Origin of the sequence: Comamonas sp. JNW (genome assembly GCF_003105075.1) — a bacterium.
Taxonomy (GTDB): domain Bacteria; phylum Pseudomonadota; class Gammaproteobacteria; order Burkholderiales; family Burkholderiaceae_C; genus Comamonas; species Comamonas squillarum.
In genome coordinates this window covers 1-115,343 of record NZ_QETI01000015.1, presented here as the reverse complement: position 1 = coordinate 115,343, position 115,343 = coordinate 1, and the positions used below count along the sequence as shown (strand labels likewise).

At 63.7% G+C, this 115,343-nt stretch carries 98 protein-coding genes, 2 tRNA genes and 1 riboswitch (1 of these 101 running past the window's edge); of the genes, 50 read left to right on the top strand and 50 right to left on the bottom strand.

The genetic code is table 11. The annotated features are described in order from the left end of the window. Both cobA and DCO45_RS19100 read left to right on the top strand, forming a co-directional pair. Positions 1-380: the 3' end of a uroporphyrinogen-III C-methyltransferase gene (gene cobA, locus DCO45_RS19105; RefSeq protein ID WP_116927297.1), read on the top strand. Its footprint begins 517 nt before the window's first position; 380 of the gene's 897 nt are visible here — the last part of the coding sequence; the start codon falls outside the window, past its left edge; it ends in the stop codon at positions 378-380. A 71-nt stretch (positions 381-451) separates the two neighbouring features. Beyond that, entirely contained in the window at positions 452-1,636 is a 1,185-nt protein-coding gene (locus DCO45_RS19100; RefSeq protein ID WP_116927296.1) for a glycerophosphodiester phosphodiesterase family protein, read from the top strand. A gap of 194 nt (positions 1,637-1,830) precedes the next feature. Here the strand turns inward: DCO45_RS19100 and DCO45_RS19095 are convergent, their stop codons facing one another. Both DCO45_RS19095 and DCO45_RS19090 read right to left on the bottom strand, forming a co-directional pair. Then, positions 1,831-2,316 (bottom strand): acyl-CoA thioesterase, encoded by a 486-nt coding sequence (locus DCO45_RS19095; RefSeq protein ID WP_116927295.1) that lies wholly within the window; start codon positions 2,314-2,316, stop codon positions 1,831-1,833. Between the two features lie 156 nt (positions 2,317-2,472). Continuing rightward, complete coding sequence (locus tag DCO45_RS19090) at positions 2,473-2,796, bottom strand: FHA domain-containing protein (protein WP_116927294.1); 324 nt, start codon at positions 2,794-2,796, stop codon at positions 2,473-2,475. Between the two features lie 763 nt (positions 2,797-3,559). On the opposite strand from DCO45_RS19090, the gene DCO45_RS19085 reads away from it, so the two are divergent. Further along, positions 3,560-3,994, top strand: a complete 435-nt coding sequence (locus DCO45_RS19085) for a hypothetical protein (protein WP_243419426.1) — start codon at positions 3,560-3,562, stop codon at positions 3,992-3,994. Positions 3,995-4,496: 502 nt separating this feature from the next. On the opposite strand, the gene DCO45_RS19080 is transcribed toward DCO45_RS19085, so the two are convergent. From DCO45_RS19080 to DCO45_RS19050, 7 genes are all read right to left on the bottom strand, one after another. Further along, positions 4,497-4,572 (bottom strand) — tRNA-His (locus DCO45_RS19080). Between the two features lie 60 nt (positions 4,573-4,632). After that, entirely contained in the window at positions 4,633-6,546 is a 1,914-nt protein-coding gene (locus tag DCO45_RS19075; RefSeq protein ID WP_116927292.1) for a SurA N-terminal domain-containing protein, read from the bottom strand. An 816-nt stretch (positions 6,547-7,362) separates the two neighbouring features. After that, positions 7,363-7,438: transfer RNA gene (locus tag DCO45_RS19070), tRNA-Val, on the bottom strand. A gap of 16 nt (positions 7,439-7,454) precedes the next feature. After that, positions 7,455-7,727, bottom strand: a complete 273-nt coding sequence (locus DCO45_RS19065) for an HU family DNA-binding protein (protein ID WP_021026954.1) — start codon at positions 7,725-7,727, stop codon at positions 7,455-7,457. A 306-nt stretch (positions 7,728-8,033) separates the two neighbouring features. Then, entirely contained in the window at positions 8,034-8,600 is a 567-nt protein-coding gene (pgsA, locus tag DCO45_RS19060) for a CDP-diacylglycerol--glycerol-3-phosphate 3-phosphatidyltransferase (protein ID WP_116927291.1), read from the bottom strand. A gap of 86 nt (positions 8,601-8,686) precedes the next feature. Next, positions 8,687-10,711: an excinuclease ABC subunit UvrC gene (uvrC, locus tag DCO45_RS19055; protein ID WP_116927290.1), complete on the bottom strand. Its 2,025-nt coding sequence runs from the start codon at positions 10,709-10,711 to the stop codon at positions 8,687-8,689. Positions 10,712-10,772: 61 nt separating this feature from the next. After that, positions 10,773-11,987, bottom strand: coding sequence for a CaiB/BaiF CoA-transferase family protein (locus DCO45_RS19050; protein ID WP_207788099.1), 1,215 nt, complete (start codon positions 11,985-11,987; stop codon positions 10,773-10,775). 94 nt (positions 11,988-12,081) lie between these two features. On the opposite strand from DCO45_RS19050, the gene earP reads away from it, so the two are divergent. From earP to DCO45_RS19025, 5 genes are all read left to right on the top strand, one after another. Then, positions 12,082-13,221: an elongation factor P maturation arginine rhamnosyltransferase EarP gene (gene earP / locus DCO45_RS19045; protein WP_116927322.1), complete on the top strand. Its 1,140-nt coding sequence runs from the start codon at positions 12,082-12,084 to the stop codon at positions 13,219-13,221. Positions 13,222-13,387: 166 nt separating this feature from the next. After that, positions 13,388-13,942, top strand: coding sequence for an elongation factor P (efp, locus tag DCO45_RS19040; RefSeq protein WP_021026959.1), 555 nt, complete (start codon positions 13,388-13,390; stop codon positions 13,940-13,942). 219 nt (positions 13,943-14,161) lie between these two features. Then, positions 14,162-14,794, top strand: coding sequence for a DUF2239 family protein (locus DCO45_RS19035; RefSeq protein ID WP_116927288.1), 633 nt, complete (start codon positions 14,162-14,164; stop codon positions 14,792-14,794). A gap of 37 nt (positions 14,795-14,831) precedes the next feature. Then, entirely contained in the window at positions 14,832-16,220 is a 1,389-nt protein-coding gene (locus DCO45_RS19030; RefSeq protein WP_116927287.1) for an MATE family efflux transporter, read from the top strand. 98 nt (positions 16,221-16,318) lie between these two features. Continuing rightward, positions 16,319-17,131 carry a PPK2 family polyphosphate kinase gene (locus DCO45_RS19025; RefSeq protein WP_116927286.1) on the top strand — a complete coding sequence of 271 codons (813 nt, stop codon included), beginning with the start codon at positions 16,319-16,321 and terminating at the stop codon, positions 17,129-17,131. Positions 17,132-17,215: 84 nt separating this feature from the next. Here the strand turns inward: DCO45_RS19025 and rimO are convergent, their stop codons facing one another. The 5 genes from rimO to DCO45_RS19000 all read right to left on the bottom strand — a co-directional run bounded on the left by rimO (position 17,216) and on the right by DCO45_RS19000 (position 23,014). Next, a complete protein-coding gene (rimO, locus tag DCO45_RS19020; protein WP_021026963.1) occupies positions 17,216-18,628 on the bottom strand; it encodes a 30S ribosomal protein S12 methylthiotransferase RimO in 1,413 nt (470 codons plus the stop codon). Between the two features lie 234 nt (positions 18,629-18,862). Then, positions 18,863-20,002 carry an AAA family ATPase gene (locus tag DCO45_RS19015; RefSeq protein WP_116927285.1) on the bottom strand — a complete coding sequence of 380 codons (1,140 nt, stop codon included), beginning with the start codon at positions 20,000-20,002 and terminating at the stop codon, positions 18,863-18,865. Then, positions 19,999-20,949 carry an RNA ligase family protein gene (locus DCO45_RS19010; RefSeq protein ID WP_116927321.1) on the bottom strand — a complete coding sequence of 317 codons (951 nt, stop codon included), beginning with the start codon at positions 20,947-20,949 and terminating at the stop codon, positions 19,999-20,001. The genes DCO45_RS19015 and DCO45_RS19010 overlap by 4 nt, the downstream gene beginning before the upstream one ends. A 440-nt stretch (positions 20,950-21,389) precedes the next feature. Continuing rightward, entirely contained in the window at positions 21,390-21,932 is a 543-nt protein-coding gene (gene phaR / locus DCO45_RS19005) for a polyhydroxyalkanoate synthesis repressor PhaR (protein WP_021026964.1), read from the bottom strand. 149 nt (positions 21,933-22,081) lie between these two features. Next, positions 22,082-23,014: a LysR substrate-binding domain-containing protein gene (locus tag DCO45_RS19000; RefSeq protein ID WP_116927284.1), complete on the bottom strand. Its 933-nt coding sequence runs from the start codon at positions 23,012-23,014 to the stop codon at positions 22,082-22,084. 216 nt (positions 23,015-23,230) lie between these two features. On the opposite strand from DCO45_RS19000, the gene DCO45_RS18995 reads away from it, so the two are divergent. Both DCO45_RS18995 and DCO45_RS18990 read left to right on the top strand, forming a co-directional pair. Continuing rightward, complete coding sequence (locus DCO45_RS18995; RefSeq protein WP_021026966.1) at positions 23,231-24,421, top strand: acyl-CoA dehydrogenase; 1,191 nt, start codon at positions 23,231-23,233, stop codon at positions 24,419-24,421. Between the two features lie 232 nt (positions 24,422-24,653). Next, entirely contained in the window at positions 24,654-25,892 is a 1,239-nt protein-coding gene (locus tag DCO45_RS18990; protein WP_116927283.1) for a CaiB/BaiF CoA-transferase family protein, read from the top strand. A 65-nt stretch (positions 25,893-25,957) separates the two neighbouring features. Here the strand turns inward: DCO45_RS18990 and DCO45_RS18985 are convergent, their stop codons facing one another. After that, positions 25,958-26,695, bottom strand: a complete 738-nt coding sequence (locus tag DCO45_RS18985; protein ID WP_116927320.1) for a methylated-DNA--[protein]-cysteine S-methyltransferase — start codon at positions 26,693-26,695, stop codon at positions 25,958-25,960. 139 nt (positions 26,696-26,834) lie between these two features. Between DCO45_RS18985 and DCO45_RS18980 the strand changes: the two genes are divergently transcribed. The 3 genes from DCO45_RS18980 (at position 26,835) to DCO45_RS18970 (ending at position 29,811) form a co-directional block, all read left to right on the top strand. After that, positions 26,835-27,320 carry a nucleoside deaminase gene (locus DCO45_RS18980; protein WP_116927282.1) on the top strand — a complete coding sequence of 162 codons (486 nt, stop codon included), beginning with the start codon at positions 26,835-26,837 and terminating at the stop codon, positions 27,318-27,320. A gap of 101 nt (positions 27,321-27,421) precedes the next feature. Next, a complete protein-coding gene (locus tag DCO45_RS18975; protein WP_116927281.1) occupies positions 27,422-28,954 on the top strand; it encodes a glycosyltransferase family 39 protein in 1,533 nt (510 codons plus the stop codon). Positions 28,955-29,004: 50 nt separating this feature from the next. Continuing rightward, positions 29,005-29,811, top strand: coding sequence for an alpha/beta hydrolase (locus DCO45_RS18970; RefSeq protein ID WP_116927280.1), 807 nt, complete (start codon positions 29,005-29,007; stop codon positions 29,809-29,811). 31 nt (positions 29,812-29,842) lie between these two features. Here the strand turns inward: DCO45_RS18970 and DCO45_RS18965 are convergent, their stop codons facing one another. Next, on the bottom strand, positions 29,843-30,502 hold the full coding sequence (locus DCO45_RS18965) for an NAD(P)H-binding protein (protein ID WP_116927279.1): 660 nt from the start codon (positions 30,500-30,502) through the stop codon (positions 29,843-29,845). 132 nt (positions 30,503-30,634) lie between these two features. Between DCO45_RS18965 and DCO45_RS18960 the strand changes: the two genes are divergently transcribed. The 5 genes from DCO45_RS18960 (at position 30,635) to DCO45_RS18940 (ending at position 36,907) form a co-directional block, all read left to right on the top strand. After that, positions 30,635-31,561, top strand: a complete 927-nt coding sequence (locus tag DCO45_RS18960) for a LysR substrate-binding domain-containing protein (RefSeq protein WP_116927278.1) — start codon at positions 30,635-30,637, stop codon at positions 31,559-31,561. A 576-nt stretch (positions 31,562-32,137) separates the two neighbouring features. Continuing rightward, entirely contained in the window at positions 32,138-33,022 is an 885-nt protein-coding gene (locus DCO45_RS18955) for a putative selenate ABC transporter substrate-binding protein (protein WP_021026973.1), read from the top strand. 70 nt (positions 33,023-33,092) lie between these two features. After that, on the top strand, positions 33,093-33,941 hold the full coding sequence (locus DCO45_RS18950) for an ATP-binding cassette domain-containing protein (protein WP_116927277.1): 849 nt from the start codon (positions 33,093-33,095) through the stop codon (positions 33,939-33,941). Next, positions 33,941-35,506, top strand: coding sequence for a phosphonate ABC transporter, permease protein PhnE (phnE, locus tag DCO45_RS18945; protein ID WP_116927319.1), 1,566 nt, complete (start codon positions 33,941-33,943; stop codon positions 35,504-35,506). The genes DCO45_RS18950 and phnE overlap by 1 nt, the downstream gene beginning before the upstream one ends. Before the next feature lie 12 nt (positions 35,507-35,518). Beyond that, a complete protein-coding gene (locus DCO45_RS18940) occupies positions 35,519-36,907 on the top strand; it encodes a PepSY-associated TM helix domain-containing protein (RefSeq protein ID WP_116927276.1) in 1,389 nt (462 codons plus the stop codon). Positions 36,908-36,981: 74 nt separating this feature from the next. Here the strand turns inward: DCO45_RS18940 and DCO45_RS18935 are convergent, their stop codons facing one another. Both DCO45_RS18935 and DCO45_RS18930 read right to left on the bottom strand, forming a co-directional pair. Continuing rightward, on the bottom strand, positions 36,982-38,178 hold the full coding sequence (locus DCO45_RS18935; protein ID WP_243419425.1) for a sugar transporter: 1,197 nt from the start codon (positions 38,176-38,178) through the stop codon (positions 36,982-36,984). A 133-nt stretch (positions 38,179-38,311) separates the two neighbouring features. Beyond that, entirely contained in the window at positions 38,312-38,833 is a 522-nt protein-coding gene (locus DCO45_RS18930; RefSeq protein ID WP_116927318.1) for a 6,7-dimethyl-8-ribityllumazine synthase, read from the bottom strand. Between the two features lie 90 nt (positions 38,834-38,923). Further along, a riboswitch (FMN riboswitch) is annotated at positions 38,924-39,081 on the bottom strand. A gap of 216 nt (positions 39,082-39,297) precedes the next feature. Here DCO45_RS18930 and DCO45_RS18925 point away from each other — a divergent pair. Further along, positions 39,298-39,831: a methylated-DNA--[protein]-cysteine S-methyltransferase gene (locus DCO45_RS18925; RefSeq protein ID WP_116927274.1), complete on the top strand. Its 534-nt coding sequence runs from the start codon at positions 39,298-39,300 to the stop codon at positions 39,829-39,831. Positions 39,832-39,887: 56 nt separating this feature from the next. Here the strand turns inward: DCO45_RS18925 and DCO45_RS18920 are convergent, their stop codons facing one another. Beyond that, positions 39,888-41,018 (bottom strand): branched-chain amino acid ABC transporter substrate-binding protein, encoded by a 1,131-nt coding sequence (locus tag DCO45_RS18920; RefSeq protein ID WP_116927273.1) that lies wholly within the window; start codon positions 41,016-41,018, stop codon positions 39,888-39,890. 540 nt (positions 41,019-41,558) lie between these two features. Here DCO45_RS18920 and DCO45_RS18915 point away from each other — a divergent pair. Genes DCO45_RS18915 through DCO45_RS18905 form a run of 3 tightly spaced genes read left to right on the top strand, consistent with a single transcriptional unit; the run spans position 41,559 to position 43,377 of the window. Continuing rightward, entirely contained in the window at positions 41,559-42,050 is a 492-nt protein-coding gene (locus tag DCO45_RS18915) for a hypothetical protein (protein ID WP_116927272.1), read from the top strand. Positions 42,051-42,108: 58 nt separating this feature from the next. Then, a complete protein-coding gene (locus DCO45_RS18910) occupies positions 42,109-42,561 on the top strand; it encodes a hypothetical protein (RefSeq protein WP_133248205.1) in 453 nt (150 codons plus the stop codon). Between the two features lie 39 nt (positions 42,562-42,600). Beyond that, on the top strand, positions 42,601-43,377 hold the full coding sequence (locus DCO45_RS18905) for a DUF4124 domain-containing protein (RefSeq protein ID WP_116927270.1): 777 nt from the start codon (positions 42,601-42,603) through the stop codon (positions 43,375-43,377). A gap of 46 nt (positions 43,378-43,423) precedes the next feature. On the opposite strand, the gene DCO45_RS18900 is transcribed toward DCO45_RS18905, so the two are convergent. After that, on the bottom strand, positions 43,424-44,416 hold the full coding sequence (locus DCO45_RS18900; RefSeq protein ID WP_243419424.1) for an NAD-dependent epimerase/dehydratase family protein: 993 nt from the start codon (positions 44,414-44,416) through the stop codon (positions 43,424-43,426). A 213-nt stretch (positions 44,417-44,629) separates the two neighbouring features. Here DCO45_RS18900 and DCO45_RS18895 point away from each other — a divergent pair, with 213 nt between their 5' ends. Both DCO45_RS18895 and DCO45_RS18890 read left to right on the top strand, forming a co-directional pair. Next, the gene (locus DCO45_RS18895) at positions 44,630-45,685 is read left to right on the top strand and encodes a CDP-6-deoxy-delta-3,4-glucoseen reductase (RefSeq protein ID WP_116927269.1); all 1,056 of its coding nucleotides are present in this window, start codon (positions 44,630-44,632) and stop codon (positions 45,683-45,685) included. A gap of 290 nt (positions 45,686-45,975) precedes the next feature. Beyond that, the gene (locus tag DCO45_RS18890; protein ID WP_116927268.1) at positions 45,976-46,947 is read left to right on the top strand and encodes a tripartite tricarboxylate transporter substrate binding protein; all 972 of its coding nucleotides are present in this window, start codon (positions 45,976-45,978) and stop codon (positions 46,945-46,947) included. Between the two features lie 98 nt (positions 46,948-47,045). On the opposite strand, the gene folK is transcribed toward DCO45_RS18890, so the two are convergent. Genes folK through hda form a run of 4 tightly spaced genes read right to left on the bottom strand, consistent with a single transcriptional unit; the run spans position 47,046 to position 50,626 of the window. Next, entirely contained in the window at positions 47,046-47,597 is a 552-nt protein-coding gene (folK, locus tag DCO45_RS18885; RefSeq protein WP_232539563.1) for a 2-amino-4-hydroxy-6-hydroxymethyldihydropteridine diphosphokinase, read from the bottom strand. Beyond that, positions 47,587-49,203, bottom strand: coding sequence for a polynucleotide adenylyltransferase PcnB (gene pcnB / locus DCO45_RS18880; RefSeq protein WP_116927267.1), 1,617 nt, complete (start codon positions 49,201-49,203; stop codon positions 47,587-47,589). The genes folK and pcnB overlap by 11 nt, the downstream gene beginning before the upstream one ends. Beyond that, a complete protein-coding gene (locus DCO45_RS18875; RefSeq protein ID WP_116927266.1) occupies positions 49,200-49,898 on the bottom strand; it encodes an HAD family phosphatase in 699 nt (232 codons plus the stop codon). Before DCO45_RS18875 ends, pcnB begins: the two co-directional genes overlap by 4 nt. Before the next feature lie 32 nt (positions 49,899-49,930). Then, complete coding sequence (gene hda, locus DCO45_RS18870) at positions 49,931-50,626, bottom strand: DnaA regulatory inactivator Hda (RefSeq protein ID WP_021025545.1); 696 nt, start codon at positions 50,624-50,626, stop codon at positions 49,931-49,933. Between the two features lie 410 nt (positions 50,627-51,036). Between hda and purM the strand changes: the two genes are divergently transcribed. Further along, positions 51,037-52,086, top strand: a complete 1,050-nt coding sequence (gene purM, locus DCO45_RS18865; RefSeq protein ID WP_116927265.1) for a phosphoribosylformylglycinamidine cyclo-ligase — start codon at positions 51,037-51,039, stop codon at positions 52,084-52,086. A 95-nt stretch (positions 52,087-52,181) separates the two neighbouring features. Next, entirely contained in the window at positions 52,182-53,300 is a 1,119-nt protein-coding gene (locus tag DCO45_RS18860; RefSeq protein WP_116927264.1) for an AI-2E family transporter, read from the top strand. 493 nt (positions 53,301-53,793) lie between these two features. Here DCO45_RS18860 and ppk2 read toward each other — a convergent pair whose 3' ends face one another. From ppk2 to murJ, 3 genes are all read right to left on the bottom strand, one after another. Continuing rightward, a complete protein-coding gene (gene ppk2, locus DCO45_RS18855) occupies positions 53,794-54,702 on the bottom strand; it encodes a polyphosphate kinase 2 (protein WP_021025542.1) in 909 nt (302 codons plus the stop codon). Between the two features lie 82 nt (positions 54,703-54,784). After that, entirely contained in the window at positions 54,785-55,633 is an 849-nt protein-coding gene (locus DCO45_RS18850; RefSeq protein WP_116927263.1) for a tetratricopeptide repeat protein, read from the bottom strand. Positions 55,634-55,793: 160 nt separating this feature from the next. Beyond that, complete coding sequence (gene murJ, locus DCO45_RS18845) at positions 55,794-57,359, bottom strand: murein biosynthesis integral membrane protein MurJ (protein WP_116927262.1); 1,566 nt, start codon at positions 57,357-57,359, stop codon at positions 55,794-55,796. A gap of 114 nt (positions 57,360-57,473) precedes the next feature. Here murJ and rpsT point away from each other — a divergent pair, with 114 nt between their 5' ends. Then, on the top strand, positions 57,474-57,773 hold the full coding sequence (gene rpsT / locus DCO45_RS18840) for a 30S ribosomal protein S20 (protein WP_027010570.1): 300 nt from the start codon (positions 57,474-57,476) through the stop codon (positions 57,771-57,773). A gap of 254 nt (positions 57,774-58,027) precedes the next feature. Here the strand turns inward: rpsT and DCO45_RS18835 are convergent, their stop codons facing one another. After that, positions 58,028-58,399 (bottom strand): DUF3579 domain-containing protein, encoded by a 372-nt coding sequence (locus tag DCO45_RS18835; protein WP_116927261.1) that lies wholly within the window; start codon positions 58,397-58,399, stop codon positions 58,028-58,030. A 657-nt stretch (positions 58,400-59,056) separates the two neighbouring features. Here DCO45_RS18835 and DCO45_RS18830 point away from each other — a divergent pair. Both DCO45_RS18830 and argF read left to right on the top strand, forming a co-directional pair. After that, positions 59,057-60,259 (top strand): aspartate aminotransferase family protein, encoded by a 1,203-nt coding sequence (locus DCO45_RS18830; protein ID WP_116927260.1) that lies wholly within the window; start codon positions 59,057-59,059, stop codon positions 60,257-60,259. 17 nt (positions 60,260-60,276) lie between these two features. Next, positions 60,277-61,197 (top strand): ornithine carbamoyltransferase, encoded by a 921-nt coding sequence (gene argF / locus DCO45_RS18825; RefSeq protein WP_116927259.1) that lies wholly within the window; start codon positions 60,277-60,279, stop codon positions 61,195-61,197. 120 nt (positions 61,198-61,317) lie between these two features. On the opposite strand, the gene ahpF is transcribed toward argF, so the two are convergent. Next, positions 61,318-62,889 (bottom strand): alkyl hydroperoxide reductase subunit F, encoded by a 1,572-nt coding sequence (gene ahpF, locus DCO45_RS18820; protein ID WP_116927315.1) that lies wholly within the window; start codon positions 62,887-62,889, stop codon positions 61,318-61,320. Positions 62,890-63,011: 122 nt separating this feature from the next. Beyond that, complete coding sequence (gene ahpC / locus DCO45_RS18815; RefSeq protein WP_021025534.1) at positions 63,012-63,575, bottom strand: alkyl hydroperoxide reductase subunit C; 564 nt, start codon at positions 63,573-63,575, stop codon at positions 63,012-63,014. A gap of 409 nt (positions 63,576-63,984) precedes the next feature. On the opposite strand from ahpC, the gene bfr reads away from it, so the two are divergent. Beyond that, on the top strand, positions 63,985-64,461 hold the full coding sequence (bfr, locus tag DCO45_RS18810) for a bacterioferritin (RefSeq protein ID WP_116927314.1): 477 nt from the start codon (positions 63,985-63,987) through the stop codon (positions 64,459-64,461). 372 nt (positions 64,462-64,833) lie between these two features. Beyond that, positions 64,834-67,032: a TonB-dependent siderophore receptor gene (locus tag DCO45_RS18805; RefSeq protein ID WP_182345226.1), complete on the top strand. Its 2,199-nt coding sequence runs from the start codon at positions 64,834-64,836 to the stop codon at positions 67,030-67,032. A 106-nt stretch (positions 67,033-67,138) separates the two neighbouring features. Here the strand turns inward: DCO45_RS18805 and DCO45_RS18800 are convergent, their stop codons facing one another. The 3 genes from DCO45_RS18800 to DCO45_RS18790 are packed head-to-tail and all read right to left on the bottom strand — an operon-like array spanning position 67,139 to position 72,399. After that, complete coding sequence (locus DCO45_RS18800; RefSeq protein WP_021025531.1) at positions 67,139-68,113, bottom strand: alpha-E domain-containing protein; 975 nt, start codon at positions 68,111-68,113, stop codon at positions 67,139-67,141. Positions 68,114-68,167: 54 nt separating this feature from the next. Continuing rightward, entirely contained in the window at positions 68,168-69,655 is a 1,488-nt protein-coding gene (locus DCO45_RS18795; RefSeq protein ID WP_116927257.1) for a circularly permuted type 2 ATP-grasp protein, read from the bottom strand. Positions 69,656-69,714: 59 nt separating this feature from the next. Continuing rightward, entirely contained in the window at positions 69,715-72,399 is a 2,685-nt protein-coding gene (locus DCO45_RS18790; protein ID WP_116927313.1) for a DNA internalization-related competence protein ComEC/Rec2, read from the bottom strand. A gap of 157 nt (positions 72,400-72,556) precedes the next feature. On the opposite strand from DCO45_RS18790, the gene DCO45_RS18785 reads away from it, so the two are divergent. The 3 genes from DCO45_RS18785 to DCO45_RS18775 all read left to right on the top strand — a co-directional run bounded on the left by DCO45_RS18785 (position 72,557) and on the right by DCO45_RS18775 (position 74,877). Continuing rightward, positions 72,557-73,018 carry a RidA family protein gene (locus tag DCO45_RS18785; RefSeq protein ID WP_021027680.1) on the top strand — a complete coding sequence of 154 codons (462 nt, stop codon included), beginning with the start codon at positions 72,557-72,559 and terminating at the stop codon, positions 73,016-73,018. A 124-nt stretch (positions 73,019-73,142) separates the two neighbouring features. Continuing rightward, complete coding sequence (locus DCO45_RS18780; protein WP_116927256.1) at positions 73,143-73,604, top strand: RidA family protein; 462 nt, start codon at positions 73,143-73,145, stop codon at positions 73,602-73,604. Between the two features lie 124 nt (positions 73,605-73,728). Further along, positions 73,729-74,877 carry an MBL fold metallo-hydrolase gene (locus tag DCO45_RS18775; RefSeq protein ID WP_116927255.1) on the top strand — a complete coding sequence of 383 codons (1,149 nt, stop codon included), beginning with the start codon at positions 73,729-73,731 and terminating at the stop codon, positions 74,875-74,877. A gap of 39 nt (positions 74,878-74,916) precedes the next feature. Here the strand turns inward: DCO45_RS18775 and DCO45_RS18770 are convergent, their stop codons facing one another. Next, positions 74,917-75,897, bottom strand: a complete 981-nt coding sequence (locus DCO45_RS18770) for a tripartite tricarboxylate transporter substrate binding protein (protein WP_116927312.1) — start codon at positions 75,895-75,897, stop codon at positions 74,917-74,919. Positions 75,898-76,027: 130 nt separating this feature from the next. Continuing rightward, positions 76,028-77,488 (bottom strand): amidase, encoded by a 1,461-nt coding sequence (locus tag DCO45_RS18765; protein ID WP_116927254.1) that lies wholly within the window; start codon positions 77,486-77,488, stop codon positions 76,028-76,030. 107 nt (positions 77,489-77,595) lie between these two features. Here DCO45_RS18765 and DCO45_RS18760 point away from each other — a divergent pair, with 107 nt between their 5' ends. Beyond that, entirely contained in the window at positions 77,596-78,510 is a 915-nt protein-coding gene (locus tag DCO45_RS18760; protein WP_116927253.1) for a LysR family transcriptional regulator, read from the top strand. A 79-nt stretch (positions 78,511-78,589) separates the two neighbouring features. Here DCO45_RS18760 and parC read toward each other — a convergent pair whose 3' ends face one another. Together parC and DCO45_RS18750 are read right to left on the bottom strand one after the other, a co-directional pair. Next, positions 78,590-80,950 carry a DNA topoisomerase IV subunit A gene (parC, locus tag DCO45_RS18755; protein ID WP_116927252.1) on the bottom strand — a complete coding sequence of 787 codons (2,361 nt, stop codon included), beginning with the start codon at positions 80,948-80,950 and terminating at the stop codon, positions 78,590-78,592. Between the two features lie 87 nt (positions 80,951-81,037). Next, positions 81,038-83,014, bottom strand: a complete 1,977-nt coding sequence (locus tag DCO45_RS18750; protein WP_116927251.1) for a DNA topoisomerase IV subunit B — start codon at positions 83,012-83,014, stop codon at positions 81,038-81,040. 239 nt (positions 83,015-83,253) lie between these two features. Between DCO45_RS18750 and DCO45_RS18745 the strand changes: the two genes are divergently transcribed. The 6 genes from DCO45_RS18745 (at position 83,254) to DCO45_RS18725 (ending at position 88,093) form a co-directional block, all read left to right on the top strand. Then, on the top strand, positions 83,254-84,477 hold the full coding sequence (locus DCO45_RS18745) for an MFS transporter (protein WP_232539561.1): 1,224 nt from the start codon (positions 83,254-83,256) through the stop codon (positions 84,475-84,477). A gap of 13 nt (positions 84,478-84,490) precedes the next feature. Beyond that, positions 84,491-84,664, top strand: a complete 174-nt coding sequence (locus DCO45_RS23045; RefSeq protein ID WP_165841232.1) for a hypothetical protein — start codon at positions 84,491-84,493, stop codon at positions 84,662-84,664. Between the two features lie 3 nt (positions 84,665-84,667). Then, complete coding sequence (locus DCO45_RS18740) at positions 84,668-85,213, top strand: class I SAM-dependent methyltransferase (protein WP_116927249.1); 546 nt, start codon at positions 84,668-84,670, stop codon at positions 85,211-85,213. A gap of 258 nt (positions 85,214-85,471) precedes the next feature. Further along, entirely contained in the window at positions 85,472-85,729 is a 258-nt protein-coding gene (locus DCO45_RS18735) for a hypothetical protein (RefSeq protein ID WP_133248204.1), read from the top strand. Between the two features lie 133 nt (positions 85,730-85,862). Further along, the gene (locus tag DCO45_RS18730) at positions 85,863-87,401 is read left to right on the top strand and encodes an ATP-binding protein (protein ID WP_243419423.1); all 1,539 of its coding nucleotides are present in this window, start codon (positions 85,863-85,865) and stop codon (positions 87,399-87,401) included. Next, a complete protein-coding gene (locus tag DCO45_RS18725) occupies positions 87,398-88,093 on the top strand; it encodes a response regulator (protein ID WP_116927247.1) in 696 nt (231 codons plus the stop codon). The genes DCO45_RS18730 and DCO45_RS18725 overlap by 4 nt, the downstream gene beginning before the upstream one ends. Positions 88,094-88,102: 9 nt before the next feature. Here DCO45_RS18725 and DCO45_RS18720 read toward each other — a convergent pair whose 3' ends face one another. From DCO45_RS18720 to DCO45_RS18700, 5 genes are all read right to left on the bottom strand, one after another. Next, entirely contained in the window at positions 88,103-88,822 is a 720-nt protein-coding gene (locus tag DCO45_RS18720; protein WP_116927246.1) for an MgtC/SapB family protein, read from the bottom strand. A 37-nt stretch (positions 88,823-88,859) separates the two neighbouring features. After that, entirely contained in the window at positions 88,860-91,607 is a 2,748-nt protein-coding gene (gene mgtA / locus DCO45_RS18715; RefSeq protein WP_116927245.1) for a magnesium-translocating P-type ATPase, read from the bottom strand. A gap of 122 nt (positions 91,608-91,729) precedes the next feature. After that, complete coding sequence (locus DCO45_RS18710; RefSeq protein ID WP_133248203.1) at positions 91,730-91,936, bottom strand: hypothetical protein; 207 nt, start codon at positions 91,934-91,936, stop codon at positions 91,730-91,732. Between the two features lie 326 nt (positions 91,937-92,262). Next, complete coding sequence (locus tag DCO45_RS18705) at positions 92,263-93,273, bottom strand: tripartite tricarboxylate transporter substrate binding protein (RefSeq protein WP_116927310.1); 1,011 nt, start codon at positions 93,271-93,273, stop codon at positions 92,263-92,265. Positions 93,274-93,334: 61 nt separating this feature from the next. Next, complete coding sequence (locus DCO45_RS18700) at positions 93,335-93,703, bottom strand: helix-turn-helix domain-containing protein (protein WP_165841233.1); 369 nt, start codon at positions 93,701-93,703, stop codon at positions 93,335-93,337. Between the two features lie 201 nt (positions 93,704-93,904). Here DCO45_RS18700 and DCO45_RS18695 point away from each other — a divergent pair, with 201 nt between their 5' ends. Next, a complete protein-coding gene (locus tag DCO45_RS18695) occupies positions 93,905-94,912 on the top strand; it encodes an NAD(P)-dependent alcohol dehydrogenase (protein ID WP_116927243.1) in 1,008 nt (335 codons plus the stop codon). Positions 94,913-95,035: 123 nt separating this feature from the next. Here the strand turns inward: DCO45_RS18695 and ilvD are convergent, their stop codons facing one another. Both ilvD and DCO45_RS18685 read right to left on the bottom strand, forming a co-directional pair. Then, positions 95,036-96,901, bottom strand: coding sequence for a dihydroxy-acid dehydratase (gene ilvD, locus DCO45_RS18690; protein WP_116927242.1), 1,866 nt, complete (start codon positions 96,899-96,901; stop codon positions 95,036-95,038). Positions 96,902-97,146: 245 nt separating this feature from the next. After that, positions 97,147-97,389, bottom strand: coding sequence for a TIGR04438 family Trp-rich protein (locus DCO45_RS18685; RefSeq protein WP_021027701.1), 243 nt, complete (start codon positions 97,387-97,389; stop codon positions 97,147-97,149). Between the two features lie 146 nt (positions 97,390-97,535). On the opposite strand from DCO45_RS18685, the gene DCO45_RS18680 reads away from it, so the two are divergent. Next, on the top strand, positions 97,536-97,841 hold the full coding sequence (locus tag DCO45_RS18680; RefSeq protein ID WP_021027702.1) for a c-type cytochrome: 306 nt from the start codon (positions 97,536-97,538) through the stop codon (positions 97,839-97,841). 94 nt (positions 97,842-97,935) lie between these two features. On the opposite strand, the gene DCO45_RS18675 is transcribed toward DCO45_RS18680, so the two are convergent. Then, positions 97,936-98,400: a LapA family protein gene (locus DCO45_RS18675; RefSeq protein ID WP_116927241.1), complete on the bottom strand. Its 465-nt coding sequence runs from the start codon at positions 98,398-98,400 to the stop codon at positions 97,936-97,938. A gap of 159 nt (positions 98,401-98,559) precedes the next feature. After that, positions 98,560-100,560, bottom strand: coding sequence for an acetate--CoA ligase (gene acs, locus DCO45_RS18670; protein ID WP_116927240.1), 2,001 nt, complete (start codon positions 100,558-100,560; stop codon positions 98,560-98,562). A 322-nt stretch (positions 100,561-100,882) separates the two neighbouring features. Between acs and DCO45_RS18665 the strand changes: the two genes are divergently transcribed. From DCO45_RS18665 to DCO45_RS18640, 6 genes are all read left to right on the top strand, one after another. Beyond that, entirely contained in the window at positions 100,883-101,485 is a 603-nt protein-coding gene (locus DCO45_RS18665) for a TIGR00645 family protein (protein WP_027011086.1), read from the top strand. Between the two features lie 850 nt (positions 101,486-102,335). Beyond that, a complete protein-coding gene (proV, locus tag DCO45_RS18660; RefSeq protein ID WP_116927239.1) occupies positions 102,336-103,640 on the top strand; it encodes a glycine betaine/L-proline ABC transporter ATP-binding protein ProV in 1,305 nt (434 codons plus the stop codon). Beyond that, positions 103,637-104,926: a glycine betaine/L-proline ABC transporter permease ProW gene (gene proW / locus DCO45_RS18655; RefSeq protein WP_116927238.1), complete on the top strand. Its 1,290-nt coding sequence runs from the start codon at positions 103,637-103,639 to the stop codon at positions 104,924-104,926. Before proV ends, proW begins: the two co-directional genes overlap by 4 nt. 124 nt (positions 104,927-105,050) lie before the next feature. Next, on the top strand, positions 105,051-106,106 hold the full coding sequence (gene proX / locus DCO45_RS18650) for a glycine betaine/L-proline ABC transporter substrate-binding protein ProX (protein ID WP_116927237.1): 1,056 nt from the start codon (positions 105,051-105,053) through the stop codon (positions 106,104-106,106). A 233-nt stretch (positions 106,107-106,339) separates the two neighbouring features. Then, positions 106,340-107,353: a glycine betaine/L-proline ABC transporter substrate-binding protein ProX gene (gene proX / locus DCO45_RS18645; protein WP_116927236.1), complete on the top strand. Its 1,014-nt coding sequence runs from the start codon at positions 106,340-106,342 to the stop codon at positions 107,351-107,353. Between the two features lie 104 nt (positions 107,354-107,457). Next, a complete protein-coding gene (locus DCO45_RS18640) occupies positions 107,458-107,778 on the top strand; it encodes a YkgJ family cysteine cluster protein (RefSeq protein ID WP_116927235.1) in 321 nt (106 codons plus the stop codon). 39 nt (positions 107,779-107,817) lie between these two features. On the opposite strand, the gene rtcA is transcribed toward DCO45_RS18640, so the two are convergent. From rtcA to DCO45_RS18620, 4 genes are all read right to left on the bottom strand, one after another. Further along, positions 107,818-108,888, bottom strand: a complete 1,071-nt coding sequence (gene rtcA / locus DCO45_RS18635; protein ID WP_116927234.1) for an RNA 3'-terminal phosphate cyclase — start codon at positions 108,886-108,888, stop codon at positions 107,818-107,820. A 51-nt stretch (positions 108,889-108,939) separates the two neighbouring features. Then, positions 108,940-109,596, bottom strand: a complete 657-nt coding sequence (locus tag DCO45_RS18630; RefSeq protein ID WP_116927233.1) for a zinc-ribbon domain containing protein — start codon at positions 109,594-109,596, stop codon at positions 108,940-108,942. Positions 109,597-109,638: 42 nt separating this feature from the next. Next, complete coding sequence (locus DCO45_RS18625) at positions 109,639-110,859, bottom strand: RtcB family protein (RefSeq protein WP_116927232.1); 1,221 nt, start codon at positions 110,857-110,859, stop codon at positions 109,639-109,641. A 616-nt stretch (positions 110,860-111,475) separates the two neighbouring features. Further along, complete coding sequence (locus DCO45_RS18620) at positions 111,476-113,053, bottom strand: TROVE domain-containing protein (protein ID WP_116927231.1); 1,578 nt, start codon at positions 113,051-113,053, stop codon at positions 111,476-111,478. 264 nt (positions 113,054-113,317) lie between these two features. Here DCO45_RS18620 and rtcR point away from each other — a divergent pair, with 264 nt between their 5' ends. Then, positions 113,318-114,934 carry an RNA repair transcriptional activator RtcR gene (gene rtcR / locus DCO45_RS18615; protein ID WP_116927230.1) on the top strand — a complete coding sequence of 539 codons (1,617 nt, stop codon included), beginning with the start codon at positions 113,318-113,320 and terminating at the stop codon, positions 114,932-114,934. Positions 114,935-115,343: the final 409 nt, after the last annotated feature.

Genomic DNA, 115,343 nt, shown 5'->3' with positions numbered 1-115,343 from the left:
GCCCCGATTGGGCGCAACTGGCGCGCACGGCGCACGATGCACGCCTGACCCTGGTGATCTACATGGGTGTGGCCAGTGCCGAGGCGATCAGCCAGGGCCTGGGCAGCGGCTTGCCTGCCGATACGCCGGTGGCCATCGTGCAGCATGCCAGCCTGCCCCAGCAGCGCCATGCAATCACCGACCTGGCACATTTGCCCGCCACGATGGCCCGCGACAAGCTGGCCAGTCCCAGCATCATCGTCGTGGGCGATGTGGTGCAGTGCGTGGCACTGGCGGCCCAGGCAAGCCGTACCATCGGTCCAGCAGGCCACCGAGATTTCTCCGAGATTTGCGGATACGATAGCCATTCGAGCGTGGAAGACAGGGCATCCATAGCGTAAAGTAATTGATCTTTACATATGCACAGATTGTTTCTCCACGTCCCAACCATAAGACGAGGAGCACCTAGCATATGCAAAGACAACGTACCTGGCGCCTGTGCGCCGCGGCCCTGGCGATCACCGCACTGACCGCCTGCAAGACCGAATTGGGCCCGGGCGACGGTGGTGGCACCAACCCCAATCCCAAGCCCTATCCCACGCTCGACGGCAATGCACCGCAAAGCTTTTCCCTCAGCAGCATCGACGGCAAGGCCGCCAATACCACCGAGAGCTTTGATGCCGCCGTCGCCCAGGATGCCAACTTCATCGCTGTCGACCTGGTGATGAGCAAGGACGGCGAATTGGTCGCCCTGGCCTCGCCCGACATCACTGATATCACCGACGTCTCCAGCCGCAGCGTCTATGCCAACCGCAAGACCTTGCGCCTGATCGATGGGCAGTCGCGCCAAGGCTGGTTTGCCTCTGACTTCACCCTGGTGGAGCTGCAAAGCCTGCGCGCCAAACTGCCCGCATCCACCACGCCACCGGTCGGCGCCAACAATGGCCGGATCCTGTCTCTCAATGATGTGATCGCCTACGCCAAGCGCCAGCGCAAGACGGTCGGCCTCTATCTGCAGACCTTGAACCCCACCTACCACAGCCAGCTGGGCCTGGCGATGGAAGACAAGCTGCTGGCGGCCTTCACCGCCGCGGGCTACACCCAGGAAACGGCACCGGTGATCGTGCGCTCGTTGGAAGTCGCCCACCTCAAGACCTTGCGCGCCAAAACCCAGGTTCGGCTGGTGCAGATGATCAATGGCAATCCGGAGCTTGCAGCTGACGGCAGCATCCTTCTGTCGGCACCCAATGCACAGCCCTATGACTTCACGATGGCCGGCGTCTCGACCACCTATGCCCAGATGGTGACTGCCGACGGCCTGGCCCAGATCAAGACCTATGCCAACGGCATCTCGCCGTGGAAGCCTTACGTCATCTCCGCCCGCTACCTGGACAAGAATGGTGATGGCCAGCCCGATGACCTGAATAACGACGGAAAGTGGGACTACCGCGACCGCGAAACGATGCCGCCTACCAACCTGGTCACGCTGGCGCACGCGGCCAAGCTCTTTGTCCACCCCTGGGCCTACCGCAACGACGCCACCCTGCTGGCCAGCGACTTCAAGGGCAAGGTGGCGGCCGAGTACAAGCTGTTCTATGAAGTGGGCGTGGATGGCGTGTTCAGCGACAGCCCCAGCGACGCCAACAAGGCACGCTAAGCGGCGTAGCCGGCGCGGATCAAGACCTGACAGGACCTGATCCATCCGATGCAGGCAGTCCCTCAGTGGCGCTGCCCACCAGGAAAGAGAAAAAGGCAAGGTTCAACCCTTGCCTTTTTCCATGGAACCGTTGCGTATCGCCCAGCAAAACCGGGCCCAACGCCTCGCAGCGATACGGGCCGAGGGGCCAGGCGTCAGCCGGTCTGGCGCGTTGTCTGCGCAAAACGGCGTGCCAGCTCCTTGCGCAGTTCCTTGCGCGTCAGCGCTGCGTCCCAGCGGCGCTTCTCATCATCGGTCTCCGGCTGCAACGGCGGCACGGGCACCGGCTTGCGCTGGTCGTCCACCGCCACCATCGTGAAAAAGCAGCTGTTGACATGGCGCACGCTGCGCTCACGGATGTTCTCGGCCACCACCTTGATGCCGATCTCCATCGACGAGGTTCCGGTGTAGTTGACGCTGGCGTAGAACGACACCAGCTCGCCCACATGGATGGGCTCCAAAAACATCACCTGGTCCACGCTCAAGGTCACCACATAGCGCCCCGCATAGCGGCTTGCGCAGGAGTAGGCCACGTTGTCGAGCTCGCGCAAAATGGCGCCGCCGTGCACATTGCCCGAGAAATTTGCCATGTCCGGAGACATCAGCACCGTCATCGTGAGTTGGTGGTGAGGTAAACGCATGGGGATGATTGTAGGCAGCGCAGCAGACAGCGGAATGCAGCGGTTGCAAACCCCTGAGCCCACTCGGAAATGCGGCGCACCCGGTCTGCCATCGCGATGCAAGCTGCATACCGGGCTGGACCTCGCGCATGCCAACGCCAGCCCAGCGCGCCGCACTCATCCGGCATAGGCATTGCGCGGTTGCTCAGAGCCATGCTTTACAAAGACCTTGTAGCAGCCAATGAGGACGTAATCGCCAGAGTAGAGCACCTTGCGGCGCATGCGCATGCCATTGACGAAGATGCCGTTCATGCTGTGGTGGTCCTCTACCGACAGCACGCCCGCGCGGTAGTAGAAGGCGCCGTGGTCGCGGCTGACCGCAGGGTTGTCCAGGCAGATGGCATTGCCAGCGCCTCGGCCAAAGGTCGTGTAACCGCTTTTCAGAATCAGCGAATGAAGCACCACCCTGTGCGTGATGAAAACAAGGACTTCGGGCAACATATTCCACCTCCTCCGTCCGACCGGATCACCGGTCGGCACCGCAATCCCAGCATGCAGCTAGAACAAATTATCAATCGATTTATAAGAATAGATTGATAATAAATTACAACCCGGATGGATAGCACGAAGCGCTAGGGAATATCCCGAGGTATCAATTTTCTCTATCGCCTGGCAAGACGTACTTTTTGCAGCCAAGAAGGCATGGCACGAGCAGCCAGCACGACACACCCGCTGACATAAAACGCGCCTTGATGGCTGGGATGCGGCCGCTGCGACCGGCTAGGTGGCGGCAGCACTCAGGCGTGAGTCGCCAGAACCGGTAGCGACGAAGATGAGGCGATGCTGCGCATGCTTGGCGCCGCCATGTCATTTGTCGATGGCAGCTTTGGCAAGCGCACCGGGCGCTGAACATCGAACACACACAGCAAAATGCGCCAGAGAATAGACATCAGTGCGTCTATCCATTTGGAGAGCGCTGTCCATCCCAGGGAGCTCCGCATGCCCCTAACTCGACCGCTGATGACGCATATGCCTGCTGATCGCCCTTCACCTCCCTCAGGCCGTTTTTCCTTTTTGATATGTCGAACACGCAGTGGAACGTCACCCCGCCACCGTAAAATCTTCAGGTTAAACGCGGCGCATCTCGTGGCGATCACAACCCATTCAGAAAAAGGGGCAGGATGACTTGGCATTGATTAACTGTAACGAATGCGGCAAGCAGATTAGCGACCAGGCGTCTAGCTGTCCTCATTGCGGAGCGCCCGTGGCAGGCAATCCAGCAGCGCCATCAGTAGCAGCACCATCAGTAGCCGCCTCATCCTTGGCTGCAGAGACGGTCAAAAATCCGTCGACGTTCAAGTACATCCTCTACGGAACATTCGTTGTCGTTGTCGCAATCAGTTGCATGAGCGGGGGCAAAACGAGCAATACCCCGCGTGAGTTCAACGCAAACGAAGCCATATTCTTGTGCCAACACGCGATAAAGCAGGTGTCCAGGGATCCAGAGAAAGCCGAGGTTCCATTGGTGTCCAACGTTGGCTCTGGTGATGAATATGTGTTTGTGTGGGGGCCGCAAACAAAGCTCACGCGCTTACGCAATGGACTTGGGCTTGAGGTTGGCGTACCAGCCGTATGCAAGGTCAGCCACACCAAAAAGAATATGACCTCCCTCTCAGTCGATGGCAAAACGATCTTCTGACGTGCAAATCTCCAAGTGAACCGCCTCCGGGCGGTTTTTTGTTGGTCGGGGCATCCCTGTTCATGGCCCGCACAGTTCAGCTGGCGCTCCATGTCTACCGGTTGAAGTGTTTGTGGCTGGTCGAAAACCCCAGCCCGCATCGGTGCTGCGCATGGCGCCTATCCTGCAGGCCTTTTAGCCCGCGCGCCGCCATAGCAGCTTCGCCCAGCCTTGGTCTTCCAGGCCTTCCTGAACGTCGGGGAAGATCCGTTTGTCCTGACCCACCCCGCCAGAGATGCCCTACTGAGCAGCTCACGGCTGGCACCTGGCCGAACGCAGCAGACAGAAGGGGCATTCCGTGGAATGCATTTCTATCGTCCTATTCCAAGTGAGCACGGGAGCCTGGAACAGGCCAAACTCGAACGCTTTATGGCCCAAAACTGCAACTTTCCAGCAGCGGAAGCAAGGCGCGAGCAGAAATTGAAAAACCCTTGCAGGTTATTCACTTGCAAGGGTTTCAATTTGGGGTGGCTGATGGGGCTCGAACCCACGACAACAGGAATCACAATCCTGGACTCTACCAACTGAGCTACAGCCACCGTGTTGGGGAAGACATGATTATAGCCAGAAATTTGGCCCCTCTCATGAAATCTCCGTTTTTATGAAATTTTTGTTTCCGCGGGGCGTGGCACCTTGATCTGTACCTTGAAACGCTCCTTGAGCATTTCGTAGTACGCCAGGGTCTCGGCATTGGCCTGGTAACGCTCAAACTCCTGCTTTTGGCGCAGGCGCAGCTCGGCAGAGTCTTCGCCGCGCGGTACGACCTTGTTCACGCGCACAACGGTGTAGCCATCGTTGCCCAGGTCCACACCGACCCAGGATGCGGCGTCGCCGATCTTGGCATGCATGGCGGCATTGAGGACGGCTGGCACCTGGCCCTTGGCATCCTGGCGCGACACGACGATGGGGGACGCCAGCTTGGCGCCCGCAGCATCGGCCTTCCAGGCTTCGAGCTTGGCTTGTGCATCCTGGCGCGCGAGCTCGGCAGACTTCTGGGCCACAAAGAGGTCATGGGCCTTGGCCTTGACTTCTTCAAACGGAAGGATGCGGGCATCGAAGTGCTCCACCACACGGCCCGAGGCCAGGGTGCTGGGGGCCACTTCAATGGCTTCGGTGTTGCGCTTGTTCTGCAGCGCATCGCTGGAGAACAGCGCTTCCAGGAAGGTCGGGTTGGCCAAGGCGCCGGTCGCGCCTGGCGCAGCCGTGCGGGTAACATGCTCGGCCTTCTGGATCTTCAGGCCCAGCTTTTCAGCCACGGGCTGCAGGCTGTCGGACTGCTCGAACACCATGTTGGAGAAGGTCTCGGCCACTTCGGCGTACTTGCGCTGCACCTGCTGGGCCAGCACTTCGGTCTCGATCTTGGCGCGCAGCTCTTCAAAGCTGGGCGTGCGAGGCGTCTTCACTTCACCCATCTTGATGATGTGGAAGCCGTACTCGGTGCTCACCAGGTCGCTGATATCACCCGACTTCAGCGCAAAGGCGGCGTCTTCAAACGGCTTGACCATATCGCCAGGCTTGACCCAGCCCAGATCGCCGCCGCTGTCACGCGAGCCGGTGTCTTGCGAGTTCTTCTTGGCCAGATCGGCAAACTGCGCAGGATTGGCCTTGGCCTGGGCGAGCAGCTCCTGGGCGCGTTGCTTGGCCTTGTCACGGTCCGCTGCAGACATCGAAGCGGGCGCATCAATCAGGATGTGGCTGATGCGGCGCTGCTCCTTGTCCATGAAGCGGCTCAGATTTTCCTTGTAGTAGGTACGCAGGTCGTCTTCGCTGGGCTTGATCATGCCCTTGACGGCTTCGGCATTCAGCACCACGTACTCGATCGTGGACTGCTCCTTCTGGCGGAACAGCTCCTGGTTGCTCTTGTAGAACGCTTCCACATCGGCATCCGTGGTCTTGACCTGGGACGCATAGTCCTTGGCAGCAAACTGGGCCAGCTGGATCTCACGCTGCTGGTAGAGTGCATCAACCGCCAGCTTGGTTTGCTCGTCGGTCGCAAAGGCCGTGTTGGACACACCGCCCAGCACCTGGCGCGCAGCGATATCGCGGCGCATGCCCGCTTCAAAGCCTTCGGGCGTCATGCCTTGCGCACCCACCAGCGCGCGGTAGGCATCCACGTCGAGCGAGCCATCGGGCTTTTTCAGCGCGGCGATCTGCGGAATCTCCTGCAGCGCGCGCACCAGCGAGGCATTGTCCACCGTCAGGTGCATTTTTTGCACCGCGGCATCGATCACCTGGTCACGCACCATGCGCTCCAAGGTCAGATAGCGGGCCTCGGGGCCTTCCATCCACTTGGCGTCCATGTTGGGGTCTTGCTGGCGCATGCGGTCCGAGGCAACACGGTGTGCATTGTCCCAGTCCATCTGCGTAATGTCTTTGCCATTGACTTTGGCGACCACCGGGCTCTTTTCGGTGAAGTAGTTCTGGTTCACTCCCACCAAAACAAAAGACAGAATGATCAGCAAGAACAGCGGATACATCAGCACCTTGGAGTACTTGCGGATGGTTTCAAACATCGTCTAACTTTCCTGAGGACAAAAAAAAAGGCGAACCCTCATTCGCCTTTATTCGGTTTTCACTAGGTGGCGCGGGCTTGCTGCCTGGTCCGAAGCGCCTACCCATGGCTTGCAATGGATGATTTCTCATTGCAAATCAATCAGATACAGCCTCAACCAACGGAGACAACCCACCCCCTGTCAAATAGGGCGTGCAACATGCGTCTTGGCAACGCACGAACGTCGAAACAGCAAGTGTACAGCGAAAGAGTTTTTGATCCCTATGAGGGCCAGGGGCGCGTTAGGGAATACGGGATTTTTGACGGTTCAGAGGGCCGAAATGGCATCGATGCGGCCGCCCCCTCACTGCCGTGCCATCGTCAGGCGCAGGATGCCGGTTCATCAGCTACACCGCAGCCAGGCCAGCCATCCTAGGCGTTTGAGGGCAACACCAGCAACGCACCAGAACCACATTCCTTGGCTTGCTATCCATCCAAATGAGATGCGAGACCTAGAAACTTCCGCGCGGCTCGGAGAAGCCTGGAGGGACCGCACCAATGCATCCGTTTTGCCCGAATGATGCCAATGGCATTATCGCCAACAAGGCAGCGATTGCCCCATGCATGTGGGCAGGCTTATTCCACCGCCCCTTTAACCCAAGTCGGCCAAGCCTTATCGGTGCCATGCATGCAGACCTGCACCGTTTCAAGGAATCGCACGGGTGGCAAATGGCGTTTTTGGGTCGGCTGAGGCGCCCTTTGCGTCCATTTCAGTTGGCGAATGGACAAAGAAAAAACCCCTTAGATCACTCTAAGGGGTTTATTTTCTTGGTTAATGTGGTGGGTGCTGACGGGGTCGAACCGCCGACCTACGCCTTGTAAGGGCGCCGCTCTACCAACTGAGCTAAGCACCCCACCTGATAACCGAAATTAGTTCAGCGCATCTTTCAATGCCTTGCCTGGACGGAACTTAGGCACCTTGGCTGCCTTGATCTTGATCGCAGCGCCGGTACGTGGGTTACGGCCGGTACGAGCAGCGCGCTTACCAACGGCAAAGGTACCAAAACCTACCAGAGAGACTGTACCACCTTTTTTCAAGGTCTTCTTCACTGCATCAATGGTGGACTCCAGCGCACGAGCGGCAGCAGCCTTGGAGATATCAGCATTGTTAGCAATGTGCTCAATGAGTTCAGTTTTATTCACAAGCAGCCTCTATTAATCAAGAGAGTTAAGGAAGTGTATGTTTCATCCCATTATGAGCAGTTTGTACGCCGTACAACTGTCACAGATTCAAAAACAACACCACTGGCACGAAATTTTCATCTCGACCCCAGCGCCTCTGGAATGAGATGAATTCTAGACGGAATTTCTGGGGGCTCAGGCAAAAAATCACTTTTTTTCGCTGACCAGCACCCGCTTTGCCTTGCAAAAGCCAAGCATCACGGGCCCTGTAGCCTGAATTCCTTGTACAGGCGAGATGCAGTCTACGCCCAAACCTGTGGCGCTCGACTAAGAATCAACCCTAGCCCGGATCTCGGGCAAGGCCTTTTGCAGGTAATAAATCATGGACCAGACCGTGAGCACGGCAGCACCCCAGATCAGCCAGGTTCCCCAGACACCGGTATCGATGCCGGCCACCTTGCCGTCGTAGAGCAAAAAGGGAATGGCCACCATCTGCACGGTGGTCTTGAGCTTGCCCACCATGTGTACGGCCACGCTCTTGCTCGCGCCAATGCGGGCCATCCATTCGCGCAGCGCCGAGATGGCGATCTCGCGGCCAATGATGATCAGCGCGACAAAGACATCGGCGCGCTGCAGGTAGACCAGGATCAGCAGCGAGGCGCAGACCAGGAACTTGTCGGCGACGGGATCGAGGAAGGCGCCAAAGGAAGAGGTCTGGTTGAGCTTGCGCGCCAGAAAGCCATCGAGCCAATCGGTGAAGGCGAACACCACGAACATGACGGTGGCCCACAGGTTTTTGGTGGCCATATCAAGAGGCGAGTAGTACACGCCGATGATGAGCGGGATCGCGACGATGCGCGTCCAGGTCATGATGGTGGGGATCGTAAAGAACATGCGGCTATTGTGGCACGCAACGGTGCAAATTCAGTGAACCGCACTATTGCCTGTGTGACCGTTGCTGCACGGCCCGTGCCACCCCGTCAATGCAAGGCCTTGTAGATGTCCTCTGCCAAGGCAGCCGAGATGCCATCGACCGTCATCAGGTCATCGACCCCCGCCTCCTCGACCCCGCGCACACCACCAAAGCGCTGCAGCAGGCGCGCGCGCTTCTTGGGGCCCACGCCGGGGATGTCTTCGAGCCGGCTGCCGCCCACCCGCACCTTGGCGCGCGCCGCGCGCATGCCAGTGATTGCAAAGCGGTGCGCCTCGTCGCGGATCTGCGCCACCAGCATCAACGCGGCCGAGTCGCGGCCCAGGTAGACCTTGTCGCGCCCATCGCAGAACACCAGCTCTTCCAGCCCGACCTTGCGGCCCTCGCCTTTTTCGACACCGACGATGCGCGAGAGGTCCAGACCCAACTCGGTAAAGACCTCGCGTGCCACACCGACCTGGCCCTTGCCGCCATCAATCAGCACGATGTCTGGCAAGCGGGCCGCGCCCTTGCCCAGCTCGGCGCCACCGGCATCGCGCTGGGCCTCGGCCACCTTGCTGTAGCGGCGCGTGAGCACCTGGCGCATGGCGGCATAGTCGTCGCCGCCGGTGATGCCGTCGATCTTGTAGCGCCGGTACTCGCTGCTTTGCATCTTGTGGTGGTGGAACACCACGCAAGAGGCCTGGGTGTTCTCACCCGAGGTGTGCGAGATGTCAAAGCACTCGATGGTCAGCTGGTCGATATCGTCCTGGGGCAAATCCAGTGCCTCGACCAAAGCGCGCGTGCGCGCCTGCTGCGAGCCCTCTTCGGCCAGCAGGCGGGCCAGTTGCAGCTGGGCATTCTTTTGCGCCATCTCCAGCCAGACGCGGCGCTCCTCACGCGGCTGCGACACCGCCGCAATGCGCGTGCCGGTCTGCTGCGACAAGGCCTCCAGCAGCGCGGGCTCCAGCGCCACGCTGACCACCAGCACCGGGGGCGGCGCCACCTGCAGATAGTGCTGGGCCACAAAGGCCTCCAGCACGCGCTGCTCCACCGTTTTGGCGGGCCGCACCACGCCGGGCTGGGCACCACCGGGCTGGGCCTCATCAGGCTGGGCGCCCGCCTGGTCTGCGGCTACTTCGGCTTCTTCGGCCTCTTCCATGCTGGCAATGGCGGCGCTGTCTTCCACATGCACGGGGAAATACGCGCGGTCACCCAGATGCCGGCCACCGCGCACCATGGCCAGGTTGACGCAGGCCTTGCCGCCCTGCACCTGCACGGCAAGCATGTCCACATCGCGGTCGTCGATGGTCTCGATGCTCTGCTGGTGCAGCATGCTGGCCAGCGCCTTGATCTGGTTGCGGATGTCGGCCGCCTGCTCAAACTCCAGCTTGTCTGAGTGTGCCAACATGCGCGCCTCCAGCGTCTTGAGCAGCGTGTCGGTCTCGCCGCGCAGCATGGCTTCGGCATGGGCCACATCGGCGGCGTAGTCCTCGGGGCTGATGTGGTCCACGCAGGGGGCGCTGCAGCGCTTGATTTGGTAGAGTAGACAAGGCCGGGTGCGGTTGCTGAAAATGCTGTCCTCGCAGGTGCGCAGGCGAAACACCTTTTGCAGCAGCAAGATGGTTTCCTTGACCGCCCAGGCATTGGGGTAAGGGCCGAAATAGCGCTGGCGCTTGTCGGTCGCGCCCCGGTAATAGGCCACGCGCGGGTAGCACTGGCTGGGGGGCGTGCGCATGTCGCCATCGTGGATGGCCATGCCGGTGATCTTCAGGTACGGATAGCTCTTGTCATCCCGAAAAAGAATGTTGTATTTCGGATGCTGGGTCTTGATGAGGTTGTTTTCCAGCAGCAGCGCTTCGGCTTCGGAGCGCACCACCGTGGTCTCCATGCGCACGATCTTGCCCACCATGTGGCCGATGCGGGTGCCGCCATGGTCCTTCTGGAAATAGCTCGAGACCCGGCGCTTGAGGTTGATGGCCTTGCCCACATACAGCAGGGCATCGCTGGCATCGAAATAGCGGTAGACGCCAGGCATGGCTGGCAAACCAGCGACCTGGGCAAGAAGTTCGGGAGAGTGCACGTGGGTGGGCATGGCGCTATTGTCTTATGCGTTCGCCCCGCCCGCAGCGAAGCGGCCCATCACCCGTGCACGCTCACTGCACAATGCCGCGCTCACGCAGCGCCGCAATCTGCGCGCCGCTCAGGCCCAGGCCCTGCAGCACCGCATCGGTGTCATCGCCCAGGTGCGGCGCGCTGCTGCGGATCGTGCCCGGCGTAGCGGACAACTTGGGCACAATGCCCGGCACCTCCAGCGTATGGCCGTCGCGCGTGGTTTGCGGCAGGATCATCTGGCGCGCGCGGTAGTGCGGGTCTTCACTGATGTCCTTGGCGGTATAGACCTTGCCGGCTGGCACCCTGGCAGCAGCCAGCGCATCCATCACCTGCGCGATGGCGCGCGGCTGCGTCCAGGCGCTGATGGCGGCATCGATCTCTTCAATGCGCGCCACACGGCCCGCATTGCTGGCCAGGTCCGGTGCCTGGCCCAGGTCCGGCCGGCCAATGGTGTCCATCAGCCGTTTGAAGATGCTGTCGCCATTGCCGGCCACCAGCACCCAGCCATCCTGGCAGGCATAGGCGTTCGATGGCGCAATGCCGGGCAAGGCGCTGCCCGCCGCCTCGCGCACCGTGCCAAAGGCGCTGTATTCGGGGATCAGGCTTTCCATCACATTGAAGACCGCCTCGTGCAAGGCCACATCGATCACCTGGCCGCTGCCGCCATTCACCTTGCGGTGGTAGAGCGCCATCATCACGCCGATCACGCCATGCAGCGCCGCCAAGGTATCGCCGATCGACACCCCCACGCGCACCGGCACCCGCCCGGGCTCGGCCGTCAGGTGGCGCAAGCCACCCATGGCCTCGCCAATCACGCCAAAGCCGGGCAGATCGCGGTAGGGGCCGGTCTGCCCATAGCCAGAGATGCGTAGCATCACCAGGCCCGGGTTGATCGCATGCAGCTCCTCGGGCGACATGCCCCAGCCCTCCAGGGTGCCGGGGCGAAAGTTCTCCACCAGCACATCGGCCTCGGCAATCAGCTGGCGGGCAATGTCCTGCGCTTCCTTCTGGCGCAAATCCAGCGCCAGCGATTGCTTGTTGCGCGACTGCACCTGCCACCACACCGATGTGCCATCCTGCAGCAGCCGCCAGTTGCGCAGCGGGTCGCCCGCGCCGGTGGCCTCGATCTTCACGACCTCGGCACCAAACTCGCCCAAGGTCTTGCCGCAGAACGGCCCGGCAATCAGCTGGCCCATCTCGACCACCTTGACGCCTTGCAAAGCCATCGGCCCGGGGGTTGCAGTGTGGGGGTTCATGTCTGTCTCCATGCTTGATCAACTGAAGGCTATTGTGGCCCAGGAGGCAGCGCCAGTCAGTGAAGCCCGGGACTGCACTATCATCGCGCGGGTGATGACCCTCTCCCCTGCTTCCACCCCCACCGCCACATCCTCCACCGTATCCCCTGCCTCCACGCAGCGCAGCCCAGCGCCGCTGTGGGATATTTTTTGCCAGGTGATCGACAACTTTGGCGATATCGGCGTGTGCTGGCGCCTGGCCGCCGACCTGGCCCAGCGTGGCTGCCAGGTGCGGCTGTGGGTGGACGATGGCAGCGCCCTGGCCTGGATGGCGCCGCAGGGCGCGCCTGGCGTGACGGTGCAGCCCTGGCCCGATGCAGCGCCGGCCAGTGGCGTCGGTGATGTGGTGGTCGAGGCCTTTGGCTGCGAGATTCCGCCTGCCTTCCAGCAGGCGCTGGCCGCGCGTGCGCAATCCCCAACGCAGAAAGCCAGCGTCTGGATCAACCTGGAATACCTGTCTGCCGAAGACTATGTGGAGCGCTGCCACCGCCTGCCCTCGCGCCTGATGAGCGGCCCCGCGGCAGGCCTTACGCGCTGGTTCTTCTACCCCGGCTTCAGCACCGGCACCGGTGGCCTGCTGCGCGAAGCCGATCTGCCCGGGCGCCTGGCGGACTTTGACCGCAGCGCCTGGCGCGCCCGGCATGGCCTGCAAGATGGCGACCTGGTGTTTTCGCTGTTCTGCTATGAGCCCCCGGCCTTTTTGCCCGCCTTTGCCAGCGCTGGCACGGCCACGCAGTGGCTGGTCACCCCGGGCCGCGCGGCGGCGCTGGTGCAGCAGCGGCTGCCCCAGCCCCTGCCCAGCCAGGTTCAGCTGCTGCCGCCCTGCAGCCAGCCGGAATTCGACGAGATGCTCTGGTCCTGCGACCTCAACTTTGTGCGCGGCGAAGACTCACTGGTACGGGCGCTGTGGGCCGGCCAGCCTTTTGTCTGGCAGATCTACCCGCAGGATGACAACGCCCACCATGCCAAGCTGGAGGCTTTTCTGGACTGGCTGGACGCGCCGGGCAGCCTGCGCCAAGCCCATGCGGCCTGGAATGGCATCCCAGGGGCTGGCGGCAGCGTCCCTGCATGGCCCGCCATCACGCCAGCGCTGCTGGCGCAATGGGCCCATTGCGTGCAGGCAGCGCGCAACACTCTGCACAGGCAGCCCAGCCTTGCCGAGCAGCTGATGGCATTTGCGGGCGAAAAATGTTAGAATTGCAGTCTTTGCGCTTATCCGCGCACCCAGCGCCTGCAGGCAGCCGGGTTTGATGGATGCGCACAACGCCGCGGAACATGCTACGGCGCAGCACAGCCCGTCCAACGACACTTGCGCGCCGCCCGTAGTAGTTTGAGCGGCCCCAACACAGGCACTTACTGCTATGAAAATCGCTCAAGAAATCCGCGCTGGCAACGTGATCATGTTCGGCAAAGACCCGATGATCGTTCTGAAGACCGAATACGCACGTGGCGGCCGTGGCGCTGCAACCGTGCGCATGAAGCTCAAGAGCCTGATCGGCAACTTCGGCACGGAAAACGTGTTCAAGGCCGACGACAAGATCGACAACGTGATCCTGGAAAAGAAGGATTGCACGTACTCCTATTTCGCCGACCCCATGTACGTCTGGATGGACCCTGAGTTCAACCAGTACGAAGTGGAAGCCGAAAACATGGCTGACGCACTGAACTACCTGGAAGACGGCATGACCGCTGAAGTGGTGTTCTATGACGGCAAGGCCATCTCGGTCGAGCTGCCCACCACCATCGTGCGCGAAATCACCTGGACCGAGCCTGCTGTCAAGGGCGATACCTCCGGCAAGGTTCTCAAGCCTGCCAAGATCGCTACCGGTTTTGAAATCGCTGTGCCGCTGTTCGTGAGCCAGGAAGACAAGATCGAAATCGACACCCGCACTGCTGAATACCGCAAGCGCGTGTAATGACTGGGCCACAAGGCTCCAGCCAGAACAACCTCCATGCCCCGCGCTGGAGGTTTTTTTTCGACCTCCGCGCCACCGCCTCACCGCGCTAACAGCAGCTGCCACAGGCCATCTGCCGCTGTGCGCATCCAGATACATATTTTTACCCATTAAAAATAGCCAAATATTTTTGCCCCGGTAAAATGACCTACTCATTAAGAGAACAACGAACAAGTGGCCATGACTACCGAGACATTGACCAGCCGGCTGACCATCTTCCAGGGTCACCAGCGCCTGCTGCAAGCCGACCGCCTGACGGTGCTGCGCTATCTGCAAAACCATGACGAACTCCACCCCGGCGGCAGCCTCACCCCCTTGTGGGTGTTTGATGACCTCTCCGGACTGCGCCTGGATCTGAACTGGCGCTCGGAGCTCGCCCCGGCAGCGCAGCCCGCTGCCCAGCTGGACGACGACGCAGCCCCAGCACCCGCAGCACCTGTTGAAGCAGCAGCCCACAGCCGCTCTGCACGTGCCGTTGGCCGCCCCAAGCTGGGCGTGGTCTCGCGCGAGGTAACCTTGCTGCCCCGCCATTGGGACTGGCTCAACCGCCAGCCCGGCGGCGCCTCAGCGGCCTTGCGCCGCCTGATCGATGACGCCCGCAATGCCCATGCGCAGCAGGATTCGCAGCGCGCAGCGACCGAGGCCACCTACCAGTTCATGCAGGCCATGGCGGGGGATCTGCCCGGCTTTGATGAGGCCTGCCGCGCGCTGTTTGCCCACAAGCAATCGGCGTTCTTGCTGCAGACCCAGGCCTGGCCCGATGATGTACAAGCTTATCTGCACCAGCTCAGCCGCCCCATCTGGCCGGTGTAAGCACCCTACCCGCAGCACCCTGACCCCACACCCTCCCATGTCTTCGTCCATACCCGCACCCCAGGCGGCGCCCTCCGCCCCGCCTGTTCGCCCCCTGTGGCAAGTCTTCATGGTGTTTCTGGGCCCCATGCTGCTGTCCAATATCCTGCAGTCCCTCTCGGGCACGCTCAACAGCATGTTCCTGGGCCAGATGATGGGGGTCAAGGCGCTCGCTGCTGTTGCGGCGTTCTTTCCCGTCATGTTTGTCTTTATCGCCTTTGTCATTGGTCTGGGGGCTGGTGCGTCGGTGCTCATCGGCCAGGCCTGGGGCGCCGGGCAACCTGACAAGGTACGCGCCATTGCCGGCACCACCTTGCTCGCCGGGCTGGCCATGGGCGCGGCCGTGGCGCTGTTTGGCGGCCTGTTTACCCAGCCCATCATGCGCATGCTGGGCACGCCGGCCGATATTCTGGAGCAGGCCACCATTTACTCGCGCATCGTGCTGCTGGGCATGCCAGGGCTGTTCATCTTTTTGCTGTTCACCTCACTGCTGCGCGGCGTGGGCGACACGCTCACGCCGATGTGGTCGCTGATCGTGTCCACCGGCATCGGCCTGGTCAGCACGCCGGCGCTGATTGCCGGCTGGGGTGGCCTGCCGCGCCTGGGCGTGGCCAGCGCCGGGGTATCGATGATTCTGGGCTTTAGCGTGGCCCTGGTCTGGCTGGCCATACAGCTGCGCCGCAAGCGCAGTGTGCTGGCCCCCAACCGCGCACTGCTGCGCGCCATGCGCCTGGACTGGACCTTGTTGCGCGCCGTGCTGCGTGTGGGTATCCCTACTGGCGTGCTGATGATCGCCACCTCGCTGGCCGGCCTCGTCGTGCTATCGCTGATCAATGGCTTTGGCTCGGATGCCACAGCCGCCTACGGCGCCGTCAACCAGATCAATGCCTTTGCCCAGTTCCCGCTGATCTCTGTGGCCATCACTGCGTCCATCCTGGCGGCCCAATCGATTGGCGCAGGCCGCAGCGAGCGCCTGCCCGCCATTGCGCGTACTGCGATGCAGATCAACATGGCCATCGGTGGCGCCACGGCCTTGCTGGGCAGCATTTTTGCCCGGCCCTTGCTGTCCATCTTCATCACCGATCAAGAGGTGCTGCACGTGGCCGTGGAGCTGCTGCGCATTGTGCTGTGGAGTGGCCTGCTGTTTGGCGCCTTTGCCTCGCTGGCAGCACTGATGCGTGCCAGCGGCGATGTCCTGGTGCCCACGTTGATCACCATCGGCGTGATCGCCACCTTGGAGCTGCCACTGGCCTGGCTGTTCAGCCGCCACTTTGGTCTGGTGGGCATCTGGATGGCCTTCCCCGTCTCCTACGGCCTGACGTTGGCGCTGCAGACCTGGTACTACCAGGCGATCTGGAAGAAGCGCCCGATCCGCAAGATGGTGTGAAGCCCCTTGCAGGCGTGGCGCCCCAGGTGACAAGTCTGCCAAAAGCTGAAATCATGGCCCGTTGCATCCCGCCTGCCCGATACACCCTTTAGCCTGATATGCCCAATCCCCAGAACTACCGCGTGCCCGTCAAGGGCGCAGTCCATCTGGCCGACTACGACCCGGCCGCCACACCGTTTGCGCATGGCAGCATCAAGGCCCAGGAAAAAGACCTCAAGATGCTCAACAAGCAGCTGGCCCAGCTGATGCGGCCGCTGCAGGGCGAGAACAAGCGCTCGGTGCTGCTGGTGCTGCAGGGCATGGACACCAGCGGCAAGGATGGCACCGTGCGCGGCGTCTTCAAGACCACCGGCCCGCAGGGCCTGCGCATGGCCACCTTCAAAAGTCCGAGCAAGGAAGAGCTCTCGCACGACTACCTCTGGCGCTGCCATGCCGTGGCGCCGGCCAAAGGCGAGATCGGCATCTGGAACCGCAGCCACTACGAAGATGTGCTGGTGCCCCTGGTCAACGGCTGGATCACGCGCCAGGTCGCCAAGCAGCGCTATGCGCAGATCAACGACTTCGAGCGCCTGCTGGCCGAGAACGGCACCACCGTCCTCAAGTGCATGCTGCACATCAGCAAGGACGAGCAGCGCGTCCGGCTGCAAGAGCGCATCGATGTGCCGGAAAAGCGCTGGAAGTTCAGCCTCGATGACCTGGCCGTGCGCAAGCAGTGGGATGCCTACCAGCAAGCCTATGAGGACCTGCTCGAAGCCACCTCCACCGCCCATGCGCCCTGGTATGTGGTGCCCGCCGACAACAAGCTGCACCGCAACCTGATGGTCAACACCTTGCTCAACCACTGCCTGCTGGATATGCAGCCACAGTACCCGGTGGACTATCCGGAGCTCGTTGGTCTGCAGGTGGAATAAGCACAAGCTCCCAACGCGCAACGACCAAACAAAAGGGGCCTGCTGCAATAGCAAGGCCCCTTTGCTTTGTATGCGACCCAGTGTTTAAACTGGCACACCCACCAGGTCATGGCCCTGGCTGCGCACAATGCGCACCTTGATCAGCTCGCCGACCTTGTAGGTCTTGCTGAGCTTCTCGGGCGGCAGCAGGTGCACAACGCCATCGATCTCGGGCGCATCGGCGTAGGTGCGGGCAATACCGCCCTTCTTGCCCAGGCCGATGGCCTTGTCCACCAGCACCTGCATGGTCTGGCCCACACGGCGCTCCAGGCGCTTGGCGGAGACCTCTTCGGCCACTTCCATAAAGCGGGCGCGGCGCGCCTCGCGCACCTCAGCGGGCAGCATGCCGGGCAGCTCGTTGGCAGTCGCGCCCTCCACCGGGCTATAGGCAAAGCAGCCTGCGCGGTCAATCTCGGCCTCGCGGATAAAGTCCAGCAGGTGCTCAAACTCTTCCTCGGTCTCGCCAGGGAAGCCGGCGATAAAGGTCGAGCGGATCACCAGCTCAGGGCAGATCGCGCGCCATTCGCGGATGCGCTCGAGATTGCGCTCACCGCTGGCCGGGCGCTTCATGCGCTTGAGCACATCGGGGTGGCTGTGCTGCAGCGGCACATCGAGGTACGGCAGCACCAGGCCCTGGGCCATCAGCGGCAAAATCGCATCCACCGTCGGGTAGGGGTACACATAGTGCAGGCGCACCCAGGCGCCATGCGGCTTGGCCAGCTCGCCCAGCGCTTCGACCAGCTCCAGCATGCGGGTCTTGACCGGCTTGCCGTCCCAAAAACCGGTGCGGTACTTCACATCCACGCCATAGGCAGAGGTGTCCTGGCTGATCACCAGCAGCTCCTTGACGCCACCGGCAAACAGCGCCTTGGCTTCCTTGAGCACATCACCAATCGGGCGGCTGACCAAGTCCCCGCGCATCGAGGGGATGATGCAGAAGGTGCAGCGGTGGTTGCAGCCTTCGGAGATCTTCAGGTAGGCATAGTGCTTGGGCGTGAGCTTGATGCCCGCCTCGCCAAAGCTGCCGGGCACCAGGTCAATGAAGGGATCATGCGGCTTGGGCAGGTTGGTGTGGACCGCATCCATCACCTCTTGCGTCGCGTGGGGGCCCGTGACCGCCAGCACGCTGGGGTGCATCTGCTTGACCAGGTTGCCGCCGCCGTCACCCATCTTGGCGCCCAGGCAACCGGTGACGATCACCTTGCCGTTCTCGGCCAGCGCCTCACCAATCGTGTCCAGGCTCTCGCGCACGGCATCGTCAATAAAGCCGCAGGTGTTGACGATCACCAGATCGGCACCTTCAAAGGTCTTGGAGGTCTGGTAGCCCTCGGCGCTCAACTGCGTCAGGATCAGCTCGCTGTCGGTCAGGGCTTTGGGGCAGCCCAAACTGACGAACCCCACCTTGGGGGTTCGGTTGGCGTCGAGCGTCGCAGTGGCAGCGTGGGTATCGGTATTCATTTTTCTTGCAGGGGAACCTGGCAACTAATCTGGGCGTTATTTTAAAGCAGGCGCCCTGACAGGCTCCGTCCCTGGGGTATAGACCCGCAGGCGGGAGCCTGGAGAACGTGCATTCAGGTGGGAGATAGGCGGAAAAGCGTGGGGAAGGCTGCAGCGCCAGCGCCGAAAACAACACAACCTGGCCACACCGGGCCAGCTTGTGTTGCGGAGACTGCCAAGGCCGCCAACGCCGCCTCAGGGCTGCTCAATGCGCAGCGCATGGGCTTCCGTCTCGGTTGGCAGCTCCCAGCGGTTCAGCAGCGACTGCAGCGCCTTGTTGGACAGGGTCGAGTCCCGGCGGCTGTTACGCCGCAGCAGCTCGGCACGTGGCTGCTCCAGGTAGACCAATTCCACTTCGGCACCGTAGGCAAACAGCAGATCAAGCGTGCGCGTTCGCATCTGCAGGCTCAGATGCGTGGCGCTCCAGACAAAAGGCGCCTTCTTGCGCAGCAGTTCCCGGGCCTTGTCATGGGCAAAGTGCGCAGCGGCGCCCTCGTTCTCGCCATGCTTCAGGTCGAGCGCTTCTCTTGCATCATCGAAAGACACCACCGGCAAGCCGCGGCGGTGCTGCGCCAGCCAGCTGTCCTTTCCCGACGCGGGCAGGCCACACATCACGGTCACGCGCGATCCAGGTTCCTGAAAAAGCGCATAGTCCGGGTGGACGTCCGCGCCCCGGAAGTAGCTCAGCCTGGTGTGGGCATCCGCAAAGTGCCGAGGACTCCCGTAGCAGCCCTCTTCCCGCGCCAGTTCCCGAAAGAGTTCGATGTTGTCCAGCACCGCCTGCTGGTCCACACACACACGACCGCGCATATCCGCTTCGGCCAGAGCGGCCAAGTGGACAAGATTCACCTGCCAGGACCCCTCTCGCACAATGCGCTCGGGCGTCTTGCCAGAACGAGACCCAGCCAACGCGAAAAATGGCACTTGGTGGACTGCAATCAGGCGGCAGACCGCTTCCCGCAGGTCCAGTGGCGCACCAAAGTCCCAGAGCAGCACACGGGCCTCCACGGCACCCTTGCGGGAATGGCCAGGCTGGCCGATGGCCCCGGTCTGTGGGTCGATGACCGTGGTCCGGTATTTGGCCACATCATGCAGCAAGGCCGCGAGGAACAAGACCATGCGGTCATGCGGGCTCGCCTGCAGGTAGTCCGGCAGCGCCAGCAGCTCCTGCACCACCATTTGGGTGTGCGTCCAGACATCACCCTCGGCGTGAAATCGGGGGTCCTGCACCGTCGTTTTGGCCCGCTCCAGTACGGGGAAGGCCGCAAGACAGGCCTCATAATCCGGGGCTGCGCCCGGCGCGGGCACCAGGCCCGCAATCGTTGACCAGTTCATACACAGTCCTTTCCGGGAGAGCTTCTTCCCAATACTCGGCGGGCACCATCCGGCCCAGCTGCCCGGTTGCTTCGCGCCAAAGCTTTCAATGCATCCAGCGAGCGAATGGTGTGCAGGGACAAGTCTTCCCAGCTCACCGAAGGCTGCGGCGCATAGAGGTCCACACCTGGCGCCAGGCTATTGGCAATCATTGGCCGCTGGCTGTGGTGTGAGCCACTGTCCAAAATTGTCTGGAGAAAGTCTTGCCGGACCAGCTTGTAGCGCGCCACCACTTGGCCGTCCGCTTCCACCTTCAGATACAGGCCTTCTGCGAGGTCCGAGTTATTCGTCTGTTGCCAGCACAGCTGGGGCGGTAAACCCTCTCGTTGGACTGTGAGGTCAAACGACTGGCGCCAGGCGCGGCTCTTGGCCAGGGACGGCTGCACCAGCGCCCACAGCAAGGCGGGGTCTGTCGGCATCAGCCCCTCATACAGAACCGGCACGGACAGCACCGGTGAGCCCTGCAGCAAGGCATGGCGGCGCGGGGTCGATAGAAACTGACCCGTCTCCCGGTCCAACATGTCGAACTCATGAAAGTGGTGTGGCAACTGGTCGTAGAAAACCGAGTGCTTGGCATAGGTCCACTCGCCATAGACGACAAAGCGGTCCTCCAAGCGTTCGAGCAAGGCCGCTTCGTGGGCAGCGGCCCAGACTTTGAATAGATTGAACTGGCGCTCACTGCCGCCGCCCACCAGGTAGTGGCCTCGGGATTGCAGTAGCTGGTCGCCGGCGCCGCTAAAGGAAATGCCGGCGTTGGCGCCGTCGAGTTTTTCCTCGATGACGACGTGTTGGCCAGCCAGGGCTTTGAGGGGCACCTGGTCACTGGCATCGTCGCCCGCTTGCAAGCGCGATCCTTCCAGGTGAGGCGTGCGCGGGTATTTGAATATCGAAAGCGTGTGGGGATTCATGTTCGTTGCAGCGAGAAGCGTCTCGCTGTCCGGCAGGACAGGGAAAGCCAACGAACGTGAGGCGCAGGTCGACCGCTCTTACCCAAAAAAGGAAAGAGGTCGTCGCGCAGGGGAAGCGGGGGATTCAGCGCTCCCGCCGCCTCATGGCAGGCGTAGGGAGCTCGGAGCCAGTACCGCAGCCAGCTGTGGCGCAGACTTGCGCCGCACGAGGCTGCAAATGCAGTCGTCGGCGATTAGCGGGTGACGAACAGGCGGGACATGAAAGGCTCCGAAAAGGCAAAAATTGAAGGATTGGAAGTTATAGCATATGCAGTCGCTGCGTTCAAGAACGCAGCATCGACATCGCCCGTTTGCTCATGCCGCACGTGGCATGCACGCGTCAGACAGCGGGCGCGCAACATGGCTTGGCCCCTCCAGCTAGCGCCAAGCCATTCCCTGCATCAAGGCCGCTTGATGCCAAAAGCCGTCAGCATCTGCTCGGTCTGCTTTTGCATCTGCTCCTGCATCTGCTGGAAGAACTGCTGCGACTGCGCCTGGTAGTTGCTCGCATCGGGCATACCTGGCACGCCGGGCATCGGCATACCCAGAAAATTGCGCCACATCTCGGGCGTCGCGCCCTTCATCTGGTCGGCAAAGCGGCCTTGCATCTCCGTGAACAGCTGCACATTGCGCTCCAGGTAGGAGCCCATAAAGCCCTGCATCGCATGGCCGTAGAAGCGGATGATGTTGACCAGCATGGCCTCGGTGAACATCGGCGCGCCGCCGGCTTCCTCATCCAGAATGATCTGCAGCAGAATGCTGCGCGTCAGGTCCTCGCCGGTCTTGGCGTCCTTCACAACGATGGGCTCGTTTTGCATGACCAGGGCCTTGACCTCGGCCAGGGTGATGTAGGCAGAGGTCTGGGTGTCGTACAGACGGCGGTTGGGGTATTTCTTGACGACGCGCTCGGACGCGGTGGCTGTTCCTGGGGTGTTTTCCGGCACGCGGATCTCCTGTGTCTCTCGCCAACGGCTGGCGTTATGGGAATACCGTCCATCCTAGTCTCTGGGACGGCGGTTTTTACCTCTAAGGCAATTTTTAGATTGTAGTGATGCCTGGGGCCTGTTGCGCTGCAGCACTTACCCTTAGGCCACTAGGCGGCCCGGCCTTTGAGCCAACTGGCAAAGGCCTGCAGCGCGGGCTGGGCAGGCAGGGGCTCGGTGGCCAGCGGGGTCATCCAGTAATAGGCGCGGCTGCCGGTCAAAGGCTGCTCACAGGCGACCACGAGCTCGCCCCGGGCGAGCTCATCCTCGATCAGCATTGGCGGGATCAGCGCCACGCCCATACCGGCCGCAGCAGCGACGGCCAGCATCGAGAACAGCTCATAGCGCGGGCCATCGAGCGCATGGGGCGCCTGCACGCCAGCGGCATCAAACCATTTGCGCCAGCCGTCCGGCCGGGTGCTTTGCTGCAGCAGCGGCAGCTGGGCCAGCACTTGGGGCGATACCGTCAGGTAGGCACGGCCGCGCCCGCGCTGGGTGGCGCCCTCGAGCAGGCGCGGGCTGCAGACCGGCACGATCAGCTCGTCCATCAGCCAAGCGGCCTGCGTGCCCGGCCACTGGCGCGCCTGCTCGGCCGTGCCGGCATAGATGGCGGCATCGACCTGGCGCTCGGCAAAGGCAAAGGGCCGGGTCTGCACATCGATATGCACCACGACGCCCGGGTGCTGCTGCAAAAACTGCGGCAGGCGCGGCAGCAGCCAGCGGGTGGCAAAGGTGGGCACGGCCGCAATGCTGATCGCGCCGCCCGCGCCCTGGTGGGCCATGATGTCCAGCGTGCCGCGCTCGATGCCCTGCAACCACTGCGCCACCTGCTGGCTGTACTGGTGGCCTGCGGCCGTCAGCACCATGCCGTGGCGCGATCGCTTGAACAGCTGCACGCCCAACTGCTCTTCAAGCGCAATGATCTGGCGCGAGACGGCGCTTTGCGTCAGCGCCAGCTCCTGGGCAGCGCGGGTATAGCTTTCGTGGCGGGCGGCGGCCTCAAAGCAGGCCAGCGCCTGGGTCGATGGAATCATTCGGCGCATATCTTGTCTCCTGTGTGACGCATGCAATCACCCCTTTATTGTCTGCGACTGCACTGCGACGGCATGTGCATAAATGCGTAACGCGCATATCTGGATGATAAACAATCGTTTGCCCCTGCGCTGCGGCAGGCCTACCATGGCGGCTGTTTTGGCAGGCCCGCGCTTCTGCGCCCGGCCTGCCTTCCGATGAGCGAATACAGATCCAAGGAGCAAGACATGGCGCAATTCACCTGGGAAGACCCCTTCCACCTCGACGAGCAACTCACCGAAGACGAGCGCATGATCCGCGACGCAGCCCGCGCCTACTGCCGCGACAAGCTCGCACCGCGTGTGCAGGAGATGTTCCGCAAGGAATCGGTGGACACCAGCATCTTCCGTGAGATGGGCGAGCTGGGCCTGCTGGGCCCCACGATCCCCACCGAATACGGCGGCGCCGGCCTCAACTACGTGAGCTACGGCCTGGTGGCGCGCGAGATCGAGTACATCGACTCGGGCTACCGCTCGATGGCCTCGGTGCAGTCCTCCTTGGTGATGGTGCCGATCAACGAATTCGGCACCGAAGCGCAAAAGCAGAAGTACCTGCCCAAGCTGGCATCGGGCGAGTTCATCGGCTGCTTTGGCCTGACCGAGCCCGACCATGGCTCCGACCCTGGCAGCATGGCCACCCGCGCCTACAAGGTGGATGGCGGCTACAAGCTCAAGGGCAGCAAGATGTGGATCACCAACAGCCCCATCGCCGATGTGTTCGTGGTCTGGGCCAAGGAAGTCTCCGAAGGCGGCGCCGTCGGCCAGATCCGCGGCTTTGTGCTGGAAAAGGGCATGAAGGGCCTGTCGGCGCCTGCGATCCACGGCAAGGTGGGCCTGCGCGCTTCGATCACCGGCGAGATCGTCATGGACGATGTGTTTGTGCCCGAAGAAAACGCCTTCCCCGAAGTGCGCGGCCTGAAGGGCCCCTTCACCTGCCTGAACAGCGCCCGCTTTGGCATTGCCTGGGGTGCGATGGGTGCGGCCGAGTTCTGCTGGCACACCGCCCGCCAGTACACGATGGACCGCAAGCAGTTTGGCCGCCCACTGGCCGCCAACCAGCTGATCCAGAAAAAGCTTGCCGACATGCAGACCGAAATCACGCTGGGCCTGCAAGCGGCGCTGCGCGTGGGTCGCATGAAGGACGAGCACCAGAACGTGATCGAGATCACCTCGCTGATCAAGCGCAACAACTGCGGCAAGTCGCTGGACATTGCCCGCCTGGCCCGCGACATGATGGGCGGCAACGGCATCAGCGACGAGTTCGGTGTGGCGCGCCACCTGGTGAACCTGGAAGTGGTCAACACCTACGAAGGCACGCACGATGTGCACGCGCTGATCCTGGGCCGCGCCCAGACCGGCATCGCTGCGTTCGCCAACTAAGCACCGCCTGAGCCCTATCGCATGCAGCAGCTGCTGCATGCCCACCCACAACCCACTTCACCGCAGGCGCTGCGTGGGTGGGTTGTGGTGTTTTGTGATCGCTTAACCACCCCCTTGCCGGATGCGAATGGCGCCGCCCTGAGGCCGCACGTACCATCGGCGAGTTTTGCAGAAATTTCTTGCTGCAGCGCCTGTTGCACATGCATGGGCAGCTATCAAATTTGGAGACACCATGACCGCAAGCATCGCGCCGCTGGACGGCATCAAAGTTCTGGATCTGTCGCGGGTGCTGGCCGGCCCCTGGTGCGCACAGATGCTGGGTGACCTGGGCGCCGAGGTGATCAAGGTCGAGCGCCCCGAGGCTGGCGACGACACGCGCCACTGGGGCCCTCCCTACCTGCACACCGATGACGGCGCCAAGACCGAGCAGGCCAGCTACTACACCTGCTGCAACCGCAACAAGCGCAGCATCACCATCGACATGGCCTCGCCCCAGGGCCAGGCGCTGATCATCGAGCTGGCCAAGGATGCCGACATCCTCGTCGAGAACTTCAAGGTGGGCGGCCTCAAGGGCTATGGCCTGGACTATGAAAGCCTGCGCAAGATCAACCCGCGCCTCATTTACTGCTCGGTCACCGGCTTTGGCCAGACCGGCCCCTACGCGCCCCGCGCCGGCTACGACCTGATGGTGCAGGCGATGAGCGGCATGATGAGCATCACCGGCCACCCCGATGGCGAGCCCGGTGGCGGCCCGCTCAAGGTGGGCGTTGCGGTCACTGATGTGTTCACCGGCATTTATTCCTGCTGCTCGATCCTGGCCGCGCTGCAGGCCCGCCACCAGACCGGCGAAGGCCAGCACATCGACATGGCGCTGCTGGATGTGGGCATGGCCGTGCTGGCCAACCAGGCGGTGGGCTATTTGAATGCAGACGATATTCCGCAGCGCGCAGGCAATATCCACCCCAGCGTCGGCCCCTACCAGGACTTTCCCAGCAAGGACGGCAATGTGCTGCTGGCCATTGGCAACGACGGCCAGTTCGCCCGCTTTTGCGCCGCGACCGGCAACGAGGCCTGGGCGCAGGACCCGCGCTTTACCCGCAACTCGGGCCGCATCATCCACCGCAAGGATTTGCAGGAGTTGATGTACCCGCTGATGAAGACCCGCACCACCGCCGAATGGATTGCGCTGCTCGAAGACAAGGCCGTCCCCTGCGGCCCCATCAACAACATCGCCCAGGCCTTTGAGGATGAGCAGGTGATTGCACGCGGCCTGCATGTGCAGATCCCGCGCGACGCTGGCGACCAGATCGGCAGCATCAGCACCGTCGCCAGCCCCATGCGGCTGACTGCTACGCCGCCGGTGGTGCGCCGCCCGCCCCCCGCGATGGGCCAGCATACCGACGAGATCCTGGCCGAGCTGGGCCGCTCGCCCGCGCAGATTGCGCAGCTGCACAGCGAAGGCGTGGTCTGAGGCGGGGCGCTATCGCCATGTACCCAGGGCCGCTGTTGCGGCCCTTTTGGTTATTGGCGTAGCGCTCAATCAAACAGCCCCAGGCTGCTGCCATCGCCCAGCGCTGCGCCCTCCCACTCCAGCAGTTGCAGCTTGGTGCGCGTGCCGCCATTGGCCGAGAAGCCGCCGCCCGCGCCTTGCGCCGCCAGGATGCGGTGGCAGGGCACCACCGGCGCAAAAGGGTTGGCGCCCAATGCCTGGCCCACGGCACGCGCCAAGCCCTTGCCACCCAGGTCCTGCGCCAGGTCGCCATAGCTGCGCGTCTGGCCCGGCTCAATGGCCAGTGCCAGCTGGTAGACTGCCCGCGAAAAATCCGGCACGCCATGCCAGTCCAGCACCACATCATCGAGCAGCGGCAGGCCGCTGCGCGCAGACCAGCGGTTCAGGGTCAGCAGGCTGCGCAAATCACCCAGCACCGGGGCGGGTGCATCGGGCCAGGGCGCACTGTCATCCGGGTCGGAGCCACCCTCGCGCCCAGCCAATAGCCACTGCACGCCGGCCACCGCCTGCAAGGCCTGCGCACTCAAATCACCCGGCACCTGGACCTGCGGCCACAGGCCCTCTCGGCGCTGGCGTGCGTGCTCGAGCAGGCGCATCTGGGTGGCTTCTAGGCTGGGCTCGGGCAGCCGCAGCGCCACCACGGCCTGCGCACCCCAGGCAATGCCGCAAACACCCAGCCGGGTGCGGAACAAGGCATGGCCGGTCTGTGCACGGTCCCAGCCTTCGCGGGGCACAGTAGGAGAGGATACGGGGGCGGTATGCATGCCTGCATCTTGCCCCAGTTTGCGCAGCCCCCACCAGGCCCAGTGCCGCAGTGCCACTGTCAGTCTTTGCCGGCCAGGCGGCACCGGCCCACAGGCTGACAGCACAATCGGCCAGGTGTTCCACAATAAGAAGCGCCCCATGACCGACACCCTGCACGCCCAGCACACCGCCATCCTGCGCGAGGTGCTAGCCAGCGCCCACCGCAACCGCCATCTGCAAAAAGGCCGCCCCTTTGCCGCAGCGATTGCCGATGATGCGGGCAGCATCCTGGGCCGGGGCGTGAACACCATCAGCCAGACGCAGGACATGACGGGCCACGCCGAGATGGAAGCCATCCGCGACTGCTGCCACCAGCGCCAGCTGCCGCACCTGCAGGGGCTGACGGTCTATGCCTCCGGCCACCCCTGCCCCATGTGCCTGGCCGCAATCGTGGCGGGCCAGGCCAAGCAGGTGTTTTTTGCGTTTGACAATGCCGATGCGGCGCCTTACGGGCTGTCGAGCGAAGGCGTCTACCAGCGCCTGGGCTTGCAGCTGCAACCGCCGCCGCTGCCCATCCAGCGGCTGGATCTGGGCATCAGCGCAGCGCAGCTCTATGGCGATGCGCCCTGGCCCAGCGCAGACTAAAAATCACAGCAAACCGCCTTCGCGCTTTGCGTTGGCTTTACGTCTGCCCTTTATGATCGGGCAGTTTTTTTGGCGGCCATGCCGCCCTTCTTGCCGCTTGCATGACCCCGCTCCCTACCCAGCCCCCTGCCGTTGACCGCCAAGCCCTGCGCTGGATTGCAGCGCTGTTTGTGCTGGTCATGGCCAGCCGCCTGCTGGCCTCGCACGGGGTGTCCTGGGACCAGAACGAGCAGCTGGTCTGGTCGCAGCAACTGGCACTGGGCTACGGGCCCCAGCCGCCGCTCTACACCTGGCTGCAATGGGCCCTGGTGGGGGTGCTCGGCCCCAGCACCGTCGCCGTGGTGCTGCTCAAAAACAGCCTGATTGCGCTGAGCTTTGTCTTTATGCTGCTGGCCGCGCGCGAGGTGCTGCCTGCCCGCCAGGCCTGGCCGGCCGCTGCCGGCATGGCCTGGCTTCCCGGCATTGCCTGGCAGTTGCTGCGCGACCAGACCCACACGGTGATGCTGACCTGCGCGATCTGCGCGACCTGGTGGTTGCTGCTGCGCCAGCTGCGCCAGCCGCGACCGCTGGGCTTTGTCTACCTGGGCCTGGTCGTGGCCTGGGGCATGCTCTCCAAATACAGCTACCTGCTGGTGGCCGTGACCTTGCTGCTGGCCTGCCTGAGCTTGGGCAGCACGCGCCGTGCGCTGCTCTCGCGCGGCTGGTGGCTCACGCCGCTGATCAGCATCGCGCTGGTGGCCCCGCATGCCTGGTGGGTGCTGGAGCATTGGCAAGCGGCCAGCGGCGCCACGCTGGACAAGCTGCACCCGGCAGAAACCAGCTCCTACCTCAGCGGCCTGGCCCAGGGCCTGCGCGATCTGCTGGCCTTTTTGCTGCTGGCCGTGCTGCCCTGGCTGCTGATGGCACGCTGGACCAGTGGGCGCTTTTGGCAGCAGCCCGCTGCGGCCAACGGCGCCGTCCATACCAGTCCCACGCCTGACTGGCTGGTGCCGCTGCTGGGCCGCTATATGGCGCTGGTGGCGGGGTCGCTCGCGCTGATGGCGCTGGCCGGCGCGGCCAAGTTCGATGGCCGCTGGATCCAGCCGCTGCTGCTGATTTTTCCGCTCTATATGCTGGCCCGCTGCCCGGCGCTTGCCGCATCGGACAAAAGCCGCCAGCGCTACCTGCTGGCCTGCCTGGGCATGCTGGTGCTGGTGTGGTCGCTGGCCTTGCTGGCGCCGCTGCGCGATGCCAAGCGCGGCAAGGGTGACCGCCTCAATTGGCAGCTGGACCTGATCGCCCAGACCTTGCGCCAGGCAGGCTACCAGGGCCAAGGCATGGTGCTCGCCGAGCACCACACCACTGGCGGCGTGATGCGCATTCTGTTTCCGCAGGCCCAGATCGTGGTCTGCGATGCGGACGAGCCGGGCTTTCATAAGGATTGCGCCTGGCAGGCCGCCGAAAGCGCGCGCCGCCAGCAGTTGCCCTGGCTGCAAATCTCCACCGAGGACCCGGCGCCCGATGCCTGGTGGTGGGCGGCCTGGCCGGTCGATACCATGCTGCAGGTGCAGGAGACCGAACTGCCCTACCGCTGGACCGACCCGGCACGTGCGCAGATGCAGATGAACTTTGTGGTGTCTCCAGCGGGCAGATAAACACTGCCCGGCGCCACTAAGATGCGGTCATCTCCCTCGCCGCCGAGACCATGACCGCCATCTCCGACACCGCCGCCAACGCGCAAGAACACTGGATCGGCCTGCCCCAGCAGGGCCGGCTGTATGCCAAAACCTGGACCCCGAGCACCGCACATAAAGCGCCGCTGGTGCTGATGCATGACTCACTGGGGTCGGTCGCGCTATGGCGCGATTTTCCGGCGCAGCTGGCCCAGGCCACGGGCCGGCAGGTGATCGCCTATGACCGCCTGGGCTTTGGCCAGTCCGACGCGCGCGGCGACACGCTGGCACCACAGTTTGTCGGCGAAGAAGCGGAGATTTACTTTCCCATTGTGCGCCAGCATCTGGGGCTCACGCGCTTTGCCTTGTTTGGCCACAGCGTGGGCGGCGGCATGGGCATCGCCATTGCGGCTGGCGCGGGCCAGGACTGCACGGCGCTGGTCACCATCGCCGCCCAGGCCTTTGTCGAAGACCGCACGCGGGCGGGCATTGTCGAGGCCCGTGCGCTGTTCCAGGACGCGGCGCAATTGGAGCGCCTGGCCAGGTACCACGGCAGCAAGGCGCGCTGGGTGGTGGATGCCTGGACGGAAACCTGGCTCAGCCCCGCGTTTAGCGGTTGGAGCGTGGACGCCTGGCTGCCCCGCCTGCAATGCCCCCTGCTCGCCATCCATGGCGAGCTCGATGAATACGGCAGCACCGCGCACCCTGAACGCATTGCCCGCCAGGCGGGGGCTGGCGGCCAGACCGCCATCATCGCCGGCGCCCACCATGTGCCGCATCGCGAAATGGCCGAGCAGGTGCTCGGCCGGGTGCAGACATTTCTGGCGCAGGCGGACTGAGTCCCCGGTCTGCGCCAGCAGGCCTGTTCTTTTAATAGGCGACCGTAAAGCGCGCCTTGCTGTGCAGATGCTGCTCCAGCGCATCGACCAGGGCCACGGCCAAATCCGCTGCCGAGATATCGCCAGGGCTGCCATCGGCCTGCCACAGCGGCTCATCCTTGCCGGTGCGGTATTGGCCGGTGCGGCCCTGGCTTTGTGCAGCCGATCCGCCATGGAAGCCCACGGGCGGGCTCAGCACGGTCCAGTCCAGGGCTGTCTCTTTTTGCAGCGCGGTATACATGTCGCGGGCCGCACTGGCACCAGGCTTGATCGCAGCGGGGAACTCGGGCGAATCCACCAACTGCTGGCCGTTCACATACAGGCTGCCCGCACCGCCCACCACCAGGTAGCGGGCCACGCCAGCTGCGCGGGTGCCGGCCTCGATGGCGCGCGAGCCCTGGAGGAAATCCTCGTAGATATTCGGGTTGGTCCAGCCTGCGTTGTAGGCCGACAGTACCGCGTCGCTGCCCGTAGCGGCCTTTTGCACCACGGCCGCATCCATCACATCGCCCTGCAGCACCTGCAGGTGCGGGCGGGGCGCCAGCTTGGCGGGGTCGCGCACCAGGGCCACCACGTCGTGGCCGCGTTGCAGCAATTCATCGAGCAATGCGGCGCCTACAAAACCGGTCGATCCAATCAGGGTGACTTTCATCGTATTTCCTTTGCATGAACATCGGCGGGCAGCCTTTGCGCCACGCCATGACCACACTGTAGGGCTGGGGAGCTGATTTGATAATCCCTCTATTTGAAGCAATTCTTTGAAGCTGTGCTTCATAATCAGCCGATGGAAGACCTCAAGCGCATGGCTATTTTTGCCACCGTGGTCGAGCAAGGCTCGATGACGGCTGCTGCACGCATTTTGGGCATGAGTGCTTCGGCCGTCAGCCAGCAGGTGCGGCAGCTGGAAGCCCAGGCAGGCCTGCCGCTGATGCACCGCACGACGCGCAGGCTCAGCCTGACCGACGCCGGGCAGCGCTTTTATGCGCAGTGCGCAGTGATGCTGCAGGCCGCACGCCAGGCCCGCGCCGAGCTCGATGCCGAGCGCGACGAACCCGTGGGCGAGCTGCGCATTGCCGCCGTGCTGGGCCTGGCCGCACCGCTGGGCCGGGCGCTGGCTCCGTTGCTGCATGCCCATCCGCAGCTGCGCCTGCAACTGCTGCTCGATGATTCGCACAGCGATTTGGTCGCAGAGCGGGTGGACATCGCCATTCGCCTGGGCGAGCTGCCCGACTCCCACTGGGTCGCGCGCACGCTGGGCACCCTGCCCTGGTGGATATGCGCCGCCCCGGCGCTGGCGCAAGGCAGGCCTTGGCCGAGCAACCCGCAGGCCCTGCAAGCCTGGCCCTGGATGGCGCGCAATATCGGCACAACCAACAACAACAACAACAACAACAACAACAACACCAGCATGCAGCTGCAGCACCGCCACAGTGGCGAGCTGGTGGTGCTGCACACCACGCCACGCATCATCAGCAACCAGCAGTACGCGCTGCAGCAGCTGTGCAGCGAGGGGCTGGGTCTCGCCCGCCTGTTCTCGCTCGAGGTGGCCGACCAGGTGCACAGCGGTCAGCTGCTGCGCCTGCTGCCCGACTGGGATTGCGGCAGCCTGCGCATCTCTGCGCTGACCCCCGAGCGCCAGGCGCTGCCTGCGCGGGTGCGGCTAGCGCTGGCCGCGCTGCAAGCCCACTTTGCGCCGCTGGCACTGTCCTGACCCCAAGCGCTGCACCAGCCCAGCGCTGGACTGGGCTGGACTGGCACAAGTGAGGGCTTGCACGCCGCTGTGGCCAAAAAAGAACGTGAGGAGCAGCGGTGGTTTTGCCAAATAAGCAAGAATCCGCTTTGGTGGTCGGTGTACTGCCTTGGTCCTGTGAAGGTATTGATGGTCTCTTCGCAACGAAACCATGAATACCTTCCTATCGCCGCGTTATCCGCGTGGCCTATTAAACCGCCGTGTTATCCGGACGGCGGTGGCTTTGAGAACGTGTTTATGATCTCTACGCAGCCGCGTTGGAGTGCAATCGGGATGAGTTCGAAGGGGTGGAACGCAGCTTGCACCGGGGTGCAAGCAAGAGCCAGCGCGCAGAAATCGCCCGATTTCACTCCAACCCGTAGGGACAGTGGCTTTGCGGGCGCCCGGCTAGGGCCGCCCGGGCAGGGGCGGTCTGTGTCGTTGCAAATCCTCGCAATAGCATGGCTATTGCTGCGGTGTTGCGCCTCGCATCCCATCCCGCAAAACCACAGTCGCGGCGCGAGGAGATCCTAAACACGTTCTTAAAACGGAAGCTCTATGACCCACTCTACCGCACGCCGCTCGGCGCTGCGTGGCCTGTCGCTGGCCGCGCTGACCCTCTCCAGCCTGGCAACTTTCAGCGCCCATGCAGACACCCCTGCGGTGCTGCGCGTATCGGCCATCCCAGACGAAGCGCCGACGGAGCTGCAGCGCAAGTTCAAGCCGCTGGGCGAGTACCTGTCGCAGGCCACGGGCATGCAGGTGGTGTTCACGCCGGTGTCCGACTATGCGGCCGTGGTCGAATCCCTGGCCACCAAGAAGCTGGACCTGGCCTGGCTGGGCGGCTTTACCTATGTGCAGGCCAAGATCCGCACCAACGGCACGGCGATCCCGATCGTGCAGCGCGCCGAAGACGCAGTCTTCACCAGCAAGTTCATCACCGCCGACCCCAGCATCCAGACGCTGGCTGACTTGAAGGGAAAGACCTTTGCGTTTGGCGCGCCCTCGTCCACCTCGGGCAGCCTGATGCCACGCTACTTTCTGCTGCAAGACGGCCTGAACCCGGAAAAGGATTTCAAGACCGTGGCTTACTCGGGCGCGCATGATGCGACCGTGGCCTTTGTGGCGGCCGGCAAGGCAGAGGCCGGTGTGCTCAACACATCGGTCTGGGACAAGCTGGTCGAGACCAAGAAGGTCGACACCAGCAAGGTGCGCGTGTTTGCCACCACCCCCACCTACTTTGACTACAACTGGACCGTGCGCGGCGACCTGGACCCAGCCATCACCAAGAAGCTGACCGATGCCTTCCTGGCGCTGGACCCAGCCAAGCCCGAGCACAAGGCCATCATGGATTTGCAGCGCGCCTCCAAGTTCATCCCGACCAAGCCCGAGAACTATGCCGGCACCGAAGCGGCCGCCAAGTCCGCCGGCCTGCTCAAGTAAGTGGCCGCCTGGCATGGGCGCTGGTGCAGTGCCCATGCCGCCTCTGCGGCGTTTTTCCAGCATTTGATCCATGAGCTTTGTGCTTGACGATGTGGGCCTGACCCACACCAATGGTTTTGTCGCGCTCTCGGGCATCGGCCTGTCTGCGGCCCAGGGCGAGAGCATTGCGCTGATCGGCCCGTCCGGCGCGGGCAAGACCTCGCTCTTGACGGTGATCGGCACGGCCCACCTGCCCAGCAGCGGCAGCATGCAGGTGCTGGGCCAGGCCTTGCCCAGCGCGCCTGCCAGCCCCAGGGCGCGCCAGCTCAAGGCGCTGCGCAGCCTCATCGGCACCGTGCACCAGAGCGCCCCGATTGCGCTGCGCCAGCGCGTGGTCACCGCCGTGCTCGCCGGCCGCCTGGGCCAGTGGCCGCTGTGGAAGGCGCTGGCGTCGCTCGCTTACCCGCAAGACATGGCCGGTGCCCGCGAGGCGCTGGCCCGCGTGCAGCTGGAGGACAAGCTCTTTGCGCGCTGCGACCAGCTCTCGGGCGGCCAGCTCCAGCGCGTGGGCATTGCCCGCGTGCTCTACCAGCAGGCCCGGTTGATCCTGGCCGATGAGCCGGTCTCGGCGCTCGACCCCGCGCTGTCGCTCGCCACCGTGCAGCTGCTGGTGCAAGAGGCCGCCGCGCGCCAAGCCACCTTGGTGGCCAGCCTGCATGCGGTGGACCTGGCGCTCAGCTGCTTTGCACGCATTGTCGGTATCCGCGATGGCCGGATTGCCTTTGACCTGCCCGCCGCGCAGGTGAGCCAGGCACAACTCCAGGCCTTGTACGCCCATGCCGATGGCAGTGCGGCTGCGCTACCCACCTTGGGCAGCATGGCCACTGCCGCGCCGCAGGTGGCAGCCAGCCCGGCGGCTGACGTGATCACATGCCGCTGATGCCAGCTGCTGCCACCCACACGCACCGCCGCGACCCGGCAGCGCGTGGGCGCCTTATCGCGCTGCTGCTGGCGCTGCTGGTGCTGTGGCCCATGCTGCAGACCTCGGGCTTTTCACTGGCGCCGTTTTTTGACAGCAACAACCTCAAAGTGGTCGGCGGCTTTCTGGCCCAGTTTCTGCCGCCCGAAACCCGCCCGGAGTTTCTAGGCTACCTGGGCCAGGCCAGCTTGGAGACGCTGGCCATTGCCACCGCCGGCATGGCGCTGGCGCTGGTTTTGGCGCTGCCGCTGTCCTATCTGGCGAGCGGCGCTGCGCGCGAAAAGGTCAGCCTCAACCCGATCACCCGCAGCGTACTGACCATTTTGCGCGGTGTGCCCGAGCTGGTCTGGGCGCTGGTGTTTGTGCGGGTGTTTGGCCTGGGCCCCGCCGCTGGCGTGCTGGCCCTGGGCCTGACCTATGGCGGCATGCTGGCCAAGGTCTATGCCGAGATTCTCGAATCGGCCGACCCGGCGCCAGCCCGCGCACTGCGCGCGAGCGGCGCAGGCCGCTTGCAGGCCTTGCTCTACGGCGCGCTGCCGCAAGCGGCGCGCGAGCTGACCTCGTACACCGTCTACCGCTGGGAATGCGCAATCCGCGCCTCGGTCGTCATGGGCTTTGTGGGTGCCGGTGGCCTGGGCCAGCTGATGGACCAGGCGATGAAGATGCTCAATGGCGGCGAGGTCGCCAGCATCTTGCTGGCCTTTATGGTGCTGGTGGCGCTGGCCGATTTGCTGTCCTGGTGGCTGCGCCGCGCACTCGATACGCCACCAGCAGCCCGCGCCCTTCCCTTTGGCTGGCGCAGTGCGGCGCTGCTGCTGCTCGGCGCTGCTGGTCTGTGGGCTAGCTTCTGGCTGCTCAACATCGATTGGTCTGCGCTCTTCAGCCGGGATGCTGTGCAGTCGATGGGCAGCTTTGTGGCCGGCTTTTTCTCGCCCGACCTGAGCGCCGCCTGGCTGCGCAAGGTGGCCCAGGGCGTGTGGGAGACCTTGGCCATCTCCGTCATCGGCAGCCTGCTGGCGGCAATGGCCGGGCTGCTGCTGGCCTTGCCGCGCTGGCGCACGCCCTGGAACGCGCTGCTCAACCTGCTGCGCTCGGTGCCCGAGCTGGTCTGGGCGACGATCACCGTGCTGGCCGTGGGCCTGGGCCCGTTTGCGGGCGCCTTGGCGCTGGCCTTGCACACGGCTGGGGTGCTGGGCCGGCTCTATGCCGAGGCCTTGCAGAACACGCCCGCAGCCCCTGCCCGGGCGCTGCGCCTGGCCGGCAGCAGCCGCCTGCTGGCCTTTTGCTATGGCACGCTGCCAGCGGCCGCGCCGCAGCTGCTGGCCTACACCCTGTACCGCTGGGAGATGAACATCCGCATGGCGGCCATCCTTGGCTTTGTCGGCGCTGGCGGCCTGGGCCAGCTGCTGTATTTCGAACTCTCGCTGTTCCATTACGCGCAGGCCAGCACCGTCATCATCGCCATGCTGCTTTTGAGCATGGCGGTGGACTGGAGCAGTGCTGCACTGCGCCGCGCAATGCGCTAACCACGATCTTGGATGTCTCCCTCCACCCGCAAAACCTGGCAGCTGCTGATCCGCAGACTGCATCTGTATATCGGCCTGCTGGTCGCACCGTTCATCGTCGTGGCCGCCGCGACCGGCCTGCTATATGCACTGACGCCCCAACTGGAAAACCAGCTCTACCGCAGCGCGCTGCAGGCCGAATCGGTACCTGGCGCCCAGGCGCAGCTGCTATCCGCTCAGGTGCAAGCCGCCTTACAGTCCTTGCCCACTCCGGCAGCCGTGGTCGCTGTGCGCCCGGCGCCCGATGCGCGTAGCAGCACCCGCGTGATGGTGGCCGATGCGGCGCTGGGCCCCTCCGAGTACCGCAGCCTCTTTGTCAATCCCTATACACTGGCGCTGCAAGGCGACCTGACGGTCTATGGCACCAGCGGCGTGCTGCCGCTGCGCAAGCAGCTCGATCTGCTGCACCGCCAGTTGCTGATGGGCGAATGGGGCCGCACCTACAGTGAGCTGGCAGCATCCTGGCTGTGGGTGGCTGCGCTGGGCGGTGTGGCACTGTGGTGGCTGTCGCGCCCGCAGCGGGCCGGCGCCCAGGTGACTCATCCTCCGCTGCGCCGCTGGCACCATGGGCTGGGCCTGTGGCTGCTGGTGGGCCTGCTGTTCCTGTCGGCCACGGGACTGACCTGGTCGCGCTGGGCCGGCGGCCATTTTGGCCAGGCGCTGCAGCAGATGGGCTGGCAAACGCCACGCCTGAACACCAGCTTGGACACAGCAAACCATGGCACGCATGCGCACCAGCACGCGGCCGACCCGCATGCGGACCATGCCGAGCACCAGACCGCCCCGATGGCGCCAGCCGATAGGCTGCCTATGCCCGAAGACTTTGGTACCGCCTTGGCGCTCGCCCGCCAGCACGGCCTGGCATCGGCGAAGCTGGAGATCCGGCCCCCGGCCGCCGCCAACAAGGCCTGGACGGTGACCGAAATCAACCGCTCCTGGCCCACCGAAGTGGATGCGCTGGCGATCGACCTGGCGAACGGCCAGGTGCTGGACCACAAGCGCTTTAGCGACTACCCACTCGCCTCCAAGCTGACACGCTGGGGCATTGACCTGCACATGGGCAGCTGGGGTGTTTTGAACCAGGCGGTGCTGGTGCTGCTGGGCGCCGGCATTGTCGCAATGGCAGTGACTGGCTGGCTGCAATGGCGCAAGCGCCCGGGCCGCAGCCGCGAGTGGCTGCATGGCCAGCTGACCTTGGTCCACCAATGGCGCCAGTTGCCGCGTGTTTCAGCGTTGGCTCTGTTGCTGGTGGCAGTCGCCTTGGGCTGGCTGCTGCCGGTGCTGGGCTGCAGCCTGTTGGCACTGCTGGCGCTGGATGCCTGGATCTACCTGCGCCGATCGCCCCAAGCCACAAAACGGTAAGCCCAAAAAAATGCCCGGCACACAGGTGGTGCCGGGCAGGTGGATGGTGCTAGGGACGCTCCTTCGCTGGCCAGTTAGTGCGGCACAATGCGCGCCTCCGCCCCTGCGGGGGCAAAGCTGCTGCGCCACTTCCAGCCGGCAAAGGCACACCACAGCACCCCCAGCACGGCAATGCTGCCGCCCACGGGGCCCAGGTAGTGCAGTCCGGCATGCATGCCCACCTGGCTGCCCAGCAAGGCGCCCGCGCCAATGCCGATATTGAAAATGCCCGAGAACAGCGACATGCCCACATCGGTGGCGTCCGAGGCCAGGCGCAGCACCTTGGCCTGCAGCGGCAGCACCATGCACAGCATGACGACACCCCACACGGCGCAGACCAGGTAGAGCGCAGGCGGCCAGCGCGTGCTGGGCAGCAAAAGCCACAGGCAGGCTGTCAGCACCGCCATCGCACCGAGCAAAAAGCCGCGCGGCCAGCGCATGCCAAAGCTGCTGAACAGGATGCTGCCCACGATGCCCATGCCGCCGTACAGCAGCAGCACCCAGGTGGTGACCTGGTTATTGAGCCCCGCCTCACGCTGGATCAGTGGCTCGATATAGCTGTAGACGGTGAACTGGGCCGTCACCATCAGGATCAGCAAGGCATAGGTGGCAGACAGCGCCGGGCGCTTGAACAGCACCGGAATGCTGCGCAGCGAGCCGGCATTCTCGCTGGGCAGCAGCGGCAGCATGCGCCACAGCACCAGCATGACGGCCAGCGCCAGCACGCCGATGATGCCAAAGGTCGTGCGCCAGCCCAGCGCCTCACCCACCATGCGGCCCAAAGGCACGCCCAGCACCATGGCCAAGGTAGTGCCGGTGGCCAGCAGGCCCAGTGCCTGCGGGCGCTTGTCCTGCGGCGCAATGCGCACGGCCAGCGATGCGGTGATCGACCAGAACACGGCATGCGCCAGCGCAATGCCCATGCGGCTGATCAGCAAGGTGGCATAGTTCCAGGCCACGGCCGACAGGCCATGGCTCAGGATGAAGAGCGCAAACACGCCCATCAGCAGCTTGCGGCGCTCGACATTCTTGGTCATCAGCATGCAGGGCAGCGACGTCAATGCCACGATCCAGGCATAGATGGTCAGCATCAGGCCCACCTGCTCGGTGCCCATGCCAAAGCTGCCACCAATGTCGCTGAGCAGGCCCACCGGCACAAACTCGGTGGTGTTGAAAACAAAGGCGCCCATGGCCAGGGCGATCACGCCGAGCCAGGCCTGGCGGCGGGTCAAAGATGCGGAATCGGTCATTGCAATAAAAAAAGCCGCAACTCCAAAGCGGAGAGCGGCTCGCCAGTGTGCCAAAAAATATTTAGCTGCCCAAGAAACTCAGGGAAAACCCTTTAGTGCAGGTTGTGGGCGCCTGTCAGGCTGCCAGCGTTTGGGGTTGCAGCTGTTGCAATTGCTGCGCTTCCAGCTTGCGGTGCAGTTGCACGGTGGCCGCGCAGGCGCGGGCCAGCTCGGCGCCCTTTTTCACAAAATGCTGGTGGAAGAAGTCATGGTGCTCCTGCGAGTCATGGAAGTCGCGCGGCGTCAGCACGGCCGAGAACACCGGCACGCAGGTGTCCAGCTGCACGCGCATCAGGCCATCGATCACGGCCGTGGTCACAAACTCATGGCGGTAGATGCCGCCGTTGACCACCAGGCCGCAGGCCATCAGACCGGCGTACTGGCCGCTTTGGGCCAGTCGCTTGAGCAGCAGCGGGATCTCGAAGGCACCGGGCACATCGTAGAGGTCGATCTGGTCAGCGGGCCAGCCTTGCTGGGCCAACTCGGCGAGGGCGGCATCGCGCGCCTGGTGCACGATGTCCGAATGCCATTGCGCGCTGACAATCGCCAGACGTGCGGCCTTGGTGATGGAGTGGGAAATGCTGGAATGCTGATTCATGGTTTTGCTGTCCTTCAATGACCTGAATCAGGGCGCGCGCAAGCCCATGGCAGCACTGCGCGCACCGGCGCAGGGCAGCTATCAGCTTTGCGCGATTCTCTTTCATCCGGACTGTGACCGTCGGCTCTGGCATCGCACCAGATCTGCTGACCTTGCCCGGCCGTAGGCCTTGCAAGCGCTCGCGGGCTCCTGGCTCCTCAAAGCCAGATACCGCCGGTGGGGAATTGCACCCCGCCCTGAGAATAACGCTGAGCCGCTGCCGGCAAGGCCCGGAATGGACCCAGCCTGCTGCAGCTCGCCGGCCGATTGTAGAGGGGCTGCGATACAAACACCGTCACCCAGGTTTTTGATGCGCAGGTAACTTGTTATGCGTCTAGTATTACCGCTTTAGCCTGCCCGCCTCCACTAAGGCGCCAGCGCTCTACACTGCGGTACCTACGCGCCCCTCATCCCCCATCCCCACCATGGCCCCGCTGAACTTCGTGCTCTCTCACATCCCCAGCCCACAAGGCCCCATCTTGCTGCTCTGCGACGAGCAGCAGCGCCTGCGGGCGCTGGACTGGCAGGGCTATGAAGCGCGCATGGCGCTGCTGATGCGCCGCCAGTACCCGCGCGATGCCGTGCAGATGCACAGCAGCGCGGCAGCGCCAGCGCCGGTGGCAGATGCCCTGGCCGCGTATTTTGATGGCGAGCTGCGGGCGCTCGATCGCCTGGCGTTGGCACTGGGCGGCACCGATTTCCAACGCCAGGTCTGGACGGCATTGCGCGCCATCCCGGCGGGCAGCACACGCAGCTATGCCAGCCTGGCCACGCAGATCGGGCGGCCGGCCGCAGTGCGTGCGCTGGGCATGGCCAATGGCGCCAATCCCATCAGCATCGTGCTGCCCTGCCACCGGGTCATCGGCAGCGATGCCTCGCTCACCGGCTACGCAGGCGGCCTGGCGCGCAAGCAGTGGCTGCTGGCGCATGAAGCGAGGCACAGCAAAAAGCCCGCCTAGGCGGGCTCGGGGGCTTGGGATCGGCACCCTTGCAGGTCCCCAGAGCCAGCGGCAGCTTACTCGCCGATAGGCGTCTTCTTGCCATCGATGTAGTGGCTCAGCGTGTACAGAGGCACCTTCAGCTCGCCGTTTTCCTGGAAGGCAATCTTCGCGGTCACGCCGTTGTACTCGGACTTGCGCAGCTCGGGCAGGTACTTCTTGGGATCGGTGGAATCGGCACGCTTCATCGCGTCAACGATCAGCATGGTCGCGTCGTAGAAGTAAGGGCTGTAGACCTGGAACACGCCAGGGTTCTTGGCGTCGTAGCGCTTCTTCCATTCGGTGCCGCCAGGCATCTTGGCCAGCGATGCACCGCCGTCGGCGCAGACCACATTGCCCAAGGTCTTGGTGCCCGTAGCCAGCTTGGCCAGCTCGGCCGTGCAGATGCCGTCGCCGCCGAAGAACTTCACATTGGTCATGCCCAGCTGCACCATCTGGCGCAGCATGGGGCCCGCTTGCGCATCCATGCCGCCGTAGAAGATCGCATCGGGCTTCTTGGCCTTGATGGAGGTCAGGATGGCCATGAAGTCGGTGGCCTTGTCGTTGGTGAACTCCGACGCCACGATGTTCACACCCTTGGCGCCCGCATCCTTCTTGAACACATTGGCCAGGCCTTGGCCGTAGGCGGTGCGGTCATCGATCACGGCCACGTTCTTGAGCTTCAAGGTATCGGCCGCATAGCCAGCCAGTGCAGCGCCCAGCGCGTTGTCGTTGGCAATGATGCGGAAGACGCCGGGGTAGCCGGGGCGGGTCAGCTCAGGGTTGGTGGCCGCGCCGGTGATGAAAGGCACACCGCAGTCATTGAAGATCTTGGACGAGGGAATCGCCACACCCGAGTTCAGAATACCGGCGACCGCAGCGACCTTGTCATCGCAAAGCTTTTGCGCAGCGGCGGTGCCTTGCTTGGGGTCCGCCGCATCGTCTTCGGCCACCACTTCGAACTTGATCTTCTTGCCCCCGATGGTCACACCCTGGGTGTTGAGGTCTTCCACGGCAAAGCGCACGCCCGTGACGTTGTCCTTGCCATAGTGCGCCTGAGGTCCGGACAGCGGACTCATCGTACCGATCTTCACCACCTCCTGTGCGTTGGCAGCTACCGCCACACCTGCCACCAGCATGGCCACTGCGGCCTTGATACTTTTATCCATTGCGTCGTACTCCATCAAAAGCGTCTGTTAAGCGCCACCGGTACCGGCGTGTGCCGCCTCGCCCACTTGTAATGGGGGCAGCACACCTAGTACATCATCGAACTCGATAGCGTGAGTGAGATTTTTTATCTACCTGGGCCTACGACGGTATTAGGACAAGTCCTGTAAAAATAGCGACACAGTGGGTTTGAAATCGCATATAAGCGCCAGCGTGCAACACATTCCAGCGATTGCTGCATTGCATCAATCGACAGGCTGTGGCCGGTAATGAACCAAATTTCTCGATACTGACTCTTAAGAAGATAGCCCTGGTGTTCAGGGATGTCTCCTCCATGCGACGCCAGCGTGTCTGTAAAGATTGGAAAAACAACGCAGGACTGTGATGCAGCCGTCAACCCCCGAGGCCGGAAAAACGTCTTTACCTACATGGGCCCAAGTCTCCGGTATTGAGGGTGTAACGGTTAGCATTGGGAATCGCGATTGCTGGCCTTATGGCATCAACGCTAGTCCATGCCACCACACAACCAGAAAGGCTCAGATATGAACCATCGTCACTTGCTCAGCATTGCCACCATCGCGCTAGGCGCGCTGGTTACCACCGGCTGCGTTGCCACCGGCAGCGACGGCTACTACAGCGATGCAGGCTATGGCAGCTATGGCGGCGGTTACGGCTATGGTTACCAGCAGCCCTCGCAAACCATCTATGTGCAGGATCGCTACAACGACGACCGCTACTACCGCGAGCGTGACCGTGATCGCGACCGTGCGGCCCGCGAGCGTGAAGCGCGTGAACGCGAGCGTGATCGGGACCGTGACCGCCAGGCGCGTGAACGCGACCGCGACCAGCGCGCCCGTGACGAAGACCGCCGCCGCGCGCTGGAGCGCCAGGCACAAGACCGTGAACGCCAAAACCGTGAGCGTGACCGCAACCGCTTTGGCGAGAGCCGCCACCAGCAGGAATGCGCCGCGGCTGCACGCCAGAATGCAGCGGGCAGCGACAATGTGCTGACCCCCAGCCGCCCCTGCCGCTGATACCGCTGACCGGCCCACGTGCTGAGCGCGCGGGCCCATCCAACAAGGAGTTTCCACCATGCGTACCATTCGTCTCGGCACGATGGCCATCGCCGCGGCCAGCGCCCTGCTCTTGGGCGGCTGCGTGGTCGCACCCGCAGACGGCGTGTACTACGGCGATGCCTACTCGACCTATTCCACCCCGACCTATGGCTACGGCTATGGGGGTTACGGTTACGGCTACAGCAGCTACCCCTACTACGGCAGCAGCTCTTTGGTGATCCAAAGCTCGCCAACCTATGTGTATGGTGGTGGCCGGCCTTACTACCGGCCCGGCGGCGGCTACTACCGCCCCGGCAGTGGCTATGACCGCCCAGGGCATGGCGGCAGCAGCCGCCCACCCTCACGCCCGCAGCAGCTCGCGCCCGGCACCGGCTCCAACTTTGGCCGGCCCTACGGCTCTGGCCCCCGCCCTGCAGCGCCCGCCTCGCGCCCCAACGGCGGCCGGTTTGGCGGGCAGTTTCAGCGCTAACCGCGGCGCCTAGACCCTGTGCAACGACGGGCCCTTCCGATGCGCCATACGCCACAACCCCGGCAGCCCCGCTTCCGCCTCGGCGCATGGCTGGGCCTGTGGTGCGCCTGCGCACTGGCCGCGCCGATCGCCCAGGCGCAGGTTACCCGCTGCGTGGACCCGGGCACGGGCAAGGTGACCTATACCGATGGCGCCTGCGCCAGCGGCGCGCGTGCGACCGAGATCGAGCGGCGCAAAACCGACGAGGAGCTTGCCCAGGACCGTGCCCGCGAGCAGGAAGCGCTGCAGGCCAAGGCCGAGCGGCGCGAGCAGGAGCTGGCCCAGCGCAGGCTGCAGGCCGATGAACGCGCTGACGATTTGGCGCAACCGGCTGCCAACCGCCCCTCGCGCAGCAACCCCGCACAGTCCGCCGCCTGCCAGCAATCGCGGGAGCGCTACAGCGCTGCCTCCGACGCCGCGGCTGACAAGGCCATGGGCAGCAGTGCGCAGCTCGAAGCGGCCAAGCGCCAGATGGAACTCGACTGCCTGGGCCCCGAGGCCTACAGCCGGCTCGAAGCGAGCCGTCCCGCTCCCAGCGCCGTGCTGCCCGCCGATCCCTACTGGGACCGCTACCCCTATGGCCGCCCGCCGCCCCGCCCTCCGGTGGTAACCCCTCCAGCCCCGGCACCCAGCATCACCCGCTGCGATGTGTTCAAGTGCGTGGATGCCCAGGGCTACTCACACCCCCGGGGCCAGATTGGCGAGACCGTGCGGCCCCCCAGCCCCAGCGCCAACCCGCGCAGCTGCCGCAGCCAGGGCGGCACCGCGCCCTGCTAGCTGCCCTCTGGTAGCGGCTGCAAAAGCGGCTGCATTCTGCCTGTGTTCAGGCGTCTGGGCCTTGAGCTGCGCCAGGCCCCACCAGATACACCGCCGCCTGCAAGCCGTGGTGCACCGTCTGGTAGCGCAACACCACACCCAACTCATGCCGCATGCGGCTATTGCTCAGGCGACGCGACTCGCGCATAAAGCTCAGCAAGGTGGGGCTCAGTTGCTGCTCGGCCTCGGCCAGGCTGATGCGCGCGGGGTGCGGCAGGCGCCACAGATCAGCAGCCAGGTCAAAATAATCGCCCATCGGCATCGCAGAGTCATCGGCCACATTGGTGATGCGCTGGGGCCGGCCTCGCCACAGCGCCCGCTCGACGGCACGCGCCAGATCATCGGCGTGGATATGGCTGGTGTAGACATCGTCCTCGCGCCGCAGCAGCGGCGTGCCGCGCTGCAGCCGCCCCAGCGGGGTTCCGCCCTCGCGGTCGCCGGCATAGATACCGGGGATGCGCAGCACATGCACCGCCGCGCCACTGGCCCCAAAGCGCAGCGCCCATGCACGCAGCTGGCGCTCGGCATCGACCCGGCGCAGCGCCCGGGCGGTGCTGGCACGCAGCGGATGGGTCTCGGTGACCCAGGCCCCGTCCCAGTTGCCATAGACACCGCTGGTGGAGCCATAGACCAGCTGCGGCGCCTGGCCCGCACGGCCCACCAGCGCGCGCAGCAGGTGGCAGGTGCGCAGATCACGCGAAGCCGCCGCTGGCGCAGCTCCAGCAGCGGGCTGCGCAGGGGGGGCCAGGTGCACCACGCGCTGGGCCAGGCCCGCCAGCCGGCGCAGGCTGCGAAGGTCATCGAGGTTGCCCAGCAAAGGGGTAGCGCCCAGGGCGCGCAGACTCTCAAAGCGCTGCGGCGATGAGCTGAGCGCCCGCACCAGCGGGCCGCGCGCCGCCCGTGCATCCTGGCCCGGGCGCTGCCACAGCCGCAGCAGCCGCTGGCCGACATCGCCACAACCCACGATCAACACCCGCTGGCGCCGAAAACGCGCCGGCAAGGCCTGGCCTGCTGCGATGGCGCAGCGCTGTCGGGGCCCGCTTCGCGGGCTTTGGTTTAAAGGCACAATAAGCTTTCGTGGTTCAAATGGGCGGGGGCGCACACTGCAGTCTAGCGTCTCAAGCTGCTTGCAAACGGCTGCCCACCCCCCACTTATGCAAGCCCAGGCGCCGATGAGCGCCATTGTTTTGTGTCGATAAGGAATTTTGGTGCAATGAGTTCTTCGTCCAGCGCGTTTCACATCTCGGTCCTGCCCAGCGGACGCGCCTTTGCCATCCAGGCCTCGGAGGCCATCCTCACCGCTGCAATCCGCAGCGGCGTGGGCCTGCCCTATGGCTGCAAGGATGGCGCCTGCAGCTCCTGCAAATGCAAGAAGCTCAGTGGCACGGTCGTGCATGGTCCGCACAGCGAACGCGCGCTGAGCCCCCAGGAAGAGGCCGACGGCATGATCCTGCCGTGCTGCGCCGTGCCCACCAGTGATGTGGTGATCGAGTCGCGCCATGTCACCGATGAAAGCGCCTTTCCTATCAAGAAAATGCCGGTGCGCGTACAGACCATCGAGCGCCTCTCGCCCGATGTGGTCAAGCTGCGCCTGCAGCTGCCAGCCGCCGACAGCTTTCGCTACCACGCGGGCCAGTACATCGAGTTTTTGCTCGCCGGCGGTGTGCGCCGGGCATATTCGATGGCCGTCGCGCCACACCACCAGGAGACCGCGCCCGGCTTGGAGTTGCATATCCGCCACACGCCAGGCGGTCTTTTTACCGACCATGTGTTTGGCGCGATGAAGGAGCGCGAGATCCTGCGCATTGAAGGCCCGTTTGGCAGCTTCTATCTGCACGAGGGCGACAAGCCCATGGTCTTTCTGGCCTCGGGCACCGGCTTTGCGCCGATCAAGGCCCTCATCGAACATCTGCAGCACCACGACATCCAGCGCCCGGTGGTGGTGTACTGGGGCGGCCGGCGCCCGCAAGACCTGTACATGCACGACTGGATGCTGGAGCGCAGCGCTGAGATGCCCCAGCTGCGCTATGTGCCGGTGGTCTCCAACGCCCTGGCCGAAGACGGCTGGCAAGGCCGCAGCGGCTTTGTGCACCAGGCGGTGCTCGATGATTTTGCCGATCTGTCGGGCCACGAGGTCTATGCCTGCGGCGCGCCGATCGTGGTGGATTCGGCCCGTGCCAGCTTTACCAGCCAGCGCGGCCTGCCCGAAGACGCTTTCTTTGCCGATGCCTTTGTGACCGAAGCGGACAAGCAAAACCAGATCGTCTGAACAGCTGCGCCGCACAATGCCTGACATGGCGCAATCGCGCCCCTGTCCGACTGCCGCGTCACAGCAGCTACACGGCACAGCCGCTACACTAGAAAGTTTGGAGCCGCGAACACATCCCTTGGTGGGTGGTTGCCCCGTCTTGGCCTACCTTTGTACGGCCCAGGGCTGGGTGCCCAGCCTCCAACGCAAACCTTTGGTTGACTGGGCTGTGCTGGCGGCACTCAGGGGGTAGTACCTGCACACCGCAGGCGCTGCGTCGTTATTCACTCTCCTCAAGAAGACACACAAGCATGCAACGCAGAAATATCCTGTTATCCACCGTTTTGGCTGCCACCGCCTTTGCAGCACCGGCCGCATTTGCGGCCGATCCGGTGATCCGCCTGGTCGTGCCCTACGCGCCCGGTGGCCCACTGGATGTCACCTCGCGCATTCTGGCCGAACGTGTCCGCGACCAGCTGGGCACCGTGGTGATCGACAACAAGGCAGGCGCTGGCGGCAACATCGGTGCCGACATCGTCGCCAAGGCCGCGCCAGACGGCCTGACCATCGGCCTGTCGGCCACCGCCACGCACGCGGTCAATCCCTGGCTCTACACCAAGATGCCTTTCAACGCCGCCACGGACTTCAGCGCCATCACCCAGATGGTGCGTGTGCCCAATGTGCTGGTGATGAACACCGAGCGCGCCAAGTCGCTGCACATCAGCAATGTGCAGGACCTGATCGCCTACGCCAAGAAAAACCCGGGCAAGCTCAATTTCGGCAGCGGCGGCAACGGCAGCTCCGGCCACCTGGCCGGCGAGATGATGAAGCGCCAGGCCGGCATTTTTGCCGTGCACGTGCCCTACCGTGGTGCCAATCCGGCCCAGCTCGCGCTGCTGTCGGGCGAGGTGGATTTCAACATCGACAACCTGGCGGCCGCCTCGGCCAACATCCACAGCGGCAAGCTCACGGCTCTGGCTGTCACCAGCCTGCATGCCAGCCCCATGCTGCCAGGCGTGCCACCGCTGGCCGACACGCTCAAGGGTTTCGAGATCGACACCTGGTGGGGCCTGGTGGCACCGGCCAACACCCCGCCTGATGTGATCAACCGCCTCAACAAGGCCTTCACCGATGCGCTGAAGGACCCGAGCACCAAGACCCGCTTTGCCAGCCTGATGGCCGAGCCCGTGCCCACCACGCCGGCCGAGTTTGACAAGTTCATGGCCTCCGAGCGCAACAAGTACGAATCGGTGGTCAAACTCTCTGGCGCCAAGGTCGACTAAGCGCCGCGCTGCGCATCCCTAGCGCCCAGCAAAAAGCCCCGCCAGCGAAGCTGCTGCGGGGCTTTGTTCTTGTGGGGTGGAGTCTCTTTCTCGCTCGCTCAGCGCCACCAGTCCGGCCCCTGGCTGCGCTGCACGCCCTGCGCCAAAAGCGGCTGCAACTGCGCATCGCTGACCCAGGCCGGCTGCAGCTCTTGCAGCGGCGCCAGCACAAAGGCCCGTTGCCACATGCGCGGATGGGGCAGCTCCAGATCGGGCATCGCGATCGAGGTGTCGATGTCCGCATACAGCAGCACATCCAGGTCCAGGGTACGCGGGGCATTGCGGTAGGGGCGCTCGCGGCCGGCGGCCAGCTCCAGCTGCTGGAGCAGCAGCAAAAGCTGGTGCGCTGACAGCGCTGTGCGCAGCTCTGCGACCGCGTTCAGGTAATCGGGCCCTGAGGAATCCACTGGCCGGCTGGCATAGAGCGACGAGACCGCCTGCACCGCCACGCCCGTGCTGCGGGCCAACTGCTGCAAGGCCTGCGCCATCGCAGCACCCCGGTCGCCCAAATTGGCACCCAGGCCTATCCAGGCGCGCAAGGTCTGCCCGGCGGGCGGTGCGGCATCACCATTGGCCAGGCGCTCGGCCTGGCCCGGCACGTCAGTCACCATGGCCGGCGGCATCGGCGCCGTTGCCGCCAGCTGCAGCAGCGCCGGCGTCCGCGCCACCGGGTTTGCGGCGGCGGCGGCGGCGCTTTTTGGCTGGCGCATCGGCGCTGCCTGCGCTGTCGCTGTCCATGGCCTGCTGGGCCACCTGGTCCAGGCTGGAATCCTCTTGCGCCTCAGAGGCCGCAGTCGGCTTTCTCGGTGCACGCTTGGGTTTGGCCGCGCCCGTCTTGGGCTTGGCGCGCTGCTCTTCGCGCACCTGGGCGATCAGGTCTTCGCGGCGGGCCTCATCGGCCTGCTGGAACTCCTGCCACCAGTTGGCCAGCGCTTCGTCGACCTCGCTGACATCGGCGCGCAAACGCAGAAAATCGAAGCCGGCACGGAAACGCGCCTGCGCAATCATGCCAAACGGCGTGCTGCCGGTGCGCTTTTCAAAGCGCGGCTGCATCACCCAGATCTCACGCATGTCGGCGGCGAGCTTGCCCCGGCCGGAGACATCGCCAATGCGGTGGTGGAAGACATCGTCGATCGCATCCTGCAGCGCAGGGTGCGGGTGCTCGCCCTTGAGCATGCGCTTGTCCCAGCCGGCCTTGACGTCCTGCCACAGCACGCAGGCGAGCAGGAAGCTCGGCGCCACGCTCTTGCCTTCGGCCACGCGGCGGTCGGTGTCCATCAGCGCGGCCTGCACGAAAGGCAGGTCGGCGCGGTCCACCACGACATCCAAGAGCGGGTAGATGCCCTTGGCCAGGCCCAGCAGGCGCAGCTGCTCGATCGAGGCCAGCGAATGGCCCGTCTGCAACAGCTTGAGCATCTCGTCAAACATGCGGCTTTGCGGCACTTCCTGCAGCAGCTGCGCGCATTCGACCAGCGGCTTGGCGGTCTTGGGGTCGAGCGTGAAGCCCTTCTTGCTGAGCTTGGCGGCAAAGCGCACGGCGCGGATGATGCGCACCGGGTCTTCGCGGTAGCGGGTGGCCGGGTCGCCAATCATGCGCAGCACATGCTTTTGCGAGTCGCGGATGCCCTTGTGGTAGTCCACCACGATCTGGGTCTGCGGGTCGTAGTACATGGCGTTGACGGTGAAGTCGCGCCGCGCCGCATCCTCGTTCTGGGGGCCCCAGACGTTATCGCGCAGCACGCGGCCGCTTTCGTCGACCGCCAGCTTCATGCCGGCCAGCGCCGCCTTGCTGGTTTTCTCATTGCCCTGCACCTGCTCGGCCTTGGAGCTGTCCAGAAAGGCGCGGAAGGTGGTCACTTCGATGACCTCGTTCTCGCGGCCACGGCCATAGACCACGTGCACGATGCGAAAACGCCGGCCGATGATGAAGGCGCGGCGAAACAGGCTCTTGACCTGCTCGGGCGTGGCATTGGTCGCCACGTCAAAATCCTTGGGGCGCAGGCCCAGCACCAGATCGCGCACCGCGCCGCCGACGATATAGGCCTCAAAGCCCGCTTCCTTCAAGGTGCTGCACACGTCCAGCGCCCGGCGGTCCACCAGCTTGGGATCGATGTTGTGCACATCAACGCCCACTTCCTCGCGCTTGCCAAAGGGGTTCTTGGTCTTGCTGGCGGCCGTTGCCTTGCCCAGCAATTTATCGATGATGGTCTTGATCATGCGTGAGGCTCCAGCAGGTCCAGGATGCGCCAGCCGCGTTCGGCGGCGAGTTGGCGCAGGCGCGCGTCGGGGTTGGTCGCCACGGCAGTATCCACCTTTTCCAACAGCGGCACGTCGTTCATCGAGTCGCTGTAGAAGATGCTGTCTACGCTGTCCCAGCTGAGGCCGCGCTCGGCCATCCAGGCTTCCATGCGGGTGACCTTGCCGGCGCGCATCGTCGGCACACCGTCGATCTCGCCGGTGATCCAGCCAGAAGCGTCGCGCGCCAGGTTGACGGCCAGCAGGTGGTCGACGCCCAAGGCCTTGGCAATCGGGCGGGTCACGAATTCATTGGTGGCGGTGACGATCACGAGGGTGTCGCCCGCATCGCGGTGCTGCTGCAGCAGCGCCAGCGCTGCCGGCTGGATATGCGGCGTGATCACTTCCTGCATGAAGGCGCGGTGCGCTTCATCGGCGGCCTCAGGGCCGAGCTTGCGAATGGCCTCGGTGGCAAAACGCACATAGGCATGGATATCGAGCGTGCCTTTTTGGTAATCGGCAAAAAAGGCCGCATTGCGGCTGCCAAACTCCTGCTTGTCGCACCAGCCCTTGCGCAAGGTGAACTCCCCCCATTCGTAATCCGAATCGAGCGGCAGCAAAGTGTGGTCCAGGTCAAAAAGCGCAAGCCTTGTGCTTGTGCCAGCAGAGTTATTCATTCAAAAAATCTCGGTTGTAGCTGCAAGACCATTTACTCCGTCTCCAGCATGTCCTTGAGCAAGGGGATCGTCAGGCCCCGTTTGTTGCGCAAGGCAAAATTGTCCAGGTGGTCCAACAGTTGCATCAGGCTGCCCAAATCGCGTGAGAAGCGTTTGAGCATGTAATCCATCACATCGTCGGTCAATACCAGGCCACGTCGTTTGGCTTCATCCTTGAGCACATCCCTGCGCTGCGCTTCGCTCAGCAGGTGCAGCTGGTAGATCTCGCCCCAGCCCAGCCGGGTGCGCAAGTCGTCACGCAGTTTCAGGTCGGACGGCGGGACATCGCCAGCGGCCAGCACCCAACGCCGCGCACCGGTGGCCGGGCTGGTAGCGTTGACGAACCAGTTGAAGGCCGCCGCCTGCTGCACCGGGTTGTAGAACTGCACCTCGTCGAGGATCACGGCCGACCAGCGCTCGTTGAAGGCGCTGGGAAAGCGGGTGCTCGCATCGAGCCAGCCCACCGGCGCGCCCTGCTCACGCAAGGCTTCGGCCACCGCGCGCAACACATAGGTCTTGCCGCAGCCCATCTCGCCCCACAGGTAAGTGGGCACCGTTGAGCGCGGCGCGTCCCAGGCTTCATTGACCTGGGCATGCAAATGCGCAAGCGCTGCCTGGTTGGAGCCCGCAAAAAACCGGTTCAGGCTTGGCGCTGGCGCCAAACCCAGATCCAATGCCATTTGCTTCATGCGCCAACTCCTATCCGCGCCCAAGCCCGCCGTGCAAGATGCACTGCGTTGTGGGTCATCAGATAAAAGGAAATCTCACGCATGGCTGCGTTCAATGAAAGAAAGCGTTCAGTGTGGTTGGCGCGATGCGCGCCAACTTGGGGCGCCCCTGCTCGGTTATGCAGTGGCCAGGGCCCTACATGCAAACCCGTTGATTTTAGTCGGTAGTCACGGCTGTGTGACACAAAAGGCCCCTCTGCCCCATTTATGCATGAAATCGGCCACAAAGCAGGCCGCCCCTGCGCGCTTTGGCGGTAACAGTGCACACCGGACGGGCATTCTGCCCCCTCGGGTATGGCTTGCGACATAAAATCGGCGTTTCTGGCCCCCGTTGGGTCAGCTTGTCAGCTTTATTGCCTTTGTAGTCCCTCATGAGCTCTTCCAATTCCTCCACCCCCCTTTCGTACAAAGACGCTGGCGTTGATATTGACGCTGGCGACGCGCTGGTCGAGCGCATCAAGCCCCTGGCCAAGAAAACCATGCGCGAAGGCGTGATGGCGGGTATCGGTGGTTTTGGCGCGCTGTTTGAAGTGCCCAAGCGCTACAAGGAGCCGGTGCTGGTGTCCGGCACCGACGGCGTGGGCACCAAGCTGCGCCTGGCCTTTGAATGGAATATGCATGACACCGTGGGCATCGACCTGGTGGCCATGAGCGTCAACGACGTGCTGGTGCAAGGCGCCGAGCCCCTGTTCTTCCTCGACTACTTTGCCTGCGGCAAGCTCGATGTGGACACGGCAGCGGCCGTGGTGGGCGGTATCGCCAAGGGCTGCGAGCTGTCGGGCTGCGCGCTGATCGGTGGTGAAACCGCCGAGATGCCCGGCATGTACCCGGACGGCGAATACGACCTGGCCGGTTTTGCCGTCGGCGCGGTCGAGAAAAGCAAGATCCTGACCGGCCAGAATGTGCAAGCCGGCGACGTGGTGCTGGGCCTGGCCTCGCATGGCGTGCATTCGAACGGCTTCTCGCTGGTGCGCAAGTGCATCGAGCGCGCACAAAGCCAAGGCGGCCTGCCCGAGACGCTCGACGGCAAGCCCTTCAAGAACGCCATCATGGAGCCCACGCGCCTCTACGTGCTCAATGTGCTCAAGGTGCTGGCCGCGCAGCCCATCAAGGCGCTGGCGCACATCACCGGCGGCGGCCTGCTGGAGAACATTCCCCGCGTGCTGCCCGAAGGCCTGGGCGCGCAGCTGGTCAAGGGCAGCTGGCCCCAGACCGAGCTGTTTGCCTGGCTGCAAAAGACCGCCGGCATCGATGACATCGAGATGAACCGTACCTTCAACAACGGCATCGGCATGGTGGTGGTCGTTCCCGCAGAAAGCGAGCAGGCCGTCAAGGACGCCTTCTCCGCCCTTGGTGAACAAGTGTGGACGATTGGCAGCATCGGCCCCCGTGGCGCTGAGGCTGCGGTCACGGTGCGCTAAGCTTCCCCGGCAGGGCAGGCGCACCAAGCCGTCTGCCCTGCGCGCAGCAAGGGCCATATTCTGGCCTTCCGACTCGCTCAGATGGATGGCCTACCATGCAACCGGATTCCGCAAAGTCCCCGTCCAACAGCCCCGCACCCGGCCAGCCGGCCAGCGGCGCTGGGGACCAGCCGCATGTTTGGCGGCCGCCTCCTGCGCATTGGGGCGTCAGGGTGGCCTCCTATGTGCTGATGGCTGCGGCCTTGCTGCTGATCATGCTCAATGGCCTGCTCGTGGGCCTCTTGGCCGCCTGCGCCGGCTACACCTTCACCTTGTTTCTGGTGCACAAGATCCGAGAGTTGAGCCGCCTGCCCACCTCGCTGAACACGCCCCCTCCCCTGTGGATGGAATACCTGGCCGTCACCATCGTGCTGGTGGTGCCGGTGGTGCTGGTCACGCTGGGCCTGATCCACTCCCAAGGCTATCTGCTCAACGCACCGCAGCAGTACCGCGAGATGCTGGTCTCGATGGCCAAGACCTTGCTGGACCTGCGCAGCAAGCTGCCGCCCGAGCTGGCCAATGTGCTGCCCGATGGGGTACAGGACCTGCAGCAGCGCGCTGCCGAATACCTGGGCACCAAGGCAGGTGCCATTGCCAATATGGGCCGGCTCTGGCTCACCGGCCTGCTCTATGTGTTTGTGGGCCTGTTGATTGGCGCGCTGGCCGCCGTGCGCCACAGCCGCCATTCCCACGCGCCACTGGCCTACCAGCTGCAGCTGCGCGTGCAGCGCTTTGGCGATGCATTCCGCCAGATTGTCGCAGCCCAGTTCTGGATCGCCCTCTTCAACACGGTGCTGACCGCCATCTTCCTGCTGGGCATTCTGCCGCTGATCAATATGCGCCTGCCCTATAGCGGCGCGCTCATCATGCTGACCTTTTTTGGTGGTCTGATCCCCATCGTCGGCAACTTGGTCTGCAATGCCGTCATCACCACCGTGGGCCTGTCAGTCTCGCCGCTGACCGCCGTCGCCTGCCTGGCTTTCCTGGTGCTGATCCACAAGGCCGAGTACCTGATCAATGCCAAGGTCGTCGGCGCCAAGACGCATATGGGCGTCTGGGAGTTGCTGTCGGTGATGTTTGTTGCCGAGGCCATTTTTGGCCCTGCCGGGCTCGTGGCGGCGCCACTCTTTTACGCCTATCTGAAAAAAGAGCTGTTTGCGGCGCGGCTGATCTAACACCCGCCTCTGTGGCGTTGCACCTTTGAACGGGGTGCGGATGCCTACCCACGCTCTCTTCGCCACAAGCACCGCGCCGGGCACCTTCAAGCCCCCCATGCGCAAGAGATGCTGCTGGACGACGGTATCTCCTCAACACGGCTTCGCCGCCTGCAGGCGCCCCCCATGTGACCAGCACCTGGATCGGCCAACTTTCCCTACGGCCATGCCGTCGATAACCGATGGGCGCTCTGCCAGTATCGGCACAACACAGGCGTAAAAAAACCTCGGTGATAAAACCGAGGCTCTTTGTGTTGAATGATCCGAAATCTTAATTAGAGCCGTAACACAACCCTTGATACGTCGTTGCCTCGCCGGCCGCGCCCTGCCTTGTCGTACTACTGTACTGCCTGCGGCAGGACGCCTAGTCGGGGACGCCTAGTCGGGGACGCCTAGTCGGGGACGCCTAGTCTCAACCGCAAACCTTCGGTTTGCTGGGTCGTGTTGCCGGCTCTTAATAGACTTCCGGAACATACATGGAAGCGGGCACGGGCAGGCGGCTGTAGTCCGGATGGCGGATCCGGTCGGGTAGCACGACATTCTCATGGTCCACATCGGTGTAGGGCACCTGGGCCAGGAAGTGCGCGATGCAGTTGAGGCGCGCTTTTTTCTTGTCATCGGCATGCACCAGCCACCAGGGTGCCTCAGGAATGTGGGTGCGCTCCAGCATCACTTCCTTGGCCTTGGTGTATTCCTCCCAGCGGACGCGGCTTTGCAGGTCCATCGGCGAGAGCTTCCACTGCTTGAGCGGGTCATGGATACGCCCCAGGAAGCGCAGGTGCTGCTCTTCGTCACTGATCGAGAACCAGTATTTGACCAGCAAGATCCCCGAGCGCACGAGCATCTTCTCAAACTCAGGCACGGTGCGGAAGAACTCTTCGTACTGGTCGTTGGTGCAAAAGCCCATGACCTTTTCGACACCAGCGCGGTTGTACCAGCTGCGGTCAAACAGCACGATCTCGCCAGCGGCGGGCAGGTGTGCCACATAGCGCTGGAAGTACCACTGCGTGCGCTCGCGGTCGTTGGGGGCCGGCAAGGCTGCCACGCGCACCACGCGGGGGTTGAGGCGCTGGGTGATGCGCTTGATCACACCGCCCTTGCCTGCGGCATCGCGCCCCTCGAACAGCACCACCACCTTCTGGCCGGTGTGCTGCACCCAATCCTGCAGCTTGACCAGCTCGCCCTGCAGCCTCAAGAGCTCGCGGAAGTACTGGTAGTCATGCTCCGTCATCCCTGCGGCGAACGGCGCGCCCAGCATTCCGTCTTCCATCTCGAGCTCCAGAGACTCGTCGTAATCATCCATCACATCACGCGCAATCTTGTGCATGACGTCTTCTGGTGAAATTCCCAATCGATCTTTCATAGTGGCGCATCCCTAGTGCCGCTATCTTGCCGAAATTGTGTGACGACAGAATGACAAGGAAATGTCAAAACTACGCCATACGTTACATTCGTTGCAAATCTAACAAAGCCGCACGTATATAGGCCGCATCTTCTGGATTGCCGGTCTGGTTCAGGTAGGTTTGCAGATCTTCCCGGGCCCGGTCATGCACGCCCAGCTCTGCATAAGCCAGGCCCCGGTCGCGCAACTCCGTCCATTCGCTGGGCAGCAGCACCAGCAACCGGTTTTGTACCTCAATGAGCTTGGCCCAGTTCTTGTCGCTGCGGTAGACCTCCTTGAGGTTGGAGAGCATGCGCGCAATGATGTCGCGCGGGGTGGCGGCCTGCAAATACAGGCCCAGTGGCACATCGTCTTCATCGACGCGGTGAAACGCCTTTTGCATGGGCTCGAGCATCTCGGCGAGCATATTGCTGGAAAACGACTGGCCCGACAGCGGGTCCAGGACGATCTGCCCTTCTGCCACGCTCACCTTGAGCAGAAAATGGCCGGGAAAGCAGATGCCATGCGCGGGCAGCTGCAAAGCGGTGGCCAGCTCCAGCCAGATGACCGCCAGCGACACCGGAATGCCGCGCCGGCGGTGCAGCACGGCATTGAGGCAGCTGTTGTCGAGCGCATAGAAGTCATTGGGATTGCCTTGAAAACCCCAATCGGCATAAAAGCGGTGGTTGAGCGCCTTGAGCCGCGTCAGCGCACTGCGGCTGCTGGCATCGCGGCTCTCCATCAGCTGGCCCAGCAGCTTGTCGACCTCGTGCAGCACCTGCTGGGTGTCCAACTGCGGGTATTCGATGCAGGCCACGGCAGCGGCCGCTTCGAGCAGCGGAAAACCATCGTCACTGCTGACCAGCGATTCGAAATGCTCCAACGGTGTGGGGATAGAAAAGCGGAAGTCCATACACATCCCAACTACAGCGCCTTCGCATACATCGCTGGCACTCTCGGGCGCTGCCAGTGCCATGGTTTCCATGTATACCACCAGATGGGCTGGCCAGCAGGGTCTGCGTGATGGAAATCACGCAAAAGCCGCATATTCCCTAATAGAGGGAACTATTCTGTCAGCGGCGCAACATAGCGCGCAGCTTCAGGCCGGACAAGGCCAGCACGCCAAAGTACAGCAGCACGGCCCCCAGCATCCACAGCGCCAGCAGGCCCACGCGCTCCAGGCGTTGCGCGCCCAGCGCGACCCAATCGGTCATCTGCGCGCCCCAGGCTAGAAAGATGGCCAGCAGCGCGACGGCCAGCGACACCCGGGCCAGAAAGATCCACCAGCCCGGCCGGGGTTGGAAGCTGCCACGCCGGATCAAGCCCACCAGCAGCCACAGCGCATTGACCACCGCACCCAGGCCGATCGACAAGGCCAGCCCGGTATGGGCCATCGTAGGCACCAGCACCAGATTCAACAGTTGCGTCAGCACCAGCACACAGATGGCAATCTTCACCGGCGTGCGGATGTCCTGGCTGGCATAGAAGCCAGGCGCCAGCACCTTGATGGCCACCATGGCCAATAGGCCCACGCCATAGCCTTGCAGCGCCAGCGCAATCTGGCTCACGTCCGAGCCCTTGAGCGCGCCGTAGTGGAACAGCACAGCCACCAGGGGCTTGGCAAAGACCAGCAGGCCGGCGGCACAAGGGGCGGCCAGCAGCACCACAATGCGCAGGCCCCAGTCGAGCATGGCGCCGTAGCGCTCATCATCACCGGCCGCCTTGGCCGATGACAGCTGCGGCGTCAGCACCACCCCCAGCGCCACGCCCAGCAACGCGGTGGGGAACTCCATCAGGCGGTCAGCGTAGAACAGCCAGGTGACGCTGCCCGGCGCCAGGTAGGAGGCAATCTGGGTGTTGATCATCAAAGAGATCTGGGCCACGCCCACGCCCAGCAGGGCGGGTGCCATCAGCGACAGGATGCGGCGCACGCCGGCATCGGACCAGGCCTGCCTGATGACCGAGGGCCGGCACGAAATACGCGGCAGCATGCCGATGCGGCGCAGCGCAGGAAACTGCACGACCAGCTGCAGCACGCCGCCGGCCATCACGCCAACGGCCATGCCATAGATGGGCTCCAGACCATGGCTGCGCATCCAGGGCGTCAGCGCCAACGCCGCCACAATCATGCTGACATTGAGCAGCACCGGCGTGAAGGCCGGCACGATAAAGCGCTTCCAGGTATTGAGCACGCCCGCGGCCAGCGCCACCAGGGACATGAAGCCGATATACGGAAACATCCAGCGCGTCATCAGCACGGCAGCGTCATAGCTGTGCGGGTTCTGGCGCAGGCCACTGGCCAGCAGCCAGACCAACGCGGGCGCGGCCACCACCCCGATGACGCAGGTCAGCGCCAAGATCCAGAACAGCACCGTGGCCACGCTGTGCACCAAGTCACGTGTGCGCTCCTCGCCTTCCTTGGTCAGGGTGGTGGCCAACACCGGCACAAAGGCCTGGCTGAAGGCCCCTTCTGCAAACAGGCGCCTGAACAGGTTGGGAATGCGAAAGGCAACGTTGAACGCGTCGGTCAGTGCACTGGCACCAAACATGGTGGCCATCAGCAGATCGCGGGCAAGCCCTGTGATACGCGAGAGCAGCGTAAACAGGGAGACGGTGGAGGCGGCTTTGAACAGTGACACCCGGGCAGTGTAGCCGCGCCGCTGGCGGGAAATTGGCGGCAATCTGGATTTCTGAGTAAACAGCGGCTATAATGCCCGATTCACTGAAAACATCCGCAGACTCAAAGGACACTCATCATGGCATCTAAGCCAGTCAAAAAGAACCCCCGTTTGGCATCCGGCCGCAAGCGCGCCCGCCAAACCATCAAGCTGAACGCCGCCAACACCTCGCTGCGTTCCAAGTACCGTACCGCTATCAAGAACGTGGAAAAGGCTGTTGCCGCTGGCGACAAGACCAAGGCCACCGAACTGTTTGCCAAGGCGCAATCCGTGCTGGACACGATCGCCGACAAGGGCATCTTCCACAAGAACAAGGCTGCTCGCGATAAGAGCCGCATTGCTGCCAAGGTCAAGGCCCTGGCACTGGCCGCCTAAGCCCATTAGGCAATCGCACGGGCAGGATCCCTTGCCCGCCGTTTGTAACGGGTGCGCTCTCAGTGAACTAAAAAGCCGTCGCAAGACGGCTTTTTTCGTTGTACCTGCCGTTTCTTTGCAGCGCCGGGTGAGAAGGGCCACCCTGCGCCCAGCCCAGCAGACTAGGCGCCCATGCATAGCGCCCATGGGGCAGCCGATGCACCGCTGGCACGCGCACCAAGCCAAATACCGGCCCGCAAAAAAGGCCTGAAAACTCAGGCCTTGGTGGTGGTGTTGCCGGTGCTGCCGGCCGGACTGGCGGGGCCGCCAGTGTGGCCTGGCGCCTCCGGAATCAGGCAGGCATCGGTGGTCTGCAGGCCATTGTCGCGCGCAAAGTTCATCACAAAGTCCCAGGCCATCGGCTCGTGCACCTGCAACTCCCGCTTGACAATCACGCATTTGGCGCCATTCATCGTCGTGGGAACACACCAGGGCGAATAGCCCAGATGACCACCACGGCGCATGCCGCCGGGACGAAACTGGCTCATCACCCCCGCCAGACGCTCCGCCCAGTCACTGGGGCGAAAGGTCTTGCCATTCTGGGTCAGGCCCAGAATGAAAACTTCTTGAGATGTGGGAGAAACCATGGGATGGAAGCCTCTGATAGACGCCTGAGCACAGGATCACTGCCTCAGGCCAAACCCGTATTTTAACTCTTATATAAGAGATACGCACGCGCAAGGCATAAGTTCAAAACATCATCAAATGCAAGAAGTGCATAACTTTGCGCAGCATGCCAGGGCCGCCGCAGCGGATATGCCCAAGCCATAGAAACTGTTCAAAGTCTCCTCGCGCCGCGACAGTGTCTTTGCGGGATGGGATGCTAGGCGCAACACCGCAGCAATAGCTCAGCTATTGCGAGGATTTGCAACAACGCAGACCGCCCCTGCCCGGGCGGCCGCAAAGCCACTGTCCCTACGGGTTGGAGTGAAATCGGGCGATTTCTGCGCGCTGGCCCTTGCTTGCACCCCGGTGCAAGCTGCGGACCAGCCCTTCGAACTCATCCCGGTTGCACTCCAACGCGGCTGCGTAGAGACTTTGACCAGGTTCTTAGCGCTGCGTAGTCTAGCTTGCCGAGATTGGGCCTCGCCCGCGCTCTGGCTCCACTGCGATTCTGTGATGCGCATTCTTCACTAGTCTGTCGCTACGCAGCCCCTAGAATGGGACTTCCGCTGGTGCCATGCCATAGGGGCGTGGGGCCATGGCGGATTTTTTGATTCTGTTTCTTTTTTCCGGAGATTTCCATGCAAGACACCGTCAAGCCTTCTGAGCCCCATGTGATGACTACCTATGGCCGCGTGCCGGTCGCACTGGAGCGAGGCCAGGGCGTGCGTGTGTGGGATGTCAACGGCAAGGAATACCTCGATGCGCTGGGCGGCATCGCCGTCAACACGCTGGGCCACAACCACGGCAAGCTGGTCGCCGCGCTGCACGACCAGATGACCAAGCTGATCCACACCAGCAACTACTACTATGTGCCCGGCCAGGAAAAGCTCGCAGCCCTGCTGGTCGAACGCTCGAAGATGACCAATGTCTTTTTCTGCTCCACCGGTCTGGAAGCGAACGAGGCATCGATCAAGATCGCGCGCAAGTACGGCGTGGACAAGGGCATCGAAAAGCCGGTGATCGTCGTGTTCGACCATGCCTTCCATGGCCGCTCGATTGCCACGATGAGCGCTACTGCCAACCCCAAGGTTCGCAACGGCTTTGGCCCGCTGCTCGACGGTTTTCTGCGCGTGCCGGCCAATGACTTCGTCGCGCTGCAGGAAGCGACCGAAGGCAACTCCAATATTGTCGGCGTGATGATGGAGCCCATCCAGGGCGAAGGCGGCCTGCACCCAATGCGCGCCGACTTCATGAAGCAGGTGCGTGCGCTGTGCGACGCCAAGGACTGGCTGTTCATCGTCGATGAAATCCAGGCCGGCATGGGCCGCAGCGGCAAGTGGTTTGCCCACCAGTGGGCCGGCATCGTGCCCGATGTGATGTCGCTGGCCAAGGGCCTGGGCTCGGGCGTGCCAGTCGGCGCGGTCGTCGCCGGCCCCAAGGCGGCCAAGGTGCTGCAGCCAGGCAACCACGGCACCACCTTTGGCGGCAACCCGCTGGCCATGCGCGCCGGTGTGGAAACCATTGCCATCATGGAAGAAGAAGGCCTGCTGGCCAATGCCACCAAGGTGGGCGACTACCTCCAGGCCGCGCTGAACGAGGCGCTGGCGGGCACGCCCGGCTTTGTCGAAGTGCGCGGCCAGGGCCTGATGATCGGCGTGGAGCTGAACAAGCCTTGCGGCGAGCTGATCACGCGCGGCGTGCAAGAAGCCGGCCTGCTGTTCAGCGTGACCGCCGACACCGTGATCCGCATCGTGCCACCGCTGATCCTGACCGAAGCCGAGGCCGATGAGATCGTCGCCAAGCTCGTACCGCTGGTCAAATCCTTCCTGGCAGGCCAATAAGGCCAGAAGAGAACGCAATGAAACACTATCTGCAATTCCAGGATTTCACGGCTGACGAATACGAATACCTGCTCAAGCGCGCGGCGCTGATCAAGCAGAAGTTCAAGGGCTATGTGACCCACCACACCCTGGCCGACCGCACCTTGGCGATGATCTTCGAGAAGGCCAGCACGCGCACGCGCGTGAGCTTTGAGGCCGGCATGTACCAGCTGGGCGGCTCGGTGGTGCACCTGACCACCGGCGACAGCCAGCTGGGCCGCGCCGAGCCCATCGAGGACAGCGCGCGCGTGATCAGCCGCATGACCGATCTGGTGATGATCCGCACCTTCGGCCAGGACAAGATCGAGCGCTTTGCAGCGCACTCGCGCGTGCCGGTCATCAATGGCCTGACCAACGAGTTCCATCCCTGCCAGATCCTCGCTGACATCTTCACCTTTATCGAGCACCGCGGCTCGATCCAGGGCAAGACGGTCGCCTGGGTGGGTGATGGCAACAACATGGCCAACACCTGGCTGCAGGCAGCCAACCTGCTGGGCTTCAAGGTCCATGTCAGCACGCCCAGCGGCTACGGCATCGACGAGCAACTGGCCTTCAGCGGCCGCGCCTACGACAAGGGCTGCTACCAGCTGTTCAGCGACCCGCAAGAGGCCTGCAAGGGCGCGGACCTGGTCACCACCGATGTGTGGACCAGCATGGGCTATGAAGAGGAAAACGAAAAGCGCAAGAAGGCCTTTGCCGACTGGTGCGTGGACCTCGACATGATGGCCGTGGCCAAGAAGGACGCCCTCTTCATGCACTGCCTGCCCGCCCACCGGGGCGAAGAGGTGCAGGCCGAGGTCATCGACGGCCCGCAGTCGGTCGTCTGGGACGAGGCCGAAAACCGCATGCATGTGCAAAAGGCGTTGATGGAGTACCTCCTCATCGGCAAGCAGGGTTAAACCGCCACGCCACCGCTAGCCCTGCTTGGACTGGCTGAGCCACCTCGGCCCCTCTAGATGTAGCAATGCCCCGAACCTTGTGGTTTCGGGGCATTGTTATTTCAGCGCTGATCCGGCAGATCAGGCAGCCGGAGCCGTGGTGCGGATCAGGTGGTCAAACGCGCTCAGTGCGGCAGTCGCACCGGCACCTGCGGCGATGACGATCTGCTTGTACGGCACATTGGTGCAGTCACCAGCGGCAAACACGCCGGGCAGGTTGGTGTGGCCCTTGGCGTCGATCTCGATCTCGCCAAACGGGGTCAGCTGCACGGTATCCTTGAGCCAGCCGGTGTTGGGCAGCAGGCCGATCTGCACAAAGATGCCTTCGAGCGCGACGGTCTTGATCTCGTCGTTCGTGCGGTCCTTGTAGGTCAGGCCCGTCACCTTCTTGCCGTCACCGTTCACTTCGGTGGTCTGCGCATTCAGGATGACCGTCACATTGGGCAGGCTGCGCAGCTTGCGCTGCAGCACGGCATCGGCCTTCAGCTCGGCGGCAAACTCCAGCAAGGTCACGTGCTGGACCACACCGGCCAGGTCAATGGCCGCCTCGACACCGGAGTTGCCGCCACCGATCACCGCCACGGGCTTGCCCTTGAAAAGCGGGCCATCGCAGTGCGGGCAGTAGGTCACGCCCTTGGTGCGGTAGGTATCCTCACCGGGCACATTCATGTTGCGCCAGCGCGCGCCGGTCGACAGGATCACCGTGCGGGCCTTGAGCTTGGCACCCGACTCGGTCTCGATCTCGATCATGCCGCCCCCCTGCGCTGCGGGCGTCAGGGACTTGGCAGTCTGCAGATTCATGATGTCGACTTCGTAGTCGCGGATATGGCTCTCCATCGCGGCCGCAAACTTGGGGCCATCGGTCTTGCTCACGGAGATGAAGTTCTCGATATCCACGGTGTCGAGCACCTGGCCGCCCAGACGCTCGGCGGCAATGCCGGTACGGATGCCCTTGCGTGCCGCATAGATCGCAGCGGCTGCGCCTGCGGGGCCACCGCCGACAATCAGCACATCAAAGGCGTCCTTGGCCGAAATCTTCTGCGCCTCGCGGGCTGCCGCGCCGGTATCGACCTTGGCAACGATCTCGGCGAGCTCCATGCGGCCCTGGCCAAAACGCTGGCCGTTGACGAACACGGTGGGCACGCCCATGATTTCGCGCTCTTGCACTTCCTTTTGGAACAGGCCGCCATCGATCGCGGTGTGCGTGATCTTGGGGTTGAGCACGGACATCAGGTTCAGCGCCTGCACGACGTCCGGGCAGTTGTGGCAGGACAGCGAGTAGAAGGTCTCGAAGTGCAGCGGTGTGTCGATGTTCTTGACCTGCTCGAGCAGCTCAGCGGACTCCTTCGAGGGGTGGCCGCCCACTTGCAGCAGCGCCAGCACCAGCGAGGTGAATTCATGGCCCAGCGGCACACCGGCGAAACGCACGCCGACATCGGTGCCCGGGTTGGTGATCAGGAAAGACGGCTTGCGCACATCGGCCGCATTGTCTTCGACCACCGTGATCTTGTCGTTCAGTTCTTTGATATCGGCCAGCAGCTGGCGCACTTCTTTCGACTTGTCACCGTCATCCAGGGTCGCCACCAGCTCGACGGGCTTGGTCAAGCGCTCCAGGTAGGCTTTCAGTTGGGCTTTCATGGTGTTGTCGAGCATGGGACTTCCTTCAAACTTCTCGTGGCCCGCCTTGGGGCGTTGCAGCACTTTTCAAAAAACAAAGCCCGGGCGCCAGGCACCCGGGCGTCTACTACGTTGGAATTGCAGCAGTGATTAACAGCTTAGATCTTGCCAACCAGGTCCAGCGATGGAGCCAGGGTCTTTTCGCCTTCTTGCCACTTGGCAGGGCAGACTTCACCGGGGTGCGATGCCACGTACTGGGCAGCCTTGATCTTGCGCAGCAGGTCTTCTGCATTGCGGCCGATGCCTTCAGCGGTGATTTCCATCGCCTGGATCACGCCTTCTGGATCAACGATGAAGGTGGCACGGTCTGCCAGGCCTTGGCCTTCGCGCAGGCAGTCGAAGTTCTGGCTGATTTGCCAGGTTGGGTCACCCAGCATGGTGTACTTGATCTTGGCGATGGTGTCCGAGGTGTCGTGCCAGGCCTTGTGCACGAAATGGGTGTCGGTCGAGACGGAATAGACTTCCACGCCCAGCTTTTGCAGCTCAGCGTAGTGGTCGGCCACATCGCCCAGTTCGGTGGGGCAGACAAAGGTGAAGTCAGCAGGGTAGAAGAAGAACACAGCCCACTTGCCCAGGACGTCTTTTTCGGTCACTTCGATGAACTTGCCATCCTTGAATGCTTGCGTCGCGAAAGGCTTGATCTTGCTGTTGAGTACGGACATGGTGGTTTCCTTCTGTTGAGTAAAAAACGATTGACAGGAGTCAGTGTAGAAAGATCTTCATAATTGAGCAATTCAATTAATACAATCATTTAGATTTAAACAAGCTATTATTCAAGCACTGACCCAAGGCAGATAGCTATATGCGGGCTGGTGCCTATTTTGCAAGCCTGCGCAGTGCAGCACGCCTTGTTCGCTGCAACTTAGCACAGCGCCATGACAGCGCAGTTGCGCTGCAGCAAGCCGCATCATGCAAGCAAGGGACGGGCTGCGTCAAATGAGAACACGACTCAGCCTTACACGCAGCCAGAGCAAAAGCACGGGGGATAAGCACCGCTGGGTTTGGTTGCTTGACCTTTCGCAAGGACAATAGCCCCAACACCCGTTAATGACACAAGAGAAGGAGCCCACCATGAAAGGCGATCCCAAAGCCATCGGTTTTCTGCAAGCGCAGCTGAAAAACGAACTCACCGCGATCAACCAGTATTTTCTGCATTACCGCATGTACAAGCACTGGGGTCTGGACAAGCTGGCCAAGAAGGAATACGAGGAATCCATTGGCGAGATGAAGCATGCCGACTGGCTGATGGACCGCATCTTCATGCTCGACGGCCTGCCCAACCTGCAGGACCTGGGCAAGCTGCAGATCGGTGAAGACGTGCCGGAGGCACTGGCCTGTGACCTGCGCCTGGAGCAAGCCGCCCAAGCCACCATCAAGGATGGCATCGCCCACTGCGAAAGCGTGCGTGACTATGTCTCGCGCGACCTGCTGCAAAAGATCCTGGACGACACCGAAGAGCACATCGATTTTCTCGAAACCCAACTGGACCTGATCGACAAGGTCGGCATCCAGAACTACCTGCAGTCCATCATGGGCGAGGTCGAATAAGCCCCGCCTCCAGCAACGCCACGCAAAAAGGACCTTCGGGTCCTTTTTGTTGTATCTGCCGCACAAACCTGCTTGCATTGATGGTTAAACAATAATCATTCACAACTTCTATTACACTGCGCGTTCATCTTTCTTCGCACGCCAGCATCGTTTGTTTACCGATGCCAGCCAGCGCACCGGGTCACCCCACACTGCCATGCTGCGTGCACGACTATCCCTTCGCCTCGCGGTCTACAGGCCGCAGTTGGACGCCTTGGATGCCAGCACCTGCATCCACAGCGCAGCCTCCCTGCATGGCAGCGGTCAGGCCCGGTAAAGCTCAAGTGCTGACCCTTTCAGCGCGCCGTTTTCCGCGTTCAACACCCGATTACCATGTCTGACACCGCTATCCCATCAGCCGCGCCGCGTGCGCTGCACACCGCTTTACACACGGCCATGTGGGCTGCCCTGGCCTGCTGGGGCGGCAACGCATTGGCACAAAGCACGCAACCGGTAACTGCTACGCCGGCAGAAACCACGCTCGCCCCCATCACCGTGCAGGGTGAGACCGAGGCCGAGACAGCCACCGGCCCGGTCAAAGGCTTTGTCGCCAAACGCGCCATCTCGGCCACCAAGACCGACACCCCGCTGATCGAGACCCCGCAAGCGATCAGCGTGGTGACGCGCGACCAGTTTGAAGCCCAGGGCGTGACGACCCTGCGCGAGACCACACGCTATGCAGCGGGCATCAACTCCAGCTATTTCGACAACCGCGTCGACAGCTTCAAGGCGCGCGGCGGCGATGTCAGCCAGTACCAGGATGGCCTGCTGCGCACCTATGGCACCTACAACAACATCAAGGTCGAACCCTATACCTTGGAGCGGGTCGAGTTTCTGCGCGGCCCCTCTTCGGTGCTGTATGGCCAGGGCAGCGTGGGCGGCGTGCTCAACCTGACCAGCAAACGCCCGCTGGACCAGCCCCAGCGCGAGCTGCAGGTTCAGCTGGGCAGCCACAGCCGCAAGCAGATTGCCAGCGATATCACCGGCCCCATCGACGACGACGGGCGCTGGCTCTACCGCCTGGTGGCGGTGGGCCGTGACAGCAACACCCAGGTCGACCATGTCAAGGACGACCGCCTGGTCATTGCGCCGTCGCTCACTTTCAAGCCCTTTGCCGGCACCTCGCTGACCTTGCAGGCCATGTACCACAAGGACAAGAGTGGCTCGATCACCCAGTTCTTCCCCTGGCAAGGCACGCGCCTGTCCAGCCCCTACGGCCAGATTCCGACCAACACCTTCATCAGCGAGCCCAACTTTGACAAGTACGATTCCGAGAACAAGTCCTTTGGCTACCTGTTCAGCCACCAGCTGAACGACAGCTGGACCCTGCGCCAGAACCTGCGCCGCACCACCAGCGAGGTGGACTACCGCACGCTCTACACCAGCTTTGCCGCCAACGCCGCAGCGGGCCGCCCTGCCCGGCCGGTGTTCGATCCCGATGGCCGCACCGTGCAGCGCGATGCCGTCTGGCAGGTCAATGGCGGCCGCATGCTGCTGGTCGATACCCAGCTCGAAGGCAAGCTGCAGACCGGTGATGTGCAGCACACGCTGCTGGCCGGTATGGACTGGCAGCGCAATACCACCAGCCAGGCGAGCTGGCGCGCGCTGGGCACACCGCTCGATGTCTACAACCCGGTCTACGGCTCGTTCACGCCGCCCACGGCATCGCAATTGGTGCAGGCGCCCAATGTGTCGCAGCGCCAGCTGGGCTTCTACCTGCAGGACCAGCTGCGCTGGGGCGACTGGAGCGCCACGGCGGGCCTGCGCCGCGACCATGCCAAGACCGAGACCGAAGGCCGGCCCGCAGCCGCTGCCGACGATTCGGCCTGGACCAAGCGCGTAGGCTTGACCTACCAGGCCGGCGGCGGCTGGGCGCCTTATGTCAGCTATACCGAGTCCTTCCAGCCACTGGGCGGCGTGGACTTTTACGGCACGCCCTACAAACCGCAGCGCGGCAAGCAGGTCGAAGCCGGTGTGAAGTGGATTCCCGAAGGCCGGGGCATCTCGGGCTATGCGGCCGTCTACAGCCTGCGCGAGCAAAACCGCAAGACCAATGACCCGGCCAACCCGCTCAACAGCCTGCAGCTGGGTGAAGTCAAGACCCAGGGCTTTGAAGCCGAGATGACCGCCAGCCTGGCCAAAAGCTGGGACTGGACCGTCGCCTATGCCTATACCGACGCCAAGATCAGCCGCAGCAATGCGGGCGACCAGGGCCAGCGCGTGGCTGCCGTCTCGCGCCACATGGCATCGAGCTGGCTGATGCACCGCTTTGCCAGCCAGGGGCGCGGCGGCTGGAGTGTGGGCGCGGGCATGCGCTACACCGGCTCGCAGTGGTCGGGCACCAGCGCCATCGACACGCCCTCCTCGCTGCTGACCGATGCCATGGTGGCTTATGACAGCGGTGACTGGCGCCTGGCCTTCCATGCCAACAACCTGACTGACAAGGTCGTGATCACACAGTGCCTCTCACGCGGCGACTGCTTCTACGGCGAGCGCCGCAACTTCCTGCTGACTGCGACCTACCGCTACTGATCGCCACCGATCACCTGGATCGCGGGCAGCAAAATGCCCGCTCGGTGGATGCAAAAAAGGCTGCGATGACAACCGCAGCCTTTTGCCTTTCTGGCCAGCCGGACCATCAGGCAGCCACCGGCTCCGTGGTCGCCAGAAAATCCTGGCCAATGCGGCCGCCCAGCGCATGCACGCGCTCCAGAAAGCGCACCAGGAAGGCATGCAGGCCGGTGGCCAGCAGCTCATCGATGCGGCCATACTGCAGCTCGGCCAGGAGCAGGCCGGCCTGGCGCTGGGTTTCGGCCGAGTGGTCGTTGGCAACGGCCTGCAGAATCTGCACCACCTCGTACATGCTGGCATGCAAGGAGCGCGGCATGTCGCGCCGCAGGATCAGCATCTCGGCCACACGCTCGGGCGTGATCACATTGCGGTAGACCTTGCGGTAGACCTCGAAGGCCGAGACGCTGCGCAAGATCGCGCTCCAGTGGTAGAAGTCCGAGGGCTGGCTGCCCTTGCCCGGCTGGTAGGAGCCGTGGTAGTCGTTCTTGACGGCATGGAAACGCACATCCAGGAGGCGGGCCGTGTTGTCGGCCCGCTCGATGAAGGTGCCCAGGCGCAAGAACAAAAAGGCATCGTCTTGCAGCATCGTGCCCGAGACCACACCGCGCGAGAGGTGCGAGCGGTGCTTGACCCACTCGAAGAACTTGGCCGGATCGGTCTCGAACTTCTTGGCCTTGAACAGCCGGTTCATATCGAGCCAGGTCAGGTTCTGCGTCTCCCAGGCCTCGGTGGTCAAGGCGCCACGCACGGCACGCGCGTTCTCGCGCGCGGCCAGCAGGCAGCTGTAGATCGATGAGGTATTGGTCTCGTCGCGCACCATGAAGTGCAGCACCCCATCGAGGGTGATCTCGTCATGGCGCTCATAGTAGGCAGGCAGCAGCTCGCTGATGGACAGCACGCTTTGCCAGGCCTTGGTCGCTGCGGTCGCGGACTGCGGCAGCATGGAGGTCTCGTAGCTCACATTGAGCATGCGGGCTGTGTTCTCTGCCCGCTCGGTGTAGCGGGACATCCAGTAGAGGTGATCGGCGGTTCGGCTCAACATAGTGACATTCTTTCGCTAGGCAGATGGATGGCTTTCAAACAGGAACCTCCGGGTTCACTGCTGCATGCCATCCCATTCGCTGTAATCGTCCTCCGGGCCGCGCAGCACCCAGGTGTCCTTGGTGCCCCCGCCTTGCGAGGAGTTGACCACCAGCGATCCATCCTTGAGCGCCACGCGCGTGAGGCCCCCGGGCACCATCTGCACCTCCTTGCCGCTCAGCACAAAGGGGCGCAGATCGATGTGGCGCGGCGCAATGCCGCTTTCCACATAGGTGGGGCTGCTCGAGAGGCTCAAAGTGGGCTGGGCGATATAGCCATTGGGCTTGGCCTTGAGCACCGCGCGGAAGGCCTCGATCTCGGCGCGCGTGGAGGCCGGGCCGATCAGCATGCCGTAGCCGCCAGCGCCATGCACCTCCTTGACCACCAGCTCATCGAGGTGGTCCAGCACATAGGCCAGGTCATCGGGCTTGCGGCACATCCAGGTCGGCACGTTCTTCAGGATGGCCTCTTCGCCCAGGTAGAAGCGGATCATCGCCGGCACATAGGGGTAGACCGATTTGTCATCGGCCACGCCCGTGCCCACTGCATTGCAGATGGCCACATTGCCCTTGCGGTAGGCGCGCATCAAGCCGGCGCAACCCAGGGTGGAGCTGGAGCGGAAAACGGTGGGGTCGAGAAAGTCGTCATCGACACGGCGGTAGATCACATCCACCCGCTGCAGACCCTGCGTGGTGCGCATGTAGACCACATCATCGCGCACCAGCAGGTCCTGGCCTTCGACCAGCTCCACGCCCATCTGCTGGGCGAGGAAGGCATGCTCAAAGTAGGCGCTGTTGTACATGCCCGGCGTCAGCACCACCACCGTGGGGTTGTTGGCCGCCTGGTTGGGCGCGCTGGCACGCAAGGTGTCGAGCAGCATATCCGGGTAATGCGCCACCGGCGCCACCGCATGGCTGCTGAACAGGCTGGGAAAGAGGCGCATCATCATGCGGCGGTTTTCCAGCATGTACGACACGCCCGAAGGCACCCGCAGGTTGTCTTCGAGCACATAGTAGGTGCCGCTGCCGTCCACCTCGGCTGCGCGCACGATATCGATGCCGGCGATATGCGCATAGGTGTCCAGCGGCACATGCACGCCCCGCATCTCGGGCCGGTACTGGCTGTTGTCCAGCACCAGGTCGCGCGGAATGATGCCGGCCTTCAGAATTTCCTGGTCGTGGTAGACATCGTGGATGAAGCGGTTGAGGGCGGCCACGCGCTGCACCAGGCCCTTTTGCATCTGGGCCCACTCCTGCGAGGGGATGATGCGCGGGATCAGATCAAAGGGAATCAGGCGCTCGGTGCCCGAGCCGTCTTCGTCCTTTTCGCCATAAACCGCAAAGGTGATCCCTACGCGGCGGAATATCAGCTCGGCCTCCTCGCGCAGGGCCTGCATCTTCTCGAAGGGCTGCAGCTGCAGCCATTTGGCATAGCTTTGGTAGTGCGCTCTTTCGGCACCTGCTGCATAAGGCAGGCCCTGGTACATCTCATCGAACTTTTGCATCGCAAAATCCTTTCTGGCACCAGCAGCTTAGCAAGTTTCGCGCCACCCAAAACTAAGTACTAACCTTCATCAAGAATTAGTGCTTGATTTGTTTTGTTAATATCCAATATGCCGCTTGTCTGGCCCTGCTGGGCAGCCTGGTGGCGCCAATAGCGCGGCCGCTTTTGCCGCTCGCACAGCAGCGTCTGGGGCTGGTCGGAGCGCCAGTGCGCCGCACCGCAATGGACCGTGTTGCGCAGCACAATCTGCATCTCTTGGTAACGCTGCTGCACCCGCGCAGCCGGGTGCCTGAAGCGGTTGCGGTAGCCCGTTTGTGCCACCACCCAGCGCGGGAGCACCGCCTCCAGCAGCGGTCGCGTGGACGAGGTGTTGCTGCCGTGGTGCGGGGCCAGCATCAGATCGGCGCGCAACACCGACGGCTCGCCCGCATAGCGCTGCACCAGCGCCCCCTCCTGGGCCCGCTCAATATCGCCGGGCAACAAGGCGCTGGCCGCATGGCCGCCACGCGCGGCCGCCTCGATGCGCAGCACGCAGCTGTGGGCATTGCCCGAGCTATCCCTTGGAATGGAACTGTCTGTGGCACCCAGCTCCTGCGCCCCCGGAAACAGAACGCTGAAATGCACTCCATCCCAGGTCCACGTCTGGCTCGCAGCACAGTCTTGCCAGGGCGCTTCGGCAATGCCCAGGCGCTGCCGCTCATAGGGCAGCAGCGAGCCCAGCACGCCCACCGGCTGGAGCTGCTCCACCACCGCCTGGGCACCGCCCGTATGATCCACATGGGCGTGGCTGAGCACCAGCAGATCGAGCCGGCCGCTGTCCAGCCCGCGCACGCCCATCGCCCGCATTACCGGCACCACCACCCGGTCGCCTGCATTGCTGCCAGACCCGTACAACGGGCCCGCGTCATACAGCAGGCTGTGCCTGGCCGTCTGCACCACCACCGCCTGGCCCTGGCCCACATCCAGCGCCCAGAGCGCAAACTGGCCATGGGGCGGCCGCAGCGGCTGCCAGAACAACGCGGGCAGCAGGCAAGGCAGGCCCAGCAGCCGCAGGCGCCAAGGCCAGGGCAGCACCAGCCAGATGCCCCCCAGCACGGCAACGAACGCTGCCCAGCCCGGCGCTGCGGCCAGCCACAACGCGGCATGGGGCCAACTGGCCAGCCACTGCAGCGCCACCATCAAGGGCTGCAGCGCCCAGGCTGCGGCCGTCCACAACGGCGGCAGCACGGCGCCCAGCAAGGCCAGCGGCGTGACCACCCAGGTCACCCAGGGGATGGCCAGCAGATTGGCCACAAAGCCGACCAGCGACACCTGGCCAAACAGCAGCAGGGACAAGGGCGTGATCGCCAGGGTCACCACCCACTGCTCGCGCAGCAGCTTGGCGGCGGCAGCGCAGGCGCCGCGCAGGCCGCGCTGCGCCCTGCCCTGCTCGGGCAGCGCAGCGCTGCGGCTGCTGCCCCCTCGGTCGGATGCAAACAAGATACCGACTGCCAGAAAACTCAGCCAGAACCCCGCCTGCAGCAAGGCCATGGGCTGGGCCAGCACCACGCAGACACAGGTCAGCAGCCAGCGCATATGCCAGGGCCATTGCCGGCCAGTCGATGCCAGCGCGGCCACCACCACCAGCATCAGCACCGTGCGCTGCGCGGGAATGCCCCAGCCGCTGAACAGCGCATAGAGCCCCGCACACAGCACCCCGCCCCACAAGGCCACATGGGGTGCCGGCAGCCACAGACACAGCGCCGGGCTGCGCCGCCAGGCCATGCGGATCAGCGCCGCCGCCACCCAGGCAAACAAGGTGATATGCAGGCCCGATATCGCCATCAGATGGGCCACGCCGGTGGTGCGGAACACGCGCCAGTCCTCGCGGTCAATCGCACGCTGCTCCCCGGTCACCAGCGCCACCAGCACGCCGGCGATGCGCGCCTGCTCTGCCGCCTGCGCCTGGCCCGGCGGGGCAAGGCGCTGCACCATCGCATCACGCACCGCCTGCCGCCAGCGCTCTACCACATGGCCTTGGCCGGAGGCCAGCAGCTGCGGCCCCTGGGCCTGGCCGTGGCGCACATAGCCGCTGGCCTGCACGCCCTGCTCCCACATCCACATCTCGTAGTCAAAACCATGCGGATTGAGGCTGCCATGGGGGGCACGCAAACGCAGCGGCAGCCGCCAGCGCTGCCCCGCCTGCAGCAGCGGAAGATCAGCCTCTGCCGACGCAGGCGGCTCGGGCGCCACACCCGAAAAAGCCCGGTGGTCGGCGCGGTACCAGGACAGGTCGATCAGCGGCGGCACTGCCACCGGCGCACCCTTCTGCCCGCCTTGCCCAACCTGCCAGGCCTGCCCGGTCTTGAGCCGAAAGCGCTGGCCGCCGGTGATCGGCAAAGGCATGGCGACGATGACGCCCTCGACCTGCAGGTCTAGCCCTTCCAACGCTGGCAGCAGCTGCTTTTGCGCCTGATGGGCGGCACGCATGCCCGCCAGGCCCAAGGCCAGCGCAGCGGCAGCCAGACAGCACAGCGCGCGATCCAGCCACGGCAGCGGCCCGCGCCAGCGGCTCAGCAGCAAGCTGGCCACGGCCCCCAAGAGCGCCAATGCCGCGTACTGCCAGACAGGCGCCAAGCTGGCCTGCTGCAGTTGCAGGGCCGTACCCGCCAGGATGCCCCAGAGCCAGGCCGCCGGTCGCCAGTAGCCCGCCCAGCCCGGCCCCACACTGCGCTGGACTGCCCGCTTGCAGGAAGAGGTCTCCATCATCTCCACATGCTAGGCAGCGCTGCCTGCAGGTCCGATCAGGGCTTGCCCTAGAGTTCGCCGGCGCCCCTCTCAGGCGACATGGGAAACGGCGCCCTGGCAGGGCATTTGTGCCACACTGGGCGCTTTGCCCCGCCTCCACTTTTGAAAGGACTCCATGAGCGTTTACGACAAACTCCAGGCCCTCGGCATCAGCCTGCCGCCACTGGCGGTGCCCGCTGCCGCCTATCTGCCCTATGTACAGACCGGCAACATGGTGTTTTTGAGCGGCCATATCGCCCGCAAGGATGGCAAGCCCTGGGTGGCGCAGTTTGGCCGCAACATCAACACCGAAGAAGGCAAGCTCGCAGCCCGCGCGGTGGCCATCGACCTGCTGGGCACCTTGCAGCATGCCGCCGGTGGTGATCTGAACCGTGTCAAGCGCGTGGTCAAGCTGATGAGCCTGGTCAACAGCACCGGTGACTTCACCGAGCAGCACCTGGTGACCAATGGCGCCAGTGAGTTGTTCGCCGAAGTGTTTGGCCCTGAAAAGGGTGCCCATGCCCGCAGCGCCTTTGGCGTCGCCCAGATTCCGATGGGCGCCTGCGTCGAGATCGAGCTGATCGCCGAACTCGCTTGACACCTGCACCACGCGATGCGGCGCCCATGCCCTGCGGGTATGGCGCCGCATTGTTTTTGCATGCCACCGCAGTCGGCCATGCCTCTAAGATGCCTGTCTTCTACCCAGCAAGGACAACACCGGCATGAGCATCTACGACCAACTCAAAGCACTGAACATTGAACTGCCGCCCGTGCGCACACCGGCTGCGGCTTACGCACCGTTTGCACAAACCGGCCAACTGGTCTTTATCAGCGGCCACACGGCCAGCAAGAACGGCCAGCCCTGGACCGGCAAGCTAGGCAAGACCATGGACACCGCCGAAGGCCAGCAGGCAGCGCGCGCGGTCGCCATCGACCTGATGGGCACCTTACAAGCAGCAGTCGGTGGCGATCTGAACCGGGTCAAGCGCATTGTCAAGCTGATGAGCCTGGTCAACAGCACGGAAGACTTCACCGAGCAACATCTGGTCACCAACGGCGCCAGCGAATTGCTGGCCCAGGTGTTTGGTCCCGACAAGGGGGCGCATGCCCGCAGCGCCTTTGGCGTCGCCCAGGTCCCCCGGGGCGCCTGTGTCGAGATCGAACTCATCGCCGAAGTGGAATAAATCTGTTGATTAATCAATAGATTTTTCGCTAAATCCCTACAAAAGCCGCAGCCATGCGGCTTTCTTATGGGCGCCGTATCATGGCAATCGCTTACCGCATTCCCCTGCCTGATTGACACACCCCATGCAAGAGCCCCACCCCGCGTCCTCCTCCAGCAACACCACCCGCGGCAACGGCGGCTTTCAGCGCCTGCGCAGCGGCTGGCTGGTGGCCACTGCCTGCTCATTGGTAGCCTGCGCCTCCACCCCCGACGAGGACAGCCAGCGCCGCTACCAGGCATCGCCCCAGTATTCCTCGGCCGACAAGCGCTTTCAGAACCCGCCCAACCCGGCGGCCAAGCCCCATGCCGGCGGCTTTCAGATCTGGTCGCGCTTTTTGTTTGGCGACAAGAGCGGCACCACTCCGCAGGACAGTATTCCGGTCCACACCGTCACCCCGGCGCAGCTGCAAGCGCTGCCCACCGATGCCAACCATGTGATTCGGCTCGGCCACTCGTCGCACCTGCTCAAGCTCCAGGGCCAGTATTGGCTGATCGACCCGGTGTTTGGTGAGCGCGTATCGCCGTTCAGCTTTATCGGCCCCAAGCGCTTCCACCCCACGCCGCTGCCCTTGCAGGACCTGCCGCCGATTGCCGGTCTCATCCTGTCGCACGACCATTACGACCACCTGGACGAGCCGACGATCAAGTTCCTGCTGGGCAAGGTCGAGCGCTACTTTGTGCCGCTGGCCGTGGGCGCGCGCCTGCGCGACATGGGTGTGGCGTCCGAGCGCATTGTCGAGCTCGACTGGTGGCAGCAGGAGCAACACGCCGGTGTCGAGGTCACCGCCACGCCCAGCCAGCATTTCTCGGGCCGCACGCTCAATGACCGCAACAGCACGCTCTGGGCATCCTGGGTGCTGCAAACCGGCGGCCAGCGCATCTACTACAGCGGCGATACCGGCTACTTTCCCGGCTTCAAGGCGATTGGCGACAAGTTTGGCGCGATGGACCTCGCGCTGATGGAAAACGGCGCCTACGACGCCTACTGGCCCTCCGTGCACATGACACCGGAAGAAACCATCCAGGCCTTTACCGATGTGCGCGGCCAGGTGCTCTACAGCGTGCACAACAGCACCTTTGCGCTGGCCATGCACGGCTGGCGTGAGCCGCTGGACCGGCTCGCGGCGCTGGCGCAGCAGCAGGGCATCCAACTGGCCACGCCAGAAATCGGCGAGGTGCTGACCGTGGGCCAGCCGCGCAGCAACAAGCAGTGGTGGGAAGCGCTGCGTTAAGCGCTTTTTTTCCCTACGTCAGCACCGCTCGCCCAAGACTTACTCCACCTCGATCTGCGCGCGCTGCGCCACATCGCGCATCAGCGGCAGCTCGCGTTCCACCCGGGCCTGCAGCGCACGGCCATTGCCCCAGGCGGGCGTCAGGCCAATGCTTTCGAGCTTTTGCTGGGTAGCGGGCTGGGCCATCACATCGGCCAAGGCAGCTTCGAGCTTGGCGCGCACCGGCTCGGGCAGGCCAGCAGGCGCCAGGAACGCAAACCAGGTGCTCATGTCAAAACCAGGGTAGCCGCTTTCGGCCACGGTCGGCACCTCGGGCAGCAAGGCCAGGCGCTGGGCGCCCAGCGCGGCAATCGGCTTGATCTTGCCGGCCTTGATGAGCGGCGTGGTCGCCACCACGGTGTCCACCGCCAACTGCACCTGGCCCCCCATCAACGCGGTCAGGCTCGGTGTGCTGCCGTTGAAGGGCACATGCAGCATGCGCATGCCGGTTGCCGTCTTGAGCATCTCGCCGGCAAAGTGCACCGACGAGGCCGGGCCGAAGGAGCCGTAGGAAAAGCGGTCCGGCGCCGCCTTCGATTGCGCCACCAGGTCCTGCAGCGATGTGGCCTTGACGGCATTGTTCGCCACCAGCACCAGACCCATGTCAGCCACCAGGCCCAGCATGCTGAAGCTGCGCATCGGGTCATAGGGCAGCGCCTTGCGCACCACCGGGTTCATCGCCAAGGTGGAGCTGGCACCCAGAAACAAGGTATAGCCATCGGCAGCCGACTTGGCCACCTGGCCGCCCGCCACGGCCGTGCCTGCCCCCGGCCGGTTCTCCACAAACACCGACTGGCCCAGTTTGTCACTGAGCTGCGAGGCCAGCAGCCGTCCCAATATATCCGTGGCCCCGCCGGGTGCAAAAGGCACCACCAGCTTGATCGCACGGTCAGGGTAGCCCTGCGCCAGCACTGGGCGCCATGCCAGGCCGGCAGCGCCTGCGGCCAGGTAGGTCAAAAAGCGGTGACGGGATATCGGCATGGACATGGGATCTACCTTTTTTGCGGAAAACGAGGGCAAGGGAGGGATCAGACAGGCGTTGCAGCAACGCCTTCCTGGGTGGGAGCGCAGCCTTAGAAGACGCGCCGGGTCAACGATCTACAGCGTGCTGTCAGCCCAGCAAAGGGCTGCGCACCCGGGCATGGCCGCTGGCCTGGTCATAGGCATGGCCGATTTGCAGCAGCGCCTTGTCCGACTGCGTGGGCCCGATGATCTGCAGGCCGGCAGGCAGCCCGTTGGGGCCAAACCCGGCCGGTACCGACAAGGCCGGCAAGCCCGCCATCGTGGCGCCCACCACCGTCTGCATCCAGCGGTGGTAGGTGTCCATGCTGCGGCCGCCCACGGCATTGGGCCAGTCCAGCTCGGCGTCGAACGGAAACACCTGCGCAGCGGGCAGCACGACAAAGTCATAGCGCTCGTACAGGCGGCGCAGCACCTCGTACCAGCTGCTGCGCACCTTGGCGGCGGCATAGATATCCATGCCCGACAGCGCGCGGCCGCGCTCCATCTCCCACAGCGCCTCGGGCTTGAGCAGCGCACGCTTTTGCGGGTCGTCATACAGCGCCGCATTGGCGCCTGCCACGCTGAAGCTGCGCAGATCAATCCAGGCGCGCCACAGCTGCTCCAGGTCAAAGTCGGGCAGCACCTCATCGACCGTGCAGCCGATGTCGGCAAAGGCGCCCAGCGCCGCGCGGCAGGTCTCGAGCAGGCCCGGCTCGGTGGGCAGGTGCCCGCCCAGGTCACCCAGCCAGGCGATCTTGCGGCCCCGGAAATCGCGCTCCAGGCCCTGGCCCCAGTCCTGCGCGCCTTCGCTGCGGCGCGTGAGCGGCAAGCGCGCATCAAAGCCCGCCTGCACCGACAGCAGCAAGGCCAGATCGGGAATATCGCGTGCCATGGGCCCGGCCACGCTGAACTGCTGGAAGAACACCTCATCGCCCGGGCCATGCGGCACGCAGCCCACGGAGGTGCGCAGGCCGTAGACATTGTTGAAGGCCGCCGGCGTGCGCAGCGAGCCCATCATGTCCGAGCCATCTGCCACGGGCAGCATGCGCAAGGCCACCGCAACGGCTGCACCGCCGCTGCTGCCACCGGCCGAGCGGCTCTGGTCAAAGGCATTGCGGGTGGTGCCGTAGACCGGGTTGTAGGTGTGGCCGCCCAGGCCAAATTCCGGTGAATTGCTGCGCGCCACAAAGAGCGCTCCGCCCGCGCGCATGCGCTCAAAAATCACCGCATCGCTGCTGCTGACCTGGCCCTGGAAGATCGGCGAGCCCTTGGTGGTGACCATGCCGGCGGCCGGCGAAATGTCTTTGGGCGCCTGCGGAAAACCGTGCAGCGGCCCGCGGCTCTTGCCCTGGGCCAGTTCGGCATCGAGCTGTGCGGCTTGGGCCAGCAGCGGCTCGCACGGCATGGGCGCGACCAGCGCATTCACCTGGGGGTTCAACCGGTCAATCTGGCCCCAGAAGGCCTGCAGCACCTCGGTGCAGGACAACTCGCGCCGCTGGATGGCTGCCGACAGCGCCACGGCGCTCAACTCGACGATGCTGTGGTCGGCAGGAACAGGCTGGGATGGCATGGAATGTATGTCTCTTGGATGTCAGAAAAATCCAGCATAGGCAATGCGGCCTATTTCGACAATCACAATTTTTTGCGGTTATCGTTGCGTTTTTTGCAAAGCAGACCATGACTCCCTCGCAGCACCTCCAGGACACCGCCATCCGCTACTTTCTGGAAGTCGTGCGCAGCGGCTCGGTGAGCGAGGCCGCACTGCGCCTCAATGTCTCTGCCTCGGCCGTCAGCCGCCAGATCGCATCGCTGGAGGAAGTGCTGCAGGTGCCGCTGTTTGAGCGCCGCCCGCGCGGCATGGTGGCCAGTGCGGCCGGTGAGCTCTTGGCCACCCATGCCAAGCGCCATGCCTTGGATGCCGAGCGCGTGGTCGCCGATATCGAGGCACTGCAAGGCCTGCGCCGGGGCCAGGTGCGGGTCTGCGCATCGGCCGGCTTTGCGTTTGAGTTTTTGCCTCTCGCGATGGCCACGTTTCGCGAGCAGCACCCGGGCATGCAGTTCCAGCTGGTCTCGGCCTCGCCCGCCCAGGTGACCCAGGCGGTGCGCAATGGCGAGGCCGATGTGGGCCTGACCTACAGCCGCGCCGCCGTGCGCGATATCGATGTGCAGCACCGCCAGAATTCGCCGGTCATCCTGATCATGCCACCCGGCCACCCACTGGCCCGTTTTGCCACCGTCAGCCTGGCGCAGATGCAGCCCTACCCGCTCGCGCTGCTGGACGACGGCAATACCGCGCGCCAGCTGTTTGACATTGCCAGCGGCCAGCGCGGCCTGGTGTTTGACCCGGTGCTCGAGAGCGGGCAGTTCGATGCGCTGGTGCGCTTTGTGCTGCACGGCGGCGGGCTCACCCTGGGCGGCGAGGTCACCGTGCGCGAGTATGTGCGCCGGGGCCTGCTGCACACCGTGCCCATCCGCGAGCGCGGCATGCATGCGCGCTCCATCGAGCTGCAAACGCTGACGGGCCGCAACCTGCCCCGGGGCGTGCGCGCTTTTGTCGACCATCTGCGGGCGCTGTTGCCCGCGCCGCGCTGATCGGCGCTGCAACGGCGGGCCATGAAAAAGCCCTGCCGGGCAATGCCGGGCAGGGCTTGGTCGTGCATGACCGCGCGCTTTATTCGACGCGGAACACGGCGCTGGGCTTGAAGCCCAGGTCTGCGAGCTTGCCCTTTTTGGCGCGTCCGGCCTTGGCGTTGTTGAGGCTGCGGATCTCAAGGGTTTCCTCACGGGCCTTGCCGCCGCGCCCCAAGCCTTCGATGCGGATGCTGCGCGTGTAGACGGCCACACCGGCCAAGCGGTCCTTGTCTTCCAGGTCAATGAGCTTGAGCCCCTTGCCGCCCTTGGCCATGTGGTTGAGCTCGCCGATCTCGAAGGTGAGGATGCGGCCACCCACCGAGGCGCAGGCCACGTGGCTGGCATCGGCCAGCGGCTGGCTACCGCTGCTGCCCGAGATATGCGAGGGGGCGCAGAGCGTGTCGCCCTCGTCCAGGCTGACAAAGGCCTTGCCGCCCTTTTGGCGTGAGACCATGTTTTCCACCAAGGCCGTGAAGCCATACCCCGCGCTGCTGGCCAGCAACAAATGGGCCGACAGCGGACCGGCAAAGTAGTACTGGATCTGGGTGCCCGCTTCCAGCTCCATCAAGGTGGTCACCGGCTGGCCATCACCGCGGCCGCCGGGCAGGTTGGCCACGGCGACCGAGTAGACCCGGCCGTTGCTGCCAAAGACCAGCAGCTGGTCGACCGTGCGGCATTCAAAGGTGCCATAGAGGCTGTCACCCGATTTGAAGCTGAAGCTGTCGGCCGCATGGCCGTGGCCGGTACGCGCGCGCACCCAGCCTTTTTCCGACACGACGACGGTGACCGGCTCATCGACCACCTTGACTTCGGCAACCGCCTTTTTCTCTTCCTGGATCAAGGTGCGGCGCGCATCGGCGAACTGCTTGGCGTCCGCTTCGATCTCCTTGACCATCAGGCGCTTGAGCGAGGCGGGGTTGGCCAGAATGTCTTCGAGCTTGCCCTGCTCTGCGCGCAGCTCGCTCAGCTCCTGCTCGATCTTGATCGCTTCCAAGCGGGCGAGCTGGCGCAGGCGGATTTCCAGGATGTCGTCGGCCTGGCGCTCGCTCAGGTCAAAGCGCGCCATCAGCGCGGCCTTGGGCTCGTCGCTGGCGCGGATGATGGCGATCACCTCGTCGATATTGAGCAGAATGGTCTGCCGGCCTTCCAGGATATGGATGCGGTCGAGCACCTTGGCGAGCCGGTGCTCGGAGCGGCGCGTGATCGTCGTCTGGCGGAACTCGATCCACTCTTCCAGCATCAGGCGCAGCGACTTTTGCGTGGGCTTGCCGTCGATGCCGATCATCGTCAGGTTGACCGACGAGGAGCTCTCCAGGCTGGTGTGCGCCAGCAGGCAGGTGATCAGCTCGGACTGCGGCGTCTTGCCGGTCTTGGGCTCGAACACCAGGCGCACGGCCGCATCCTTGCTCGACTCGTCGCGCACCACATCGAGCAATGACAGCACCGTGGCCTTGAGCTGGCTTTGCTCCTGGGTCAAGGTCTTCTTGCCGGTCTTGATCTTGGGGTTGGTCAGGTCCTCGATCTCTTCGAGTACCTTTTGCGAGGAAACGCCCGGCGGCAGCTCGTTGACGACCAGCTGCCACTGGCCACGCGCCAGCTCTTCGATGGTCCAGCGCGCACGCACCTTGATCGAGCCGCGCCCCGTACGGTAGGCGTCGGCAATGTCCTTGTCGCTGCTGATGATCTGGCCGCCACCGGGGAAGTCCGGGCCGGGGATGATCTGCTGCAGGTCGAAGTCGGTCATCGCCGGCTTCTTGATCAGCGCCACGCAGGCATCGGCCACCTCGCGCAGGTTGTGGCTGGGGATTTCGGTGGCCAGGCCCACCGCAATGCCGCTGGCGCCGTTGAGCAGCGAGAACGGCAGGCGCGCCGGCAGCTGGCTGGGCTCCTGGGTGGAGCCGTCGTAGTTGGGCACAAAGTCCACCGTGTCCATGTCGATCTCGTCGAGCAGCAGGCTGGTGATCTTGGACAGGCGCGCCTCGGTATAACGCATGGCCGCTGCGCCATCGCCATCGCGGCTGCCAAAGTTGCCCTGGCCGTCGATCAGCGGGTAGCGCTGGGCAAAGTCCTGGGCCATGCGCACCAGCGCGTCATAGGCCGATTGGTCGCCATGCGGGTGAAAGCGGCCCAGCACATCACCAACGACACGGGCGCTTTTGACCGGCTTGGCCGCCGTCGCGCGGTTGGGGCCGCTGTAGCCCAGGCCCATGCGCTCCATCGCAAACAGGATGCGTCGCTGCACGGGCTTCAAGCCATCGCAGACGTCTGGCAGTGCGCGGCCCTTGACCACCGACAGCGCATATTCCAGATAGGCGCGCTGCGCGTAATTGCCCAGGTCCAGGCTGTCGCCGTCCTCGGGCACCGGGTTGGACAGCAGGTCCTGACCGTTCTCTTCACTCATAGGGGTTCAGCTTTCTTTGCTTGTGGCACGGCTGCGCGCGGCTGGCTTGGGTTCGATTGTTTATTCAGCGGCGTGGGCAGCAGGACATCAGATATCAATTTCGACCTCGTGGCCGTGCAGCTCCATCAGGTCGCGGCGGGCCGCAGCCTCGCCCTTGCCCATCAGCTGGGTCATGACCTCACGGGTTTGCAGCACATCGGTCTGGCTCAGACGCACCGGCAGCAGGCGGCGGGTGTCCGGGTTCAGCGTGGTTTCCCACAGCTGCTCGGCATTCATCTCGCCCAGGCCCTTGAAGCGGCTGACCTGGCATTTCTCGCGCGGCACACCATCCTTGGCGGCCTTGTCGAAGATGGCATGCATCTCGGCCTCGTCGAGCGCATAGACCTTGGCCGCAGGCTTTTTGCCCCGGGCAGGAATATCGACGCGAAACAGCGGCGGCCGCGCCACACAGACATGGCCCTTGTCGATGAGCTGCGGGAAATGCTTGAAGAACAGGGTCAGCAGCAGCACCTGGATGTGCGAGCCGTCCACGTCGGCATCGCTCAGGATGCAGATCTTGCCGTAGCGCAGACCGCTCAGGTCCACCTCGTCATCGGGGCCATGCGGGTCCACGCCAATGGCTACCGAGATATCGTGGATTTCGGTATTGGCAAACAGGCGGTCGCGGTCCACTTCCCAGGTGTTGAGTACCTTGCCGCGCAGCGGCAGGATGGCCTGGGTTTCCTTGTCGCGGCCCATCTTGGCGCTGCCTCCGGCCGAATCACCCTCGACCAGAAACACCTCGTTATAGGCCAGGTCGCGGCTTTCACAATCGGTCAGCTTGCCGGGCAACACGGCAACGCCGCTGCCCTTGCGCTTTTCCACCTTCTGGCCGGCGCGCTGGCGCGTCTGCGCCGCCTTGATCGCGATCTCGGCGAGCTTCTTGCCGTATTCGACGTTCTGGTTGAGCCACAGCTCCAGCGCTGGCCGCACCATGCCCGAGACCAGGCGTACGGCATCGCGCGAGTTCAGGCGCTCCTTGATCTGGCCCTGGAACTGGGGATCGAGCACCTTGGCCGAGAGCACATAGCTGGCACGGGCAAACACATCCTCGGGCATCAGCTTGACGCCCTTGGGCAGCAACGAGTGCAGCTCGATAAAGCTCTTCACGGCCTGGAACAGGCCATCACGCAGCCCGCTTTCATGCGTGCCGCCCGCCGTGGTCGGGATCAGGTTGACATAGCTCTCGCGCACCGGCTGGCCTTCGTCGGTGAAGGCCACACACCAGGAGGCCCCTTCGCCCTCGGCAAAATGGTCATCGCTGCGGCCGGCAAAGCCCTCGCCCTCGAACACGGGGATGATCGGGTCGACCGGCAGGGTCTGCAGCAGGTAGTCCTTGAGGCCACCCTTGTACTGCCAGGTCTGGGTCTCGCGGCTCTTGTCCTGCGTCAGCTGCACGCTCACGCCGGGCATCAGCACGGCCTTGCTGCGCAGCAGGTGTACCAGCTCGCCCATCGGCAGGTGGCTGGATTCGAAATACTTGCCATCGGGCCAGACGCGCACCGTCGTGCCCTGCTTGCGGTCCCCGCTGACCATCGCGCGCACCTGCAGCGGCTCGACCACATCGCCACCGGCAAAGGCCATCGTGGCGACCGAGCCATCGCGGTGCACCGTCACCTCCATGCGGGTAGCCAAGGCATTGGTCACCGAGACACCCACGCCATGCAGACCGCCCGAGAAGCTGTAGGCGCCGCCCTGGCCCTTGTCGAACTTGCCGCCCGCGTGCAGGCGGGTGAACACCAGCTCCACCACCGGCGCATGCTCTTCGGGGTGCATGCCAAACGGAATGCCCCGGCCATCGTCCTCGACACTGATGGAGCCATCGGTGTGCAGATAGACGCGGATCTTCTTGCCAAAGCCGGCGAGGGCCTCGTCGGCCGCGTTGTCGATCACCTCCTGGATGATGTGCAGCGGATTGTCGGTACGGGTATACATGCCCGGGCGCTGCTTGACCGGCTCAAGCCCCTTGAGAACCCGTATCGAGCCCTCTGCGTATTCACTGGTAGACGTGTTTTTGCTTGCCATAACTTTCCATTCTAGCGGCTGCCATTGTAAATAGCTGTATAGATAAACAGGTGGAACTTGTTGACGATTCACGACGCTTGGCCGCAAAAGCCTGCAATGGGCTTGGACAGCCACCGGGCAATATGCGGGCGACAGCCGGTTTTTGGCGTTGGAGTAACAATTTCTAGAACGTGCTTACGATCTCCCCGCGCGTAGAGACCGCAATCACGTTCTTAAATAACGAGACACATCCCCTGACTATGCAAAACAACGCACAACGATTGTCCATGGCCCGCGTGCTGCTGTGTGGCGGCGCCGTAGTGACCCTGTCCATGGGCATCCGCCACGGTTTTGGCCTCTGGCTGCAGCCGATCACCCAGGAGATGGGCTGGACGCGTGAGTCCTTCGCCTTGGCGCTGGCGGTGCAAAACCTCAGCTGGGGCCTGATCGGCATCTTTACCGGCATGCTGGCCGACCGCTTTGGCGCCAGCAAGGTGCTGGTCTGCGGCGCGCTGCTGTACGCGCTGGGCCTGGCCGGCATGGCCTGGGCGCCCAATACGCTGATGTTTGCGCTCACCGCCGGCCTTTTGATCGGCATGGCGCAAACGGGCACCACCTATGCGGTGATCTATGGCGTCATCGGGCGCCAGTTGCCAGCCGAGAAACGCTCCTGGGCCATGGGGGTGGCCGCGGCCGCGGGCTCCTTTGGCCAGTTCTTCATGGTGCCGGTCGAGGGCCAGCTGATCGCCAGCCTGGGCTGGCAGAACGCGCTGCTGGTCTGCGCAATCCTGGTGCTCACCATCGTGCCGCTGGCCATTGCGCTGCGCGAGCCCAATTTCCACGCGCTCAAGCACAGTGCTGCCGGTGGCGCGCAGCAAACCATTGCCCAGGCTGTGGCAGAGGCCTTTCGCAACCCCAGCTTTTTGCTGCTGACCGCAGGCTACTTTGTCTGCGGCTTCCAGGTGATGTTCATCGGCGTGCACATGCCCAGCTACCTGAAGGACTTCGGCCTGCCGCCGCATGTGGCCAGCTATTCGCTGGCGCTGATCGGCCTCTTTAACATCTTTGGCACCTACCTGGCCGGGTCGCTCGGCCAGCGCATGGCCAAGCGCTACCTGCTCTCGGGCATTTATTTCATCCGCGCCATCGCCATCGTGGTTTTCCTGCTGGTGCCCTTGTCGCCCTGGTCGGTCTATGTCTTTGCCGCAGTGATGGGCTTTTTGTGGCTGTCCACCGTGCCGCTCACCAACGGCGCCATCGCGCAGATCTTTGGCGTGCAGCACCTGTCCATGCTCAGCGGATTTGTGTTCTTCAGCCACCAGATCGGCAGCTTCCTGGGCATCTGGTTGGGCGGCTACCTCTATGACCGCACCGGCAGCTATGATGTGGTTTGGTATGTGGCCATTGGCCTGGGCGTATTCGCCGGCCTGGTCAATCTGCCGGTCAAGGAAGAGCCCGTGCAGCGGCTGCCGCTGGCGGCCTGATAACCGAACTTTCATGCAACAGCCTGCACCACCCACCGCCCCCACTGCTGGCGCCGCGCCGCTGCGCGGCTGGCAGCGCGCCGCCATCTGGCTACTGGTGGCGGTGCTGCTGGCGCTGGTGTTCATGCTCTACGCGCAATCGGAATTCATGGTGCAGATGGCTGACCATGTCTGGGCCTGTTTCTAGCGCATGCCCCATAGCCACGCCCCCTCGCCCTGGATCACCCGCTTTGCGCCACTGATACCTGCAGGCGCCCAGGTGCTGGACCTGGCCTGCGGCCAGGGCCGCCATGCCCGCTACCTGCAGGCCCAGGGCTTGCGGGTAACCGGCGTTGACCGCGATGGCGCGGCGCTGCAGTCGCTGCAGGCGGACACGGCGGGAGAATGGCTGCTGGCCGATGTCGAAAACGGGGCCTGGCCGCTGGAAGGCCGGGCGTTCGACGCGGTGGTCGTCACCCACTATCTGTGGCGCCCGCTATGGCCGCACATTCTGGCCAGTGTGGCGCCCGGCGGGCTGCTGCTGTACGAGACCTTTGCCCAAGGCAATGCCGCCTATGGCAAGCCTTCCCGGCCCGACTTCCTGCTGCAGCCCGGCGAGCTGCTGCAAGTCTGTGCCAGCTGGTCTGTCATCGCCTATGAGGCAGGGCTGCTGCGCAACCCGGACCGGGTGGTGCAGCGGATTGCGGCACGCCGCCCGCTGGACGGGGCGCCCATCCCGGCTGCGCTGCTGGCCTGAGCCCCGGCCCGCTTTGCATAACTTTGCGGCGCACGCAATGGCGCCCGCTCCTGCGCCAAGCCAATAGGCATGCGGTTTTCGCTTTGTCACACCTGCCACAAAGCTGGCCCAACTTCCTCCACATTTGGCTCCTATAGTTCAGTCATGGGCTCTGCGGAGAGGCGTAAACACACTCCAGTTTCTCTGTTTCACCCGCTTCTTTCTGTCCCACACCAGATCGCGGCCTGGCCGCAGAGCCTCTTTTTACAAAGGAATGCCATGAGTTCTCAACCACTTCGCCACCGTCTGCTGTGCAGCACCGCCGTGACTGCAGCCCTCTGGATCGCCACCGCCCAGGCTTACGCGGCCAGCCCCGCCAAGCCCGCGCCGTCCAAGCAAGCCATTGAGGCCTGCCAGGGCAAGAAGGCCGGCGAAGCCGTGCAACTGACACTGGACAACGGAAAAACAGCCAAAGCCACCTGCCGCATGGTCGGCAAGCAGCTGGTGGCGCAGCGCGGCGCCTCCATCGGGCCCTAAGGGCCGGTGATGACGTCCTGATCAAGCAACCCTTTTACACACCCACGCACTGTGTAAGAGAATAGCCGGGCAGGCATTGCGTCTGCCCGTTTTGCCGTTTGTGCCCACACCGCCATTGCCCCACCCGCCCTCTGTGACCACACCCCGACTTCAGCTGTTTCGCTTTACCCGTCTGCAAACGCGGGTGCTGCTGGCCATGGTGCTGCTGCTGCTGGGCCTGCTGCTGGGGTTTTTCGGCTTTTCGTACTGGAGCCTGCAGCGCGGTCTGGGCGGCTATGTGGCGCAGATCGAGCTGGGCCGGCTGGAGTACCTGGAGAGCCAGCTGCGGCGCGAGTATGCCAAGGATCCGCACTGGGTCTCGCTGACGTCGGAGCGCTGGAATGCGCTGACCCGCTTTGGCAGCCAGGCGGCCGTGCCCGTTTCGCCCCCGGCGGAGAGCGAGGCGCCGCGCCGCGCCACGATTGGCCCCATGCTGACCCAGCAATTGCGCCCCATTGAACGCCACCCCCTCTCCCAGCGTTTGGGCCTGCTCGACAACCAGGGCAAGCTGCTGGCCGGTGTGCCGCCCACACCAGGCAGCGCCAAAAACCCGCTGTTCGACAGCCAGCATATGCTGATCGGCACCTTGACGCTGAACCAGCCCGAAGACCTGAAAAACCAGATCGACAGTGCCTTTTTGAAGGAGCACCTGGTGTTCCTGGCCATCACCGGTCTGCTGGGCCTGCTGCTGGCCGGGGCCCTGTCCTGGTGGCTGAGCCGGCGCTGGATTCGCCCCATCGAGGCATTGAGCGAAGGCGCCAAGGCCTTTGCCAGCGGCCAGCTCGACTACCGCATTGCAGTCGCAGGCCACGACGAGCTGGTGGAGCTGGCCGACCGCTACAACCACATGGCCGAGCAGCTATCCCAGGCCCAGGCCCAGCAGCATGAATGGCTGACCCAGGTGGCCCATGAGCTGCGCACGCCGCTGGCCGCAGTGCGGGCCGAGATCGAGGCAGTGCAAGACGGCATCCGCAGCTTTGATTCGCAAACCGCTGCGCGCCTGCACCGCCAGATTCTGCGCTTGACCCAGCTGGTCAGCGACATGCGCGCCACCATTCCCACGGCCCTGGTCGTGCACGCGCCCGAGGCCGCCCCCGCGCTGCAGCTGACCGCCCACCTGCCCGCCACGGCCCGCCCGCTCGATATGCGGGCGCTGACCATCGAGGCCGTGGAAGCCGTGCAGATCCGCTTTGGCCAGGCCGGCATCGCACTGCCCACGGCGCAAGAGCTGCTGCATGCGCTGCCGCCCGCCTGGGTGCAGGGCAATGCCCAGCAGCTGCATCAGGTGCTGAGCAATATTCTGGAAAACAGCCTGCGCTACACCGATGCCCCCGGGCGGCTGAGCATCAGCGCCAGCTTGCACGGGCCCGCGCCCGAGTCGGGCCAGCGCTGGCTGGAGCTGCACCTCGATGACAGCAGCCCCTCCGTGCCGCCTGCAGAGCTGCCCCGCATTTTTGAACGCTTTTACCGCGTAGAGACTTCGCGCAGCCGCGCCAGCGGCGGCTCGGGCCTGGGGCTAGCGATTTGCAAAAGCATTGTGCAAGCCCATGGAGGACAATTGCAGGCCTCCATCTCGTCCTTGGGCGGGCTGCGCCTTACCTTGATCCTGCCCTTGATACACCCTGTTGCATGAACACTGCCAAACCCCGCATTTTGTACGCCGAAGACGAGGCCGATATTGCCTCGGTGGTCATCGACTACCTGCACCATGCCGGCTTCGAGGTCGAGCATTTTGCCGATGGCAGCCAGGCCATGGCGGCGCTGCGCGCACGCCCGCCGCAGCTGGCCATTCTTGACCTGATGCTGCCCGGCACCGATGGCCTGAGCATTCTGCGCGAATGCCGCGCCCGCCAGATCTGCCCCGTCATCTGCCTGACTGCCAAGGTCGAAGAAGTGGACCGCCTGGTGGGCCTGGAGATGGGCGCCGACGACTACATCTGCAAGCCATTTTCACCGCGCGAGCTGATTGCCCGCGTCAAGGTGATCTTGCGCCGCCATGCGCCGCCCGCCCCTGGTGCGGCAGCCAGCCTGGCCGCCAGCGACTGGCAGCTGGACGAGACCACCAGCCAGGCCAGCTGGCGCGGCCAGGACCTGGGCCTGACGCGGCGCGAGTTTGCATTGCTGCACATCCTGCAGCGCCACCCCGGCAAGATCTACCCGCGCAGCCAACTGCTGGACCTGGCCTATGCCGATGCGCTGGAGGTGAGCGACCGCGCGATCGACAGCCATATCAAGAACCTGCGCAAGAAGCTGCGCACCGTCATGGGCGATGACGCGGACTGCATCCGCTCGATCTATGGCGTCGGCTTTGCCTTTGAAGGCTAAAGCCACGATTCAATCCCGCGTGCTGGGGCTCCAGAACGCCTGGCGCACGCCCGGCTTGGCCGCCAGCTGCTGCACCATCGCATCGAGCTCGTCACCCTCCACCGATTGCGCGGCCAAGGTCGCTTCGATGACGACCTCGGCCTCGCCAAAGGGCTGGATGTCGATGTCGCCAGGCGGGTAGCCGCCGCGCTCGAGCACATCCTGCAGCATGGCCAGCGCCAGCCGCTGGTGCAGGCGCTCGGCCACGACAAACACGGCATTGGTCATTTCGGCGGAGGCCACATCCAGCGGCTTGCGGTTGATGGCGTTGACCAGCGGCCGCAGCAAGGTATTGGCCGCCAGCACCAGCACGGTGCCCAAGGCCGCCTGCACGATCAGATCGGCGCCTGCCGCAGCGCCCACTGCGGCTGATCCCCACAGTGTCGCAGCCGTGTTCAGACCGCGCACATTTCCCTCTTCGCGCATGATGACACCGGCGCCCAGAAAGCCGATGCCCGAGACCACATAGGCCATCACACGCACCGCGCCATCCGGCCCGGCAATGGTGTTGGCGCTGTCGACAAAGATGGCCGCCCCAACGGCGACCAGCACATTGGTGCGCAGCCCGGCCGTGCGTTGGCGGTACTGGCGCTCCAGGCCAATGACGGTGCCCAGCACAAAGGCCGTGACCAGGCTGATGGCCGTGTTGATCAGCGAATTGAGTTGTGTGTAGTTCAGCGCTTCGAGCATGGCGCCCTCCTCTGTAAATGATTATTTTTAACGCTGTTTATTGCCAGCCGTAGCGACGGATGTACCACTTTTTCATGACTTGCGTAAGACCCATATAGGCCAGCAACACGGCAACGAGGAACACAAAGTACAGGCCAGGCAGGGGCTCGAGCTTGAAATAAGGGGCCAGCGCACCCATGGGCAGGTAGATGCCGATGGCGACCACCACCAGGGTCATCAGGCCCACCGGCCAGGCAGCGCGGCTTTGGATAAACGGAATGCGCATGGTGCGGATCATGTGCACGATCAGCGACTGCGTGAGCAGTCCCACGACAAACCAGCCCGACTGGAACAGCGCCTGGCGCTCGGGCGTGTTGGCGCCAAACACCTTCCACATCACGACAAAGGTGGTGATATCGAAGATGGAGCTGATGGGGCCGAAGAACAGCATGAAGCGGCCCACATCGGCGGGGTTCCAGCGCTGGGGCTGGGTCAGCAGCTCGGGATCGACATGGTCAAACGGAATCGCCGATTGCGAGAAGTCATACACCAGGTTCTGCACCAGCAGCTGCATCGGCAGCATGGGCAGGAAGGGAATGAAGGCACTGGCAATCAACACCGAGAACACATTGCCAAAGTTCGAGCTCGCCGTCATCTTGATGTACTTGAGCATGTTGGCAAAGGTGCGCCGGCCTTCCTGCACGCCCTGGTCGAGCACCATCAGGCTCTTGTCCAGCAAGATGATGTCGGCCGCTTCCTTGGCCACATCGACGGCCGTGTCCACCGAGATGCCGATATCGGCGGTGCGCAGCGCAGCTGCATCGTTGATGCCATCGCCCATGAAGCCCACCACATGGCCATTGGCCTTGAGCATGCGCACAATGCGCTCCTTGTGCGCAGGGCTCAGCTTGGCAAAGATATGGGCTTCTTCGACCACCTGGGCCAGGCGCTGGTCGTCCATCTGCTCGATATCGCCGCCCAGCACGATGTGCTGCGCGTTGATGCCCACCTGCTCGCAGACCTTGGCGGTGACGGCGGCATTGTCGCCCGTCAGCACCTTGGTCTGCACACCATGCCGGGCCAGCGCCTGCAGCGCGGGCGCAGCGCTTTCCTTGGGTGGATCGATAAAGGCCAGAAAGCCGCACAACACCATGCCGGCCTCATCGGCCACGCCAAAGTTGCTCTGGCCCGCTTGCGTCTCGCGCGTGGCCACCGCCACCACGCGCAGCCCCTGGGCATTGAGCGCCTCGGCTGTTGCCACAATGCGCTTGCGCAGGCCCGCATCAAGGTCCAGCACGCCGCCTGCGGCCTGCACCATGCTGCTGACCTGCAGGATTTCCTCGACCGCACCCTTGGTGATGATCTTGCCGATGCCGGCACTGTCGCTCACCACCACCGACATGCGCCGGCGCACAAAGTCAAACGGCACTTCATCGACCTTGGCATAGGCATCTACCAGCGGGGCACGCTCGGCATGGGCGAGCACGGCCACATCGAGCAGGCTCTTGAGGCCCGTCTGGTAGTAGCTGTTCAAGTAGGCCATGTCCAGCACATAGTGCGAGACATCACCCCAGGCATCTAGGTGGCGCTCGACCGAGATGCGGTCCTCGGTCAGGGTGCCCGTCTTGTCGGTGCACAGCACATCCATCGCACCAAAGTTCTGGATGGCGTCCAGGTGCTTGACGATCACTTTCTTGCGCGACAGAAACACCGCGCCCTTGGCCAGGGTGGCGGTCACGATCATCGGCAGCATCTCGGGCGTCAGGCCGACGGCCACCGACAGCGCAAACAGCAACGCCTCGGTCCAGTCGCCCTTGGTCCAGCCATTGATCAGCAAGACCAGCGGCACCATCACCAGCATGAAACGGATCAGCACCCAGCTGACCTTGTTGACGCCCATCTGGAACGCGGTGGGGCTGCGGTCCATCGCCGAGACCTTGCCGGCCAGCGCGCCCAGGTAGCTGTGGTTGCCGGTGGTCAGCACCACGGCCAGGCCGGCGCCCGAGACCACGTTCGTGCCCATGAACACCAGGTTGCACAGCTCCACCGGGTTGTGCTGTGCCCCATCGGGCAGCTGGGCAAATTTCTCCACCGGCATGGATTCACCGGTCATCGCCGATTGCGCCAGAAACAGATCCTTGGCGCTCAGCAGGCGGCAGTCAGCGGGCACCATATCGCCGGCAGCCAGCTGGATGATGTCGCCGGGCACCAGCTCGCGCACGGGCAGCTCGCGTACGGCCTGCAGTGCCGACAGGCGCGAGGGCGGCGCATCCAGCTCCCGCCCCTCTTGATCCTGCGCCGTGCGGCGCAGCACGGCGGCGGTGTTGGAGACCATGGCCTGCAGGCCGGCAGCGGCCTTGTTGGCGCGGCCCTCCTGCCAAAAGCGCAGGCCGGTGGCCAGCGCCACCATGCTGCCGATCACCACCGTGGCCTTGGTATCGCCGGTCAGCCACGAGACAGCAGCCAGCACCGTCAAGAGCAGGTTGAAAGGCGTGCGAAAGCACAGCCACAGGTGCTCTGTGCGGGTCATCGCCTGGTCCTGCGCAATGGTGTTCCAGCCCGCTTGCGCACGGGCTTGCTGCACCTGTGCATCGTCCAGGCCCTGGCGGCTGGTGTTCAGGCTGTGCAGCAATGCCTGTTCAGGGGCATGGGCGGCGTCGCGCAGCCGCTCGCCCATGGCCTTGGAAATGCCGGTATCCACCGGCGTGTGGGCCAGTTGCTCCAACATGGGCAAGCGGCGGAAATGCACGCCCCAGTGGCGCGAGCGCAAAAAGTTGACGAATCCATTCTTCAGCAGGTTCAACATGACCCATCTCCCAGCCAGGGGCGCGGCTGATCCGCGCCGCATGGCGTCTGCAAGCAATACAGGCGTGCAACTGCGCGCCGCTGCGGTGCGGCGGCACATATGCACATCAGACAGAAGAAAGGTCAGCGACTGAAGGGGTCCAGCGCAGCCGATGCCGAGCAGGACTGCGCTGCGCCCTTGCCCACCGGAGCGCGGCGGCGCAGCATGGTCGCGAGCTGGCGCTGCATGCGGCAGGGCAGGCCCAGGCCGCAGCAAGGCGTAATGGCCCATGGCGCAGCCTTGCGCTGCAGTGCGCGCAAGGGGGCCAGCGAAGACATACGCAGTGGCATGAAAAGCTCCCACACCCGGCGTGGCAGCGCGCAACAAAGGCGCTCGCCACGGGGCAAGACTGGAAGATCGAATGGGATGCCGTTGGCGCGTAGGTCTAAGAAACTACGGCGCCTGACAGCTGCCCGCCTGGTTGGGCAAGGCAGCGCGCAAAGCTGGGGCGTTTGCGATTACCTTGCCTGTGGTCGGTTGGCCGCTGGCCAACAACTCGGTAAGTCCACAGGGTTACTCCTAGTAAAAAATCTGGGCGGATTGTAGACCAACGCCCCCAAAACCGCCAGTGGTTTGGAAAGCACAACGCAGTCTTTACCTGCGCTTTTCAGAACCCTCAGTCCAGCACCAGCTTGCGCTGCTGCACCAGTTGCTGGATCTGGGCGCGCGTATCGCTGATCAGCAGCGCAAACGCTTGCGGGCTGCCGCCCATGGGCACAACACCCAGCTGCGCCAGGCGCGCCTGCACGGCCGGTTGGCGCATCGCTTCTTGCGCTGCGCGGTTGAGGGTGTCGATCACGGCCGGCGGCGTGCCAGCGGGCGCTACCAGGCCAAACCAGGTAATGGCCAGGCGGTTGAGCGCCGGGTAGCCGGCCTCCGCCAGGGTGGGAACGCCCGGAAGCGCCGGCAACCGCTGCGGCGCGGCCACCGCAAAAGGCACCAGCCGCCCCGATTGCACCAGGCTGCTTGACGAGGGGTACTGGTCGCTCAGCACCTGGGTCTCGCCGGCCAGCGCACTGTTGATCACCGGGCCCTGGCCTTTGTAGGGGATGTGGCGCAGGCGTACGCCCAGCGCTTCATTCATCGCCTCAGCAATCAGGTGGCCGATGGAGCCCACACCCGCCGATCCGATCGTGTAGTGGTCGGGCTTGGCGCGCAACGTCGCCACCAGGCCCTGCAGATCGTGTACCCTCAGGCTGGGATGGGTGGAGAACACCGACGGAATCTGCGCCAGTGCCATGACCGGTGCCAGCTCTTGCAGCGGATCGCGGCGCACCGATTTGAGCATCACCGTATTGACGGCCAGGGTGCTGATGGTCCCCACGCCAAGGGTGTAGCCATCCGGCTGGGCACGGGCCACCGCCTCGGCGCCGATGAGGCCTGCGGCACCGGCCTTGTTCTCCACCACCACCGGCTGGCCCAGCGGCTCGCGAATCGCATCGGCCAGCAGGCGCGCCACGATATCGGTCGAGCCGCCCGGCGCAAAAGGCACCACCAGCTTGACCGGCTGGCTCGGGTAGGCGCGCCGCTCCTGCGCTTGCGCCGTCACAGCGCCGGCCAACGCCAGGCCCAGACAAAACAGCGCGGACAGCAGCGCAAACGCGCGCAGGAATGGAAAGCGGGACATCATGGCAGGTGGGCACGCAACATCAGAGAGGAGAATTATCCTCCCGAGCAGGAAACTGGGACTAGGCCGCGCAGCTGGCCTGCACGCCTGGCGCCTCGTCCTGCAGCCCTTGGGATTGTGCATAGTCCATGCCCCAGTCGCGCATCGCAATCAGCACCGGTTTGAGGCTGCGCCCCATGTCGGTCAGCGCATAGTCCACGCGCGGCGGCACTTCCGCATAGACGGTGCGCGCAACAATGCCGGCCTCTTCAAGCTCGCGCAGCTGCAGGGTCAGCATGCGCTGGGTGACATTGGGAATGGCCCGGGACAGTTCGCTAAAGCGCTTGGTGCCATGGAGCAGATGGAAAAGCACAATCGGCTTCCAGGTACCGCCCATGACAGACAAGGTCACCTCCACCGCGCAACCACTTTTGCTGTTCAAACGCTTCATATTCTCTCCAACGAGCCAGTCGGCCAGGGCGCCATCCTAGCGCCAAGCCAAAGCCCATGCATTGCTTACATTTTTAATACTAGACCACAAATATGTTGGTTCTGGCTTTCTGAGCCCGGCGCTTGCATGATGGCCGGGTGGCTGCGCCGTGCAGCCTAAACCGCTCTTCAAAGTGATAGCAACCCAGGAAAGAGAAACGCCATGAAAGCCATACAAGTTGCCGCCCCCGGTGGCCTGGACCACCTGCAGCTGGTCGACCTGCCAGCGCCTGCTGCGCCCCGCGCCGGCGAAATCCAGGTGCGCCTGCATGCCAGCTCGCTCAACTACCACGACCTGGCCATTGCCGCTGGGCGCTCGCCCACCGCCGATGGCCGCATCCCGATGGCCGATGGCGCCGGTGTGGTGACGGCCGTGGGTGAAGGCGTTTCCGAGTTTGCCGTCGGCGACGCCGTGGTGTCCTGCTTTTTCCCGCTGTGGCAATCGGGCAAGCAGGTGCCCTCCACCTTTGCCACCGTGCCCGGCGATGGCGTGGATGGCTTTGCGCGTGAGCACGTCACGATGGCCGCCACGGCCTTTACCCATGCACCCAAGGGCTATACGCATGAAGAAGCCGCAACCCTGACCACCGCCGGCCTCACGGCCTGGCGCGCGCTGGTGGTTGACGGCCGCATCGAAGCGGGGCAAACCGTGCTGGTGCTGGGCACGGGCGGCGTCTCCATCTTTGCGTTGCAGCTGGCCCATGCGATGGGCGCCAAGGTGATTGCGACCACCTCCAGCGCCGCCAAGGCAGAGCGTCTGCGTGCCTTGGGCGCCGACACCGTCATCAACTACCGCGACCAGCCCGAATGGGGCGATGCGGTGCTGCAGGCTACCGGCGGTCGCGGCGCCGATATCGTTGTGGAGGTGGGCGGCCCTGCGACCCTACCCCAGTCCATCCGCGCCTGCGCGCCTGGCGGCCATATTGCGCTGATTGGTGTGCTGACCGGCTTTGCCGGCGCTGTACCCACCGTGGAGCTGATGCGCAAGCAGCAAACCTTGAAAGGCCTGATCGTCGGCAGCCGCGAGCAGCAGCAAGACCTGGTGCGCGCGCTCGAGCAGCTGGCGCTGCGCCCCATCATCGACAGCAGCTACCCGCTGGAGAAAATCGCCGATGCCTTTGCGCACCAGATCAGCGCCCAGCACTTTGGCAAGATCTGCCTGCACTGGTAAGTGGTGGCGGCGGGGCAAGCGCGCTGGCGCCTGCCCCTATGCCCCCTATGCCCCCAATGGCCTCATGAAAAAACCGCCCCGGGCTTGCGCCTGGGGCGGTTCTTCATGGAAGGCGAAGCACGCTCAGTCCAGCAGCGAGATATCGCGCACTGCGCCCTTGTCGGCCGAGGTCACCAGCTTGGCATAGGCCTTCAAAGCGGTGGACACCTTGCGCGGACGGGGCTTGGCAGGCTTCCAGCCCAGCGCATCTTGCGCTTCGCGGCGCTTGGCAAATTCCTCGTCGCTCACCAGCGCATTGATCGTGCGGTTGGGGATGTCGATGAGGATACGGTCGCCGTTTTGCACCAGGCCAATCGCGCCGCCAGCCGCTGCCTCTGGCGAGCAGTGGCCAATCGACAGGCCCGAGGTACCGCCCGAGAAGCGGCCATCGGTCAGCAGTGCGCAGGACTTGCCCAGGCCCTTGGACTTGATATAGCTGGTCGGGTAGAGCATTTCCTGCATGCCGGGGCCGCCCTTGGGGCCTTCGTAGCGCACGATCACGACATCACCGGCCTTGACCTTGTCGCTCAGGATGTTTTCCACCGCCTCGTCCTGCGACTCGACCACATGGGCCGAGCCTTCGAACACCAGGATCGAGTCATCGACACCGGCGGTCTTGACCACGCAGCCATCCAGCGCGATATTGCCGCGCAGCACGGCCAGGCCGCCTTCTTTGGAGAAGGCATGGTCGTAGGAGCGGATGCAGCCTTCGGCGCGGTCCAGATCCAGGCTGGGCCAGCGCGTGCTTTGGCTGAAAGCCACCTGGGTGGGGATGCCGGCAGGACCCGCCATGTAGAAGGTGCGCACGGCCTCGTCTTCGGTACGCACGATGTCCCACTGGTCCAGCGCGTCCTTCATGGTCTTGGCATGCACGGTGGGCACATCGGTGTGCAGCTTGCCGGCGCGGTCGAGCTCACCCAGGATGGCCATGATGCCACCGGCACGGTGCACGTCTTCGATGTGGTACTTGTTGGTATTGGGCGCCACCTTGCACAGCTGCGGCACGGTGCGTGACATGCGGTCGATGTCGGTCATCGTGAAATCGATGTCCGCCTCTTGCGCAATCGCCAGCAGGTGCAGGATGGTGTTGGTCGAGCCACCCATAGCGATGTCCAAGGTCATCGCGTTCTCGAAGGCCTTGATGCCGACAGCGCGTGGCAGCAGGGTCGCTTCGTCTTGCTCGTAGTAGCGCTTGGCCAGCTCCACGATCAGGCGGCCTGCGCGCTTGAACAGTTGCTCGCGGTCCGAGTGGGTGGCCACCACAGTGCCATTGCCTGGCAGGGCCAGGCCCAGCGCTTCGGCCAGGCAGTTCATCGAGTTGGCGGTGAACATGCCCGAGCAGGAGCCGCAGGTCGGGCAGGCCGAGCGCTCGACTTCGGCCACATCGGCATCGCTCACATTGCTGTCAGCGGCCATCACCATCGCGTCGACCAGGTCGAGCTTCTTGATCTGGATGGTCTTGCTGCCGTCAGCCGCCGGCACGGCCAGGCGCACCTTGCCCGCTTCCATCGGGCCGCCCGAGACAAACACCACGGGGATATTGAGGCGCATCGCAGCCATCAGCATGCCGGGGGTGATCTTGTCGCAATTGGAGATGCAGACCATGGCATCGGCGCAGTGTGCGTTGACCATGTATTCGACCGAATCGGCAATCACTTCGCGGCTGGGCAGCGAGTACAGCATGCCGTCATGGCCCATCGCAATGCCGTCATCGACGGCAATGGTGTTGAACTCCTTGGCCACGCCGCCTGCCGCTTCGATCTCGCGGGCGACGAGCTGGCCCAGGTCCTTGAGGTGCACATGGCCTGGAACGAACTGGGTAAAGGAGTTCACCACCGCAATGATGGGCTTGGAGAAATCGTCGTCTTTCATGCCGGTGGCACGCCACAAGGAGCGGGCACCAGCCATGTTGCGACCGGCGGTAGAGGTTTTGGAACGGTATGCGGGCATCGTGGTGTACGAATCAGTAAACAATAAGAATGCGGCCTGTCTTGCATAGTGCGGGCCTGGATATACGCCAGGGCCAGCGGGCAAGTTGGCGAGAACCTCTTGAGTGCACGCCGATGTGAGCGATGATTATCGCGCAGCTGGGCAAATGACGGAGACACTCGGGTTCCAGCCAGTAACGGTCGTAGGGGCAGCGCGCGGGCAGAAAAAAACCGCCTGCTCGGCGGTTGGTGCCCCAGCAGCCGCTGTCAGCGGCGCCGGCGGGCCGATTGGCCCAGTGCTTCTTTGGATTTTTGCAGGCGGCGCTCTTTTTTCAGCACCTCCTGCTCCATCGCCTTGCGCTTGGTGTAACCCGACCAGTCGGCCCAGGCCCACCACAGCGCCGCCAGCCCAAAGGGCGCCAGCACAGCAGTCCAGGACCAGGCCGCAACCGGGCCTATCTCCAGGTACTTCAATAACAACAGAATGATCCCCAGGATCAGAAAATACATGGTCTCTCCATCCGCTTTGGCCCCTTGTATGTCGGTGGCGTAAAGCCCGTAAAGAATGCAAACTTGTGGAACATCCTGGCGCCCCCGCAGTCTTACGCAGCGAGCCATTAGAATTAATGTACCTCATGCGCTAAGGAGATAACACGATGAACCGTATTCTGATTGCCACGGCACTGGCCTTGTCGGCCAGCGCACCTGCGTGGGCTGATCAGGCATTGGCCCAATCCAAGAACTGCATGGCTTGCCATTCGGTCGACAAGAAAGTGGTGGGCCCCGCATTCAAAGATATTGGCGCCAAGTTTGCAGGCCAGCCCGGCGCATCCAACATGCTGGCCCAGAAGATCATCAAGGGCAGCGCCGGCGTCTGGGGCCCCGTGCCCATGCCCGCCAACACCCAGGTCAGCGAAGCCGATGCCAAGAAGCTGGCCGACTGGGTACTGACCCTCAAGTAAAGAGCGCCTCGCATGCAGGTCGGGCCTGCTGGCCCACTCCGATAAAAAAACCACCTCGCGAGGTGGTTTTTTGCTGGCTGCGCAAGTGCGTCCTTTAGAACGTATTGCGCGGCGGCTCGACATGGCGCATGCGGTCTTCAATCTGGCCCAGGTAAGCGGCATTGCTGTTGTCCGACTCCTGGGCACGGGCCACCAGGTGGGCTTCCAGCTCTGCCAGGCGGGCCAGCAGTGCCGACTGGCCGGCAGCATGCTGGCTCTCCAGCACCTGGCGCAGCTCGGTAAAGCGTGATGCCTCGGCCTTGTCTGCCAGCTCGCGTTGGGCCGTCATCTCCTTGTTGTGGCGGCGCGCCTCCAGCATGACCGATCCCTGCAAGGACAGCACATAGGCAACGAAGATCACGCACAGCAGCACCGTCAGCGCCAGCATCAGCACTCCCAGCGGGGCGTGGATGGTCGTGAGGCCCAGGTTGACTTCCGATGGGGTGGACAGCACCTGCCAGTTGAGGGCCGCCAGGCCGCCGATGAGCACGGCGATGATGAGAAGAAGAATGCTGCGCATAGTGGATTTTGATGGCAAGAGTGGAATGCATAGACCATAGCACGGTCTATGCACCAGCGCTTGTCAGCCAATGCTGGCAATTTCTTACCAGTTCTTCAGCTTTAACAACAGCTTGGCGCACTGGAAGGATCCAGCGCGCCATTTGTTGACATTTACCGATCAGTGGGTATCGGACAACTGGTCGAGGATCGCCGGGTTCTCCAAGGTGGAGGTGTCCTGCGTGATCGCCTCGCCTTTGGCGATCGAGCGCAACAGGCGGCGCATGATCTTGCCCGAGCGGGTCTTGGGCAGGTTGTCGCCAAAGCGGATGTCCTTGGGCTTGGCAATCGGGCCGATCTCCTTGGCCACCCAGTCGCGCAGCTCCTTGGCAATCTGCTTGGCTTCGTCGCCGGTGGGGCGCGAGCGCTTGAGCACCACAAAGGCGCAGATCGCCTCGCCCGTCATGTCATCGGGCCGGCCCACCACGGCCGCCTCGGCCACCAGGTCGGTCTTGGACACCAGGGCCGACTCGATCTCCATCGTGCCCATGCGGTGGCCCGAGACGTTGAGCACATCGTCAATACGGCCGGTGATGCGGAAGTACCCGGTCTTGGCATCGCGCACCGCGCCGTCGCCGGCCAGGTAGATGCTGCCGCCCATCTCTTCGGGGAAATAGGCTTTCTTGAAGCGCTCGGGGTCGTTCCAGATCGTGCGGATCATCGACGGCCAGGGCTTGCTGATCACGAGGATACCGCCGGTGCCGTTGGGCAGCTCCTTGCCGGTCTCGTCGACGATCTGGGCCATGATGCCCGGCAGCGGCAAGGTGCAGGAGCCCGGCACCAGCGGCGTCGCGCCCGGCAGCGGCGTGATCACATGGCCGCCGTTTTCCGTCTGCCAGAAGGTATCGACAATCGGGCAGCGCTCGCCACCGATATTGCGGTAGTACCACATCCAGGCTTCGGGGTTGATGGGCTCGCCCACCGATCCCAGAATGCGCAGGCTGCTGAGGTTCCAGTTGCGCGGGTGCACCTTGTCGTCCGAGTCAGCAGCCTTGATCAGCGAGCGGATCGCCGTGGGCGCGGTGTAGAAGATGGAGACGCCATGGCGCTCGATCATCTGCCAGAAGCGCCCGGCATCGGGGAAGGTCGGCACGCCCTCGAACACCACCTGGGTCGCGCCAGCGGCCAGCGGGCCGTAGGCAATATAGGTGTGACCGGTGATCCAGCCGATATCGGCCGTGCACCAGAACACATCGCTGGGCTTTAGATCAAAGGTCCACTCCATCGTCATCTTGGCCCAAAGGATGTAGCCGCCGCTGGCGTGCTGTACGCCCTTCGGCTTGCCGGTGGAGCCGCTGGTGTACAGAATGAAGAGCGGATGCTCGGCATGGACGGCCACTGGTGCACATTCCTTGCTTTGGCCGGCCAGCGCCTCACCAAAGCTCACATCCCGGCCGTCCACCTTGTTCCAGGCTGTCTGGGTGCGTTCAAACACCAGCACTTTCTTGACGGTGTCGCAGCCCCCCATGGCCAGTGCGTCGTCGACAATCGCCTTGAGCGGCAGCTCCTTGCCGCCGCGCATCTGGTAGTTGGCGGTGATGATCAGCACCGCGCCGGCGTCGATGACGCGCTCATTGACCGCCTTGGCCGAGAAGCCGCCAAACACCACCGAGTGGGTCGCACCAATGCGCGCGCAGGCCTGCATCGCCACAATGCCCTCGACGGTCATCGGCATATAGATGAGGACCCGGTCGCCCTTTTGCACGCCCTGGGCCTTGAGCGCATTGGCAAAGGCACTGACCTTGTCCAGCAGCTCGCCGTAAGTGATCTTGGTCACCTGGCCATCATCAGCTTCAAAGATGATCGCTGTCTTGCTCTCCACCGGCGTGCCGATGTGCTTGTCCAGGCAGTTGGCGCTGACATTGAGCTCGCCATCCTGGAACCATTTGAAGAATGGCGGCGTGCTCTGGTCCAGCACTTCGGTGAAGGGCTTGGTCCACTGCACATGCTCGCGGGCACGTTGGGCCCAAAAGCCTTCAAAGTCGGACTCGGCCTCGGCGCACAGCGCCTCATAGGCCTCCATGCTGCCGACGCGGGCCGTGGCAGACAGGCTGGCGGGTGGGGGAAATACGCGGTTTTCGACCAGAACGGATTCAATGGTTCCTTGGGTTGGGGCTGTCATGGGTGGGTCTCCTTTGCAAACATTGTAGGTATGAAAATCGCTGCTACTGTGGACCGGCGCACTTACAGGCATCTGACAAGGCTCCACTGCCTGCCACCGCTTGCGATAGACAAAACCAACCACCCGATCCAGGCGAGGAATTTTCCCAATCGCCACACTGCAGACGCAGGGCGCTGGCTACAATGCGCGACGCTCTTTTTAGCGGCATTTCCGCACGCGCTGAGCCAGCATCCGGACAGGCTGGCACGGACCTCAGCGATGGACGGCCGAACCACAGATTCCAAACCTGCTGCAGAGCGCTCTCTCCACTACCCCCTCCACCATGTCTCTCCCTCAAAACGCTCCTTTGCGCCCCTTGCCGGCGCTGATTTTTGCCAGCCGCTGGCTGCAACTGCCGCTCTACCTGGGCCTGATCGTTGCCCAGCTGGTGTATGTCTGGCATTTCCTGGTCGAGCTGCTGCACCTGGTTGAAGCGGCCTTTGGCAGCGATACTGCGCTGCGCATCCTCGTCACCTCGGTGGGCTATTCGCCCGATGTCCAGATCACCGCGCTCAACGAGACCATCATCATGCTGGTGGTGCTCGGCCTCATCGATGTGGTGATGATCTCCAACCTGCTGATCATGGTGATCGTCGGCGGCTACGAGACCTTTGTCAGCCGCATGCACCTCAACCGCCACCCGGACCAGCCCGAATGGCTGGGCCATGTGAACGCCTCGGTGCTCAAGGTCAAGCTGGGCCTGTCGATCATCGGCATCAGCTCCATTCACCTGCTCAAGACCTTTATCAATGCACCCAATTACAGCGAGAAGGTGCTGATGTGGCAGACCATCATCCATGTGGTGTTCCTGCTGTCTGCGCTGGCCATCGCCTGGACCGACCGCATCCTGCACCCAGCAGGCCCTGCACACAAGGACAGTCACTGATCCATCAGCCGCTTCGCGCCCCCTCCAGCCCCGCCCCCGTGCGGGGCTTTTTCATGGGCGCTTTGGCGATCCGTATTGGCGAGAAATTCCTACAAGGCAACCTTTGGTTTTCAGATATCAGCAGTCATTTACCCTTAAAAGACAGCATCCATAGCACAAGCAACGCGATCGGTGCGCAATTGCTAAAATTGGGGTCTTTTCGGCAATGGCTCCGCATAAAATTGAAACTATATGTTTCATGTTCATGCAAAGTCCTGACCGCTTGATCCGACCATATTTGGTTTTTTATTGCTATTAAAAAAGTAGCAATCCAGAAATCAGATGCTGCAAATGGCCGTGTAGAACGCCAAATTCGCCCGGATGAAACCCGCTTTTTTTGACTTCTATATTTCCAATACGTATACTTAAAGGATGTTTTACAACCTGCAACGCAGGTAATCCGTGCCTTTCTGACAGGTGCGGATCGTCTCCGTCGGGTCTTTGGCGTCGCGCCAAAGTCCGTCAACAGGCCGGAATATTCCCGGCCCTGATGCCCCGGCGTGGTGGCCTTTTTACAGTGTCCGCCGCGCTCGCGTGATTGAAACCATCGGGTTTCAATGCGCACGAGAGACCCTGTACCCGGCTCGACCCTGGAGCCCATCGCTGCTGGCATGCACGCCCGGTACAGGCAGAAATTGTTGGTCACATTGCGTGGCCTGCCCACCCCACGAGGGCTTGCCATGGTTGTCGCTTCGACAGCCAGGCGCAGCTATCGGCATCAGGGTTGAGAGATTGACGGTCCCGTGCTGGACGACGCCCTTCATGGGCGTCTTCAGCGTTGTAGCCACTACAACTTAGGGAGGAGCCACACATGGCCAAACAAATCCGTATCGAGCACGTCTTCAAGGTGTTCGGAGATTCCCCAAAAGCCGCGCTCGAGCTGGTGCGCAAAGGCGCCACCAAACAAGAAGTCATGGAGAAGACCGGCAACTCCATCGGCGTGTTTGACGCCAACTTCACGATCGAAGCCGGTGAAATCTTTGTCGTGATGGGCCTGTCGGGCTCGGGCAAGTCCACGCTGGTGCGCATGCTCAACCGCCTGATCGAGCCCACCAGCGGCGCCATCGTCGTCGATGGCCAAGACATCAACCAACTGTCCGACAGCAAGCTGCGCGCACTGCGCCGCAAGGACATCTCGATGGTGTTCCAGTCCTTTGCACTGATGCCCCACCTCACCGTGGTGGAGAACACGGCGTTCGGCCTGGAGTTGGCCGGCGTGGCCCGCGAAGAGCGCCTCACCGCTGCCGAGCAAGCGCTCGAGCAGGTGGGCCTGGCCGGCTGGGGCGCGAGCTACCCCGATGAGCTCTCGGGCGGCATGCAGCAGCGCGTGGGCCTGGCCCGGGCGCTGGCATCGGACCCCTCGATCCTGCTGATGGACGAGGCCTTCTCGGCGCTCGACCCCATTATCCGCACGGAGATGCAGTCCGAGCTGATGCGCCTGCAGGAGATCAAGCGCCGCACCATCGTCTTCATCTCGCATGATCTGGACGAAGCGATGCGCATCGGCGACCGCATTGCCATCATGAAGGACGGCATGGTCCAGCAGGTCGGCACGCCCGACGATATTTTGCGCAACCCTGCCAACGACTACGTGCGCGCCTTTATCCAGGGCGTGGATGCCGCAGCCGTGTTCAAGGCCGCCGATATCGCGCGCCGCGCCATCACCGTCGTCAAGGAAAGCGACCAGCGCGGCGCCCGCGCCGCCATGCAGCTGCTGCAGGACGAAGACCGGGATTTCGCCTATGTCGTCTCGCCCCGCAAGCAGTACCTGGGCACTGTCTCGACCGAATCCCTGCGCAATGCCTTGAAAGGCCATGTCGGCCCGCTGGGTCTGCAGCATGCCTACCTGGACAAGGTCGAGCCCATTGCCGAAGACGCGCTGGTGGCCGATCTGTTTGGCCAGGTCGCGCAGGCACCCTGCCCGCTGCCGGTGCTGCGTGCCGATGGCCGCTTTGTCGGCGCCATCAGCAAGAACACCTTGCTGCGCTTCCTGGACCGCGACACGCCGCCCGTGCCGCCCACCGACCCTGCGGTGATCGCCATGCAAGCGGCCACCGAGGCCGCTGCCGCTGACGCCGCCAATACCGACAACAACGACAACAGGAGTGCCGCATGAGTACCGACAACACGCTGACCATCGCCCAGAACACTGCCGCTGCCGACCCTTGGGCCGATACCGCATCGACCAGCTCGAGCGCGGCCACCGCATGGACCTCCACCGACGCTACGGACGCGGCAGCAGCACCCGCCCAGGCCGCACCGGTGGACGACCCCTGGGTTGCCGTGGGCAATGTCTCGGGCAACACCGACTGGCTGGGCGGACCCGACGCCGTGGGCCAGACCGCGGATGCCGCCCAGGCCGCAGCGCAGCATGCGCAGGCCGCCCATGACAGCGGTTTCCACCTGAGCCAGCTCTGGGACGGCAGCCTGCCGGTGCAGGACTGGATCAACAGTGGCCTGACCTGGGTGGTGGCCAATTTCCGCCCCTTCTTCCAGACCGTGCGCGCGCCGATTGACGCCACGCTCACCGGTGTGGAGCATTTTCTGACCGCCATCCCGATGCTCGCGATGGTGGCGATCCTGGCGCTGATCGCCTGGCAATTTGCCGGCGGCGCCCTGGCCATTGGGGCCGTGGTGTCGCTGCTGATCATCGGCATGCTGGGCATCTGGCACGAAGCCATGGTCACCCTGTCGCTGGTGCTGACCTCGCTGGCCTTCTGCATCATCATCGGTCTGCCGCTGGGCATCTTGCTGGCCAGCAGCGACCGGGCGCAGAAGTTCTTCCGCCCGGTGCTGGACGCCATGCAGACCACCCCGGCCTTCGTCTACCTGGTGCCGGTGGTGATGCTGTTTGGCATTGGCAATGTGCCAGGCGTTGTGGTGACCATCGTGTTTGCACTGCCACCGCTGGTGCGCCTGACCAACCTGGGTATCCGCCAGGTCCGGCCTGACCTGATCGAAGCGAGCCGTGCCTATGGCGCCTCGCCACTGCAATTGCTGTGGAAGGTGCAGTTGCCGCTGTCCATGCCCTCGATCATGGCCGGTATCAACCAGTCGCTGATGCTGTCGCTGTCGATGGTGGTGATTGCCTCGATGATCGCCGTGGGCGGCCTGGGCCAGATGGTGCTGCGCGGTATCGGCCGCCTGGACATGGGCCTGGCCACTGTTGGCGGCCTGGGCATTGTGCTGCTGGCCATTTTGCTCGACCGCATCACCCAGGCCATGGGCCAGCCACGCCGCGGCGTGCGCCACTGGTGGCAGACCGGCCCGGCCGGCCTCATCGCCCGCGCCCTGCACAAGCCAGAAGCCAGCCCTGCGCCCAAGCCCCTGCCTCAGGCAGCGGCCCAAAAGCAGGCACAGGCAGCCACGCAGCCCGGCCAGGACGCCGTGCCTGCCGCCTAAGCCCAGGCGGGGCAGCCCACACCCGTTGGCCAAGGCTGCCCTGCTCCTCCCTCTTGGCCCCCCATTTGTGCATCGATCGGCGGCACGCAGCGCGTGCCCGCCGAACCCCAAACAAGGAGCATCCATGACATCCACCTCCCATTCCTGGCAGGCCTTCGCCGCCCCCACCCGCCTGGTCAAAAGCCTGCTGACCACCAGCTTGCTGGCCGCTGGCCTCGCCGCCGCCGGCCATGCGATGGCCCAGGACCTGCCCGGCAAGGGCATCAAGGTCCAGCCGCTGCAAAGCTCGATCGCCGAAGAAACCTTCCAGACCCTGTTGGTCAACAAGGCCATGCAAAAGCTCGGCTATGACGTGCAGCCCATCCGCGAAGTGGAGTACGCCACCGCCCACGTGGCGATCGGCAACGGCGACGCCACCTACATGGCCGACCACTGGGATCCGCTGCAGGCCGACTTCTACAAGAATGCCGGCGGCGCCGACAAGCTCTACCGCGAAGGCGAGTACTCGACCAGCGCCGTGCAAGGCTATCTGATCGACAAGAAGACCGCCGATGAGCACAAGATCACCAATATCGAGCAGCTCAAGGACCCCAAGCTTGCCAAGCTGTTTGACACCGATGGGGACGGCAAGGCCGACCTGACCGGCTGCACCCCCGGCTGGGGCTGCGAAGGCGCAATCGAGCATCAGCTGACTGCCTACAAGCTGCGCGATACCGTCACCCATGTGCAAGGCACCTATGCCGCGCTGATGGCCGACACCATCGCCCGCTACAAGTCCGGCAAGCCCATCCTCTACTACACCTGGACGCCATACTGGGTCAGCGCCGAGCTGCGCCCTGGCCGTGATGTTGTCTGGCTGCAAGTGCCGTTCACCGCACTGCCCGGCAACCAGGCCGATCTGAAGACCGCGCTGCCCAACGGCAAGAACTACGGCTTCCCGCTCAACACCCAGAAGATCGTCGCCAACAAGAAGTTCGCCGAAGCCAACCCAGCGGCCGCCAAGCTGTTTGCAATCATGAAGCTGCCGGTCGCGGACATCAACGCGCAGAACCTGGCGATGAAGGACGGCCAGAACAAGCCTGCCGATATCGAGCGCCATGCTGACGGCTGGATCAAGGCCCACCAGGCCGAGTTTGACGGCTGGATCAAGACGGCGCTGGACGCCGCCAAGGCGCAATAAGCCAGCTGGCAACACCAGCCCGGCAGGATCTTGCCGGGCCGGTGCCTTCCCTCAGGGCATGCCGCCATGCCCACCGCTGCAGCGCCAGCGCTGCCCCGCCCCAAGCCCCCCGCAAGCTGCACACAGACCACCCGGCACCACCGGCCGGCCCGGGCGCCGTCTTGCCCCAGGGCTGCCCATGTTCCCTCTCGGTGCACCTCTGGTGCATCGCGTATCCATCCAAGGAGAAGACCATGACTGATAAAAACCGCCTCAATCGCCCCATCCACCTGGCCTGCGCCGCCGCCATCTCCTTGATGGCCTGGGGGCCCTTCGCCCAGGCGCAAGACCTGCCCGGCAAGGGCAAGGATGTGCTGCCGCTGCTGGGCACCGTGGATGAAGAGATGTTCCAGACCCTGATCGTCTCGCGCGCGCTGGAAAAGCTGGGCTACACCGTCAAGGACCCCAAGGGGCTGGAGAACGGCACCGAGCACGTGGTGGTCGGCCAGGGCGATGCCACCTTTATGGCCAACCACTGGATTCCGCTGCACCAGGAGTTTTATGAGCGCAATGGCGGCGCCAAGGTCTTCTACCGTGAGGGCATGTTCTCGACCAATGCAGCCCAGGGCTACCTGATCGATAAGGCCACGGCCGAGAAGTACAAGATCACCGACATCATGCAGCTCAAGGACCCCAAGATCGCCAAGCTGTTTGACACCGATGGCGATGGCAAGGCCGATCTGACCGGCTGCAACCCCGGCTGGGGCTGCGAGCTGGCGATCAACAAGCACCTCAAGGGCCTGGGCCTGGAAGGCAGCGTGACCCACCGCCAGGGCAACTATGCGGCGCTGATTGCCGACACCATCGCCCGCTACCAATCGGGCAAGCCGGTGCTCTACTATGTCTGGACCCCCTACTGGGTCAACGGCGTGCTCAAGCCCGGCCAGGATGTCGTCTGGCTGCAGGTGCCCAATATCCCCAATGCCAAGGGCGATGACGACACCCGCCTGCCCAACGGCAAGAACTATGGCTTCAAAGTGAACAACCAGTACATCCTCGCGAACAAAAAATGGACCGACGCCAACCCGGCCGCCGCCAAGCTGTTTGCCACCATGCAGGTGCCCATTGAAGACATCACCGCCCAGAACCTGCTGATGCGCAACGGCGAAAACAAGACTGCCGATATCCAGCGCCATGTGGACAGCTGGATCAAGAACAACCAGGCCAAGTTTGATGGCTGGATCAAGCAAGCGCTGGCCGCCAAATAAGTTTGGCACTCGCCGTGCCCACCCGAGCCCGCTCACCCAGCGGGCTTTTTTGTGGCGTTCAGCGGCGCAAAACTACAATAGCCGCCAAACAACGCCCATGCCCCATGTCCCATCCCTGCCTCAGTTGCGGCGCCTGCTGCGCCAGCTTTCGCGTTGATTTTTCGGTCCATGAATGCGACAGCAACGGGGGGCGTGTGCCCTCGGGCCTGGCCGAAGAGATCAACGACACCACCAGCCGCATGCGCGGCACCGACTATGCCCGCCCGCGCTGCGCGGCCTTGACCGGCACCATCGGCCAGCAAGCCGCCTGCGGCATTTATGAATGGCGCCCCTCGCCCTGCCGGGAGTTTGCCGCCGGCAGCGAGGCCTGCAACAAGGCACGCCTGCGCCATGGCATGCCGGCGCTGGAAGGCGGGCTGTACTAGCCAGCCCCCCACCGCCCGATGCGTTGCGCTACAGCGGCGCTAGAGCGGAGCGATCCGCACCACGGGCGCACTGGCTGTTTCAATCGACATGCGCAGCGGCAGAAACTGCGCAATCACCGCCATATTGCTGTACAGGTGCGCGCTGGCCTCGCTGCAGCTAAAGGCAGCGGGCTGGCCGCTTTGCCACACGGCCAGCGCCTGCAGCAGCAAGAGCTGGTCGGCCAGGTAGGCACAAACGGCAGCATCGGGCTTTTTCTGGTAATCGCGCAGGTCCTGGCAGAGCTTGCGCGCCACCGCTTCGGACGAGACGCCATGCGCGCCCAGGCACCAGAACAGCTCGGTGACATGGTCATAGCGCAAGGTGGCCTGCAGCAGATTGCCCGGGCCTTCCTCCTGGTCCACCGGCAGCAGCTCCATCGCGCGCCGGTCCCAACCGGTCAGCCGCGCCAGCTCATCAAACTCGCGCATCGCAACGCCGCGCGGCACGGCCGCGCAGACCGCCTCCACCGACACATGCTGCAGCATGCCGCGCGCCAGCAGGTCAAAAGGCTGCAAACCCTGCGCTGCCGGGCTGATGCAGGCCAGCGCCTCGCCACCACCCGCCGGGTAAAAACCAAAGCGGCGCAGCCGCATATCCAGGCCTGCCCCAATGCGCGCCACCAAGGGCGCATAGGCGCGTTCAATGAAGTGGAAATTGGGCGCCAGCGGGTTGTGCGTGCCGCCCGCCAGCTGCACCGTGCTCGCGCCATCGGCCATCAGCAGCGCCGGCAGCACCGTCTGCAGCACCAGCATGGCGCTGCCCGCGCCCGAGATCGGGAAGCGGTAGTCCCCGGCCTTGAGCGTCACCGGCGCAAACTGCAGCTCCGTCACGCCCGCAGCGATGGGCGACAGCTGCGCATCGCTGATGGTCTGCGCGGCCTGCACACAGGCCAGGTGCTGGCGCATCAGCCCCGGCTTGGAGCGCCTGGCCCGGATGCTGTGCATCGCCAGCGGCCTTTGCGTGATGACCGACAGCGCCAGCGCCGTGCGCAGCATCTGGCCACCGCCCTCGCCTTGCGAGCCGTCGATCTCGACCAGGCCCTTTTCTATGGATTGGCTTGCGATTTGCATTGGAATCGTTTCCCTCTCTCTGTTTTCTTCTTCTGATTTACCTGCGCTGGCTCAGTGACCGGACAGCGCAGCGCCCATGGTCACGCGGGGATAGGCCACTACTCGGCAGACGCGATGCAAACCGGGACGCAGCTCTACCTGGCGCCGCAAGATGCGGTCGATACGCGGCGCCCAGCTGCGCTCCAGGCTCAGCGCCTCCAGCTGCGCATGCGCGGGCTTGTCACCAAACTGCACCCACCACCAGGCGAGGGCCTGCGCTGCCAGGCTGCGCAGATCCGGCGCCTTGGACTGCAAGGCGGCATACACACGGGCACGGGCAGACGCATCGGGGCGGGCACGCCATAGCGCACGCAAGGCTGCCATCTCGGCCGCATCGCAATGGCTTTGGCGCCAGGCGCGGTGCCGCGCACGGCAGTCCTTGCAGCGGCTGGCACTGGCATACAGGCTGCCTTGCACTTGCTCGTACCACCATTTCTGGTCCTGCGCGGTCCAGACACAGGCGGCGCCGCAATCACAGCAGCGGTAGCTGATATCGACGTAGTAACCGGGGAGCCAAAAAGGCGCGCCGTGGATCAGTTCAAGGCGCTGCACATCAGCAGCCAAGGCGCCATGCGGCATGGCTGGGCGTAACGCTGCTTCACGCTGCGCCTCCATGCGCGCCCAACGGCGCTGCTTGATCTCGTGTCGACGTTGCTTATTGCTCTTCATCACCCTTCTCCTCAGGGTTGCGGCCCCATGGCCGCCCCCTTTTTACCCCTTCACACACACCACCTGCTTGAGCGTGTACACCACCTCCACCAGGTCGCTTTGCGCCGCCATCACCGCGTCGATATCCTTGTAGGCCATGGGGATCTCGTCGATCACCTCGGCGTCCTTGCGGCATTCCACGCCTTCGGTGGCGCGCATCTGGTCCTCGACGGTGAACAGCTTCTTGGCCTTGGTCCGGCTCATCGTGCGACCGGCACCGTGGCTGCAGCTGTTGAAGCTCTCGGGGTTGCCTTTACCGCGCACGATAAAGCTCTTGGCCCCCATGCTTCCCGGGATGATGCCCAGCTCACCCTGGCGTGCGCTCACCGCGCCCTTGCGGGTCACAAACACCTCCTGGCCAAAGTGCGTCTCGCGTTGCACATAGTTGTGGTGGCAGTTCACCGCTTCCAGGTGCGTCTCGAACGGTTTGGTGATCACCTTCTTCAAGGCATGGATCACGCGAACCATCATCACCTCGCGGTTGGCACGCGCAAACTTCTGCGCCCAACCCACCGCTTTGACATAGTCGCCAAAGTAGGCGGCGCCTTCTTCAAAGTAGGCCAGGTCCTTATCGGGCAGGTTGCGCTGGTGCAGCTCGGCATCCTTCTTGGCCAGCTCGATGAAGTGGGTGCCAATGGCGTTCCCCACCCCGCGCGAGCCCGAATGCAGCATGATCCACACGGCTTGGTTCTCGTCCAGGCAGACTTCGATGAAGTGGTTACCGGACCCCAGGGTTCCCAGGTGCTTGTAGTTGTTGGTGTTCTTCATGCGCGGGTGCGCTTCGCAGATCTCGTCGAACTCCTTGACCAGGCCCGTCCAGGCGGCATCGGTTTCCTCAGGCGGCGTCTCCCAGCTTCCCTTGTCGCGGCCATAGCGCTTGGGCGTCATCCCCACCGGCACTGCCCGCTCGATCGCAGCGCGAATCGGCGCCAGGTTGTCGGGCAGATCGCTGGCCGTCAACGTGGTCTTGCAGGCCATCATTCCGCAACCCAGGTCCACCCCCACCGCCGCCGGGATGATGGCCTTGAGCGTAGGCACCACCGAGCCGATGGTGGCACCAATCCCCAAGTGGACATCAGGCATCACCGCCACGTGCTTGAACACCACCGGCAGGCGCGAGATATTGGCCAGCTGGTTCTGCGCTTCGGCCTCGACCGGCACGCCATTGGTCCACATCTTCACGGGCACGCCATTAGGCACTTGCATTTCGTTGTATTGCGACATCTCTTAGCTCTCTTCTTTATCTTCACACCGCTGTATGACAGCGATAACTTGGTAGGGGTGACACGGTGAGCACCTCTGGGCTGCGACCAGGGTTTGGTGAAACACTTCCGGAGCTCAGGCACTGAGCTACAGGTTCAAAGAACCTGGCGGGATTCCAACCCGCATCGCCGGATTCCAATGTAGTTCCACCGGCATTCGCAGCCAGCGATGCAAACCTTCCCAAAAACACTATCCCAACAAAAGCGCGACCAGGGTCGGCAAGACAACTGCCACACCGGTTTCCCGGCTGAGGATTCGAACCCCCGGCGTTCCGGATGTAGTCTTGCCAGCATTCGCGCAAACCAAAAATCTTGTACAGATGGGCCACCTGCAGCGACTAAAAAGGTGAAATATTTTTCGTGCTCTACCCATGAGCTACAACTTGCGTTGGCAGGACTCGAACCTGCTCCCTCGAGCGTTAAAGGCTGTAATTTCACCGGCATTCGCCGCAAGCCACCCAAACCTTTTAAACCTTATTCATTGTCGGTATCCACCGTTGGCGACCAGAAGGTGGTGTGACGCAACAGTTTTGGAATGTAGTCACACCGGCATTCGCCAACAGCAGATAAAACACAGCTTACTGGGCGGGCAGCACGATCTGCTCGATCTCGCCCACCCAATGTGCGGCACCCAGCTTGCCTTCGGCAAAACGGGCCACCACATCAAATACCGCATCGCTGAAACCACCGATATTCAAGATATCGGCACGCTCCTGCGCCTGCGTCGTCGCATACGGCTGGATGTCAATACACACCAGCTTGGCAGCGGGGTTGCGTTGCTTGATGCGCGCCCATTGCTGCATCGTCTCCGTCGCACCCGAGCGCTTGCCATCCACCCAGGACTCGTTGTCCGAGACCAGGATCACCAGGTCCACGGCCGCCTTTTCATCGGCCAGCAGCTTGAGCGGCGCACTGCAATTCGTACCGCCTCCGCCCACAGCCGCCAGGCGGCTGGCATTGGTCATCACCGAATCACGGCCGTTGAGCGACAGCGGCACCACCTTGCATTCAAAGGGAAGCACGCGCGCCTCGCGGTTCTTGCGCAGCACGGCAGCCGCCATCAGGCCAGCCACATCGATGCAGCGCACCGCGCTGGTGGCACCGGCCCGGTAACCCGTCACCGACGAGTGCATGGAACCAGAGACATCAGGGCAGACGGCGACCCGGCCCGCAAATTGCGGCACGTTGGCCGTTGCCAGCTCCATCGCATCCTGCAGCGCCTCTGCCACGGCAGCCGGCACCTGCTGGCCCGCAGCCTGGTAGGCCGCCAGCAGCTGGTAAGGCATGGCACGGGCCTTGGCCACGGCTGCCGCATCCTGCAGCTTGGCGGCCACGAGCTCAGCCATACCAGGCAGCTCGAACACACCATGGCGTGCCAAGGTGTTCAGGTTCTGCCGCATCATCTGCCACGAACCCTGGCTTGCAATCTGCGCCCATTGCTGCGCACCCAGGCCCAGCGCGGTCAGCATCTGGAACGGCACCTCCGGCACCTGCTCGGGCATCTGGCCCTGGGCCACGGCACGCTTGAAGCGCTCGAACGCCAAGGTGATGGGTGGCAGGCTGGCTTCGTCATACGACTTGCCAATCAGCCAGGCAAACCAAGCGGCGCGCCAGGCCTCCTGGGGCTTGGGGTGCACCATCTTGACCACATCGGCGAGCGAGGGCTGGTTACCGATGGCGGCGTTGAGCAACTGCTTTTCCGTCGCCGTCAGCAACCACTGCTGCACCAGCTTCTTGGGCCGGGTGCCGAGCGACTTGCGCCCCAGCACTCCGCTGCGCAGGATTTGCACAAAATTGCGCAGCATCTTGCCGTTGTCCACCACGCGGGGAAAGATCTGTGCCAGCAGCTCGACATCACGCACGGCCAGCACCGCCGCCAAGGTGGCAGGCATGTCCTTCATATAGCCACGCTCACGGGCATAGATGGCCGTCTTGGCAATAAAAGGCGCTTCGACCTTGGCCAGCACGTCCATCAGTTGCGAGAGCTGGTCCTGCGGGCTGGCATAAAAAGTCTGGCCCAGGCAACCGGTCAGCGCCATTTGCGCCAGCTGGTGCTGCGGGCCAAATGCATAGGCCGCCATACCCGATTGGTTGGTGGCATCCGCCGTTGCCAGCTGGGAGCCCTTGTAGGTTTGAAACAGTTGCAGGTTGACCATGGTGTTCTTCTTTCTTGTTCATTCAACGCCTCGGGAAAGCAGAGACCCTGCTCTGCTTTCCCCAACGCACGCCACGCGGCGCTTGTTAGGTTTATTGCCAAAAGCGTGCCAACTTTTATATCCAGCACTCGCACGAAATTAACTTATTGATTTAAATATAAATTTTCATACCACCACCAATTCCCACTTCACCATCGTCTCGCTATTTTTATCTTTTTATCTAATCTATTTAGAATATGGAATCGTCTTCAAGATCGCACTCGCATGAAACCCATCACCGTCATCGGCTTTCTCGGCACCCAGCTCGACAGTGGCCGCGGCGCAGGCCGCTGGAGCAAATGGCGCCCCTCGGTGGCCATCACGCAGCATGAGGACATGGTGGTGGCCCGCATGGAGCTGCTCTACACGTGCGCGCATGTGGACCTGGCGCGGCTGGTGCAAAAGGACATCGCCACCGTGAGCCCCGAGACCGAAGTCCATCTGGTGGAGCTGCCGATCCACGACCCCTGGGACTTTGAAGAGGTCTATGGCGCGCTCTACGACTGGACCAGCAGCTACCACTTCGACAGCGACCAGGCCCAGTACTGGCTCAACATCACCACGGGCACCCATGTGGCGCAGATCTGCCTGTTTTTGCTGGCCGAATCGCGCACGATCCCCGGCGTGATCCTGCAGGCCTCGCCGCCCAAGCGGCAGATCGATGGCGCGGCGGGCAACTATGCGCTGATCGACCTGGACCTGTCGCGCTACGACGCGCTGGCCACCCGCCATGCGCAGGCCCAGCAGGATGCGGTGGCCTTTCTCAAAAGCCACATCCCCACCCGCAACCCGCGTTTCAACCAGCTGATCGCCGAGATCGAGCAGGTGGCAGGCCGCTCGCAGGCGCCCATGCTGCTGGTGGGGCCTACGGGCGCGGGCAAGTCCTTCCTGGCGCGCCGCATGTACGAGCTGAAAAAGGCACGCCACCAGCTCAGCGGCGCCTTTGTCGAAGTGAACTGCGCCACCTTGCGCGGCGACAGCGCCGCCAGCACCTTGTTCGGCCACAAGAAAGGGGCGTTCACCGGCGCTGCCACCGAGCGCGCCGGCCTGCTGCGCACCGCAGACCAGGGCCTGCTGTTTCTCGACGAAATCGGCGAGCTGGGCGCTGACGAGCAGGCCATGCTGCTGATGGCGATCGAGGAAAAGCGCTTTTATCCCATGGGCTCGGACAAGGAGGTGAGCAGCGACTTCCAGCTGATCGCAGGCACCAACCGCGACCTGCGCCTGGAGGTGAGCGCCGGCCGCTTTCGCGAAGACCTGTTTGCCCGCATCAACCTCTGGACCTACAACCTGCCCGGCCTGGCCCAGCGCAGCGAAGACATCGAGCCCAACATCGACCACCTGCTGGTGCAGCATGCCCAGCAAACCCACCGCACCGAGCGCTTCAACGCCGAGGCGCGCAAACGCTACCTGCAGTTCGCCCAGAGCCCGCAAGCGCTGTGGAGCGGCAATTTTCGCGATCTGCACGCGAGCGTGACGCGGCTGGCCACCTTGTCGACCAGTGGTCGTATCACCGAGGATCAGGTGGAGGCGGAGATTAGGCGCTTGCAGTGGCTGTGGCAGCGGCCGGAGGCTGTGGCCTCGTCTGTCGATGGTTCTGCTGAAGTAGCGCTGGAGGCCTTGTTGCCTGGCGATGCCATCGAGGCCATGGATTTGTTTGACCGGATGCAGTTGGCGTCAGTGGTGCGGGTGTGTCGTTCATCTGGCAGTTTGTCAGAAGCGGGGAGGCAGTTGTTTCAGGCTTCGCGGGCGCAGCGGGCGGTGGTCAATGATGCGGATCGGTTGCGCAAGTATTTGCAGAAGTTTGGGTTGAGTTGGGATGTGGTTTGTGGTGCTCGTTGAGCTGGCTGCTCTGCTTTATTGATACTTTTTAGCGACTGCTGTTTGATTGAATTTTGCTGGCCGGATTTCGCCCGGCGGGCGAGGTACTTTTCTTGGCGACCCCGGATCGCCGGCCGAAGAAAAGTACCCAAAAGAAGGTCGCCCTGCTGACTGCGTCCCTTCGCTTCGCTACGGGCAACCTGTGGTGCTCGGGTATGGGCTGCACCGCGAAACTCACTACGCGCCAGAGGCGCTCCGTTCAAACAGACGCGGTGAGCCAGTTCACGATGCAGTTGCACTCTGCGGTGCAACTGCCCAGCCCATACCCTGTGCTCCTCGGCGCATTCAGAAGGGAAACTGAGCAGACGTGTGCCATCGCTGCGCTCGGCACCCAAACCCGGCCGAGCGCAGCGATGGCCTAATGGTATTT

Bases quoted from the DNA above. Each gene is read 5' to 3' on its own strand.
- DCO45_RS19100 (WP_116927296.1), top strand. From the start codon at position 452: ATGCAAAGACAACGTACCTGGCGCCTGTGCGCCGCGGCCCTGGCGATC.
- DCO45_RS19095 (WP_116927295.1), bottom strand. From the start codon at position 2,316: ATGCGTTTACCTCACCACCAACTCACGATGACGGTGCTGATGTCTCCG.
- DCO45_RS19090 (WP_116927294.1), bottom strand. From the start codon at position 2,796: ATGTTGCCCGAAGTCCTTGTTTTCATCACGCACAGGGTGGTGCTTCAT.
- DCO45_RS19075 (WP_116927292.1), bottom strand. From the start codon at position 6,546: ATGTTTGAAACCATCCGCAAGTACTCCAAGGTGCTGATGTATCCGCTG.
- pgsA (WP_116927291.1), bottom strand. From the start codon at position 8,600: ATGTTCTTTACGATCCCCACCATCATGACCTGGACGCGCATCGTCGCG.
- uvrC (WP_116927290.1), bottom strand. From the start codon at position 10,711: ATGCCCACCCACGTGCACTCTCCCGAACTTCTTGCCCAGGTCGCTGGT.
- DCO45_RS19050 (WP_207788099.1), bottom strand. From the start codon at position 11,987: ATGAACCCCCACACTGCAACCCCCGGGCCGATGGCTTTGCAAGGCGTC.
- earP (WP_116927322.1), top strand. From the start codon at position 12,082: ATGACCCTCTCCCCTGCTTCCACCCCCACCGCCACATCCTCCACCGTA.
- efp (WP_021026959.1), top strand. From the start codon at position 13,388: ATGAAAATCGCTCAAGAAATCCGCGCTGGCAACGTGATCATGTTCGGC.
- DCO45_RS19035 (WP_116927288.1), top strand. From the start codon at position 14,162: ATGACTACCGAGACATTGACCAGCCGGCTGACCATCTTCCAGGGTCAC.
- DCO45_RS19030 (WP_116927287.1), top strand. From the start codon at position 14,832: ATGTCTTCGTCCATACCCGCACCCCAGGCGGCGCCCTCCGCCCCGCCT.
- DCO45_RS19025 (WP_116927286.1), top strand. From the start codon at position 16,319: ATGCCCAATCCCCAGAACTACCGCGTGCCCGTCAAGGGCGCAGTCCAT.
- rimO (WP_021026963.1), bottom strand. From the start codon at position 18,628: ATGAATACCGATACCCACGCTGCCACTGCGACGCTCGACGCCAACCGA.
- DCO45_RS19015 (WP_116927285.1), bottom strand. From the start codon at position 20,002: ATGAACTGGTCAACGATTGCGGGCCTGGTGCCCGCGCCGGGCGCAGCC.
- DCO45_RS19010 (WP_116927321.1), bottom strand. From the start codon at position 20,949: ATGAATCCCCACACGCTTTCGATATTCAAATACCCGCGCACGCCTCAC.
- DCO45_RS19000 (WP_116927284.1), bottom strand. From the start codon at position 23,014: ATGCGCCGAATGATTCCATCGACCCAGGCGCTGGCCTGCTTTGAGGCC.
- DCO45_RS18995 (WP_021026966.1), top strand. From the start codon at position 23,231: ATGGCGCAATTCACCTGGGAAGACCCCTTCCACCTCGACGAGCAACTC.
- DCO45_RS18990 (WP_116927283.1), top strand. From the start codon at position 24,654: ATGACCGCAAGCATCGCGCCGCTGGACGGCATCAAAGTTCTGGATCTG.
- DCO45_RS18985 (WP_116927320.1), bottom strand. From the start codon at position 26,695: ATGCATACCGCCCCCGTATCCTCTCCTACTGTGCCCCGCGAAGGCTGG.
- DCO45_RS18980 (WP_116927282.1), top strand. From the start codon at position 26,835: ATGACCGACACCCTGCACGCCCAGCACACCGCCATCCTGCGCGAGGTG.
- DCO45_RS18975 (WP_116927281.1), top strand. From the start codon at position 27,422: ATGACCCCGCTCCCTACCCAGCCCCCTGCCGTTGACCGCCAAGCCCTG.
- DCO45_RS18970 (WP_116927280.1), top strand. From the start codon at position 29,005: ATGACCGCCATCTCCGACACCGCCGCCAACGCGCAAGAACACTGGATC.
- DCO45_RS18965 (WP_116927279.1), bottom strand. From the start codon at position 30,502: ATGAAAGTCACCCTGATTGGATCGACCGGTTTTGTAGGCGCCGCATTG.
- DCO45_RS18960 (WP_116927278.1), top strand. From the start codon at position 30,635: ATGGAAGACCTCAAGCGCATGGCTATTTTTGCCACCGTGGTCGAGCAA.
- DCO45_RS18955 (WP_021026973.1), top strand. From the start codon at position 32,138: ATGACCCACTCTACCGCACGCCGCTCGGCGCTGCGTGGCCTGTCGCTG.
- DCO45_RS18950 (WP_116927277.1), top strand. From the start codon at position 33,093: ATGAGCTTTGTGCTTGACGATGTGGGCCTGACCCACACCAATGGTTTT.
- phnE (WP_116927319.1), top strand. From the start codon at position 33,941: ATGCCAGCTGCTGCCACCCACACGCACCGCCGCGACCCGGCAGCGCGT.
- DCO45_RS18940 (WP_116927276.1), top strand. From the start codon at position 35,519: ATGTCTCCCTCCACCCGCAAAACCTGGCAGCTGCTGATCCGCAGACTG.
- DCO45_RS18930 (WP_116927318.1), bottom strand. From the start codon at position 38,833: ATGAATCAGCATTCCAGCATTTCCCACTCCATCACCAAGGCCGCACGT.
- DCO45_RS18925 (WP_116927274.1), top strand. From the start codon at position 39,298: ATGGCCCCGCTGAACTTCGTGCTCTCTCACATCCCCAGCCCACAAGGC.
- DCO45_RS18920 (WP_116927273.1), bottom strand. From the start codon at position 41,018: ATGGATAAAAGTATCAAGGCCGCAGTGGCCATGCTGGTGGCAGGTGTG.
- DCO45_RS18915 (WP_116927272.1), top strand. From the start codon at position 41,559: ATGAACCATCGTCACTTGCTCAGCATTGCCACCATCGCGCTAGGCGCG.
- DCO45_RS18910 (WP_133248205.1), top strand. From the start codon at position 42,109: ATGCGTACCATTCGTCTCGGCACGATGGCCATCGCCGCGGCCAGCGCC.
- DCO45_RS18905 (WP_116927270.1), top strand. From the start codon at position 42,601: ATGCGCCATACGCCACAACCCCGGCAGCCCCGCTTCCGCCTCGGCGCA.
- DCO45_RS18895 (WP_116927269.1), top strand. From the start codon at position 44,630: ATGAGTTCTTCGTCCAGCGCGTTTCACATCTCGGTCCTGCCCAGCGGA.
- DCO45_RS18890 (WP_116927268.1), top strand. From the start codon at position 45,976: ATGCAACGCAGAAATATCCTGTTATCCACCGTTTTGGCTGCCACCGCC.
- folK (WP_232539563.1), bottom strand. From the start codon at position 47,597: ATGGTGACTGACGTGCCGGGCCAGGCCGAGCGCCTGGCCAATGGTGAT.
- pcnB (WP_116927267.1), bottom strand. From the start codon at position 49,203: ATGATCAAGACCATCATCGATAAATTGCTGGGCAAGGCAACGGCCGCC.
- DCO45_RS18875 (WP_116927266.1), bottom strand. From the start codon at position 49,898: ATGAATAACTCTGCTGGCACAAGCACAAGGCTTGCGCTTTTTGACCTG.
- hda (WP_021025545.1), bottom strand. From the start codon at position 50,626: ATGAAGCAAATGGCATTGGATCTGGGTTTGGCGCCAGCGCCAAGCCTG.
- purM (WP_116927265.1), top strand. From the start codon at position 51,037: ATGAGCTCTTCCAATTCCTCCACCCCCCTTTCGTACAAAGACGCTGGC.
- DCO45_RS18860 (WP_116927264.1), top strand. From the start codon at position 52,182: ATGCAACCGGATTCCGCAAAGTCCCCGTCCAACAGCCCCGCACCCGGC.
- ppk2 (WP_021025542.1), bottom strand. From the start codon at position 54,702: ATGAAAGATCGATTGGGAATTTCACCAGAAGACGTCATGCACAAGATT.
- DCO45_RS18850 (WP_116927263.1), bottom strand. From the start codon at position 55,633: ATGGACTTCCGCTTTTCTATCCCCACACCGTTGGAGCATTTCGAATCG.
- DCO45_RS18835 (WP_116927261.1), bottom strand. From the start codon at position 58,399: ATGGTTTCTCCCACATCTCAAGAAGTTTTCATTCTGGGCCTGACCCAG.
- DCO45_RS18830 (WP_116927260.1), top strand. From the start codon at position 59,057: ATGCAAGACACCGTCAAGCCTTCTGAGCCCCATGTGATGACTACCTAT.
- argF (WP_116927259.1), top strand. From the start codon at position 60,277: ATGAAACACTATCTGCAATTCCAGGATTTCACGGCTGACGAATACGAA.
- ahpF (WP_116927315.1), bottom strand. From the start codon at position 62,889: ATGCTCGACAACACCATGAAAGCCCAACTGAAAGCCTACCTGGAGCGC.
- ahpC (WP_021025534.1), bottom strand. From the start codon at position 63,575: ATGTCCGTACTCAACAGCAAGATCAAGCCTTTCGCGACGCAAGCATTC.
- bfr (WP_116927314.1), top strand. From the start codon at position 63,985: ATGAAAGGCGATCCCAAAGCCATCGGTTTTCTGCAAGCGCAGCTGAAA.
- DCO45_RS18805 (WP_182345226.1), top strand. From the start codon at position 64,834: ATGTCTGACACCGCTATCCCATCAGCCGCGCCGCGTGCGCTGCACACC.
- DCO45_RS18800 (WP_021025531.1), bottom strand. From the start codon at position 68,113: ATGTTGAGCCGAACCGCCGATCACCTCTACTGGATGTCCCGCTACACC.
- DCO45_RS18795 (WP_116927257.1), bottom strand. From the start codon at position 69,655: ATGCAAAAGTTCGATGAGATGTACCAGGGCCTGCCTTATGCAGCAGGT.
- DCO45_RS18790 (WP_116927313.1), bottom strand. From the start codon at position 72,399: ATGGAGACCTCTTCCTGCAAGCGGGCAGTCCAGCGCAGTGTGGGGCCG.
- DCO45_RS18785 (WP_021027680.1), top strand. From the start codon at position 72,557: ATGAGCGTTTACGACAAACTCCAGGCCCTCGGCATCAGCCTGCCGCCA.
- DCO45_RS18780 (WP_116927256.1), top strand. From the start codon at position 73,143: ATGAGCATCTACGACCAACTCAAAGCACTGAACATTGAACTGCCGCCC.
- DCO45_RS18775 (WP_116927255.1), top strand. From the start codon at position 73,729: ATGCAAGAGCCCCACCCCGCGTCCTCCTCCAGCAACACCACCCGCGGC.
- DCO45_RS18770 (WP_116927312.1), bottom strand. From the start codon at position 75,897: ATGCCGATATCCCGTCACCGCTTTTTGACCTACCTGGCCGCAGGCGCT.
- DCO45_RS18765 (WP_116927254.1), bottom strand. From the start codon at position 77,488: ATGCCATCCCAGCCTGTTCCTGCCGACCACAGCATCGTCGAGTTGAGC.
- DCO45_RS18760 (WP_116927253.1), top strand. From the start codon at position 77,596: ATGACTCCCTCGCAGCACCTCCAGGACACCGCCATCCGCTACTTTCTG.
- parC (WP_116927252.1), bottom strand. From the start codon at position 80,950: ATGAGTGAAGAGAACGGTCAGGACCTGCTGTCCAACCCGGTGCCCGAG.
- DCO45_RS18750 (WP_116927251.1), bottom strand. From the start codon at position 83,014: ATGGCAAGCAAAAACACGTCTACCAGTGAATACGCAGAGGGCTCGATA.
- DCO45_RS18745 (WP_232539561.1), top strand. From the start codon at position 83,254: ATGCAAAACAACGCACAACGATTGTCCATGGCCCGCGTGCTGCTGTGT.
- DCO45_RS23045 (WP_165841232.1), top strand. From the start codon at position 84,491: ATGCAACAGCCTGCACCACCCACCGCCCCCACTGCTGGCGCCGCGCCG.
- DCO45_RS18740 (WP_116927249.1), top strand. From the start codon at position 84,668: ATGCCCCATAGCCACGCCCCCTCGCCCTGGATCACCCGCTTTGCGCCA.
- DCO45_RS18735 (WP_133248204.1), top strand. From the start codon at position 85,472: ATGAGTTCTCAACCACTTCGCCACCGTCTGCTGTGCAGCACCGCCGTG.
- DCO45_RS18725 (WP_116927247.1), top strand. From the start codon at position 87,398: ATGAACACTGCCAAACCCCGCATTTTGTACGCCGAAGACGAGGCCGAT.
- DCO45_RS18720 (WP_116927246.1), bottom strand. From the start codon at position 88,822: ATGCTCGAAGCGCTGAACTACACACAACTCAATTCGCTGATCAACACG.
- mgtA (WP_116927245.1), bottom strand. From the start codon at position 91,607: ATGTTGAACCTGCTGAAGAATGGATTCGTCAACTTTTTGCGCTCGCGC.
- DCO45_RS18710 (WP_133248203.1), bottom strand. From the start codon at position 91,936: ATGCCACTGCGTATGTCTTCGCTGGCCCCCTTGCGCGCACTGCAGCGC.
- DCO45_RS18705 (WP_116927310.1), bottom strand. From the start codon at position 93,273: ATGTCCCGCTTTCCATTCCTGCGCGCGTTTGCGCTGCTGTCCGCGCTG.
- DCO45_RS18700 (WP_165841233.1), bottom strand. From the start codon at position 93,703: ATGAAGCGTTTGAACAGCAAAAGTGGTTGCGCGGTGGAGGTGACCTTG.
- DCO45_RS18695 (WP_116927243.1), top strand. From the start codon at position 93,905: ATGAAAGCCATACAAGTTGCCGCCCCCGGTGGCCTGGACCACCTGCAG.
- ilvD (WP_116927242.1), bottom strand. From the start codon at position 96,901: ATGCCCGCATACCGTTCCAAAACCTCTACCGCCGGTCGCAACATGGCT.
- DCO45_RS18685 (WP_021027701.1), bottom strand. From the start codon at position 97,389: ATGTATTTTCTGATCCTGGGGATCATTCTGTTGTTATTGAAGTACCTG.
- DCO45_RS18680 (WP_021027702.1), top strand. From the start codon at position 97,536: ATGAACCGTATTCTGATTGCCACGGCACTGGCCTTGTCGGCCAGCGCA.
- DCO45_RS18675 (WP_116927241.1), bottom strand. From the start codon at position 98,400: ATGCGCAGCATTCTTCTTCTCATCATCGCCGTGCTCATCGGCGGCCTG.
- acs (WP_116927240.1), bottom strand. From the start codon at position 100,560: ATGACAGCCCCAACCCAAGGAACCATTGAATCCGTTCTGGTCGAAAAC.
- DCO45_RS18665 (WP_027011086.1), top strand. From the start codon at position 100,883: ATGTCTCTCCCTCAAAACGCTCCTTTGCGCCCCTTGCCGGCGCTGATT.
- proV (WP_116927239.1), top strand. From the start codon at position 102,336: ATGGCCAAACAAATCCGTATCGAGCACGTCTTCAAGGTGTTCGGAGAT.
- proW (WP_116927238.1), top strand. From the start codon at position 103,637: ATGAGTACCGACAACACGCTGACCATCGCCCAGAACACTGCCGCTGCC.
- proX (WP_116927237.1), top strand. From the start codon at position 105,051: ATGACATCCACCTCCCATTCCTGGCAGGCCTTCGCCGCCCCCACCCGC.
- proX (WP_116927236.1), top strand. From the start codon at position 106,340: ATGACTGATAAAAACCGCCTCAATCGCCCCATCCACCTGGCCTGCGCC.
- DCO45_RS18640 (WP_116927235.1), top strand. From the start codon at position 107,458: ATGTCCCATCCCTGCCTCAGTTGCGGCGCCTGCTGCGCCAGCTTTCGC.
- rtcA (WP_116927234.1), bottom strand. From the start codon at position 108,888: ATGCAAATCGCAAGCCAATCCATAGAAAAGGGCCTGGTCGAGATCGAC.
- DCO45_RS18630 (WP_116927233.1), bottom strand. From the start codon at position 109,596: ATGAAGAGCAATAAGCAACGTCGACACGAGATCAAGCAGCGCCGTTGG.
- DCO45_RS18625 (WP_116927232.1), bottom strand. From the start codon at position 110,859: ATGTCGCAATACAACGAAATGCAAGTGCCTAATGGCGTGCCCGTGAAG.
- DCO45_RS18620 (WP_116927231.1), bottom strand. From the start codon at position 113,053: ATGGTCAACCTGCAACTGTTTCAAACCTACAAGGGCTCCCAGCTGGCA.
- rtcR (WP_116927230.1), top strand. From the start codon at position 113,318: ATGAAACCCATCACCGTCATCGGCTTTCTCGGCACCCAGCTCGACAGT.